Origin of the sequence: Vibrio antiquarius, assembly GCF_000024825.1 — a bacterium.
GTDB classification, from domain to species: domain Bacteria; phylum Pseudomonadota; class Gammaproteobacteria; order Enterobacterales; family Vibrionaceae; genus Vibrio; species Vibrio diabolicus.
In genome coordinates this window covers 2420539-2535881 of sequence record NC_013456.1, presented here as the reverse complement: position 1 = coordinate 2535881, position 115343 = coordinate 2420539, and the positions used below count along the sequence as shown (strand labels likewise).

Below are 115343 nucleotides of genomic sequence, written 5' to 3'. Positions count from 1 at the left end.
TGGATGAGACTATACATGAATGTAGAGGTAGCTATAGGGTGTATACCCCGTTTTTACCTTGTTGTTTTTCGTTAAGTTACTGATATTAATTGTCTTTGTTTCTCATTTTGTATTTGCTTTTATGTAGTTAATTTGGTTTTTTTAACTACTTTGTTGACTATTGCCGTGTGGCTTTTCAGAGGTTAGCTTAGAGGGACATAAACCTCTGATTACATATACTCCGAAGGCTCGGTAAGGCTACATAGCGGCTGCGGTTATGAACCTTAAGGCTTACGTTGTGTTAACTTACAGATGTACTAGGGGGGCGTTAGCTTCCGAGTTCGTTTCTCCTTCGATTGCATCGCCCCCTGACGTTTACACAAAACGTGATTTAAAAAAGTTCATTTTTTAAGAGAGACGACCGTACCAGTTGCCTGCGTGCGTTCGGATTACGGGTAGACCATCTTTTGCCGCTTTCTTTGCGTTTTTCACTGAACAGACAAGCCACGCTTTGACTTCAGGTATGCGGTGATAGTTGTCTATCTCGTTAAGCTCAACTTCTGGTAGGATAAAATCTTCAACTAATGTAGTTTGTTCCATGTTGTTATACCTTTGTAATTTTACTTTTGTGGAATAGCAGAGTAAGCAAGCATGTGAACTCTCTCGTTTAGAGGATGACCATTGTGTGCTTTTACCCACTCCCAAGAAACATTCATTGATTCGTTCAGTTCGTCCAATTTCTGCCATAAGTCTGCATTAAGGACGGGTTTTCTGTCACTCCTACGCCAACCATTACGCTTCCAGCAACGTATCCATGTAGTGATTCCATTTTTTACATATTGGCTGTCTGTGTGGACAGTTATAGGGTTATTCGGATATTTCTTATATATGACCTCTAATGCTTTGATTGCTGCCGTTAGTTCCATTCTGTTGCTGGTGGTCTTTCTTTCGTGTCCAGAGCGTTCTAGCTCTTTGTCTGCTCTAGTTAGTATGAATGCCCAGCCGCCTAAGCATTTCTGCGTAATACACGAACCGTCTGTGTAGGCGTTAATTACTTCTTTAGCGTTGCTAGTTACTGTTGTTTCCATTTTTCTCCTTACTCTTCTTTGATTCTGCGTAGAGGCGCTTAACCGTTGATTGAGAGATGTTAAGCTTCTCTGCGGTTTTGGATATGGACAGTCCTTCATTCCTTAGCTTTGCCACTTTGTCTGCACTTGCTTTGGCAGGACGACCAATAGTTTTACCTTCAGCCCTTGCTCTTGCTTGACCCTCAATTGTTCGTTCTCTAATACGATCTTTTTCAAACTCAGCAAAAGCTAAAAACATTTTCAACATTAACTGACCTTCAGGGCTGTTTAGGTCGTTATGTGGTAAATCTAAACAGTGGATATTGATACCTTTGTCCATCAAAAGCTTGATCGTTTGTTGTACATCTATGTTGTCACGTCCTAAACGGTCTAGCTTTAAGACCACCAGCGTGTCACCTGCAACAAGCTTGTGCTCAATAAGAATCCTGAAGCCTTTACGTTCCAAAGCACAAACACCACCTGATACAACATCTTCAACTACAAAAGCTTCGTTGACTTCATACCCTCTGTCTTTGAAGGCTTGTATTTGGTTCGCTGTTGTCTGCTCTGTTGTAGAGACTCGACAATAGAAATAAGTCCTCGTACTCATTAGCCCTCGCATACCACTCTGAAAAAGTAGTATGGATTTTATGAGCCTAGGTCAAAATGTCAAGAGGGTACTTATGAGACGTTTTTGTCTCATACTATGCGGGTAGGTTCGAAAACGAATGGTTTTGAGCTAGGTATACCTAACGGGTACATCTATCACATTTACTTTAGTCGAAGCTTAACATATGCATATAATGGCAATGTGGATAGTGTTTATCAAACCGTGTTATTGGCTAAATTAGGGGATCGACAATGGAACTTGGATTAGATGTTCAGCTCACAGGAACAAAAGACTTTAACGGTTTTTTGCTTGAGAAGCCCCTGCGCTTGGATGCGAGAATTATGGTTTTAACAGGAAGAAACGGTTCAGGAAAAACTAGATTTATTGAAAGTGTTAGTAATGGGTCTACTCAAATATCCATTGATGGGTCACTCTTAGATAATGCTAGTGTTTCGTATATAAAACAATCAGCTCTTAATCCAAACCTTGGAAATGTTTATAATCATTCAAATAGTCAAAATCGACTTACAGCTGCTTTGAGCTTTTATAATAGTGTTAAGCATGACTTCGATCTTCCTTTTGATAGAGGTAAATCTCAAGCACATGACCGAAGAAATGAAGGTAGTACTTTAAATTATGAGCAGCTTTACAACCTTTGTTCTGCAATATCAAAGAAAATGGACAAACCTGCTTCGGAGCTTAGTCATGACGATATAATACTAAATTATGAAGAACCTTCTAACAATATCCTTGGCGTTCAGAATATATCGACTATCTTTAATCAGTACATCCAGAGGCAGCACCTAAATAAGTACAATAAATGGCTGAATACAGTTGAAAATGAAGATGTTAAGTTCTTTTCAGATGTTGAGTTTATAGATAAATTTGGGGACAAACCATGGATTGTAATAAATAAAATACTTGACGAAACTTTTGATGGTAAATTTAAGTTTAATGCCCCTGACGAAAATTCAAAAAGTTACTCTTTTCAAGCTAGTTTGATCAATACAGAAGACGGAAAAGACTCTGTTCTATCAGTTCAGCAGCTTTCATCAGGTGAAAAAACACTGCTATGGTTAGCACTAACTTTGTTTAATACTCAGTACTACGAGGTGGAGTTTACAAAGGCACCTAAGGTTTTGCTTATCGATGAGCCTGATGCTTTCCTACACCCTAAAATGGTTGTGAAAATGTATCAAGCGTTAGAGTCCTTTAGCAAAAGTTTTGGTTCTACAGTTATTATTAGTACGCATTCACCAACTACTGTAGCTTTATCACCAAAAGATAGCGTGTTTCTAGTTGAAAATAATAATATTAAACTCATTGAAAAAGATGAAGGGATAGCTGAGCTTTTAGATGGTGTAACACAAATATCAATTAGTCCAGATAATAGACGTCAAGTTTTCGTTGAGAGTCAGTATGATGCAGATGTATATCAAAGTATCTACTATAAATTAATGAACTCCTCAAAGTTGATTGACCCTAAAATATCATTGAGCTTTGTTAGTTCAGGTCCAAAAATGCCAAGTCAGCAATTAATGGATAAGGCGAAGCAAATACTCAAAGTTACTGATGAGAACCTGCTCAGTGAGTTTACCAAGTCAATTAATGGAATTGGCAACTGTGTACAGGTATTAGGTCAAGTTGAGGCACTTCTTAATAACGACAGTAAAACCGTTAGAGGTATTATTGATTGGGACCTAAAGAATAGACCTAAAAAGGGTATCTCCATATTAGCTGAAGATTATGCTTACTCTATTGAAAATATAACGTTAGATCCTGTTTGTATAATCTTACTCCTTCATGTGGATAAAAATTATACTATGTCTGATATATGTGGCTCAGAAGTCAACTGGCATGAATTTATTGAAAATGACCAGCTTTTACAAGTTAGTATAGATAGATTGATATCTAAGGTACTCGGAAGAGATAGTAATAAAGATGCAGTTCTAGCCTATACATCAGGAGTAAAACTATATACAGACAGGGATTATCTAAGAATGAATGGTCACGCTCTTGAGCGGAAAGTTAAAGAAAAATATCCAGAACTAAACGCATACTGCAAAAAAGGTAGAGATGGAGATCTGAAATGTACCATCGTCAACAAGGCGATGATTACACTTTCAAACTGTAAGTTTATTCCTGTTGAGTACGAGAGAGTGATAGCAGACGTTCAAAAGTGATTTGAGCACAGAGTTATACGTATTTGGTCGACTGCCTACATAAAGTGGTACAAAAAAGTGGTACATAAACGTCTATGCCTGTAATATTAAGTCATTGATATTTAGTAATTTAAACTTGGTAGCTTGCAATCGAGAGTTCGAATCTCTCACTCACCGCCACATTTGAGCCCTAGCAGAAATGCTGGGGCTTTTTCGTATTACGCGACAAGTTCAATCCCAGAGCTGTATATCGTGTTGATTCTCAATTACTCATTGAGTCGGCAAGTCCTTCAAAAAAGCCTCCTTTTAATTCATCTTTTGTTACACATTTTCCGTACAGGTAGTGCGTTTTTATTCGCATGTTGTGATGAGCGTTCCTTATTAAATTTTCCACAAAATCAATTAATTGTTGAAATTAGAACGCTTGTCAAAAAGTCATCAGATAGCATGTTTAATAGAGTCTTTTACCTAATGGGATACTCTATTTGTTTGATATAATTTCTGGCAGTTTGTATACCATAATTAAAGAGAGTCTATTCATGTTCCAGAACTTAACGATCAAGCAGAAGATAGTGATTCCGCTGTCACTGATTATTGGATTGTTTATTGTGAGCTCTGTATTAAACGTTATGACAAGTTGGAAACAATCTGAGTTGAGTGAAACACTTAACGAACAGATAGTGCCGAACTTATTAACGATTGAGGATGCTTACCGCGATCTTTACCAAGCGACATCTGCAATCCAAGGTGTTGCTCTTTCTGATACTCAAACCGATATTGACCACCACATCGGTGAATACAAAGACAACGCATACAAAGCGCTGCCTCGTATGGAGAAAATGATTGAGCTATCGCAAGCTGGCGTGATGTCTTCTTCACACGGTAATGAAGTGAGAAAGCTTGTCTCCCTAGGTGAAAAATGGTTGGCGAGTTATGAAGCGATGTTGCGTTTACCTCAATCACAATGGCTTGGTTACTACAACGAACACAAACACACCTTTGAAAATCAGTTTATCGAGGTAAGAGCGCAACTTAATGTTGTGAAAGATGCGATAGAAGAAAAACAAAGCCTATTGAAAGATGAAATCTCAGCAGCCGCAACAAGAGCTCAGGTAATTCTTGAAGCGGGCATTGTGATTGTTATTCTGGCCGCTATTGCGATGGCGTTTTTGTTGTTGCAAACCGTCGTGAATCCTATCAACGATATCAAAAATGCGATGACAGAAATTGCTTCTGGTGAAGGTGATTTAAGCCAGCGAATCGATGTGAAAACACAAGACGAAATTGGCAATTTAGCGAACGCGTTTAATCAGTTTGTGTCTAAAATCCAAGCGACAGTTTCTCAAGTAATTGAAAGTTCGAATACCTTGCGTAATGAGATGGAAAATCTTAGCTCGTTGACCACGACCATCGCGAACTCGACCGTTTCACAGCAAAAAGACAGCGAGGCGGTAGCAGCGGCAGTGCATGAGATGCAAGTCACCAGCAGAAATGTCAGCGATAGCGCCAACGAAGCTGCGGTTGCAAGCCAGACTGCGAATGATGAACTTACCAATACCAATGTTATTTTGGATCAAACCGTTAGCTCAATTCGTAGCCTCGCAAGTGAAATCGAAAGTGCAAGCCACGTCATTAACACATTGGATCATGATGTGAGTAACATTGCTTCTGTATTGGATGTCATTCGTGGTATCGCAGAGCAAACGAACTTATTGGCGCTTAACGCAGCGATTGAAGCGGCTCGTGCAGGAGAACAAGGGCGAGGCTTTGCTGTTGTCGCAGATGAGGTCCGCTCGTTAGCCAGTCGCACACAACAGAGCACGGGTGAAATCCAAACCATGATTGAAAAGCTACAATCTGGTGCGGGACAAGCCGTAGAAGTGATGCGTGGTAGCCAAAATAGCAGTGATGAAACAATTCAATCGGCAGGGAGAGCGAGTCAATCCCTTTCTGAAATCTTAAACGCGATTTCACGTATGAACGAGATGAACACACACATTGCAACGGCTGCAAGCCAGCAAAGTACGGTAAGTGACGAAGTAAATAGCAACGTACAAGGCATTGCAGATAGCAGTACATCTATTGTGGAAATCGTCAACCAAGCGCAAGCATCTTTAGCCATGTTATCAGAGCAAACCCAGCGTTTAGATCATCAGGTTAGTCAGTTCAAAGTATAAGCTTGATAACTGCAGTCTCACTGACGAAATAACCCGCTTCTTAGCGGGTTATTTTTTAGATAAGGGTCGAACCTGACTTGTGAAGGCTCGACTATATTTACATCCCTCTTTTACTTAACTTTGTATACCAGAAGTGCAAATAATCCTAGACAGCGGTGACAAACTCTGTACAGCGTGATGATGCTTTTATCATCACTTTTGCTGCTTTTTAACCATTGCAATTGCTCACAGGAAAGTGTGATTTCCAACCCAAAATCTTCAAATTTGAGAACTTCATTACACCTTTACCATAAACGTTTTTCGTAAGCGTATAGAACTGTAAATTTTGTTGTATGTACAACACTGGGTAATTATCATCCTAAGTAATTTGTTCTGGATATACATCCGTTAGTCATCATTAAGTCATTCTAGAAGTTTTTAGCAAGGAATCTTGAAGGCTTGTAGGTAAAAGAGAGAAAAATTCATGAGACGTAAAACCACGCTATCTCTGCTGATTGCGTCGAGCCTTTTTGTGGTTGGATGTCAACCTAGCGAAGAAGGATCGAGCCAAGGTAGTGGTCCTGCGCCCGCAACCGAAGTTGAAGTGTTAACGGTGGAACCAACTCGCCAAACGTTAACTGTCGAGTTGCCAGGTCGTAGCCGTGCATTCAAAGAAGCGGAAGTTCGTCCGCAAGTTACAGGCATTATTTCAGAGCGAAATTTTGTTGAAGGCGGCCTTGTTGAACAAGGACAGTCCCTATATCAAATTGATGATTCATCATTTCAAGCGGATTTGCTGAGCGCTGAAGCGGAATTAATCCGAGCTCAAGCAGCGGCAGAATCGACCCATGCCACAGTGAAGCGTTACAGAACCTTGATCACCAAAAAGTCCATCAGCCAACAAGATTTGGATGAAGCAGAAGCAGCATACAAGGAAGCGCAAGCACAGGTCCTAGTCGCAAAAGCTAAGATCAATACGGCAAAAATCAATTTAGATTACACGCAAGTGAAAGCTCCGATTAGCGGTGTGATCGGTAAATCGAGTGTGACGGCGGGTGCGTTGGTTACGGCTAACCAAGCAGCCAAATTAGCGACCATTCAGCAGCTTGATCCTATCAACGTTGATATTGTGCAATCATCCGCGCAACTGCTGCGTTTAAAAGCGGCTCTTTCCCAAGGTCATATGCAAGAGGATGATTCTGCGCAAGTTACATTGATGCTTGAAGATGGCAGCACGTACGAACATAAAGGCACGATGAAATTTACCGAGGTCAATGTGAACGAAAGCACGGGTAGCGTGACGCTTCGTGCTGAATTCCCAAACCCTGACGGTTTGTTGCTACCAGGAATGTTTGTTCGTGCGACGGTTATTACTGGTGTTGACCCTGACGCGATTCTGATACCACAAAATACCGTTTCTCGCGATGCGACAGGCAAAGCAACAGTGATGATGGTGAATGGTGAGAACAAAGTGGAAGCGAGACCAGTGAAGACAGCCGAAGCGATCAATAGTCAATGGCGCATTATTGATGGTTTGGAAGCGGGCGATAAAGTCATCACTGCTGGGTTACAAAAGGTAGGTCCAGGCAGCCCTGTAACTATCCAAAACGGTGAACAGGAGTAATCATGGCACGATTTTTTATCGATCGTCCGGTATTTGCTTGGGTTCTCGCAATTCTCACGATGTTGGCGGGGGTAATGTCATTATTCAATTTACCCGTCTCGCAATACCCAACGATTTCACCGACAACGATCACCATCAGTGCTCGTTATCCAGGTGCATCAGCGAAAACCGTTGAAGACTCGGTAACGCAGGTTATCGAGCAAAATATGACGGGATTAGATTATCTTCGCTACCTATCATCGAGCAGTGATGCATTCGGTAATGCGACAATTACCCTGACGTTTGATAGCGAAGCTGATCCTGATATCGCGCAAGTACAGGTGCAGAACAAGCTGCAATTGGCATTGACATCATTGCCGATGGAAGTACAAAACCAAGGTATCGTCGTGAATAAATCCAACACGGCGTTTCTCATGGTGGTGGCAGTTTATTCTGAAGATCCTGACTTTACAGAAAACGATATCGGCGACTTTGTTGTAACGAATATTCAAGACCCGATAAGTCGTGTAACTGGCGTAGGACAAGTACAGGCGTTTGGTGCGCAGTATGCGATGCGAGTTTGGCTGGATCCATTTAAGCTTACGCAGTTCAACTTGACCGCAATCGATGTAGCAAATGCTATCAGTGAACAGAACGCGCAAGTTTCTTCAGGTCAACTTGGTGCAGCACCTGCGCAGGAAGGTCAGCTGTTGAATGCAACGATTTCGTCTGCAAGTCGTTTGAGCAGTGTGGAAGAGTTCCAAAACATCATTCTTAAGTCTGATGCCAGTGGTTCGAATGTTTATTTGAAAGATGTAGCTCGTGTTGAACGTGGTGCAGAAAGTTACGATATTCGAGGCCAATATAATGGCTTCCCAGCATCGGGGTTAGGTATTTCATTAGGTACTGGCGCAAACGCGCTTGAGACAGCTAATGCGGTGAAAGAGCGTTTAGAACAACTGAGTGCTACGTTCCCAGAAGGGTTGCAGATTGCTTACCCATTTGAAACAACGCCATTCGTCAAAGCCTCGATTCAAGAAGTGGTTAAAACGCTATTAGAAGCCATTCTTCTTGTGTTCTTAATCATGTACCTGTTCTTGCAGAACTTCCGTGCGACGATCATTCCAACGATCGCAGTGCCTGTCGTACTGCTCGGCACCTTCGCTATTTTGTACGCGACTGGATTTAGCGTAAACACGTTAACCATGTTCGCGATGGTTCTGGCTATCGGTTTGCTAGTGGACGATGCCATCGTTGTGGTGGAAAACGTCGAGCGTGTGATGCATGAGGATGGGTTAGAGCCAAAAGAAGCGACCAAAAAATCGATGGGGCAGATTACTGGTGCCCTGATTGGTGTGGGTCTGACGCTTTCTGCGGTATTCGTCCCTATGGCGTTTATGTCTGGTTCTACAGGGGTTATTTACCGTCAGTTCTCGATAACGATTGTGGCGGCGATGACACTTTCAGTTTTGGTAGCGATAATTCTGACTCCAGCATTATGTGCAACATTACTGAAAAAAGGCGATGCTGAGCTTCTAGAAAAGAAAGGCTTCTTTGGCTGGTTTAACCGCAAGTTTGATGCGATGACAGCTGGCTATGAAACCGGCGTTGCTAAACTCCTCAAGCGCACAGGTCGTATGTTGGTTGTATTCTTGGCAATGAGTGCAGGTGCGGGCTGGCTGTTTATGAACCTTCCGACGTCATTCTTGCCGGATGAAGACCAAGGCACGGTATTCTCAATGGCCATTTTGCCGCCTAACTCAACGCAAGAGCAGACGGAAAAAACACTTGAGAAAATGCGCGACTTTTACCTTGTGGATGAGAAAGACAACGTGAAATCCGTCTTCTCCGTTGCGGGCTTTAGTTTTGCAGGCCAAGGCCAAAACATGGGGATGGCCTTTATTGGTCTGAAAGATTGGTCAGAGCGTGAAGCGCCGGGTGCTGATGCAGCTTCCATTACTGGTCGAGCGATGGGGTACTTCTCAACCATCAAAGAAGCACTGGTGTTTGCATTTGCACCTCCTGCGATTCAAGAATTGGGTAACTCGACAGGCTTTGATTTCTATCTTCAAGATTCGTTGAACAAAGGTCACGACGCATTAGTCGCTGCGCAAGGTCAACTGCTTGGCATGGCTGCACAAAACCCGAAACTTGTCGGTGTTCGTCCGAACGGCCAAGCAGATGCGCCAATGTACAAAGTGAACATTGACCACGTTAAACTGCGTGCTCTGGATGTTAGCATTAATGACGTCAACCAAATCCTGTCAGCGGCATGGGGCGGAGCGTACATTAACGACTATATTGATCGCGGTCGAGTGAAAAAAGTCATGATGCAAAGTGATGCGGAATACCGTATGCAGCCAAAAGACTTCGATTCGTGGTACGTGCGTAACTCAAAAGGTGAGATGGTGCCTTTCTCTGCCTTTGCGAGCGGAGAGTGGACGTATGGTTCACCTCTTTTGCAGCGTTTTGATGGTTTGCCAGCGATGAATATCCAAGGCGGCGCAGCTCCTGGCGTCAGTACTGGTGAAGCCATGGCAGAAATTGAAGCAATGGTAGAAAAATTACCAGAAGGCTTTACGGTGAACTGGAATGGTATTTCGTATGAAGAGCGCCTTTCCGGAAACCAAGCGCCAATGTTATATGCGCTGTCTATCCTCGTCGTATTCTTAGTTCTCGCCGCTTTGTATGAAAGTTGGTCAGTACCTTTCGCCGTGGTGTTAGTTGTGCCTCTTGGTGTGCTTGGTGCTGTGCTCGCGGTAATGACGCGAAGTATGGACAACGATGTATTCTTCCAGGTGAGCTTATTAACGACGGTCGGCTTGGCAACTAAAAACGCCATTCTGATTGTTGAGTTTGCGAAAGATTACTACGAGAAAGGCGCTGGCCTTATCGAAGCTACCCTGCATGCCGTTCGTGTTCGTCTGCGCCCTATTATTATGACATCGCTTGCCTTTGGTCTAGGTGTAGTACCGCTTGCTATCAGCTCTGGCGTGGGCTCAGCAGGTCAAAATGCGGTAGGTACTGGTGTACTTGGTGGCATGATCAGTGCGACAATCTTAGGTATATTCTTTGTGCCAATCTTCTTTGTGGTGGTTGAGCGATTGTTTGATCGACGTGCGAGAAAAGAATCGGAGGCAGAGTTGTCTGAGACTAATCCTAAACCAGCTCAGCAAAGCGAGTAAGACTTGGTTGCTGTAACTGAGTTATACTGGTGATAATAAACACGATAAAAGGGCGCTTCGGCGCTCTTTATTTTATGTTTTCACTTGGTGGTTACCGTCTTTGACACAAACTTGAAGGGGGAGCGTTTTGCCTTATGCAGAATCTGCTTACTCCTCCGACCGAATGAAAGCCTAAAGAAGAACAAACGACGATGAAAGATCAGAAAATCTCCCCAATTTCCGTTTTGGATCAAAGCCCTATGTTTGTCTGCGGTGTGATGCAGCGAATGTATCGCAACCGTGCTCAAGCTGAGCTCTCTCGGCAAAATTTAATGACACTCGAGATGGCAAGTGCACTGGCCGCTTTGGAAGAGTTTCAACCCATGAGTCAGCAAGCGTTGGCTGACGCGGTTCGAACTGAGCGAAGTGTAGCAAAGCGAATGGTGGATAATTTGGAAAAGCGAGGGTTTGTTCAAGTTTCTAAAAGTAAATCGAATCAGCGTCTCAAAATGCTCAGCATGACAAAAGAGGGGGCAAACGCTTTAAAGCAAGTGCATCAAATCATGACGAACTTACAGAAAGAATTTTTTGCTTGTTTGTCTGAATCAGAAGCGAGTGAGTTTTTTCGTTTGGTAAGAAAGCTCACTTTTGCAAATCACGACCAGTAGCTTATCTTAATGCTATCTAACGCGCCTTTACTTTATCGGTGATCAATTATATTAAGTCGTAAAACTTAAGAAATAGAATGCCCAACGTACACGTGATGGTAGAAAGTACCGTAGTGAGTGCGATGATATTTGCGGCTAATGTGGCATTGCCTCCCATAGAACGTGCCATGACATAACTGGCTGCTGCCACTGGGGAAGCGTTCATAAAGAAAAGAATACCTAACTCAATTCCTCGAAAACCTACTAAGTAAGCACCAATAGTGATCATTACGGGTGCCACGATCAGCTTGTAACTGCTTGCAAACCAAGATGGACCTTTCTCTTTTCTCATCAAGCTAAAATCGAGTGAGCCGCCCGTACACAACAGCGCTAAAGGTAATGTCATTTTGGACAAGTAGTCCCCTGCATCAATAACAACATTCGGTACTGGAATAGAGAGCAAATAGAAAGCCATCCCTAGGACGATTGAGATTATCAGTGGATTCCTCGTCAGTGTTCGGCCCATCATTTTTGCGGCTTGTGGGACAGAAGTTGCGCCCTTGGGAGATAAGCAAATAACCGCTTGGACGTTATAAAGAAACGTGGTGACCGCGACATAAAGCGCTGCTAACGCCACACCTTGAGAACCATACGCATTGGCAACGTAAGCGATGCCAATAATACCTGTGTTTGCTCGAAACCCACCTTGGATAAGAACACCTTGGTCAGGCGATGCTTTGAACAGAAGCTTGACCGAAAGGTAGGTGAAAATGAAAAACGAAATGCTAGCGATGACGCCGAAATTGACAAAGCCACTCGCCGCGGAAAAATCGTGTTCTGAAGCCACAATACTGACAAATAACATCGCAGGTAGCGTAACTTGAAACACCAGTTTAGAGCCCACTTCGATAAAATTATCGTTGATCAGTCCAATGCGTTTGAACACCACGCCAAGTATTAACATCAAGCAGATAGGGCCGGTTATCGACAAAGAGAATTGCAACTGATGTAGAACAGCTTCCATGTAAGTACCCGCAGCAAAAGAAAAATATTCCTGCTGTCTATTAAGCCATAAACTCTGGGAGACAGGACAGAAAAGTGATGAAATTTTCCTCTTTTGTTGGTTCCAGAACCATTTGCATTCCAAGTTATGGACGAGGTCCCAGTTTAACAAAGCTGCACTGGTTCTATGCGCGATATGTTGGTTTACTACTTATCGTGATGCATCCACATGCGTATTAAATAAAAGGGTTGGTCATTGTGGTTATGGATAGGAGTTCATCGATGAAAAGGAAACACAACAAAACCGTACTTTGTGCATTTGTCTCAGGTTCGGTGTTTGGTGCAGCTTTAGTCATTGCGATGTCTTTACCAATGTAATCGTTTCTGTAGGCTCTTTGAATACTTACGCTAATTCAATACAAAAACAGATTGAGTTCAGTTCGATGTACTGTTAGTTTGAAAACATGAAAATACATGTTAGCCCTTCATCAACAACCTTCTTTTGGTGGCGCTCTAAATAGAGCGGCACGGAATACTCACATTCTTACGCTGCTGGATGGTAGCTAAGAGTGTTTGATCTTTTTATCTCCAGTAGCGATCTATTAAATACTTGGAGATAAATATGAACACCATTCAAAGTACATCACAGCATGAAATTATCCTGACCGGTGATCGAGCGACAGGTCCGTTACACCTCGGGCACTATGTCGGTTCATTGCAACAACGAGTCAAATTGCAAACGGATTATGAGCAAACGATCTTAGTCGCAGATATGCAAGGTTTGACGGATAACGCGCATAACCCATCAAAGGTATCCTCTAATATTCTCAATGTCGTTGCAGATTATTTGGCTGTTGGTATCGACCCCACACAAACCACGATCACGTTGCAGTCTCAAATACCAGCGTTAGCTGAGTTAACGATGTATTACAGCAATCTTGTCTCTATTGCGCGTTTAGAGCGTAATCCCACGGTTAAAAATGAGATACAGAGTAAAGGCTTTGAACGCTCTATTCCTGCTGGCTTTTTAACGTATCCAATTTCTCAAGCTGCCGATATTACGGGGTTCCACGCGACGTTGGTTCCGGTAGGTGATGACCAACTGCCGATGTTGGAGCAAACTAATGAAATCGTAAGAAAAATAAACCACCTGGGTGGAAAAGAGGTTCTTAGAGAATGCCGTCCATTACTTAGTGATGCACCTCGTTTGCCGAGTACTGATGGCAAAAATAAGATGTCTAAAAGCATGGGGAATGCAATCAACCTAGGGGCGTCTGAAAAGGAGATTTCTGCGGCGGTGAAATCTATGTATACCGACCCCAATCACCTGAAAATTGAGGACCCTGGCCAAGTCGAAGGTAATATCGTATTTACCTACCTCGATGCCTTTCACCCTGATAAAGATTACGTCGAACAGCTAAAAGAGCATTATCGACGCGGTGGGTTAGGTGATGGTTTGACCAAGAAAGTGTTAGAAGAATGCCTACAAGAGATGCTTCGACCTATTCGAGAAAAGCGCACTATGTATTTGAATGATAAAGCACAGCTGATTGATATTTTAAAACAAGGCAGTCAGCGTTCTCGTGAGAAAACTGAACAAGTGCTATTTGATGTGAAAGATGTATTTGGTTTGAATTTGTTCTGAATTAAAAAGCAGGGTTCTGAATAAAAGGCACGGCTGTTTATTCGTAACGTGCCTTTTGGACTTTCAATTCCCATCAATGAAAGCTGACGTTTAAGAAGAAAAGAACTCGCGACGAAAATCCGCTACTTCTTGTTGGTAATAGCTTTGCCATTCCGGATCTGATAAACCAGCATGGCTGGTGGCTCTCTCTTTTCTGAGTCTGGACTCAAGTTGTTGTAATGCTTGTTGGTAATCTCTGACTTGCTCTTTTTGCTCGGCAATTTGTTGCTGACGATCGTGAATCTCTTCGCTTTCGTCCTTCGTTAAGTAAGTTTTTTGCAGCTCTGCGATGATGGTTTGGCGATCTGGAAAGCTCATGCTATTGGGTATCAGGGCGACTGCACGCTCATATTTTGCTTGGTCGTTTGTAAGCCCGATAGCCTCTGCATTTTCTTGCCAGTCTATGATGAGTTGCTCGAAAGCTTGCAAAAAGCTTTCTGGACTTTGCGTGTTGAGCTGTTGGGCCTCTAAATTGAAATCGTATAGGGCGAACTCATCCGCGAAAATAACATCAGCCAACTCGCCCCAAATACCTCTTGCCTCGGCTTTAAGTTGTGCAATACGTGAGGCTAGTGGTTGTTGCTCATCAAACAACAAATTACCCACACTTTCTTGCCATTGACTGTTGAGTTGATGGTAGCTCGCCAAAAGTTGAAATCGTGCTGAAGATAAATAAGGCTCGAGCAAGGCTAACTGTTCCTCACAGTCGCGGTTCGACATGCACTCATGCCAAAATGATTCAAGCTCTGCGACGAGTTCTCTCCCTTTGAGCAGAGTTAGTCTCTCAGTCGTTATTTGAGTCGCAGAAGGGAGCTCTGCGGTCTGTGGTGAAGCGTCTGCACTGGGAGCGATATTGCTTGTTTTTAGTGATGTACTGGGGACGTTCTTATTTTTTGTCTTTGGAGCAGAAGCGGACACGGCTGCTTCTTGCTGCCCATCTTGACTGAAAGTTAAAAATATCATGCCCGCCATAATGGCGGACATGATTATCAACGCGATTTTCTTCATGGCTTGATTGTTGCGCTAACTGGGAAATGGTCAGAAAGGTTGTAGTGTTTCCATAAACTTTCTGAAGTTGTACGCGGCACGTCCACACGGTTGTCATTGAATGATTTCACACCGTATTCGCTACTCACCATGACATAGTCAAGGTATTCCACGTTTTCGCCGCCTGATAACGCTTCACCTGCGAAGTTATTGATACGGGGATCAAAGGTTGACTCCGTGTATCCAGAATACTGAGGCTCTATGGCGCTTAAGTTAGCGATCATTTGTTGGTAGTCACCAGGGAACTTTCTTTTGTTTACGTTAAAGTCGCCGCTGTATACCACAGTTTCGCTTGAAGGAATGTTGAGAGATTTAGCGAGTGCGCGGATTTGTTTGAACTGGCGCTGACGATACTCGCGAGCGGTGTCTGTATCGAAAGATGCGGTATGGGTAGCAAACACATGGTAAGCCTGACCACCTTTAATAATTTCTGCATAATTCACGCCTTTGTCGGCAAAGCAGTCTGTGCCAGAGCAGTCGGGGAAGACATATTGCGCTTCATTCACGATAGGATAGCGACTGACAATGATCACCCCACCATCATGAATATTAACGCCTTCTTTATCTAACATCTTAGTTTGGTACGGATATTCCTTAGCTAACTCACGTAGGAATGCTTCACGACCGCTTGCAAACACTTCTTGCAGCGCTAATACATCATAACCTTTGACGTATTGAGGAATCAGTTCGTAACGATCACCGATGTGCGATGCAATAGCCGTAAGAGCCCAGATGTTGTATGTCATCAACTTAAGGTTTTGTTCTTCGTTATCGACAGATTCATTTACTTTGCTTGGTGTGATGGTGTAATAAAGATCGTCGTATCGAGCGGTACTGTCTGACTTAAATGCCAGTTCGGTTTCTCGGATGCCAAAAGCGTTAGTGTTGGCACGATGAATATTACGATCATCTTTAAGAGATAAATCTACATCGGCCGCCGATAAGCCATATTCAATGGTTGAATTATACCAATGACCTTCCATGACCTGATTGAGTGTTATGCTTTCACCTTTAGGGCTAGAAACCACAGTTTCAAAACGGTAAGTTTGGTTGGATTTCACGCCTTCCCAACGATTGAAGCTCAATACAGGTTTGGTTTCCCACGGACCAAGTACTTGTACATGTTGCTGCCACTCTTCTCCGTATTGAAGTAAATCACTGCCTTCGTGCTTTACTTGAATACTTAAAGGCTGATCAGAGTTATTGGTTAGATAAACATCTGTATCTGCAATGCTTGGCAATGCCACCAAGCCACTTAATAAAAGACCCCACTGCGATAATTTCATCTCATTTTTCCATCATTTGAACTAGAGCAATCATTCTTGTTTATAAATATTACTTGCACGTTAAATATGGATGACATCGAAGCCAGTACTAAAAATTGTTATCAGAATGTGATCTTTATTCAATGGTGAGGAGTCGGGGTAGAGAGTTAATGGTTGCTTAAGCGGTTGTAAATAATAGCGATGGTTACCGAATCGTACTCACTGCAATCAAGTTGTCATCTTAGCTCTATAAGTTGTGCGGCGTCATTCATCCAGCCACATGGCTAGAACTTAAATTGATAGATGGAGCACCATGGCTAGAGCAGTAAATCCAATCGATGAAACCATAATTAAATTACTACAAGACCAAGGTTTGATTAGAAGCGAAGCAGAAGCTCGTTTAAAGAAAGAGGTATACCGCTTACAGCCTAATGAGATTGAAAAAGTCAAAAATTATGCCCAGCACTTTGGCATCAACGCTAAAGAAAAACTCATCGATGAGATCTTAGAGTTGCGCCGGGAAGCGCTCATAAAAAAATGTAGACACAATACGGAGCATGCGAGCCTATCTCTAAAATAGCACGTGATAAAAATATCAATTACTGATCAAGATTTGATCTCTCAGGCCGATGTATATAAGAGCGCTCAATGATATCGAGCGCAAAAAACAGTGTGTTTTAGAGGTTAAGCTTTCACTTAAGTGAGAGGTTTGGAAAGGCTGCAGGGAGAAAGTGCATGCGTATTAAAGACTTAAGTGTCGTAAAGAAAATATCGGTTAGTTATTTAACCGTTTTTGCCGTGTTTGGTTTAGTGTCAGTAATGTTGGTACAAGGTTTGTTAACACTGAATAAAGACATCTCAGTGCTAACGGATAAAAGCTTACCTTCTGTTGCGATTTTGAAAGGTATCCAAGTTGATATTACTAAAGTGCGCAAAGATGAGTTCTCTTTATTGCCAAACGCAAATCATCCCAAAATTGGTGAGTGGTTAAAAGGCCTCGACCAATGGCGTTCTGACGTGCAGGCTGGTATTGCAGAATACGAAAAGCTCGACCTTAATCAGCGTGAAACGCAGTCTTTTAACGTTTTTAAAGAAACTTGGAATCAATACATCAAGGAAACGAAGACTTACAACGCACTGCTAAGCCAAGGTGATGCTGAAAGTGCAAATGATGTGATTTTATCGAGTTTCGATACTTACTCAAAAGCGTTGAGCAGCTTGGATGATACCCTCGCGTTGAACGATGAGTTGGTGAATTTGATTGGCGAAGAAGTACAAAATGAAGCGGCATTTACACAATACAGCGCTGCTGTTGGTGCGCTTGTCGTCGCATTGGTCATGGTGATGTCTGCCATGTTGCTTTCTCGAGTCATTTGCGGGCCTGTTGATCGAGCATTGGAATTCGCTTCTAAAATCGCCAAGGGTCAATTGAATAATCAAATCGACGAAAGTGAATTGAGCAAAGACGAGTTAGGAACGTTGCTCAAAGAGCTTGTCGGTATGCAAACAAACTTACATTCGCTGGTTTCTGAGATTAATGACTCAACGATTCAGCTAACGGCAGCAGTAGAGGAAGTGAGTGCTATTTCTTCTCAGACCGCTTCTGGTATGCAAAATCAACAAATTGAACTTAGCTCGGTGGCTTCTGCGATGACAGAAATGCAAGCTGCTGTAAGTGAAGTGGCACAAAATACCGAAGTTGGCGCGACCTCTGCTTACTCGGCAACGGAAGTGGCAAAGCAAGGAACGGCGACGTTACAACAAACTATCGCAGTAATTGAGCGTGTATCACATACGATCCAAGAGTCAGATGAACTGGCACGTGAGCTTGAATCTAGCTCAAACAATATCAATGTGGTCGTAGATGTGATCCGCGGGATTGCGGAGCAAACAAACTTGTTAGCACTGAACGCCGCAATTGAAGCTGCTCGGGCCGGTGAACAAGGACGTGGGTTTGCTGTTGTGGCAGATGAGGTTCGTTCTCTGGCGCAACGCACTCAAGACTCCACTTCACAAATTGTGGAAATTGTTAATCAACTACAAGAGAGCAGCAGCAAAATAGGGCATTCAAGCCGTGATTGTCAGGAGGGCATTTCTCAGTGTGTTGAGCAAGTCAATGACGCTGATAGCCAGATAAAAGAAATTGAACATTCTGTCGATAACATAGCGCAAATGAGCACACAAATTGCAACGGCGTGCAGTGAGCAGAATTCAGTATCCGAAGAACTGAATCGAAGTGTGGAGCATATTAATAGTGCTTCAACAGAGATGGCTGAGGGAGCTTCGCAAACGGCTGTAGCTTGCCAGCAGATCAGTAGCCTAGCGCACAACTTGAAAACTCGAATGGGTTCATTCCAGCTCTAGTTATTTTGTTTCAGCTTTATTCCTAACCTCATTGCTACAAAAAATAAGCCGGACGAAATGTCCGGCTTATTTATTCTCTGCCTATATAAATAAGTTCAGAGCATGCTCAATCTTGGGAGAATATGCTCGCTAGGCTGGAATACCACTATGGAACTTAAAATCTATATCTGGCGTAGAAATTAAATCCGCCTCAACTCGGCCAAAATAGGCTATGCGTTCGCTGATGTCTTTGCCCGCGATTTGCTCTGCTAATACAAGATAATCTTGATAGTGGCGTGCTTCTGAGCGCAGTAAAGAAACGTAGAATTTTGCGATATCGTCATCCATATGTGGTGCTAGTTTGGCAAAACGCTCACAAGATCGGGCTTCGATGTACGCACCAATGATGAGCTTATCGATCAGCGTTTCCGGTTCATGAGTCTTCATTTGCGAAATGAGCCCTTTAGCATAGCGACTTGCTGGAATATTTTTATACTCAATTCCACGACTTTCCATGATCTCTAAAACTTGATAAAAGTGGTGTAACTCCTCTTTAATCAAAAGCACCATTTTATCGATCAAATCTTGGCTGTACGGTGAGTTTGACTTAGCCATGATCGCTTTGGAAATATTGCTCTTACCTTTTAAAGTTTCTAGTGAGCCTACATTGCGATAAGCAAAATCTTCATAGGGTTTAAACCAGTCAAGCAGAGCATGTGAACTGGATTGGTCAACGGCATACTTACGAATTAAAAACATCGCAGATTGGCCAGCTTTTAGCTCACACATTAGGTGGTCTAATAAAATGGTTTGAAGGTTTTCTGGTTTCTTTGCTTCCTCTACCCATTCATCAGGTGTGCTGCATTGCAGAAATTGGTTAATGGGAGCAAGAAGATCTTGATAGGCGTCTAGATTCATCATTTTAGTTTTAGTACTTCACATTCTAATTGGGCATATCCGCTATCTTACGGATAGAAAAAAGGCTGCGATTGCAGCCTTTATTGACCTTAAGTGAATGTTACCACTTTTTCTTCTCGCCGAAGAGTGCTTCCATGTCATTGTCGCGCTCTTTATCGGCGATCTGCTGCATTTCAGCATCACTTTTATCTTGGCGTTTTTTATCTAGGTCGCCCAACATGTCTTCAAGCTTCTGTTTCGCTTGAATAGAGTAGGGATCGCTCTTTGTACTCAATGCATCGATACCTTTGCGTAGCAGTTGAAGTGCTGTACCAGGTTGACCTCGAGCGATTGAGTCGTTTGCTCTTTTAATGACGTTTTCGATGTTGATACGAATCTGCATCGTTTCTAAACGCGCATTTTCAGCGACGTAAGTCTGGGTGTCGATACGGCCTTTATTGTGTTCGTTACGGATAGTATCGCGGAGGCGTTTCACCAACTTAAGCATGACGATGGCTTGTTTATCACTGCTCGGCATTTTGAACGTGGTACTCTCGCCAGTGGGACCATTCTCTTTCAGTTGCTCAATCTGTTGCTTCATGTTTTCGATACGTTGAGCAAGCTGCTTATTCTTCGGGTCAAGCTCATGCATGCTTTCTAGCGCGTCAAGAATACGATTGTTTAGACATAGCAACAGCTCCTTGCTAAAAGGGATATGGTGCGCATGACCAATCAACTCTTCAGTGCCATCAATCAAGGCAACATAGCGTGCGGACTCCTGTCTTTTCGCAGTCTCTACCTTGACCTTATACTGCAACATAATGTTATAGCCTAGGATCAACACCAGTAGGATGGCTACCAAAGCGATTATTAAACCAATATTCATATCTTTGCGTCTGCTTTACTTTTCTACGGCTAGCGTTAAAGAATACATGAATCTTATCTTACTCGGCACCCTATTTGTTTGATTATTTTGTCTCTCCCACGTTTTAGCTACTGATAGAAGTCACATCATAGAACTTCAGTCATTTATTGGCTCAACTTTGTGCATATTGTTTCTATGTTGAGGATTATCAGTATGTGATTGAGGTATAAGTTAGAAATTACTGTTCATTTCGATTTGAACGCGTTATAACTAATTATTATATCGCTCGTCCGAGTGGCCAATAAATTATCTCATGAACAAGTAAGGGATTACGATGAAACTGCAGCAGCTGAAGTATATTGTTGAGGTTGTAAACCATAATCTGAATGTATCCGCGACGGCAGAAAGCTTGTATACCTCTCAGCCAGGTATCAGTAAGCAGGTTCGGTTGCTGGAAGATGAGTTAGGCATTCAGATTTTTGAACGTAGCGGTAAGCACTTAACACAGGTGACACCTGCTGGTGAAGAAATTGTACGCATCTCTCAAGAAATTCTGGCTCGCGTAGAAAGTATCAAAGCTGTAGCAGGGGAGCACACCCACCCAGAAATGGGGACGCTGAATATCACTACGACACATACGCAAGCGCGTTATGCTTTGCCGGATGTCATCAAAGGTTTCACTTCTCGCTACCCAAAAGTGTCATTACACATGCATCAAGGTACGCCGTCACAAATGTCTGAGGCGATTGCCAAAGGTACGGCGAACTTTGCGATTGCGACAGAAGCGCTTCACTTATATCAAGATGCCATCATGCTGCCTTGTTATCATTGGAACCGTTCAATTGTCGTGCCTAAAGATCATCCATTAGCGAAGAAAGACAAAGTAACGATCAGCGATCTTGCCGCTTATCCATTGGTCACTTATGTGTTTGGTTTTACGGGCCGTTCAGAGTTAGATACCGCATTTAATCGTGAGGGTTTAACCCCGAGAGTGGTGTTCACTGCAACTGATGCGGACGTTATTAAAACGTATGTTCGCATGGGTATTGGTGTTGGTGTGATTGCGAGCATGGCTGTGGATGAAGAGCAGGACAGCGATTTAGTCGCAATAGATGCGAGCCATTTATTCGGGGCTAGTACGACAAGTATTGGCTTCCGTCGCGGCACATTCCTGCGCTCATACATGTTCGATTTTATGGAACGCTTTGCTCCTCATTTAACTCGCCCAGTGGTAGAGCAGGCGATTTCGTTGAAATCTAATGCAGAAATCGAAGAGATGTTTAAAGACATCGAGCTCCCGGTGAGATAACACTTCATTGATGTTTCGATTCCCTCTACAATGCGCTCGTTGTAGGGGGAGTTATGAAAACGCAATTTCAATTTATTAATGACTGCTTATTGGAAAACGAATCGCTATGGCGGTTTGAACCATTTAAAAGTAGCATTCACACCTCATTACCTTGGCAAGAGCAACACCCTCAGTTGTGCCAGTGGTTAGTGTCTCTTTCTCCCTCTCAAATCGAAGAGTATAAAGCGGAACCTGAACTCGCCTTAAAAGCGATAAGCGCGTTCGTGCCTCAACTCGAACAACTCGCTTATCACACGCGTTTAGAGTCTTTAACCTTAAATGGTTTGGCACTCGCTCGTGGTTTAGACAACGGCATTCCCGGACGTAAGCTGGAGCAAATCAGCTCGATGGGTGAAGCTGCAATTCAACAACACTGTGGCGAAGAATGGTTAGAGTGGTGTTCAGGGAAAGGTTATTTAGGACGAATCCTAGCAACACAAACCGATCAGCCTGTGACCAGTTTCGAATATCAACAAGCACTGTGTGATTCAGGGCAACAAGCTGCGAATGAACACCATTGGAAAATGACGTTTATTCAAGGTGACGCGTTTGATAGCAAAGCAAAAGCGGTATTCAAGCCAACGCAACACGCGGTGGCACTGCATGCGTGTGGTGACCTCCATGTTCGTCTAATGCAGTACGGCAGTGAGAATGGGATTGCTGCGATGACCATCTCACCTTGTTGTTATCACTTGATTCAGTCGGAACAATACCAGCCGATGTCGAAACCGGGGAGGGTTTCTTCTCTCTCATTGTCTAAGCAAGAACTGCGTATCCCGTTACAGCAAACGGTGACAGGGGGGGAGCGTGTACGTCGCCATCGTCAGCAGGAAATGGTGTTTCGTCTTGGCTTCGATTTGATTACTCGACGAGCGTTAGGCATGGCAGAATATCAACCTGTCCCCAGTATTCGTAAGTCGCAATTAAGTGAAGGCTTTGAATCTTTGTGTCGCTGGGCGGCGGAGCAGAAAGGTATCGTTCTTTCTCAAGAAATCGATTTCGATCATTTTGAAAAGTTAAGCGAACAACGCTTCTGGCAAATGGAGAGAATGAGCTTAGTGCAACTGGTTTTTCAACGTCCATTGGAGATCTGGCTCGCATTGGACAAAGCACTTTATCTTGAAGAACGTGGTTATCGTGTTAGATTGTCAGAGTTTTGCCCTAAATCAGTTACACCTAGAAATATTTTAATTTGCGCATATAAGAATTAGTTATTTTTTATAGCTAAACGCTCTATATGAAAAAGCCCACTTATGCGTGGGCTTTTGTAAACAAAACGTGACAAATTGTGTTTTATTTTGTCATTAATTGAACATAGCGATAGCTTGAGTTGGTTCAACGTATTCCAAGTCAAAGCTTTCTGCTACTTCTTTACATGTTACTTTCCCGTGAATAACGTTTAGACCTTCAAGGAAGCCTTTGTCTTCTAGAAGTGCCTCACGGTAGCCTTTGTTTGCGAGTTTCACAATGTAAGGGAGTGTTGCATTGTTCAATGCGAAAGTTGAAGTACGTGCAACCGCACCAGGCATATTTGCTACGCAGTAGTGAACCACTTCATCAACGATGTAAGTTGGATCTGCGTGGGTTGTTGCGTGAGATGTCTCGAAACAGCCACCTTGGTCAATAGCCACGTCAACCACTGCCGCACCAGGTTTCATCTTAGCAATGTGCTCTTTTGTTACCAGCTTAGGCGCTGCTGCTCCAGGAATTAGAACGGCACCGATAACAAGGTCAGCTTCTAGAACATGCTTCTCGATAGCGTCTTCAGTAGAATAAACCACTTTAGCGCGACCTTGGAATTCTTCGTCAAGCTTACGAAGTGTATCTACGTTACGGTCTAGAATGGTTACGTCAGCGCGAAGACCAACAGCCATACGAGCTGCGTTTGCACCAACAACACCACCACCAACGATGACGACTTTCGCTGGCTCAACACCAGGTACGCCACCTAGTAGCAGACCACGACCGCCGTGTGATTTTTCCAATGTTTGCGCGCCAGCTTGGATAGACATCCGACCTGCCACTTCTGACATTGGTGCTAACAGTGGCAAACGACCCATATTATCTGTTACAGTCTCATAGGCTATACAGACAGCTTTGCTCTTGATTAGCTCATCAGTTTGTGGAAAATCTGGTGCTAGGTGTAAATAAGTAAATAAAATTTGCCCTTCGCGGAGCATTGCTCTCTCTACTGCTTGGGGTTCTTTTACTTTTACAATCATGTCTGCTTGCGCGAATACGTCTGCAGCATGAGGGAGAATGGATGCGCCGACAGCGATGTAATCATCGTCTGAAAAACCAATGCCGGCACCTGCATTGGTCTCAACTAAAACTTGGTGACCATGTGAGATGAGTTCTCTCACGCTTGCTGGGATCATACCAACACGATATTCGTGGTTCTTGATTTCCTTAGGTACGCCAATGATCATCCTGTATCCTCTTTCTATAATGGTTGTATTAACTGTTTGTAGGGTGTTATTGTCGAATTAATAACTAGTATAGTTATAGATTTGTAAAATTTGGCACCAAATATTAAAAAGTTGTAGTATATTTTTTTGCAAGGAAGTAATAAGGTGGAATAAAAAATGGCAGACAACTATAAAAAGCCGTCCAAGGAACTAGACCGTATCGACCGCAACATTCTTAATGAACTGCAGAAAGACGGTCGTATTTCAAACGTTGAGCTTTCAAAACGTGTGGGACTTTCTCCAACGCCATGTTTGGAGCGTGTACGTCGCTTAGAGCGTCAGGGTTACATCACAGGATACACTGCATTATTGAATCCGCAGTTCCTGGATGCGTCACTATTAGTATTCGTTGAGATTACATTAAACCGTGGTGCGCCGGATGTATTTGAGCAGTTTAACTCAGCTGTTCAAAAGCTAGACGACATACAAGAGTGTCATCTTGTATCAGGTGACTTTGACTATCTTCTTAAAACCCGTGTATCAGATATGGGTGCTTACCGCCGACTATTGGGCGATACGTTACTACGTCTACCTGGCGTAAATGACACTCGCACATACGTTGTAATGGAAGAAGTGAAACAATCTAACCAGCTTGTGATCAAAACTCGTTAATTTCTTGCAAAGAAAGCGGTATATGCTTCCGCTTTCGCCAGAGAGTAATTGGGTTTTTCTCTTTGATATGGTTAAATCAATTTACCGAGCGGCTTGATGCCGCTCGGAATGTTTTGCAATTTCCTATTTCATTTCCATATTCAAGTTGATTTATGTTCAAAGAGAACGCAAAGAAAGTCGAAACCATTATCAAAACCAGTGAAGAGCCCCAGTCTTCACGCTTAAATGGCTTCCAACGCTTAAAAGAGTGCTGCTTTATCGTTGGCGTTCTTAGCTCGGTATTGCTTGCGGTTGCACTATTTACCTTCAGTCCGGCCGATCCTTCCTGGTCCCAAACCGCATGGGGAGGGGAGATCGATAATGCTGGTGGCCTTTTCGGCGCTTGGCTTGCGGACACACTATTCTTCACATTTGGCTCTCTCGCTTATCCCATCCCTTTCTTGCTAGCTGCGGCTGCATGGGTGATTTGCCGTAAACGAGGAGAAGATGAGCCAATTGATTTCATGTTATGGGGTACAAGGTTACTCGGCCTTGTCGTCCTTATAATGACTAGCTGTGGTCTAGCCGATATTAATTTTGATGATATTTGGTATTTCTCGTCCGGTGGTGTCGTCGGGGACGTGTTGTCTAGCCTAGCTTTACCTACATTGAATGTACTTGGCACGACATTGGTACTGCTGTTCTTATGGGGAGCGGGTTTTACTCTCTTTACTGGCATCTCATGGCTTAATATTGTGGAGTGGCTTGGTGATCGTGCATTAGCGCTAATTGCGGCGCTTGCAAATAAGATAAGAGGCTCTGAGCAAGAAGTTTTAGAACCTCAGTTAGATGAGTTCGTGGAAGATAAAGTCTCTACGCCTAGACATAACGTAGACCATGACATTGATGATGAGCCGCTTCCTCATTTAACGGCGTTCGATGTCGATGAGCCGAAAGAATCGGCGCCTGCGCATGAGTATCCTATTTATATGCCGCAAGCTAAACCTGAGAAGCCAGCGGAACAAATGATGGTGGAACCAACGCCACCACAATGCAAGGCTACGGTTAATGCTGCGCCAGTTTATGCTCAACCTGAGCACCAAACGCAACCTGTCCATGCGGTGAATACTGATAACGTTGATCCGCTTCTGGAGCGTACCAAGCAGCTGAATGTCACGATAGAAGAGCTTGAAGCTGCAGCGCAACAAGCAGATGACTGGGGAACTGAAGAACAGGTAGCCCCATCATTTGCAGACACTTACTCTTCCTATGTAGAGCAACATACAGCTACAGAAGAACCGAACAGTGTTGAACCAGATTATGCGGAGTACGAACAATTTGAAGCAGAGCAAGTACAGCAGCCAAGTATTGAGCATCCTGTGCATGAAGAGCCTGTAATTGATTCCGCTGCGCTAGATAGCATCACGGAGCAAACAGAATCGAGTCAACACATTGAACCTACGATCTCTGATTTTGACGTGTTAGACGATGAAGACGAAGTGGAGTCACAGCCTGTACAACAAGTACAGCCAGCTCCAACAACACCTCATCAGCAAGTGGCAACACCTTCAACAACATTTGAACCTGCACTTCAAAAAGCGGAGGTTCAAGACGGCGACGAAGATGTAGCGGCATTCCAAGACATGGTTTCTAGTGCGCAAGCCAAAGTAGCAGCGACACAGAACCCATTTTTGGTACAGAAAGAAGAAAACTTGCCTGTTCCAGAAGAGCCACTTCCAACGCTCGAGTTGCTTTACCATCCAGAAAAACGCGAAAACTTTATCGACCGTGATGCGCTAGAGCAGGTCGCTCGATTGGTTGAGAGCAAGCTAGCGGACTACAAAATCAAAGCCGACGTGGTGGGGATTTATCCTGGTCCAGTGATCACTCGCTTCGAGCTTGATTTGGCGCCGGGGGTAAAGGTAAGCCGTATTTCTGGTCTTTCAACTGACTTAGCGCGTGCATTGTCTGCAATGGCTGTACGTGTTGTAGAAGTAATCCCTGGCAAGCCTTACATCGGTTTGGAACTGCCAAACATGAGTCGTCAGACGGTCTATTTATCTGATGTAATCAGTAGTCCTCAGTTTGAGCAAGCAACGTCACCAACAACGGTTGTGTTAGGTCAAGACATTGCGGGCGAAGCTGTTGTGGCTGATCTCGCGAAGATGCCTCACGTGCTAGTAGCAGGTACAACCGGTTCTGGTAAGTCGGTGGGTGTGAACGTGATGATTTTGAGCATGCTGTATAAAGCTGGCCCAGAAGATGTACGCTTCATCATGATTGACCCGAAAATGCTAGAGCTTTCTATTTACGAAGGTATCCCTCATCTTCTTTCTGAAGTTGTGACTGATATGAAAGACGCATCAAACGCTCTACGTTGGTGTGTGGGTGAGATGGAACGTCGTTATAAATTGATGTCGGCATTGGGCGTTCGTAATGTGAAAGGCTTTAACGAGAAGTTGAAGATGGCAGCAGAAGCAGGTCACCCAATTCATGATCCATTCTGGCAAGAAGGCGACAGTATGGATACGGAACCGCCATTGTTAGAAAAACTGCCGTACATCGTTGTTGTTGTCGATGAATTTGCTGACCTGATGATGGTGGTGGGTAAGAAGGTAGAAGAACTGATTGCACGCTTGGCACAAAAGGCGCGTGCGGCAGGTATTCATTTAATTCTTGCGACTCAGCGTCCATCGGTGGATGTTATCACGGGTCTGATTAAAGCGAATATTCCAACTCGTGTTGCGTTTACGGTATCGACTAAAACAGACTCCCGTACGATTCTAGACCAAGGTGGTGCAGAATCACTGCTTGGTATGGGTGACATGTTGTACTTACCACCAGGCTCTAGCCATACGACCCGTGTTCATGGTGCGTTTGCATCAGATGACGATGTTCATGCGGTTGTAAACAACTGGAAAGCGCGTGGTAAACCGAACTACATTGAAGAAATCATCAGCGGAGATCAAAGTCCAGAAAGCTTATTGCCAGGTGAGCAAATGGAAGCGGATGAAGATGTGGATCCACTCTTCGATCAAGTCGTTGAGCACGTAGTTCAGTCACGTCGAGGCTCTGTTTCTGGCGTACAGCGTCGATTTAAGATCGGTTACAACCGTGCCGCCCGTATTGTTGAGCAACTCGAAGCGCAAGGTATCGTGAGTGCACCGGGTCACAACGGTAACCGCGAAGTTTTAGCTCCTGCGCCGCCAAAAGATTAATGAACTTGTTTTACTCACTTCAGTCCAACTGAGGTGAGTAACTTTAGGTCTTTGACCCTCTGATAGGTATCTGAATGAAAAAACGATTTTCAGCGAAACTTTTCTCAGCGCTAGTTTTAAGCGTTTCTTTCTTCTCAGCTGCGAATGCAGCATCTCCAAAAGATGAACTCAATAAACGTCTCGCAATGAACGAGGGTTTCAGTGCCGATTTCTCCCAGCAAGTGATCAGCCCTGAAGGTGAAACGGTAATGGAAGGTGAGGGCACGGTTGAAATCGCTCGTCCAAGCTTGTTCCGTTGGAGTACGACTTTCCCTGATGAAAACCTTTTAGTATCTGACGGTAAGACGTTGTGGTATTACAGTCCATTCATTGAACAAGTAAGCATTTACTGGCAAGAGCAAGCGACCGAGCAAACACCATTTGTGCTGTTAACTCGCAATAGAGCAAGCGACTGGGATAACTATAAGATTTCTCAGAAAGGTAATGAGTTTACGCTCATTCCAACGGCAATTGACTCTACTCAAGGCCAATTCCAGATTAATATTGATGCAAAAGGCGTAGTGAAAGGCTTTAACGTCATTGAGCAAGATGGTCAGAAAGGGCTGTTTACTTTTAGTAATGTTAAGCTTGGTAAACCAAAGGTAGACAGATTTACATTCACAATTCCAGATGGCGTGGAAGTGGATGACCAAAGGAATTAATTGGTAGTGAGTAATTACACGTTAGATTTCTCAGGGGACGAAGATTTTCGTCCCCTTGCTGCTCGTATGAGACCACAAACTATCGAACAGTATATTGGACAGCAGCATATTTTAGGTCCGGGTAAACCCCTACGCCGAGCGCTAGAGGCCGGACACATTCACTCGATGATTTTGTGGGGACCACCTGGCACAGGTAAAACGACATTAGCGGAAGTGGCAGCAAACTATGCCAACGCCGAAGTTGAGCGTGTATCTGCGGTGACGTCTGGCGTTAAAGAGATCCGTGCTGCGATCGACAAAGCGCGTGAGAACAAAATGGCAGGTCGCCGCACTATCTTATTCGTGGATGAGGTGCATCGCTTTAACAAATCGCAGCAAGATGCGTTTTTACCGCATATTGAAGACGGTACGGTTACGTTTATCGGTGCGACCACAGAGAACCCTTCGTTTGAGTTAAACAACGCATTACTCTCGCGTGCTCGCGTTTATAAGTTGACTTCTCTTGGCCAGAGCGAAATATCGCTGGCGCTTGATCAAGCGATTAACGACAAAGATCGCGGCTTGGGGAATATACCAGCACATTTCGCCGATAACGTACTAGATCGCCTAGCAGAGCTAGTTAACGGTGATGCTCGCATGTCTCTCAACTACCTTGAGCTGCTATACGATATGGCAGAAGACAATGCGCAGGGTGAAAAAGAAATCACGCTTAAGTTGCTTGCGGAAGTGGCGGGAGAAAAGGTCTCTCGCTTTGATAACAAAGGTGATATCTGGTACGACTTAATCTCTGCGGTTCACAAATCCATTCGTGGTTCAAATCCAGACGCCGCTTTGTATTGGGCTGCACGTATGATCGCTGCAGGTTGTGATCCGCTCTACATCGCTCGCCGATTACTTGCGATAGCATCGGAAGATGTCGGCAATGCGGACCCTAGAGCCATGCAAGTTGCACTCTCCGCGTGGGACTGTTTTACACGCGTTGGTCCAGCAGAAGGTGAACGCGCGATTGCGCAGGCGATCGTTTACTTAGCGTGCGCGCCAAAAAGTAATGCGGTGTACGTGGCATGGAAACAAGCGCTCACAGATGCTCATAACTTACCTGAATATGAAGTGCCTCATCACCTTCGAAATGCACCTACCAGTTTGATGAAAGACATGGGTTATGGAGCAGAGTATCGTTATGCTCACGATGAGCCGGGTGCCTATGCAGCCGGTGAGCAATATTTGCCACCAGAAATGGCGGATCGTAAGTATTATCAGCCAACAAATCGCGGTCTAGAAACCAAAATCGGCGAAAAGTTAGATTACTTGGCTAAATTAGACGCAAATAGCCAACAAAAGCGCTATGAAAAGTAGGCGTTTTTGGATACATTTGTTCAGTAAATTTTTTTAACGCGTACGCTTGGAAAGTGCGCGTGATTTCACAACAAAAAGCATAGGATTAACAATGCTGGATTCTAAATTACTTCGTACAGAGCTGGATGAAACAGCTGCTAAACTGGCGCGTCGTGGCTTTAAGCTAGACGTAGAGACTATTCGTAAACTTGAAGAACAACGTAAGTCCATTCAAGTAGAAGTAGAAAATTTACAATCCACGCGTAACTCCATCTCCAAGCAAATCGGCCAAAAAATGGCAGCTGGCGACAAAGAAGGCGCAGAAGAGATCAAGAAACAAATCGGTACTCTAGGTAGCGATCTTGATGCGAAGAAAGTTGAACTTGAGCAAGTAATGGCTCAACTAGACGAATTCACGCTTTCTGTACCAAATATCCCAGCAGATGAAGTGCCAGATGGCAAAGACGAGAACGACAACGTTGAAATCTCTCGTTGGGGTGAGCCTAAGACTTACGACTTCGATTTGAAAGACCATGTTGACCTAGGTGAAATGGGTGGCGGTCTAGACTTCGCAAGCGCAGTTAAGATCACTGGCGCACGTTTCATCGTGATGAAAGGCCAATTTGCTCGTCTACACCGTGCAATCGCTCAGTTCATGCTAGATCTTCACACAGAAGAACACGGCTACACAGAAATGTACGTACCTTACCTAGTAAACTCTGACAGCCTATTCGGTACTGGCCAGCTTCCTAAGTTCGGTAAAGACCTTTTCCACACAGAGCCTCTAGCGGAAAAAGTAAACGACGAAGAGCCACGTAAACTGTCGCTAATCCCTACGGCAGAAGTACCTGTAACGAACCTAGTTCGTGACACGATTTCTGACGAAGCGGATCTACCTATCAAGATGACAGCACACACGCCATGTTTCCGTTCAGAAGCGGGTTCATACGGTCGTGATACTCGTGGTCTGATTCGTATGCACCAGTTCGACAAAGTTGAGCTAGTACAAATCACTAAGCCAGAAGATTCAATGAACGCACTAGAAGAGCTAACAGGTCACGCTGAGAAAGTTCTACAACTTCTAGAGCTTCCTTACCGTAAAGTGGTTCTTTGTACAGGTGATATGGGCTTCGGCGCTCGTAAAACTTATGACTTAGAAGTTTGGGTTCCTGCTCAAGAAACTTACCGTGAAATCTCTTCATGTTCTAACATGTGGGACTTCCAAGCTCGTCGTATGCAAGCGCGTTTCCGTCGTAAAGGCGAGAAGAAACCTGAGCTTGTACACACGCTAAACGGTTCTGGTCTAGCAGTAGGTCGTACAATGGTTGCTATCCTAGAAAACAACCAAGAAGCAGACGGTCGCATTGCAATCCCTGCAGTACTTCAGAAGTACATGGGCGGCGCAACGCACATCGGTTAACGCATTAGCCACTAGAACACCAAACCCAGCCGTAGTGCTGGGTTTTTTGTTATTTGCGTCGAGTGAAAATACGTTGTTATGTAATTAGCACACGCAATAGTGAAGAGCTCGCCCAGAATCTGGCAGTACGAGACAAATGATATTTTTCTAAACGGTTTTTCACGTGACAAGCTAATGACATCATTTGCCCTTGTTGTTAAACGTTATGCCAGTAAATCATCTTTCATTGCTTGTTATTTTTGCGCTTACTTTGCTCGTTAGTAAGTGTGTTATCGCAAGTGAACTTATTCAGCCTCAATACTTAGATAGTGAGCGAACCGATCGCTTTTTCGCGCGCGAAATAGCGCAACCTTCCAAAGAAAATATGCAACTTCGTAACTCACTCGATTGGGGCTATGAACTTGAATTGAAACGTGCATCTGATGAAGAAAAACTAGTATCTAATTGCCAAGACTTAGCTACGGCAAACTCTACGGGCTTTACTGCGGCAAAAGCCTATGAATACGGCGCGTTTAAAGCATATTTAACTCAGTGCCAAACATGGAGTGAGATGGCAAAGTTAGCTGCCTCTAAGCGCTCATTTATATCAGACTTTAAGTTAGACGATACCTTTCCTAATTTCGCTCCAAGTGCACTTGCTTTTGTTATTTCTGACGAAAGTGCAGAGAAAGCAAAGACACTCTCAACGTGGGATGAAGCAGACCATATCCAAAGAACTCAGGTCATCAGTGAAGTCAGAGCAGAGTATTACGATTCGACTGATGGCTTTCAGGTTATTACCGTTACCGCAAAAGGTGATTACAACGCTGACGGCATCGAGGATATCGTTATTGAGAAAGAGAATAGTGTACTCAGTGGCTCGTATTCATCTTCACACGGATATGTATTAACCCGTATGTCTGAACAAGCGCTATTTACAGTGTTGGCTGAATGGTAATGAAACGATTGGCGGTCACTTTGGGTTTAAGTGTTGCGATGATGAGCACGTTTGCTGTTGCTAACACCTCGCCCAGAAAAGTCTTTGAATGCTCAGTGAACCAAACTATGAACTTTAGTATTTTTATAGAGCAAGGCAAAGGTGGGATTATCTTTAATGAGTCCATTGAGAATCAAAGCTCTGTTTTACAGCGGATAAAACCTCAAGATTATCGTGTTGAACATTATCATCGAGCGTTGGTAGATGAGAAGTCTTTGGAATTTAGTATTGGTGAGCGCGTCATATTAGTCAGTGAGTACTTTAGTGAGGAGTTTAATGAGGCAGAGAAGATACTCAGTGTTACTTTGAGAGAGCCTGAGCAAACGCAGTATTTTGAATGTGAGGAAGGGAGTATGAGTAACCTTGCATTGCTTTTCCATGAGAGTGCCGAATAATCGATTACAGAGTGATTATTACCAAATCGTAATAGTGTTTTCGAATTTACCCTAATTATCTTGTTATTTGTAGGCGATATAGTCATCCACCTTAACACGGTAAGTAGATTTTTCTCATTCAAGTAACGAGGAGGGCTTGTGGCCGTAGGGTGGGCAAACGACGATAGCGTCAGCCAACAAATTCAACATATCATCGACGAGCGAGTAAAGACAGTCAACTTCGATAGCTTTGCTTTTCTCGTAAATAACGAGACGGTTTGAGTCTCATACTCAACCGTCTTCATGTTGAATTGAACTATGAAGCGAAGCAGTCTTTGCGTTGTAACGCAGCATCAATCGCATTCACTAACTTTTCAATATCTTCCGGCTTGCTGATGAACGGCGGCATCATATAAATCAGTTTGCCAAATGGACGAATCCAAACACCGTGCTCAACAAAGAGAGCCTGGATGGTTTCCATATTCACAGGGCGATGCGTCTCCACTACGCCAATAGCACCCAACCAACGGGTGTTTTTCACCAAGTCGTATTCTTCAAGTTTTGGTAGTAACTCAGAAAACAGCGTTTCAATTTGTTGGGTTTGTTGCTTCCAATCACCTTGCTCGATCAATTCCAAACTTGCAGTAGCTACAGCACAAGCGAGTGGATTCCCCATAAAGGTTGGACCGTGCATAAAACAATCAGCATCACCACCACAAACAGTGTCTGCTACGTGTTTGCTCGCGAGGGTCGCAGAGAGGGTCATGTAGCCGCCAGTGAGTGCTTTCCCGACACACAGAATGTCTGGTTGAATATCTGCATGTTCGCAGGCCAACAATTTGCCTGTGCGTCCAAAACCGGTTGCGATTTCATCTGCAATCAATAACAAACCGTGTTTATCACAAAGCCTACGCACACCTTTGAGAAACTCTGGATGGTAGATACGCATGCCGCCTGCGCCTTGAACGATAGGCTCTAGGATCACCGCAGCGAGTTCTTGATGATGTGTTTCAATCTTGTGCTCAAAGTCAGCAAGATCTTCAGATTTCCACTCATCCCAAAAGCCACAAGTTGGCGACTCCGCAAAGATATGCTCAGGCAGAAAGCCTTTGTAGAGAGAGTGCATGGAGTTATCAGGATCGGTTACCGACATGGCCGCAAAGGTGTCACCGTGATAACCGTGTCGTAAAGTAAGAAACTTCGGTCGGCGTTCACCTTTTGCATGCCAATATTGCAGTGCCATTTTTAAGCTGACTTCTACGGCAACGGAGCCTGAATCGGCAAGGAATACATGTTCAAGATTACTTGGTGCTAGGGATAGCAACTTCTTACACAAACTGATTGCTGGCTGGTGGGTAATCCCGCCAAACATCACGTGAGAGACTTGATCGATTTGCTGGTGAGCGGCTTGATTTAAATGCGGATGGTTGTAGCCGTGGATCGTCGACCACCAAGAAGACATGCCATCGACCAGCTCAGTACCGTCTTCCAATTTAATGTGAACACCATTTGCCGATGCCACTGGGTAGCAGGTCAGAGGTGTCAATGTTGAAGTGTAAGGATGCCAGATATGCTGGCGGTCGAAGGCGAGATCCATGTGCGATTCCAATAATAATTGAGATTAAAAGATAAACAGATGTAAACTTTGTTATTTTGTGTTGTGTTGACAGTTTATCGAGACTCAGTAGACTGTCAACACAACAACAAAAGTGACTAAAGGAATACACGTGGAAGTTCGTCATAACTGGACGCATGCTGAAGTGCGCGATCTCATGGAAAAACCATTCATGGATCTCCTATTCGAAGCGCAACTTGTACATCGTCAATATCAACAAACCAACCATGTTCAAGTAAGCACGCTTCTGTCGATTAAGACAGGTGCTTGTCCAGAAGATTGTAAGTACTGTCCTCAGAGTGCTCGTTACACCACAGACATCGAGAAAGAGCGTCTGATGGAAGTTGAGCGTGTACTCGATGCTGCGCAAAAAGCCAAAAATGCTGGCTCTACTCGATTCTGTATGGGGGCAGCATGGAAAAACCCGAAAGAGCGTGACATGCCGCATTTGACCGACATGATCAAAGGCGTGAAGGGCATGGGTTTAGAAACGTGTATGACATTAGGCATGCTGACGCCAGATCAAGCAAAGCAATTGGCAACTGCTGGTCTGGATTACTACAACCACAACCTAGATACCTCACCTGAGTTTTACGGCAACATCATTACCACACGTACTTACCAAGACCGTTTAGACACTTTGTCTCACGTTCGTGATGCTGGCATGAAGATCTGTTCCGGTGGCATCATCGGCATGGGTGAAAGTGCTAACGACCGAGCAGGTTTGTTGGTTGAACTGGCTAATTTGCCAGTACATCCTGAAAGTGTGCCAATCAACATGCTGGTTAAGGTGAAGGGTACACCATTGGAAGAAGTGGACGACGTTGAGCCGTTCGACTTTATTCGTCTGATTGCAATAGCACGAATTATGATGCCCCAATCCGCAGTCCGTTTATCGGCTGGTCGTGAAAACATGAACGAACAAATGCAAGCGCTGTGTTTTATGGCGGGTGCAAACTCCGTCTTCTATGGTTGCAAACTTCTGACCACGCCAAACCCTTCTGAAGACAAAGACATGATGCTGTTCGACAAGCTCGGCATTAACAGCCAAGAGGTGTCTCAAAAACCTGATGAAATCGAAGAAAACGAGTTGCTGGATCGCGTCGTAGAGCGCGTTGCTGCTCGTCCGACAAAAGACGACCTTTTCTACGATGCCAGCGTTTAAATCTCGTATCGAGTCCGCCCTTGCCGATCGTAAAGCGCAGGGGCTGAATCGTTCGATGAATGTGGTGTTTTCCGGCAACCAATCGATTTTGGAATACGAAGGCAGACGCTACATCAACTTCTCAAGTAATGATTATTTAGGCTTGGCCAATGACCAAGCGCTCGTTCGTGCTTGGCAGCAAGGCTTGAGTGTATACGGCAGTGGCAGTGGTGCATCTCCAATGGTCACAGGTTTTAGTGCCGCGCACAGCAATTTAGAAGCGGCACTAACAGAATGGCTGAGTTACGACAGAGCAATTCTGTTTGGTTCTGGATTCAGTGCTAATCAAGCCTTGTTGTTCACCTTGTTAGAAAAATCAGACGTACTCATTCAAGACCGTTTGAACCATGCCTCGTTGATGGAAGCGGGGGCGTTGTCACCAGCTAAGATGAAGCGCTTCAAGCACAATGACATCGAGCACCTAAAGTCGCTGCTGAATAGCGAAGACAATCACTTAGTCGTGACTGAAGGGGTGTTTAGTATGGACGGGGATTGTGCACCACTTGCTGATATAGCTGACGTCACCGGTAATCATGATGCTTGGCTAGCTGTAGACGACGCTCATGGTATCGGTGTTCTAGGGGAATCTGGCGGTGGCTCATGTGAATTAGCGGCGGTTAAGCCTGAGATACTGATCGTTACTTTCGGCAAAGCGTTTGGTATGTCTGGCGCGGCTATTTTATGTGACCACGCAACGGGGGACTTTTTAACTCAGTTTGCTCGTCACCATGTGTATTCCACGGCGATGCCTCCGGCACAAGCCTATGCGCTCACGCATGCTGTCTCGATGGTTCAAGAGCAGTCTTGGCGACGTGAAAAGCTCACAGAGTTAAGTGAAGTGTATCGAGATAGCCTCAACGACGTTGAGGGCTTTGTTGAGACTCAAACTTCGATTAAGCCGTTTGTGATTGGTGAATCTGATTTGGCTTTGCGAGTAGCAGGTGCTTGTCGCCAAAACGGTATTTGGGTTACTGCTATTCGTCCTCCAACAGTTCCGAAAGGGACGTCTCGTCTTCGAATCACACTCACTGCTAATCACACTAACGAACAAGTTAAAACGCTTTCAATGGCATTGAAGCAAGCATTAGGAACGCAGTAATGGATAATGCAGAGCAAATGAAGTTGGATTGCTTACTGCCTAATAAACAAGCGATCGCTGCTTCCTTTAGTAAAGCAGCTAACACGTACGACAAACATGCCGCTTTCCAGCGTGATGTCGGCCATCGCTTACTAGACAAACTTCCGAATGACTTAACTCATAAACGTGTTTTGGATTTAGGATGTGGTACGGGCTATTTTTCTCAACTTCTTCAAGAGCGTGGCGCTGAAGTGTTTTGTGTGGACATCTCTCAAGAGATGTTAAGCAAAGCTATGGTGCGCTGTGGCCATGAACGAATGAATTATGTGCTAGCCGACGCAGAAAACTTGCCTTTCGACGATACAAGCTTCGACTACGTATTCTCTAGCTTGGCTTTGCAATGGTGTGCCGATTTAAGTTATCCCCTGAGAGAAGTTCGTCGTGTACTAAAAGCTAATGGGAAGGCGGTTTTTTCTACCCTAGCTGAAGGGTCACTGTGCGAGTTGCGAGCATCATGGAAAAAAATTGATGCATATCAACACGTCAATAACTTTCTATCGCTCAATCAGGTAAAAATTGCGTTAGCGCAATCTCGATGTGACAACCATCAACTAGACTTGACCACCATCACAGTTTGGTACGACTCAGCATTTTCAGTTATGCGTGACCTCAAAGGTATAGGTGCAAATCACGTAAGTGGGCGCTCACATGGTTTAACCAGTCGAGAGACTTTGTTGCAAGTTGAGCATGAGTACCAAGCGTTTAAAAATGATCAAGGTCTTCTACCTGCAAGTTATCAGGTTTGTTTTGGAGTAATACATCTATGATTGATGCTTTTTTTATTGCTGGTACGGATACTGATGTAGGAAAAACGGTAGCGTCTAAAGCCATTTTGCAAGCGTTGGCAGCAAAAGGACTAAACACTATTGGTTATAAACCAGTGGCAGCAGGGAGTGATAAGACTGAAGCTGGATGGCGTAACTCTGACGCCTTACATTTACAAGCGGCCGCGACACTTGATGTCGCTTATGATGATGTGAATCCATACGCTTTAGAATTGCCTGCTTCTCCTCACATCGCGGCAAAACATGAACATGTCGAAATAAAATACGAACTCCTCAGTGAAAAGCTGGCTCAACACAAGCAGCAAGCTGACGTCGTTCTCGTTGAGGGCGCAGGTGGTTGGCGTGTGCCTGTGTCAGATACCGACTGTTTATCTACTTGGGTACAAGCAGAGCAGTTGCCCGTGGTCTTGGTGGTTGGTATTAAACTAGGCTGTTTGAGCCATGCTTTACTCACGGCTGAGAGTATTAAAGCGGATGGCTTGAATCTTGTTGGTTGGGTGGCAAACCGAGTTAACCCTGGCACCGAGCACTATGCTGATATTATCGAGATGCTTGAAGCGCGTATCGGTGCGCCTAAGCTTGGCGAAATCCCATACATTCCAAGTGCTAAGCGCAAAGAGCTAGGCAAGTACATTAATGTCGAGCCTTTGCTAAATACTGACTGATTGTGTTTAAAATACTAAAAACCAAAGGGCTGCGTAATGCAGCCCTTTTTTTATTGGTGTAGTCTATAACATCAGATTACTTATCTTGGCTAAGCCCCATCAATGCTTGCTGAGTTTCTGCAACACGCTGAGACATATGATGATCGGTTGAAATACCAAGTTGTTGCTTCGCCTCATCCTCTGAGATGCCTAGATGACAACGTAGTAAATCAATAGCCATTTGATAATCGTTAGTTTCTACCATGGTTTTTCCCTCAATACATGGAAGTTTTGAGCTCACCTAATGTACCTTTTTAATGTACTTAGAGTGGCTCTGTTTTGTTCATCTCACTTGAATCTAGCATGTCCATGTCGCCGCACAATAAGACCAAAGTCTATAGCGGGGCTAACATACTGTTTTTGGTCTAGTAAAATATTTCTAGCTAAGTTGCCCAGAGGTGATAGATTTAACATCAAGGTCATCCATTGATAGATGAGGTGCGATTCAAAGTACTTTTCATTACGGAAAGGAATGAATATGAATGGAGGTAATGGCTTTTATCAGAACGTGCCTAGAAATCGCTTGAACATAATCTTTCAGTCTCGAAAACAAATGTTGCAATTTATTGCTTAACCTTGTTTTTATCGCGGATAGACTATATCTATAACGCACGGAGCATGAAACTTAGCGGAATTGGCTTTTACAGCGATTACCACCTGTTCCTTATAACAATCCGTTTTAAAAAAACGATAAGCTTCCTCGGAGAAAAGTAATGAAGCGAATTATGTTATTCCTAGCAACTAACCTAGCTGTCGTGCTAGTGCTTAGTGTTGTTCTGAATATTGTTTACGCTACCACTGGAATGCAACCTGGCAGTCTTTCTGGTTTGCTAGTTATGGCCGCCATATTTGGTTTTGGTGGTGCACTTATTTCGTTGATGATGTCAAAGGGCATGGCACTGCGCTCGGTTGGCGGTATGGTCATTGAAAGTCCGCGTAACGAAACTGAGCATTGGTTAGTCGAAACTGTGGGTCGTCAAGCTCAGCAAGCGGGTATTGGTATGCCAACGGTGGCTATTTATGACTCACCAGATATCAATGCATTCGCGACGGGGGCAAAGCGAGATGACTCTCTTGTCGCGGTTTCCACTGGCCTTTTACACAATATGACTCGTGATGAAGCAGAAGCGGTACTGGCCCACGAAGTGAGCCATATTGCAAATGGTGACATGGTCACGATGACATTGATGCAAGGCGTTGTGAACACGTTTGTTATCTTCCTATCCCGTTTTATCGCCAATATTGTGGCATCGAACGATGATGAAGAAGGTCAAGGTACAAACATGATGGTTTACTTCGGTGTATCTATGGTGCTTGAGCTAGTGTTTGGTTTCTTGGCAAGCTTTATTACCATGTGGTACAGCCGTCATCGCGAATTCCATGCCGACGCAGGTGCTGCTCACTTAGTTGGTAAAGAGAAAATGATCGCGGCATTGGAACGTTTGAAGATGAGTCACGAATCTCAACTTGATGGCACAATGATGGCATTCGGTATCAATGGCAAGCAGTCATTGACTGAGCTACTGATGAGCCACCCTCCGCTAGATAAACGTATTGCAGCGTTACGTAGTCAGCAATACTAGTTGTAAAAAACTGACAGCGCACACGAAAGTAATCGTTAATTTCCTGAAAAGGCTTGGTTTTGACCAAGCCTTTTTTTTGATCGATTGATCGCTTGCGAGATTCATCACGTATCTACCTACAGAAACAAAGTTATACAAAATAATTTTTGTACAACTTTTAACGAATGAACTATCTTGTACATATAATAATTTTGTACAACTTGATGGGCATGTAGGAGTAAACACATGGACATACAGTCTGTTGGCAATATCTATCAAAAGCTGAATAAAGCGAACTTACATCTGCTTAAAGACGTATATCACCAAGATGTCGTCTTTGAAGATGCTGCTCATCGTTTAGAGGGGTGGCCTGCACTTTCAGATTACTTCACATCATTATATGCCAACGTCATAAGCTGTGACTTTGTTATCCACGAACATCAACAAGTCGGAGATACTGGCTTCCTAACGTGGACCATGGATCTTCAGCATCCCAAACTTCAAAAAGGTGCACCTATTCTCGTTAATGGTGTGTCGCATCTTAAATTCAGCGAAGGCCAAGTTATTTATCACCGAGATTACTTTGATCTCGGAGAAATGCTTTACGAAAACTTACCTTTACTTGGCTCAGTCGTAAAAACTATCAAGCAGAGGTTAGGACAATGAACAATACTATCTTAATCACTGGCGCTACCTCCGGAATAGGGAAGCAACTGGCTTTAGATTACGCGAACTCTGATTGGAGCGTTATTGCTTGTGGGCGAAACAAAGACGTTCTTGCTGAATTGGGGGCTGCTTCTTCTAATATCCATACATTGCAGTTTGACGTGACAAACCATGAACAAACTCAGCAGGCGCTGTCCAGTTTGCCTTTCACGCCGAGTACCTGGGTTTTTAATGCAGGGGATTGTGAGTATATGGACAACGGTGTGGTTGACGCGAAACTCATGGCGCGTGTGATGAATGTAAACGTCGTTGGTGTTGCCAACTGCGTAGAAGGTTGCCAACCACACTTAGATAAAGGGCATCGCATCGTTATCGTAGGTTCTATTGCTTCAGAAGTTGCGTTGCCAAGGGCTGAAGCCTACGGCGCTTCTAAGGCTGCTGTGAGCTACTTTGCTCGCACATTAGCTGTTGATTTGAAGAAGAAGGGCATTCAAGTGGTGACCGTGTTCCCAGGCTTTGTGGAAACCCCGTTAACTGACAAAAATGACTTCGAAATGCCGATGATTATTTCTACGCGGCAAGCCTCGAACTCTATCAGAAAACAGTTGGCTGCCAACAAGACTCACATCTATTTCCCCGCGAGGTTTACCAGTATTTTACGTTTTATCTCGTTACTTCCATACAGTTGGCAAGCTCGCCTAACTGCTAAACTCGTGTCATAAGAAGGAATAAAAATGAAAACAGCAGGAAGAAAGAAGATAGCGATTGTGGGGACCGGAATTTCTGGCCTTACGTGTGGTTACTATCTACATAAAGAGCACGATGTCACCGTATTTGAAGCTAACGATTACATTGGCGGGCACACCGCGACGGTGGATGTAAAACTCGATGGTAAAGAATATGCGATTGATACGGGCTTTATCGTTTACAACGATCGCACTTATCCTAATTTCATCAAAATGATGAACGAGATTGGTGTCGAAGGATTGCCAACCCAGATGAGCTTCAGCGTAAGAAACGACGGCAATGGCTTGGAATATAACGGTCATACCGTGTCGACATTATTTGCTCAAAAGCGCAATTGGGTAAATCCTAAGTTCTATCGTTTTATCTTCGAGATCCTTCGTTTCAACAAACTTGCCAAAAGCGTCGCTAGCAAACAATCGAGTCATTCTCAGACGCTAGGTGAGTTTCTTGATGAGCACAACTTCAGTACTTTCTTTTCAGATAACTACATTTTGCCGATGGGCGCTGCAATTTGGTCTTCGACTTTAGCGGACATGCGCGCATTTCCGCTGATGTTTTTCCTTCGCTTTTTCTTAAATCACGGATTGCTTGATGTCACTAACAGACCGCAATGGTATGTAATTAAAGGTGGCTCTCGTGAGTACATTCCACCTTTGACTCAAGGTTTTATCGATAAAATTCGACTCAATAGTCCGGTAGAAAAAGTGCTCCGTAGTGAGAATGGTGTGGGTTTAAAAGTTAACGGTGAAATGCACTGGTTTGATGATGTCATCTTTGCTTGTCACAGTGATCAAGCGATGAACACGTTAGGTGACATTAGCCCAGTCGAGCAAGAGGTGCTGGGTAATATAGCTTATCAAGCGAATGAAGTGGTGCTTCACACTGATACGAGTTTACTTCCAAAGCGTAAAGCGGCGTGGGCTTCGTGGAACTACCTACTGGAGGGCAGTGAAGACGAACAGCAATATCTCCCTTCGCTCACTTACAACATGAATATTCTCCAACGTGTTCAATCTGAGCACACATTCTGTGTCACGCTAAATAGCACTGAGCAGATCGAACCGAGCAAAGTATTACGGACGTTTACCTATCACCATCCAGTGTTTTCCACCGATTCTATCGCTGCACAGCAACGTAAAGAAGAGGTGCAAGGGCTGAACAATACTTGGTTCTGCGGCGCTTATTGGTACAACGGTTTCCATGAGGATGGCGTTCGCAGCGCGTTGGACGTAGTGAAAGGGCTTGAAGAGAAATATCGCGTTCAAACTGCTGTCAACTTAGAAAAAGGTGCAGCGTGATATGGATAGCCAAATGAACAGCCAGTTGTTTGTTGGCAACGTTCGGCATCGCAGGTTCACGCCGATAAAACATGAATTGAACTACTCATTGTTTATGCCAGCTATTGACGTCGATGAGCTAAAAAAACTAGAGGAAAAAGTTTGGGGGTTTGGCTCTCGTTGGTGGCATTGGGCACGCTTTAAACGCAGTGACTATGTTGGTGAGGGCTGTTTAAAGGTGGCCGTACACGACAAAATTGAAGAGTTAACAGGCGTTCGTTGTACCGGCAAAGTCATCGCTGTTTGTCATTTGCGCTATTTAGGACTTTATTTTAGTCCGGTGAATTTCTACTACGTTTATAACAAAGAAGGGGAATGGAAATACCTCTTAGCTGAAGTCAGCAATACACCTTGGAACGAGCGTCATTACTACGCAGTCGCTGCTGAGCAAAACGATGAAAACTTTGGATGGGAACAAGAGAAAGCCTTTCATGTTTCTCCGTTTAATCCAATTGACCAACAGTATCATTGGAAGATTAAACCACTGACGGACAAGTTAAGGATTCATCTTGAATGCCACAAAAGCGAAAAGCACTTTGATGCGACGATGACAATGAAAGCTCAAGTATTTTCGATCAAAAGCCTATTGAAGTGTTTGATCGTTACGCCAATACAGACGGTAAAAGTAATGGTTGGTATTTATTGGCACGCATTAAAACTTTGGGTGAAAGGCGCGCCTTTTTATTCTCATCCTAAATATTCAACACACGACGAAATAGAAGCCGACACTAAAAAAACAGACAAAAAAAATAAAAAGCATAAGGAGAATTCTGCATGTTAAATACCAGTTCTATGACATTGCCGCGCAAATTGACGACAACACAAAAGGCGGCTCGCGGAGTTATTTTTCAATGTCTGCAAAAAATGGAAATCGGCTGCTTAACTGTTATTGAAAGCTTTAAGACGGAAACGACAGAAAGAAGCGAGCGCTTTAATGCGCCCAACGGTGAATACAGCGGTCAGCCTGTTGTGGCGACGATTGAGGTAAAGCATCCTGGCTTTTACTCGCGAATCTTGCAAGGTGGCAGCATTGCAGCGGGTGAGGCTTATATGGATGGTTGGTGGGACAGCCCGGATCTAACCTCGTTAATGAAACTTATGGCTCTCAATATGCGAGCGCTAGATAAACTTGAAGAGAAAGGAAGTTGGCTAACTAAAATACTGTACAAGTTCAGTCATTGGACCAACCGCAATTCTCAAGAGAACTCTCGTAAAAACATTCATGCGCATTACGACTTGGGCAACAATTTGTACGAGTCATTTTTAGACGACAACATGCTGTACTCATCGGCCTTATATGTGCAAGACAACGATACTTTGGAACAAGCGCAAATCAACAAAATGGATCGTTTGTGCCAGCAGCTTAATCTTCAACCATCCGATCGAGTGATTGAGATCGGTACAGGGTGGGGGGCTATGGCCATTTACATGGCAGAGCAATATGGTTGTCATGTAACGACAACGACGATTTCTGAAGAGCAGCATGCTTACGCTGAACAAAAAATTAGAGAGCGAAATTTGGGCGGCAAGATCACTCTACTAAAACAAGACTATCGAGACCTTTCGGGTCACTACGATAAGTTAGTCTCGATAGAAATGATCGAAGCGGTTGGAAAACAATTTTTGCCTTCCTACATCAAGCAATGCAAATCACTACTCAAACCGGGTGGTTTAATGGCAATTCAAGCCATTACTATCGCTGACCAGCGTTATGATTACTACAGTAACAACGTTGACTTTATCCAGAAATACATCTTTCCAGGTGGTTTTTTACCTTCGGTTACATCTTTAACTCAAGCTGCGACCAAATACAGTGACTTGGTGGTGAGAGACTTATTTGATATTGGCTTGGACTATGCGAAAACCTTGAGCGAGTGGCACTCTAGATTTAATCAAGCTGAAGAGCACGTACGCTCTCTCGGTTATGACGACCGCTTTGTCCGCATGTGGCGCTATTACCTGAGCTATTGTGAAGGCGGCTTTTTAGCTCGAAGTATCAGTGCCGTTAACATGACATTCCAGCGACCTTAAACCGTTATGAAGTTGCTGATTGCCTCTACATGGTTCCAGCTCTGTTGGTTCTCTGCAGTGCTTGGGACCTATCAATGGCAGTGGCTAACACTGATCTTAACATTCCTTACTCTTGTCTATTGTTGGAGGACGGACGCTTCTGCCTTGAAGCACATCGCGAGTATCGTTTTGGCGGGTGTAGTGCTCGATACGCTCAATCAACAGTTTTCTGTTTTTGTCTTTCCAACACAATGGTTACCCATTTGGTTGTTGTGCCTTTGGGTTCTGTTCTCTTGGTATGCCTATCAGCTCAAGCCTGTTTTGTACCGTTTCCCAAAAATCTACGTATCAATTGTAGGTGGCGTTGGAGGAACCGTCAGTTACTACGCCGGTTACAAGCTCCAAGTCGTTGAATATGGATTTAATACCAGCGTTACGTTGGTCATTCTATTTGCTGAATGGTTTGCCATGACGCTTTTGATACTCAAGGTATACGGATATGAAAAGCTTGAAGAGAGATTTAACCCAGAGGCTGATTAAGGTAGTTGCTTCTCTAGTAGTTATGGGCTCCTTTGCTCTACAAGCTCAGCCAGTTGGAAACAGTGAAAACGCAGATAAGATGTCGAGTTGGAAGGGGTGGAAAACCGTCGGTGAGGCACAACTCACATGGTTCATCTTCGATATATATCAGTCTCGACTAAGAGCACCTGATGGAAAGTTTATTGTAAATGGCGATGTATCACCACACCCTCTGGCATTGGAAATTAACTATCAAAGAGACATCAGCAAGCAGCAGTTGCTTGATGTAACTGATGAGCAATGGGCAAAACTTGGTTTTACTGAATCATATCGAAAAAGTTGGATCAGTGAGCTAAACCGTATGTTCCCTGATATAAAAAAAGGGGATGAGCTTACTTACTTAACCGATGGTAAAACTGGTCAGCTTCTTTACCGACAAGCTGGCATTGCACAAATCAAGACAGTCGGCTTCGTTCAAGATGAGCGAATGAACGATGCGTTTTTGTCTATATGGTTGTCACCTAATACAGAGTTCCCAAAACTTCGAAAACAATTAATAGGGCAGGTTAGATAGTGCTTAAACGAATTTTAAAATCAGTCGCCTTGGCTGCTGCAGCCTTACTTTCAGCATGCTCAGCAGATATCGATAATTATCAATCATCTACACCGACTTTTGATTTATTCGGCTATTTTGAAGGCGAAACAAAGGCGTGGGGGATGGTCCAAGACTACACTGAACAACAAACTCGTCGTTTTGAAGTCGACATCGTGGGTACTGTGGAAGGTAACACGTTGACGCTGGTGGAAGACTTTGTGTTTGATGATGGAGAGGTTGACCAGCGAATTTGGGTTATTACCAAATTAGAAGATGGACGCTATGAAGGTAAAGCAGAGGATATTATTGGTGTAGCAACAGGGGCTGAGCAAGGCAATGCGTTGCAGTGGCGGTATGACTTTGAGTTGCAAATGGATGACTCAACAGTAACGGTCGCTTTTGATGATTGGCTTTATCGTCAGGACGAGAAGCATGTTTTCAACCTCACCAAAATTAAAAAGTTTGGTATAGAGGTCGGGACAATAACCTTATTCTTCCAAAAACAGCCATAATAGTTGAGGGGGTTATCCTCTTGCATTACTACCAAATAACCGAAATTATTTCTTCCTAACTAAAAAAGTTGACGCTTTCACGTCAACCTTTTCAATTGCAGATCATCAAGGTGTGATTACAGCTTATCTGTCAGCTCAACCGCTTGACCAATGTAGTTCGCTGGCGTCATCTCTTTCAGACGTGCTTTCTCGTGCTCAGGGAGCTCAAGACCGTCGATGAAGTTGCGCATTGCTTCGCCGTCTACACGCTTACCACGAGTTAGCTCTTTTAGTTTCTCGTATGGCTTCTCGATGCCGTAACGACGCATAACTGTTTGTACTGGCTCAGCTAGTACTTCCCAGTTCTTGTCTAGTTCAGCAAGAAGTGCTTCACAGTTTACTTCTAGCTTGCTGATACCTTTTAGCGTAGAAGTGTAAGCGATGATTGCGTAGCCAACACCAACGCCAAGGTTACGTAGAACCGTTGAGTCAGTTAGGTCACGTTGCCAACGAGAGATAGGCAGCTTTTGTGCTAGGTGGCCGAATACTGCGTTCGCAAGACCTAGGTTACCTTCAGAGTTTTCAAAGTCGATTGGGTTAACTTTGTGCGGCATTGTTGAAGAACCGATCTCACCAGCAATGGTTTTTTGCTTAAAGTGGCCTAATGCAATGTAACCCCAAACGTCACGATCGAAGTCAATCAGGATAGTGTTGAAACGAGCGATAGCGTCGAACAGCTCAGCGATGTAATCATGCGGCTCGATTTGTGTTGTGTAAGGGTTCCAAGTTACGCCTAGAGACTCTGTAATGAATTCTTCAGAGAACTTGTGCCAATCTAGCTCTGGGTAAGCAGAAAGGTGTGCGTTGTAGTTACCTACTGCACCGTTGATTTTCGCTAGGATCTCAACGTTTTCGATTTGCTTGAATTGACGCTCCATACGGTACGCCACGTTTGCCATTTCTTTACCCATTGTAGATGGAGAAGCAGGCTGGCCGTGTGTACGAGATAGAAGAGGAATGTCGCGGTATTCAACTGCGAGTGCTTTGATAGCGTCAATTAGGTTACGGATTTCTGGAAGAATCACTTGCTCACGTGCTTCTTTTAGCATTAACGCATGAGAGGTGTTATTGATGTCTTCAGAAGTACATGCAAAGTGGAAGAACTCATTAACAGCGTGCAGTTCAGGAACGTCTGCTACTTTCTCTTTTAAGAAGTACTCAACCGCTTTAACGTCGTGGTTAGTTGTACGCTCGATTTCTTTAATACGGCGTGCATCTCCTTCAGAGAAGTTAGCAGCAAGGTCGTCTAGGAATTGGTTAGCTTCTGCGCTGAATGCTGGCACTTCTGCAATTTCAGCAGTAGCCGCTAGCTTCTGTAGCCAACGAATTTCTACGATAGTACGGTATTTTAGTAGACCGTACTCGCTGAAAATTTCGCGTAACGCAATCGTCTTACTTCCGTAACGGCCGTCTACTGGTGAAACAGCAGTCAATGCTGACAGTTCCATGATGTTCTCCTGAATTGGGTTTCTAAATTTCGTGAGCGTTATACCAATAACTGTGGCAATTGTCACGAATATTGCGCAAACGTTTGCGCGGGATTTGTTTTATTCGAAAATAAGTAGCTCGCGATAAACGCGAGCTAGCAGAGTATTCTATATTCTGGCTAACAGGATTTGAGCCTGTTCGACCATTTTCTTTCGGCCAAAAATTAGATGACGACGTTTACCGCCTACTTGGCGCCACAGAACAGCACTACGAATACCAGATAGCAGTAGAGCACGGACTTTGTGTTGGCTTGCCGTTTGTTGCAGTACAGAAGGCGTGCCTGTTACTTGAATGCGTGGTCCAATAGGGCTAACAACATCCAAGTAGATGCTTGCTAAATTGCTGATCATTTGATCATCTAGCAGTTCAAAATGCTCTGACTGGCGCTTGGCCATCTGGATACGGTCACCAAGCTGGGACATGGCATCGTTGCGAGCGCTTAACTTACGTTCTAGCGCCATTAAGCTAATGATGTAACGAGTGATCTCACTGCCTGATGGGGTGCTATCAATCCCTTTAACCAGACACTCCAGACCGAGCTTTAGATCGGCTTCGCGACCGAATACGCCAACGGTGTTAGCAGGGTTTGTGTTCAAAATAGCGTTGATTGATGTTTCAAAAGCATCTTGATCACAATGCCCGTTTCTCGCAACTTGTTGAACCAAAGCGACAGCTTGGCAAATACCAGCGAAAGCGATAGTACGGTCATAAAGTGTATTCGCCACGTAACGACTCCTAAGCTTGAGAATATTTAATGCGTTGCTCGATGATGCCGCCACCTAGACATACGTCATCTTTATAAAACACTGCTGATTGACCAGGCGTCACTGCAATTTGTGGTTCATCAAAGATCACTTTAATGTTTTCATCATCGATCGGGATGATTGTACAAGGAATATCTTCCTGACGGTAACGAGTTTTCACTGTGCACTTCATAACATCGCGAATTGGCTCACGATCTACCCAGTGAAGTTGTGACGCAAGTAGACCTTCTGATTTTAGCATCGGGTGGTCTTTACCTTGGACTGCGATTAGCACGTTACGCTCTAGGTCTTTTTCACCAACAAACCACGGCTCTTCGTTACCACCGCCGCCTTTACGGCCACCGATGTGTAGACCTTTACGCTGACCTAGTGTGTGGTACATCAAACCTTGGTGTTGACCGATCACTTCGCCTTCTGGCGTTTCGATATTACCAGGCTGAGCAGGAAGGTAACGACCTAGAAAGTCGGTAAATTTACGCTCACCGATGAAACAAATACCTGTCGAGTCTTTCTTCTTCGCTGTTACTAAACCTTGCTCTTCCGCAATACGGCGTACTTCAGGTTTCTCTAAATCACCAACAGGGAAGAGGCTACGGCCAATTTGTTCGTGGCTTAGTGTATATAGAAAGTAGCTCTGGTCTTTGTTGCCATCTAGGCCACGCAACATCGCTGGTTTCTCACCGTTATCCGGGAAAGAGCGACGTACGTAGTGACCCATTGCAATGTAGTCAGCATCAAGCACTTCATCAGCGAATTCTAGGAACGCTTTGAACTTGATTTCTTTGTTACAAAGAATGTCAGGGTTCGGTGTACGACCCGCTTTGTATTCAGCAAGGAAGTACTCAAATACGTTATCCCAGTATTCGGCAGCAAAGTTGATGGTGTGTAGATGAATGCCTAGCTTGTCACATACTGCCTGAGCATCAGCAAGATCTTCTGCTGCTGTACAATATTCTTCGTTGTCATCTTCTTCCCAGTTCTTCATGAACAGGCCTTCTACTTGGTAGCCTTGTTGCTTGAGAAGATACGCAGAAACAGATGAATCAACGCCGCCGGACATACCGACGATGACTTTCTTTTGGCTGTTATCAGACATTACTAAACACCACTTAAATAAACGGGATGCAGATTCTATCAGAATCCACAGACCGGTGACAGATCCGAGATCGAAATCACAATTCGTTTCGCTGCATTTTTCTTCAACAGAAATTCGAACGGGCAATTTCGCAAGTATAGAAGAGGTATATATGGCATAGTTGGCAAAAATCCAAGAGGAAAGTCCAAATGACCGAAGAAAACCAGTTTATGCAAGAAGCCGAGTTGATTGAAATTGTTGAAAACCAACTTGAGGACGGCAATCCATTAAAAGTTAAAGAGACGCTAATGCGCTTAATGATGACAGGGACACCTAGAGAAGAAGCGGTTGCAATGATGGCATGTGCCATGTCGATTGAAATTTTCGATGTGATGAAAAATGAAGGTGAGTTCAACCTAAAGCGTTACTGCGAGCACCTTGAGCAACTGCCAGATCTAAGTTTTATGGAAGGTGAATAAGGAGTCTAGAAGAAAAAAGTGGCTAGCAAACGTTTGCTATAATTGCTTTTATTGCCGCTTTATTATTAGCGGTATAGAATCCGTTCTCCTTTTCATCCCCTTACTCAGACTGACAATATGAAATTTCCTGGACAACGCAAATCGAAGCACTATTTTCCTGTTCATGCTCGTGACCCGCTGGTGAGCCAAGCACAAGAAAGCAAGAAGATGACGCGCACTCACATCATTGGTATTGACCAAACTTTGGTTGATATTGAAGCTAAAGTTACAACGGATGTGATTGAAAAGTACGGTCTGAGTAAAGGTCACTCTTTGGTTATTGATGACGAAAGAGCAGAAGAGTTGTACCAGCAACTTAAAGAAGAGAACTTAATTACCAATGAGTATGCGGGTGGCACAATTGGTAACACGCTACACAACTACTCTGTGCTAGCAGATGATCGCTCTACGCTGCTTGGAGTGATGAGCCAGGATATCAAAATTGGCAGCTATGGCTACCGTTACCTTTGTAATACATCAAGCCGCATGGACTTGAACTATCTACAAGGTGTTGATGGCGCTATCGGTCGTTGTTTCGCTCTTATTACAGAAGATGGTGAACGTACTTTTGCGATCAGTGAAGGGCAAATGAACCAACTGCATCCTGATAGCATTCCAGAAAAAATCTTTAAAAATGCATCGGCGCTTGTACTAACGTCATATTTAGTACGTTGTAAAGAAGGCGACCCAATGCCTGAAGCAACAATGAAAGCGATTGAGTACGCGAAAAAGAATGATGTGCCCGTTGTTCTGACTCTTGGGACGAAGTTCGTTATTCAAGATGACCCGAAATATTGGCAAGAATTCATTCGAGATAACGTTTCAGTCGTTGCGATGAATGAAGATGAAGCAGAAGCACTGACGGGTGAGTCAGACCCACTTGCTGCATCTGATAAAACACTGGAGTGGGCAGATCTAGTATTGTGCACCGCGGGGCCTGTAGGCCTATTTATGGCGGGTTATACGGAAGATAGCGCGAAGCGCGAAACTTCTTTGCCATTACTTCCGGGGTCAATCGCTGAATTTAATCGCTATGAATTTAGTCGTCCGGCGAAAAAAGATACATGTGAAACACCAATAAAAGTGTACTCACATATCTCGCCATATATGGGTGGTCCAGAAAAAATCAAGAATACCAATGGTGCAGGTGATGCTGCGTTATCTGCTGTTCTTCATGATATGGCGGCAAACAAATACCATAAAGAAAATGTGCCTAATTCAAGCAAGCACAGTAACGAATATTTAACTTACTCTTCTTTTTCTCAAGTATGTAAATACGCAAACCGTGCGAGCTACGAAGTTCTCGTGCAACATTCTCCACGTTTGTCACGTGGGCTTCCTGAGCGAGAAGATAGCCTAGAAGAAGCATACTGGGAACGTTAATACACAGTAGTTTAATTAACCATTCTATAACTAAAGTAAAAGGCGCATTAAAAAATGCGCCTTTTTTATTTGTAATGAACCAAATAAAAAAGGCTCCCATTGGGAGCCTTTTAAAAATAGCGCGGATTTAGATCAGGAAATCATCCAGAGATTTACCTGCATCAAGTTGCTCTTGAATTGCAGAAGGTGTACGACCTTGGCCTGTCCAAGTCTTCTCATTACCGTTTGAGTCTGTGTATTTGTATTTAGCTGGACGAGGTGCACGCTTCGCTTTGCCTTTCGTCTTAGTTTCGCCAGATAGCGCAGTAATAAGCGCTTCTACGTCAATACCGTCTTGAGCAATTTTCTCTGCGATCTCTGCTAGCTTAGCTTCTTGCTCAGCTTGTGCTGCACGTTCTGCTTCTTCTGCTTCACGACGCTCTTCTACAACAGTAGTTAGTTTATCTAGAGCTTCTTCCAATTGTTCTAGAGTCAGCTCACGAGAAAATGCACGAAGGCTACGGATATTTAGAAGGGTTTTAGTCAGCTCTGACATAACGATTCCTATTAAAAGGTTAATGTGTTGGGCACTTTTTATCGTTACGATTAAATAATGCCAATCTATAAATAAACAAAGAGTCCTTATATTTAACTTTATCTTTTCCTTATGTGCAAATACTAAATCAAGATTTTGTTTAAATTTAGCTATTTTTTTAAAGCAATAAATATTATTACACTCGAAATAAATCTTATTAGATGAGAATTGAAATCAACACTCGTTATTGTATAGAGATAGAGCCAGCTTGGTTTTTATAAAAAAAGTTGAGTTATTACTTAAAAATATGAAGCGTCCATCTTTGATGGAGTGTCATATATCCTTAATTTATTGATACAAGATAAACCATGATATTTTTAAGGTAGTAATAATGTTTCATAAATAACAAAATTGATGTGATTTCAGTTGCACAAAACTAACTTGAAGTAGACAAGGTTTATAAATTATCTCAGTCATTATTTATTTGTTTAATTTAGTTTGATGTGTTGCATTGACTCTCATCATAAGTACAATGGCTGCTACCTGATGCAATATTGCAGACAATTTGTTGTTAATTTGTACAGTTAGTGGTTAATTGTTTGTTGTTGCCGTAGAGGCGCGGTCTCGAAGAGTAGCTATTATTGGGGTGATGCCAATGAATAATAGTGGAAGGCGAAGATTGCCGAAGTAAGTAACTCATCAAAGTTACTTGCTGGGGTTGTATCTGAAAGGAACAACACTGCCATAGTATATATTCACATTAAACTATGGAGCGCTACTGTAGGGTTGGGTGGAGTGTTCGCTTCCCTGTCGCTAAGTTCAACATGAGCACGTATCGTATGCTACGTGACTTGTCTGCAGTAGATCTCTAGCCAAACTTTGGTTTTTGAAGATCATGAATTTAATAGATTTTTCTAGTTCTCCTGTTTCATTATTGCCACCTATTGTCGCTTTGACTTTGGCGATTCTGACTCGACGTGTATTAGTTTCCTTAGGTGTAGGTATCGTGCTGGGTGCGGTTCTACTTAATAGCTGGTCTATCGGTGATACCGTTAGTTACGTGAGTTCTCAAGTTTCTTCTGTCTTTATTGAAGATGGCGGAATTAACACTTGGAACATGAGCATTGTTGGTTTCCTAATCTTATTAGGTATGACAACTGCATTATTAACGCTATCTGGTGGTACTCGTGCATTTGCCGAATGGGCACAATCTCGAGTGAAGAGTAAACGCGGCTCCAAACTTCTTGCTGCCTTTTTAGGCGTATTCATTTTTGTCGACGATTACTTTAACAGTCTTGCTGTTGGTGCCATTTCTCGTCCAGTAACCGATCGTTTTTATGTGTCTCGCGCGAAGCTTGCATACATTCTAGACTCAACTGCTGCACCAATGTGTGTGATCATGCCTGCTTCTAGCTGGGGTGCTTACATTATTACGATTATCGGCGGTATCTTAGTCTCACATGGGATCACTGAGTATTCGGCTCTTGGCGCGTACGTTCGTCTTATTCCAATGAACTTCTACGCAGTTTTTGCACTGCTTATGGTGTTTGCTGTGGCGTGGTTTGGCCTCGATATCGGTAAGATGCGTGAGCATGAAATCTCTGCATCTCAAGGCCGCGGCTTTGATAAAGACAAAGAAAACGACTCGCAAGAAGCGCATGATCTAAACGAAGAGCTAGATATCCGTGAAAGCGAAAAGGGTAAAGTGTCAGACTTGGTACTTCCTATCGTGACGCTGATTATTGCGACTATCGCTTCTATGCTTTACACGGGTGGCCAAGCATTGGCTGCTGACGGCAAAGAGTTTGCGCTTCTAGGTGCGTTTGAAAATACAGATGTAGGCACATCACTAATCTACGGTAGCTTGCTTGGCTTAGCTGTCGCATTATTTACTGTTGTGAAGCAAGGTCTTCCAATGGGTGAAATTGCACGCACACTTTGGATTGGTGCTAAGTCTATGTTTGGAGCGATTCTAATCCTAGTATTTGCTTGGACTATCGGTTCGGTTATCGGTGACATGAAGACGGGTTCTTACCTTTCTACAATGGCTCAGGGCAATATCAATCCACATTGGCTACCAGTTATCCTATTCTTGTTGTCTGGTCTAATGGCATTTTCAACAGGTACTTCTTGGGGTACGTTCGGCATTATGCTTCCAATCGCGGGTGATATGGCTGGTGCAACTGATCTTGCGCTAATGCTCCCAATGCTAAGTGCAGTTTTAGCCGGTGCCGTTTTTGGTGACCATTGTTCACCTATTTCCGATACCACTATTCTGTCGTCGACTGGTGCACGTTGTAATCATATTGATCACGTATCGACCCAGTTGCCTTATGCGTTGTCCGTGGCGCTAGTTTCCTGTGTTGGCTTCATTACTTTGGGGATGACTGCGTCAATTGCATTCTCATTCATCGCTGCATCAATCACATTTATTATTGTATGTGGAGCACTTTCTTGGTTGTCGAAGTCTAAAATGGCATCGTGCCAAAATGTCTAGTACAGCTCAGTATTTTTAATAAAGAGGAAGCTCCGCTAAATTTAGCGGAGCTTTTTTTTAACGCGATTTAGGTGAGGGGGGCAATCGCGTTTTTGGGGATAATCGTTTCGTGTTAAAAGCGAGCTATTTGTGTTCTGAGCACTCCTTTCTGTGCTGTGATAGAAAATCTATCAACTGACTTCTTCTTAGCTCTAAGCAAAGACTGTGCCTAGTTTAAGTTGTTGATTTTAAAGGCAGTAACATCAAGAGGTTTATGATGAGGGGCTAAGTAAATGATATATGATGAGTTGTCTGTTACACAGTGTCACGTTACACCTGTACAGCAACTAAACATTTAAGTTGTATTTCTTTATTAGACGATAAAGCGTTGTTCTTGAAATACCAAGATGACGTGCAGCCGCACTCATATTGTGCTTATTTTCTTCGATAGCTTGCAGTAGGTAGTCGAGATCAATTTGGTCTACTGAAGGGAGTAATTGCCTTTCATTATTATCAAGGCCCAAGTCGGCGACGAGAAGCGTGTGATCTTCACACATGACAATCGCTCGTTGGATTACATTTCGCAGTTCTCTTACGTTACCTGGCCAACGATGCTTGAGGAGCTTGGCTTTGACTTTATCCGACATTTTTTGTACCTGACCATGAGACAAATCTGTTAAGAAGTGTTCTGATAACATAAGGATATCTTTCCCACGCTTTCTCAGTGGAGGAATGGTTAATGGCAAGATATTAAGCCGATAGAATAAATCTTCACGGAATCCACCTTGTACAACCTCATTTTTCAAATCCACGTGGCTCGCAGCAATGACTCTACAGTCCACGTCAATGAATTTATCAGCGCCGACTTTATGGATTTGCTTACTCTCTAAAAAGTGCAGAAGGTGGATTTGTAGATCCGGCGGCATATCACCAATCTCATCTAGGAATAGGGTACCTTTATGCGCTTTTTGAATAAAACCGATACGATCTGAAATCGCTCCTGTAAATGCTCCTTTTTCGTGACCGAAAAGTTCGGACGCAATAAGACCACTTGGAATTGCGCCGCAGTTAACTTCAACAAAAGGTGCCGAGTGTCTGTTCGACAACTGATGAATAAGACGAGCACAGAGACCTTTGCCCACCCCTGTTTCACCCTGAATGAGTACTTCAGCATCACATTGAGCGTACTTTTGGATTGCCGTGCGAAGTTCTTGGATACATGCACTATTGCCGATTAATGGGTATAGTGTTGTATCGCTGAAATCCACAGCTTGTTTGTTACTACCGTTACGCAGTTTCATGGTTAATCACTATTTTTTGCCCCACTAAAATAATAGTTTTGAATGAGTCGTCTCAAACGTGAGTGGATGTCTCTTTATTGAGAATGATGTCAATTACTAAGGGCGGTGAGATCTAAATAGTTGTTTTGATGAAAATTCATACTATTCTTCTTTTTCTTTAAGAATAGGGTTGAATAGAAACCTAATTTCTACCCTGATACTCAACTGAAATTAAATTTAAATCCTTTAAAATCAAATAATTATAAAAAATAGTTAGAAAATGCTAAATTCAGTATTGAAAAATATAGAATCCTTGGTTAGTGTGGTTACTAACGAAGCAACTCAATAGAGCCTTAAATAAGTATGCGTAATTTTGTAATGAACATTCATCACCATCATCACCCAATCTAGTCTTTCGGGCGATGTACGCATACCCGGGAGGCAGGAAACTCCCGGAGGTGAAATCAAAGTAAAAGCAGATTTTAAACCCTCGGGAGACTCCAATCTCTCGAGGGTTTTTTAGTTTTATTAATTCAAAAATTACTTAGATATCAAAATCTTGCACAGGGAAAAAGCAATGCAAACACAACGCTTAAGAATCGCAATTCAGAAAAAAGGTCGCCTTAGCAAAGAGAGCCAAGCTCTGCTAAAACAGTGCGGCGTAAAATTTAATGTAATGGGTGAGCGTTTAGTGGTTCACTCGGAGAACATGCCAATTGATTTGCTTTTGGTTCGTGACGATGACATCCCTGGCTTGATCATGGATGGCGTGGTTGACCTTGGTTTCATCGGAGAAAACGAACTAGAAGAAGTTCGTCTTGATCGCAAAGCTTTGGGTGAGCCATGTGAGTTTGTTCAACTTCGTCGACTGGATTTTGGCGGTTGTCGCTTGTCTATCGCTATCGACAAGGATGAAGAGTACAACGGTCCACAAGACTTAGCTGGTAAGCGTATTGCCACAACTTACCCTCAACTCCTAAAAGCTTACATGGATGAAGCAGGCGTTCCATTCTCCACATGTATGCTAACTGGCTCTGTAGAAGTTGCACCTCGCGCAGGTCTAGCTGACGCTATTGCTGATTTGGTATCTACTGGCGCAACGTTAGAAGCGAATGGCTTAAAAGAAGCGGAAGTGATCTTTAAATCTAAAGCGACGCTGATTCAACGTATCGGTGAGTTTGATGCAGACAAAACAGCACTGATTGAAAAACTACTGACTCGCATGCAAGGCGTACAACAAGCGAAAGAGTCTAAGTACATCATGCTTCACGCACCAGCTGAAAAGCTCGATCAAATCAAAGCACTACTTCCTGGTGCTGAGGATCCTACGGTTCTTCCTCTTTCTGCAGATAAGCAGAAAATGGCTGTTCACTTAGTGAGTTCTGAAAACCTGTTCTGGGAAACCATGGAACAGCTAAAAGAGTTAGGCGCTAGCTCAATCCTAGTGCTACCAATTGAAAAAATGATGGAGTAAACATCATGAGAACAGTCGTTTGGCAATCTTTAAGTGAAGAGCAGCAAGATTCGATCTTAGAACGTCCTGCTATTGCAGAAGGTGCAAATATCACTGCAGCAGTGTCTGAGGTTATCGCTAAAGTTCGAAATGAAGGCGACTCTGCTCTCAACGAGCTGACAGAAAAGTTTGATCGCGTTAAACCTGAGTCCATTTGTGTTTCTTCTCAGGAAATTAAAGCCGCTTCAGAGCGCTTGTCTGAATCAATGAAAAACGCATTAGAGCAAGCTTATGCCAATATTTCTAAATTCCACAAAGCGCAAAAGCCACAGCCAATTAAAGTCGAAACTCAACCGGGTGTGCTTTGTGAACAGGTAACACGTCCAATTCAAAAAGTGGGTTTGTACATTCCTGGTGGTAGCGCGCCATTGCCATCGACGGTTTTGATGCTTGGCGTGCCTGCGAAAATTGCTGGCTGTCGTAAAGTTGTGCTTTGCTCTCCGCCTCCAATCGCTGACGAGATCCTTTACGTAGCAAAATTGTGTGGCATTGATGAAGTGTACAACGTCGGCGGTGGTCAAGCTGTTGCTGCAATGGCATATGGTACAGAGACCGTATCAAAAGTTGATAAGATTTTTGGCCCGGGTAACGCTTACGTGACGGAAGCAAAGCGTCAGGTGAGCAATGATTTCCGTGGCGCAGCGATTGATATGCCAGCGGGTCCTTCGGAAGTTCTTGTGATTGCGGATGAAACAGCGGACCCAGATTTTATTGCGGCGGACCTTCTAAGTCAGGCAGAGCATGGACCTGACTCTCAAGTTGTACTTGTGACGCCATCAGCCATTATTGCAGATCAGGTGACAGATGCCGTTCGTCGTCAATTGAAAGAGTTGTCTCGTTCAGAGATTGCAGAAAAAGCGCTCGCATCGAGTTTAATCATTATTGCTGAATCGATCACCCAAGCGATCTCTATTTCTAATTATTATGGTCCTGAGCACTTAATTGTTCAGACTAAGAACCCACGCGAGCTTCTGCCTCTATTAGACAACGCAGGTTCGATCTTCCTTGGGGATTGGTCGCCTGAATCTGCAGGTGATTACGCATCGGGCACTAACCACGTTCTTCCTACTTACGGTTACACACGGACATATTCAAGCTTAGGTTTGGCTGATTTTTCTAAACGAATGACGGTTCAAGAGCTTTCAGCTGACGGTCTTAAAAATCTTGCGCCAACGGTTGTCACCATGGCTGAAGCAGAAGGTCTGGACGCCCACAAACGTGCTGTTACTATCCGTGTAGAAAAATTAGCAAGTAAGTAAGAATAAGAGAGTAAAGATATGGAAAAGCTAGCGCGTAAACAAGTCCAACAACTAACACCTTATCTTTCGGCTCGCCGAATTGGTGGAACAGGTGACGTATGGCTGAACGCCAACGAATCGCCATTCAACAATGAATACAAAACAGACTTTGCTCGTCTTAATCGTTACAGCGAATGCCAGCCGAAAGAACTGATTTCTGCTTACGCCGCGTATGCTGGAGTGAAGCCAGAACAAACGCTGACTTCTCGCGGCGCAGACGAAGGTATTGAGTTATTGATTCGTGCTTTCTGTGAACCGGGTGAAGACGCGATTTTATACTGCCCACCGACTTACGGTATGTACGCCATCAGTGCAGAAACCATCGGTGTAGAGCGCAAAACGGTGCCGCTAATGTCAGATTGGCAACTAGACCTTGCAGGCATCGAAGCGAATCTAGATAACGTAAAACTGGTTTTCGTATGCTCGCCAAACAACCCAACGGGTAACTTAGTTAAGCGTGACGATATTGTCTCTCTGCTTGAGATGACAAAAGACCGCGCAATCGTGGTCATGGACGAAGCGTACATCGATTTTTGTCCAGAAGCGTCAACAGTAGATTTACTGGCAGAATATCCAAATCTAGCGATTCTACGTACTCTGTCGAAAGCTTTCGCGCTTGCTGGTCTTCGTTGTGGATTTACGCTAGCAAACGAAGAACTGATTAACGTCCTTCTTAAAGTGATCGCACCATATCCAGTACCGGTTCCAGTTGCTGAAATTGCTACTCAAGCGCTCTCTGAAGCAGGATTAGCGCGAGCGAAGTTCCAAGTTCTCGACTTGAACGCAAACCGAGCTTACTTACAAGTTGGTTTGTCGATGATTCCGGGTCTGGAGGTTTTTGAAGGGTGGGGTAACTACTTATTGGTGAAATTCCCAGATGGCGATGCTCTTTTCAAAGCCGCTTGGGATACGGGCATTATCCTGCGTAACTCGCCAATTGAGAACTGCGTGCGTATCAGTGTTGGTAACCGCGACGAGTGTGAAAAGACACTGGGTTTCATTAGAAACTACTATTCATAAATAGAATTCTCAACGTTCTCGGTTTATGCCGAGAACGAAACAAGATTAGTAATAAGGAAGTTCGAGTGAGCAAGCAACAAAAAATCCTATTTATCGACCGAGATGGCACCTTAATTGTTGAGCCGCCAGTTGATTTTCAAGTAGACCGTTTAGATAAGCTAAAACTAGAGCCATTTGTTATCCCAAGCCTGTTGTCGTTGCAGGATGCGGGATACCGTCTAGTGATGGTCACTAACCAAGATGGTTTGGGTACTGACAGCTACCCACAAGCTGATTTTGATGCACCGCACAACATGATGATGGAGATCTTCGAGTCTCAAGGTGTGAAGTTCGATGACGTGTTGATTTGTCCTCACTTTGAAGAAGATAACTGCTCTTGCCGTAAGCCTAAGCTAGGCATGGTGAAAGAGTACCTTCAAGGTGGCAAAGTTGATTTCCAAAACTCTGTCGTGATTGGCGATCGTCAAACCGATCTTCAACTTGCAGAAAACATGGCGATTCGCGGTATTCAATACAACCCAGAAACCATGGGCTGGAAACAGATCCTGAAAGACCTCACGGTGAAAGCTCGTATTGCTGAAGTTATTCGTACCACGAAAGAAACGGACATCAAAGTTGCGGTTAACCTTGATGAGCAAGGCGGTAACGATATCTCAACGGGTCTTGGTTTCTTCGACCACATGTTGGATCAAATTGCGACGCACGGTGGATTCCAAATGGTGTGCAAAGTAGAAGGTGATCTACACATTGATGATCACCACACGGTCGAAGATACCGCTCTTGCTTTGGGTCAAGCATTGAAAGAAGCACTGGGTGACAAACGTGGTATTGGTCGCTTTGGTTTCAGCCTGCCAATGGATGAGTGCTTGGCACAATGTGCACTGGACCTATCTGGTCGTCCTTACCTTAAGTTCGATGCGCAGTTTAGCCGTGAGCAAGTGGGTGATCTTTCAACAGAGATGGTGGTTCACTTCTTCCGCTCTTTGACTGACACATTAGCATGTACGTTGCACCTTTCTTCTGCGGGCAACAATGATCACCACATCATTGAAAGTCTATTTAAAGCGTTTGGCCGTACGTTACGCCAAGCAATCAAAGTAGAAGGCACTGAGCTACCAAGTAGTAAAGGCGTGCTTTAAGGCGAATCTTAGCAAGGAGAAAAACAGTGACAGAACAGAAAGTTGTCATTATCGATACTGGCTGTGCCAACGTCTCTTCGGTGAAGTTTGCTATTGAACGCCTAGGTTATGACGTAACTATTTCAAAAGATCCGCAAGTCGTGTTGTCGGCAGATAAGTTATTCCTACCGGGCGTGGGAACCGCCAGTGAAGCGATGAAAAACCTAGAAGAGCGCGATCTTATCAGCTTGGTAAAACAGGTAGAAAAGCCACTACTAGGTATCTGTTTAGGCATGCAACTGTTGGGCAAAGTGTCTCAAGAAAAAGGCCAGAAAGCAGACGAGTTAGTTGAGTGTCTTGGACTTTGTGATGGCGAAGTGAAGCTGCTTCAAACCGGCGATTTGCCACTGCCGCACATGGGGTGGAATACCGTTTCTGCAAAAGCAGGCAATCCGTTATTCAAAGGTATTGAAGAGGGTGAGTACTTCTATTTTGTGCACAGCTTTGCGATGCCAGTTGGAGACTACACCATTGCCGAATGTGATTACGGAAATCCATTCACTGCTGCGGTTCAAAGCGGTAACTATTATGGTGTGCAATTCCACCCAGAGCGTTCTTCAAAAGCGGGCGCGAAGCTTATTCAAAACTTCTTAGAATTATAAAAGGGATTTAGTGTGATTATTCCAGCTCTTGATTTAATTGAAGGACAGGTGGTTCGCCTTTATCAAGGTGATTACGGCCAAGTAACCGAGTACAAAGTCGACCCAGCAGAGCAGTTCAATTTGTACCACCAAGCGGGTGCTAACTGGCTGCACTTGGTGGATTTAACTGGCGCGAAAGACACGACAGCACGCCAGCTAGATTTGATTGCAAAGCTACTAGCAAGCACACCAGCGAACATCCAAATCGGTGGTGGTGTGCGTACAGAGCAAGACGTGATTGATCTGTTAGAAGCCGGTGCGCAGCGTGTTGTAGTCGGTTCTACAGCAGTAAAACAGCCAGAGCTTGTGAAAGGTTGGATGGAAAAATACGGCGCAGAGAAAATCGTTCTCGCTCTAGATATCAATATCGACCAAGACGACACGCGTAAAGTTGCCATTTCTGGCTGGCAAGAAGATTCAGGCGTGACTATCGAAGCTCTGATCAACGATTATCTGACGGTAGGTCTACAGCATGTGCTTTGCACGGACATTTCTCGTGACGGTACGCTAGAGGGCTCAAACGTTGAGCTTTACGTCGACCTATGTAAACAGTACCCACAAGTGCAGTTCCAATCTTCAGGCGGCATTGGCTCATTAGCGGATATCGAAGCGCTAAAAGGCAGCGGTGTTGCTGGTGTGATTGTTGGTCGTGCATTGTTAGATGGTAAGTTCACAGCAGAGGAGGCGTTTGCATGTTGGCAAAGCGAATAATTCCATGTCTTGATGTTCGTGATGGACAAGTGGTGAAGGGCGTCCAGTTCCGCAACCACGAAATCATTGGTGACATCGTTCCTCTGGCGCAGCGTTATGCTGAAGAAGGCGCTGACGAGCTTGTGTTCTACGATATTACCGCTTCAAGTGATGGGCGTGTCGTTGATAAAAGTTGGGTCGCTCGCGTTGCAGAAGTGATTGATATTCCGTTCTGTGTGGCTGGTGGCATTAAATCAGCAGAGGACGCGGCGCGCATTCTTGAGTTTGGTGCAGATAAGGTATCTATTAACTCTCCTGCCTTGGCGAACCCTCAGTTGATTACTGACCTTGCTGATAAGTTTGGTGTGCAATGTATCGTCGTTGGTATCGATTCATACTATGGCAAAGAGACGGGCAAGTATCAGGTTTACCAGTTTACTGGTGATGAAGAACGCACCAAAGCGACCCAATGGGAAACGCGTGATTGGGTGCAAGAAGTACAAAAACGCGGCGCTGGTGAAATCGTACTGAACATGATGAACCAAGACGGCGTGCGTAACGGCTACGATATTGAACAACTTAATATGGTGCGTGAAGTGTGTAACGTGCCATTGATTGCATCGGGTGGTGCAGGTGCCATGGAGCACTTCGCAGAAGCCTACCAAAAAGCCAATGTGGATGGCGCGCTTGCCGCATCGGTATTCCACAAGCAAGTCATCAATATTGGTGAACTAAAGCAGTATTTGAAACAACAAGGCATTGAGGTACGACTATGAGTGTGAAAGCCGCCGAAGTAAGTTCGCTAGCTGAGCGAATCAACTGGGAAAAGGTGGATGGTCTGGTACCTGCCATCGTACAAGATTTTCAATCAAGCCAAGTGCTGATGATGGGTTACATGAACCAAGATGCGTTGGCAAAAACGGGCGAAACGGGTCAAGTGACGTTTTTCTCTCGTACCAAAGAGCGTCTTTGGACCAAAGGGGAAACCTCAGGCAATGTATTACAATTGGTGAACATGCAGCTCGATTGCGACAACGATACGCTACTGATGAAAGTAAATCCCATTGGCCCTACGTGTCACTTGGGTAACACAACTTGCTGGGATGTGGACCCTCAAGAGGAGTCACAAATGGTGTGGCTTCATCAACTTGAGCAGCTATTGGCTGCCCGCAAGAGTGCCGACCCAGATTCCTCTTATACTGCCAGTCTTTATGCCCGTGGCACCAAGCGTATTTCGCAAAAAGTGGGCGAAGAAGGCGTTGAAGTCGCGCTTGCGGCGACGTCGGGCGATAAGGCGGAGTTAGTGTGTGAATCAGCAGATTTGATTTATCACTTAATGGTATTGCTTCAAGACCAAGGCTTATCGATGAATGACGTAGTGAACAAACTGAAAGAGCGTCATAAGTAAGCTTGCTATAGATAAGTGAAAGCCCCTATGCTCTCGAGCTTAGGGGCTTTTTTAATGTAGTATTGTTGATTCGGTGGGGAAACCTGACAGCAGAGCCTACGGTGATTATATTCTGAATCACGCTTGTTCTTCGTTGCTGAGAATGACGATATATTTTCTAACGGTATTTGAAGTCGCGTTATCTATTTCAAACGAAAGTACATATTCACGTTATTCCGACGAGCTTAGGTGAGATCAGGAATCTCATTAAAGCGAGCTCAATAAGCTAAGCGTGGATGCCTTTACCCACAACACTTCTTAAACTTCTTACCGCTTCCGCAGATACACGGATCGTTACGACCTAGCTTTAGGCTACTAACTGGCTGGCTCAATCGTGGATCCTGTTCTGGCTCTTCTTCAGGAAATGTGCCGTCAATGTAGTACCAAAGCCCATTTTCTTTTACGAAGCGAGAACGCTCTGTCATACAGTAGCGTTTGCCGTCTTCATCAAAATAAGCGCTAAACTCGACAAAGCCTTCATTGTCATTACTGCCAGCTTCTGTTTTTAATACTTCAAGTTTGCACCAATCGCTGTCGATAGATTGGGCAATGCCTTCTCGTTGTTCTTCTGCATTACAGCTTGGGTGGTACGTGTTCACCACGTAATCTACTAGACCTAACACATGCGCACTGTAACGAGAGCGCATTAACTGCTCCGGAGTGGTAACGTCAGCATGGTTATTGTGGGCAATTTCACAACACTGTTGGTAGGTGCGGTTAGAGCCGCAAGGACAAGAAGAAGCCATAAAATGAAATCTCGATTAATTAAGCGGTAAAAACAAACAACCTCACAATTGCGAGGCTGGAGGTGAGGCATTATAGCGGTTTAGGGCGTTTGAGACAGCAGTTCTTGAGCCCACTCGGTAGATTGATTAAAAGCGTCTGCTAATTGAGGCTCGGTTAATTTAAGAACGGTGCAATACCGCTCAGCTAATTCCCAGTCTGCTTGTTCGTAGGCGATCGTCATTGAAAGTAAGTGGCCAAGTACGCCTTTTCGACTGGTTAATGCGAGTTTTATATCTTCGTCAACGGGGATATCTTCAATGACATCCGAGAGCGGTTGATCGAGCAAAGATCCGAGTAGAGAAAACATTCCTGTCAAAAAAGCCTGCCCAGGGTCATACCTAGTGTTCATTTGACTAAGTAACAGTTCACACATTCTTGCACGCTGAATCGCTAAAGAGTAAAGAGAGTCAGGTTTATCCTCTTGAACGGACGCAATGGCAACTAAGGAAATAAAGCGTCGTAGTCGCTCTTCACCCAGATAAATAAGCGCTTGTCTGAACGACTTAATCTTAGTCGTTAATGTATATCCTGAATTTACGTAAGTAAGCAGCTTGTATGACAGCGTCACATCAATCGAAAACAGACGTTCAACCTCATTGAAGTCGATGGGTTTATCTGCAATCTCTTTACAAAGCTGGATGACTGTAAGAAACGCGGGGTTCAACCGTTTTTTCTGGATCATCTCAGGTTTGCTAAAAAAATACCCTTGAAAATAGTTAAAGCCGGCTTCTAAAGCTTGCTCAAACTCTTCGTAGGTCTCTACTTTTTCCGCAAGAAAGTCGATTTTAAATGGGCTTAATGCCTGAATAAAAATAGCGGCTTTCTTGATCGGTACGAGTCGAATGTCAAACTTGATCATGGAAACGTATGGAAGAAAACGTTTCCAAGCCTTCGTCGGCACAAAATCATCTAAAGCAATTTTGTATCCGCATTCATGAAGGTGCTTGATTGCTTCTAGCAACTCTTCTGTCGGTTCACAATCTTCAAGGACTTCAATGACGAGAGACTCTTTGGGAAACAGAGTTGGGACTAGATTCACCAAGCTTTGATGCGGAAAGTTAACAAAGCCAAGTTTGTTCCCTAATGTGTTGTAATGCGTCGACAAAAAATGATCGGATAGCAGTCGACTAGTAGCCAGCTCTGGTTCTACTTCAGGGAAGGTATTTTTAGGACCGTCTCGAAAGAGAAGTTCGTAACCTATGGTTCGTTTTTCTCTATCCAGAATCGGTTGGCGAGCTACGTAAGAATACTTCAATTAGGTACTTCGTTCTGTTTAACTTAGTATTATGATAATAGCGATTTTTTACAAAATATCTACGACTTGAGCGTGAATCTTCTACACGCTCTACATGCTTAACGCAAATTCTGTATGAATGGTCTCGTTTGTAGGTCAAAGCCATCAGAATTTACTTGTAAAACTGAGCCTTGCGTATACCAATCCCCTAGAACTATCCGGGTCTTTTTAACGCCATCGACGTCAAAAAAATGTGTATTCGGGCGATGAGTGTGACCATGAATCATTAAGTTGACGCAATTCTGAGACATCACTTTCTCGACTTCATTTTGATTGACGTCCATGATGTCTAAAGGCTTGCTCATTTTATCATCACGAATATCGGATTGAACTTTTGAGACAATTTTCTTCTTAATAAACCAAGGAATGTGATTAAACAGCCATTGCAACCAAGGTTGATGAACAGTCTTACGGAATTTTTGATAATCAATATCGTCAGTGCACAAGGTGTCACCGTGGAGAATAACCGCTTTAGTACCATAAAGGTCTATGAGGCTAACTTCATCTAATAATGTAATGCCTGTCTCTTTACAGAAGCGTTTTCCCAATAGGAAGTCGCGATTGCCCTGAATGAAATAAACAGGAACGCCAGTCTTTGTTAGTTGCTGGAACTCTGTACGGATTTGATTGGCAAAAGGAGTTTTGTCATCGTCTCCAACCCAAAACTCGAACAGATCGCCTAATACATAAAGTGCATCGGCTTTCGTTGCTTCTGTTCGCATGAACGTCACAAAACATTCCGTAATATCCGGACGCGATGGGGTGAGGTGAAGATCGGAAATAAATAATGTTGTCATAGAAATAAGGGGAAGCGATGCCTCCCCATTAACTTATCTCTTAGAAATAATTCTTACGAATTATTCTTCAATTGTTGTACCAGTGATTACTACGTCCTCTAGAGGTACGTCTTGGTGCATGCCGTAAGAACCAGTGCTAACGCCTTTGATCTTATTTACGATGTCCATGCCTTCTACAACTTCACCGAATACACAGTAACCCCAACCATCTAGGCTTTCGCTACGGAAATCTAGGAATGTGTTGTTGTTTACGTTGATAAAGAATTGAGAGCTTGCTGAATGCGGTTCCATAGTACGCGCCATAGCAAGTGTACCCACTTTGTTGCTTAGGCCGTTGTTTGCTTCGTTCTTGATAGGTGCACGTGATGCTTTTTCACGTAGACCAGGTTCCATGCCACCACCTTGGATCATGAAACCGTCAATAACACGGTGGAAAAGAGTGTTGTCGTAAAAGCCATCGCGGCAGTACTGAAGGAAGTTTGCGCTAGTCTCTGGCGCTTTCTCTTCGTTTAGTTGAATCTTGATGTCACCAAAATTAGTGTGAAGGGTGATCATGCTACTTTCCTTTACTGTGTTGTGTTGAGCCCGAGATTCTAGCCTAAGTTCTAGTGCTTTAAAAACTCAGGAAGAGGAAATTCTTCGTTTTGTGCTTGAAGTTTAGCCGATTATCGTTTTATCGGTTAATTGCTATTACCTAACCAGGTCGGAGTTGATATACTCGACCTTCTTTTATTCATTCACAATCATAGATAGAGATCATGTTAAAGATATATAACACACTCACAAGACAGAAAGAGGAATTCAAACCAATTACAGCTGGCAAAGTCGGCATGTATGTCTGTGGAGTTACCATCTACGATCTCTGTCACATCGGTCACGGTCGCACTTTTGTCTCCTTTGACGTGGTATCACGTTACCTTCGTTACCTAGGTTACGATCTAACGTTTGTACGCAACATCACAGACATCGATGATAAGATCATTAAACGTGCGGCTGAAAATGGCGAGTCTTGTGACTCATTGACCGAGCGCTTGATCGGTGAAATGCACGCAGACTTCGACGCATTAAACATGAAGCGCCCAGATATTGAGCCTCGTGCAACCCAGTTTATTCCAGAAATCATCGAACTTGTTCAAAAACTGATTGAACGTGGCTTTGCTTACGTTGCGGATAATGGCGATGTAATGTTTGAGGTTCGCAAGTTTGACGAATACGGCAAACTGTCTAAACAAGATTTGGATCAGCTGCAAGCGGGCGCGCGCGTTGATGTCGAAACAGCCAAACGCAGCCCACTAGACTTCGTTCTTTGGAAGATGTCTAAACCAGGTGAACCTACGTGGGAATCACCATGGGGCCCTGGTCGTCCAGGCTGGCACATTGAATGTTCTGCTATGAACTCTTCAATCCTAGGTGATCACTTTGATATTCACGGTGGCGGCTCTGATCTTCAGTTCCCACACCACGAAAACGAAATCGCGCAATCATGCTGTGCACACGACACTAAGTACGTAAATACTTGGATGCACAGTGGCATGGTGATGGTAGATCGCGAGAAGATGTCTAAGTCTCTAGGCAACTTCTTTACTATCCGTGACGTACTTGGTCACTACGATGCAGAAACGGTTCGTTACTTCCTTATGTCTGGTCACTACCGTAGCCAGTTAAACTACAGCGAAGAGAACCTAAACCAAGCACGCGCTTCGCTTGAGCGTCTATACACTTCTCTACGTGGTTTGGATCTAAATGCTGCTCCTGCTGGTGGTGAAGAGTATGTATCTCGCTTTACAGCAGCGATGAACGATGACTTCAATACGCCAGAAGCGTACTCAGTTCTGTTCGACATGGCGCGCGAAGTTAACCGTCTGAAAACAGAAAACCTAGAGAAAGCGAGCGAGCTAGGTGCGTTAATGCGTGAACTAGCAGATGTGATCGGTATTCTTCACCAAGATCCAGAAGCCTTCCTAAAAGGTGATGCAGGTAACGATGATGAAGTGGCTGAAATCGAAGCTCTTATCAAGCTGCGTAACGACTCTCGCGCTGCGAAAGATTGGGCGAATGCAGATATGGCTCGTGACAAGCTGACCGAAATGGGTATTGTTCTGGAAGATGGTCCAGAAGGCACAACGTGGCGTCGTAAGTAATTGAATTTTCATTTTTAAAGGGCTGATAATTCAGCCCTTTTATTTTCCATTTCCATAAATTAAAACTTTAACTTTAGGTAATGCTCTGTGGCTCAGATGTATTTCTATTACTCAGCAATGAATGCGGGTAAATCAACAACGCTTCTTCAATCCTCTTTCAACTATCAAGAACGCGGCATGACGCCAGTTATTTTTACGGCGGCACTAGATGATCGCTTTGGTGTCGGTAAAGTGAGCTCTCGTATTGGTCTTCAATCTGACGCACATTTGTTTCGTCAGGATACCAATTTATATCAAGAGATCGCAGCTCTGAATGAGGTTGAGAAACGTCACTGTATTCTTGTTGATGAGTGTCAGTTCTTGTCGAAAGAGCAGGTTTACCAACTTACTGAAGTTGTTGATAAACTACATATTCCAGTATTGTGTTACGGCCTTCGCACCGATTTTCTAGGCGAACTTTTTGAAGGCAGTAAGTACCTGTTATCTTGGGCAGACAAGTTGGTTGAGCTCAAAACGATCTGCCACTGCGGTCGCAAAGCGAATATGGTTATTCGTACCGATGAACATGGCGTGGCGATTAAAGAGGGCGATCAAGTTGCGATCGGCGGTAACGACAAATATGTCTCCGTGTGCCGTCAGCATTACAAAGAAGCACTCGGTAAATAATCCGTATTAATACAGAAAAGCCACCGTAATCGGTGGCTTTTTGTTGTCTGCTAGAAAGGGCTTAGACTAAGTCAAAACCAAATCTCTCTAGCAAAACCTGGTAAGACGATTCGACTTGCTGAGGGATATTCTGCTCGGTTTGAAATCCTTTCTCTGGATAGCTTTTTACACGAGAGAAATCTTCCATTAGTGCTTCTAGCACCATCATTAATGGCATGTCTTCATTAATATACTCAAAAAACGGATGAGCCGTAGAGCTTACTTGGAGCTGGGAGTAGGGTGACTGCCACTGTTTTTCAAATGTCGCTATAGCTCTGCGTTCCATAAATGGTTTTTGCACCAGAATAAACGATGAGCAATGTTTTCCTTCCTCTTTCAATCGTTGCTCAGTAAAGCGAACGTTTTCTCCACTATTGGTGGATTCAGCTTCGAGCAAAATTGCTTCACTGGGCACACCTGACATCTTGGCAATCTCGGCAAAAGTTTCCGCTTCGCTTTTTTCAAACAGTCCATCGGTAAAACGACCTTCTCCCCCTGAAAATACAATCAAAGGCGCTAACTTTTGGTGGTACAGATTTGCTGCATGTTCTGCTACACGCACATCGTTACTGCACATCACAAACAAACAGTTTGCGGGTTTCAGCTCATGTTTGAGTTGCATGTAATCCCAAAGTGTTTCTATGTGTCGATAGAGTTTCATAGCGCGTCCAAAGTTGAGTTGAAATGAAATTGATAGCCAAGTGAGAGTAGTTTGTCTGCGAGAATGCGCTTATCCGTTTGTTCTGTGACTGGTGGAAGAGGTATCTCACTTTCGCTCTTATTTATAGCGGCTTGGTAGAACTCCGCCTTGCTGACGGTATGCGGTGTGGTCACGTTAATAACTTGGTTGCTTAAATTATCTAAAGCAAATTTGACCGCCGATACTGCATCGTCTTGATGAAGCATATTAGCAGGCGCTTTACGACTGACTTGTTTTAGTCTCATTGCAAAGCGAGAAGGGTGCCTGTCTGGCCCCATTAGCCCGCTACAACGCATAATGACGAAGCTAATATTAGATTCGATAACATGCTGCTCGGCTTGCAGCATAATACGTGCATTGTCAGAGAAATAAGGGCTGTCGGCTGCTAAAGAGAGTGACGCATCTGCTTCTTCCATATCAGAAGCTAGGTTGGGATACACCGTTGTAGAGCTAATCATAACGAGCTTTTCAACGTTGTTTTGCTTTGCTGCGTTTGCGAGCATTTGCCATTGTTGGGCGTATTCTTGTCCGCGTCCTTTACGAAAACCAGGGGGAAAAGCACCGACAACGTGAGTAATTTGATGTTGCTTAAGCAACTCATCTAGCCGTTTCGCCGCGTTAAGTTGATTAAAATCGAATAATGCGGAGTGAGTTAATGAAGCGGGTAACTCGTTTAACCGAGCTTGGTTACGACGAGTAACGACAACGTGGTGTCCGTCTTTCATCAAAGTTTCTGCTAGCGGAGTTCCGAGCCAGCCTGCACCTACGATCAATGTATTTGCCATTTGGGTCTTCCTACTTACTTGTTTATGTCTGCTCGAATAGATTGAGCAGCTCTGTTTTGGCTTGTTGATGGAGGGGATCTGAATGCCATTTCTGATGTTGAATAAGGTCAACATTGACTTGCCAAGCCAGCTTTGTGAAATCATCCCCAACTCTTTTCAGTGTGTTCGGTGAATACGCGACTAAATGCTCTGGAAGAAAGCACCAACCAAACCCTTTATTCGCTAATTCCAACAAAATATAGTAGTTATCAGCGTACCAGATATCCGGGCTGAATGCTTGATTGAGACCACATGGCTCTGCGTTTTTGGAGCGTATGACCAGTTGACGATGTTGTTTGAGTTGATCAATGTGAGTGACGCGTTGCTGTGCTAGAGCGTGCGTTGAAGAGACATAGACATCGAACGCAATGTTACCAAGATTAGTGAAATCGATATGTCTTGGCATTTGTAAGTCACTCAAAATAATCCCAGTAGTGGCGCGCTCCGATTTGACCAATTCAATGATATCCGGACTTGAAGCAGTCAAGCATTCAACTTGCAAATGTGGAAAGCGTTGCTCTAAATTTTTTAGCACGTCGGGCAAGCGAGTCAGAGGAATCCCTTCATCAATGGCTAAAACTAATTTATTCGTTGGTGTTGAAAAAAGCTGTGATGCTCTGTTGTTCAATCGGTCTAGTTGGCTGATTGCCGCTTGTGCATAAGGTATGAGCGCGAGGCCACTCTCGGTTAATTTCGGATATCGACCAGAGCGATCAAATAGATCAACACCACAGTCGACCTCCATATTTATGATGTGTTGGCTGACTACGGATTGAGCTCGCCCCAGTTTTCTTGCCGCGCCTGAAAATGATCCGGTTTCTGATGTAGCAATGAAAGCTTGCAGTTGTTCGATGGTAAACATATCGCTTTTGCCGATGGTATCTAACTTTTTGTTATCTGAATAATAGATAAAATTCTAAGCATTGAGTAGAACTATTTGGACAGAGAAATATGACTCGTAACGAACGAATTTTTCATGCAGTACTTTTTGAGTTAATCGCACTCGCGATCATTGTGCCAGCGGCTTCATTGATCACCGGAAAGGGATCGAGTGATCTCGCGTTAGTTGGGATTGGGTTGAGCATGTATACCGTCGTGTGGAATTACATCTACAACTTGTACTTTGATAAGTGGTTTGGCAGCAATCGAACTGAGCGAAGTTTAGCGATGCGTTTTGGGCATACAATTGGATTCGAGGGAGGGTTGATCTTTATCTCTATACCCGTCATTGCTTGGTTCTTAGAAATTACGCTTCTCCAAGCTCTGGTGTTGGAAGCTGGCTTCCTAGTATTCTTCCTATTTTATGCCACAGGCTTTAATTGGTTGTACGACAAGGTTCAGCCATTTAGTAAAATGAAAAAACGATTAGCGCCTCAGGTTTCGGCAGGAACAAAATGCAGGGACCAATAAAAAACGCCACCGAATTCGGTGGCGTTTTTGTTCAAATTACACAGAAAGGACTCTTAAAATCTTATCTGCATGCTCTGCTACTTCAATACCTTCATCTGTTAAATAACCACCATCAGGCTGTGTACAAAGTTGCTTCTCGTATAGACGAGCAACGGCTGCCTGCATTTCTTCTGACGCGTCTGTATGAACTTTAATACCAGTTGCAGCACTACTTAAATCGAACTGAAGAAGTAGGTTCAATTCGGCGATATGTTCAGCTGAATATTTCATAAATGATTCCTTTACGCTTTTTTACCAAGCTAGTCTGAAAAGAAGAGTTGAGCAACATTAAACGATAAGAAGTGTTAAGTATGGCGCTATCAGGCTGATATAACGCAGGATCTTTGTTCGAAAGGCAGAATACTTGTTAAGTATCAATGATAGTTACGATTGCTAATGATAGTTGACCTTTATCGGTTGATCTCTCGATAACAACATTTTTAGTAAACATGTCAAATAGCGCTTGAAAAAGTAGGGAAATGGAGCGATTATCCGCGCCTCTTTAATTGTTTCTAAATGTTACACCACAATGAACTTCAATCAGTTTGACTCACTATTACCGCCTCAGGCTGCGGAACGCGCGGCTGAAGTGGGGGTAGGTAAAGCAACTAAAGCACCGATCAAATCTTTTTTATTGGCAATTTCTGCCGGACTTCATATTGGTATTGCGTTCATCTTTTACACCACGGTGACAACAGGTGCAGGCGACCTTCCATGGGGTATTACCAGGCTAATCGGTGGCCTAGCCTTCAGCCTTGGTTTGATTCTTGTTGTCGTTACAGGTGGTGAGCTTTTCACTAGCTCAGTATTAACATTGGTAGCGCGAGCCAGTGGAAAGATCTCGTGGCAAGCGCTCATCAAAAACTGGTTTGTGGTTTATTTCGGCAACATGGTTGGTGCTCTTTTGTTGGTAGCATGCATGTTGGTCACCAAGCAGTATATGTTTGATCACGGCCAAGTTGGCCTCAACGCGATGGCGATCTCTCAACACAAATTGCACCATGGTTTCTTTGCTGCTGTTGCGCTTGGTATCATGTGTAACGTGCTGGTGTGTATTGCTGTTTGGATGACGTTTAGTGGACGTACATTAACTGACAAAATAGCGGTCATGATTCTGCCAGTGGCTATGTTCGTGTCGGCAGGTTTCGAGCACTGTATTGCGAACATGTTCCAAGTCCCCATGGCGATTGGAATCAAATATTTTGCACCGGAAGCATTTTGGCAAATGACAGGGGCGGATATTGCAAACTATGCGGACTTAAACATGATGGGGTTCATCGTAAATAACCTTATCCCTGTAACGATAGGGAACATCATTGGTGGCGGTGTATTCGTTGGTATGTGGTATTGGATGATTTATCTACGTGATGAAGACAAGCATTTACGATAAATCTAAAAGAATAAAAGAAAGGCGAGCCTAAATGGTTCGCCTTTCTTTTATTCATGTCGATAAGTTTCACACAAATCGAGTGAGTTAAATTAGCTCTTCATTGATGCCAAAATCGGTTGGGAGCCAATGAGAAGTCACTTCCTTTGGTTCTTGAACGAGCCAGTCCAGAGGTGCATCGGATAGGAGTTCATCGTAATTTTCTTTGATCATTAAGACATCCATGTACGTCTCTCCAAGTTTGTGGTCACTATCTTTACTCTAAAATTAGAATATGTCAGACAAGTGATCAAAGCATGACGATTAGATTGATCACTTATGCTGCTATGTTTCTGGTTGCGTATGGGTTTAGGGTGTTTATCCACATTTTCTGTGGATAACCTGTCTCAAAGGCCGTGCGTATCTAAACTTGCAAAGAAAATTTCATAAAATTAGAGGCTTATACTCGAGAGAATTCTGTCTGACTTTTCTCCAGAAAGCATCTTGATGAATGTTGAAAGAATGGATGAGTGATTCAGTTAAAAGTGCGTTTGACTTGATAATACAAGCCCTTTCACTGGCTTTGTTCACACGCTTAAACTATCTATGAGTTTTGGTAGGTTCTAGTTGTTGGATTTTTATTTTGATCCGGCCTTCTTTCGTTTGTACCCAGCTCAGTGTCATCTCCAGCGTAATAGCGACGGAGGTACTCAACATGACGAAAATAGCCAGCATAATCACCAACTGATATTTAATTGCAACCATCGGGCTTGCGCCACCTAGAATTTGACCAGTCATCATGCCTGGCAAGGTAACCAGCCCTGTAGTGGCCATAGAGGCTAAAGTTGGAGCAAGTGACTTTCTAAGGGCCTCTTGAATGAAGGGGAATGATGCATAACGAGGAGAGGCACCAAGTGAGATAGCAGCCTCGTATTCTGATTGTCTCTGTTCAAAAGCCGTAAATAAATTCTGCAGTGCGATGATGTTACTACTTAAGCTGTTACCCAATAGCATGCCCGCAAGTGGGATCATGTACTGGGCGTTGTAAATAGGGGATGGCTGCACTAGGCCTGCGGTAATCGCTATAAGAAGTGGAATTAGACCACAGGTTAAGCCTGTAAGAAGAGGAAGCATAAGTGGCTTTTTAGGCAGGCGAGCTTTTCCTGCAATTGAGCTTGCGCCAATCAGTAACATGATGGCAAGCCAAAGTATATTGACAAGTAAGCTGTTTAATTGAAAAAGATATTCTAAATACACGCCAATCAATATGAGCTGAAGTGTCATACGAATAACACTAATTATTGTGTCTTTCGCAATGCCTAATTTGTAGCGGGCATTAATAAAGAAGGGAACCAACAAAATCAGACCAAACAATGCTAGTTTGGTCCAACTTATATCCACCACGCTATCCATAATCGCTCCTCGAAAATCCGCGAATAATTGTAACTAAGCTCCTCCTTTATATGCACATCAATGTGCATTTTTTGATGTTCTCAACGTAAACCTTTAGCGCTATTCTTGTCATTATTTCGCATCATTTTATTCACAATTTATTATCTTTTGACGGGTTTTTAAGCCAATTTATGACCCGTTAATTACTATCCAAATGTAACTTATGTTTGGTAAATGTTGTCGTTTTAACAATTAGTTAAAAGACTTATTTTGTCACATCTGTTCATGTTTTTTAATAAATAACATCAATCAATCACATCTCTGGATGAGCTCAAAAAAGTGTTGAATTACAAGGCCTGAGAGCTCTTATTTGATTGAACCTTACTATTAGTATGGTCTAACATTTTCCATTAGAGATTGTAAAAAACTTAAGCTTGGTTACGCGGGCTTTTCAATAACACTAGATACAAAATAGGCAAATGTATGAGTGATGTTAATAAAATTGAGAGTGGTGAAAAACGCTCCCTGGAGTGGAAGTCGTTCCTCTTCATTGCAGTTGTTCTCTTCCCAATTCTGAGTGTGGCTTTTGTCGGCGGTTACGGGTTCATCGTTTGGATGTTGCAAGTGTTCTTCTTTGGACCTCCAGGCGCGCACGGCATGTAAGCCTGTGAGCTCATAACCACACTTTTGAAAAGATTTTAAGAGAGCAAATAATGAAATCATTAATCATTAAACTGTGGCGTACCATGACGCGCCCAGCTGTACATATCAGCCTAGGTGTGCTGACTATGGGCGGCTTCATTGCTGGTGTTATCTTTTGGGGTGGCTTTAACACCGCTCTAGAAGCAACCAACACAGAAGAATTCTGTATTAGTTGTCACACAATGCGTGACAACGTGTACGTTGAGCTGCAAGAAACGGTTCACTGGAAAAACCATTCAGGCGTTCGTGCTACTTGCCCTGACTGTCACGTTCCTCATAACTGGACAGACAAAATTGCTCGTAAAATGCAGGCCTCTAAAGAGGTATTTGCACAGGTATTTGGCAACTACGATGAACCTGGTGTGTTCGAAGAGCGTCGTATCGAACTTGCGAAACACGAATGGGATCGTTTCTCGGCAAACAAATCTTTAGAGTGTAAGAACTGTCACAACTACGAATCGATGGATTTCGAGCAAATGTCCCCAACCGCTCGTATCCAAATGAAGCAAGCAGCAGAGAAAGATCAAAGCTGTGTTGACTGTCATAAAGGTATCGCGCATAACCTGCCAGCAGGTATGGACAGCATCGGCGGTATCGTGGGTGACCTAGAAGGTATGACTTCAAATACAGATTACTCTGTAGGTCAGCAACTAGTGAGTGTTCGTCACCTACCAATTTACTTTGATGCACAAGGCACTAAAGAAGCCGGTCTTCTTAACCCAGCATCGACCGTTAAAGTTCTTGAAGACAAAGGCGAGTTTGTTGAAATCGAAATCGATGGCTGGCGTAAAGCGAAAGGCTTTGGTCGCGTAATTCAAGAAGACTTCGGTAAGAACATTGCGACTGCGTCTCTGATGAAAGAAGCAGCGACAGATAGCAACATTGTGACGACTGGTGAGAAAAAAGTGGATGAGCTAACGGGTCTTCCATGGGAAAAAGTGGCAGCGAAAGTATGGATTAAGAAAGAGTCTATGCTGAACGACATCAATCCTGTTTGGGAAAAATCTCGTGAAGCGTACAAAACCAACTGTTCAGTATGTCACACGCAACCTGCGGAAGCGCACTTCGACGCGAACACCTGGCCAGGTATGTTCGACGGTATGTTGGCGTTCGTTAACCTAGATACAGACAGTGAAGCCCTGATCTTGAAGTATCTACAGAAACACTCTTCAGATTATGCTGAAGGTCACCACTAATAAGCGTCGGATTGGAGTAATTTAAATGGCTATTACACGAAGAAGTTTTCTTAAAGGTGTAGCAACCACAAGTGCAGCGTCAGTTATTGGTCCTAGCTTATTGGCGTCAGCCTCTGCCAATGCTGTTGAGACGACAGGTACTTGGAAAGTAACAGGTTCTCACTGGGGCGCGTTCCGCGCCCACATCTACGCGGGTAAAGTTCAAGAGATCAAACCGCTAGAGCTAGACAAAAACCCAACTGAAATGCTAAACGGCATCAAGGGCATTATTTACAGCCCTTCACGTGTGCGTTACCCAATGGTTCGTCTAGATTGGTTGAAGAAACATAAATATAGCGCGGATACTCGCGGTAACAACCGTTTCATCCGCGTGACTTGGGATGAAGCGCTAGATTTGTTCTACCGTGAACTAGAACGTATTCAAAAAGACTACGGTCCATGGGCGCTACACGCAGGTCAAACGGGTTGGAACCAAACAGGTTCATTCAACAACTGTACCGCGCACATGCAACGTGCAGTAGGTATGCACGGCAACTTCATCACGAAAGTAGGTGACTACTCGACGGGTGCAGGTCAAACCATCATGCCTTACGTACTTGGTTCAACCGAAGTTTACGCACAAGGTACGTCTTGGTCTGAAATCCTAGAGAACTCTGACAACATCGTTCTTTGGGCTAACGACCCAGTGAAAAACCTTCAAGTAGGTTGGAACTGTGAAACACATGAGTCGTTCAAGTACCTAGCACAACTAAAAGAAAAAGTAGCGAAAGGTGAGATCAACGTTCTATCTGTAGATCCAGTGAAGAACAAGACTCAGCGCTACTTAGAGAATGATCACTTGTACATTAACCCGCTGACAGACGTAGCGTTCATGCTTGCTGTGGCGCACGTGCTGTACAACGAAGACTTGTACGATAAGAAGTTCATTGATACTTACTGTCTAGGCTTTGAAGAATTTATTCAATACGTTCAAGGTAAGACAAAAGATAAAGTAGAGAAAACACCAGAGTGGGCTGCGACTATCTGTGGCGTGAAAGCGGACAAGATTCGCGAATTCGCGCGTATGCTAGTCAGTGGCCGTACACAGATCCTGATGGGTTGGTGTATCCAGCGTCAAGAGCACGGTGAGCAACCATACTGGGCGGCGGCTGTGGTTGCTGCAATGGTTGGTCAAATCGGTTTACCTGGCGGTGGTATCTCTTACGGTCACCACTACTCAAGTATCGGTGTACCTTCAACTGGTTTCGCGGGCCCTGGTGGTTTCCCTCGTAACCTTGACCAAGGTATGAAGCCGAAGTGGGACAACAACGACTTTAACGGTTACAGCCGTACTATCCCAGTTGCACGTTGGATCGACTGTCTGCTTGAGCCAGGCAAAGAGATCAACTACAACGGCGGTAAAGTGAAACTGCCAGACTTCAAGATGATGGTGATCTCGGGTTGTAACCCATGGCACCACCATCAAGATCGTAACCGCATGAAGAAAGCGTTCCGCAAACTTCAAACGGTTGTAACGATCGAGTTTGCTTGGACTGCAACATGTCGTTTCTCGGATATCGTTCTACCTGCGTGTACGCAATGGGAACGTAACGACATCGACGTATACGGTTCATACTCGAACAAAGGTCTGATTGCAATGCATCGTCTCGTCGATCCATTGTTCCAATCTAAGCCTGACTTCCAAATCATGAGTGAACTAACTCAGCGTTTTGGTCGCCGCGAAGAATACACTCGTGGTATGAGCGAGATGGAATGGATCGAAAGCCTTTACAACGATTGTAAAAAAGCGAACGAAGGTAAGTTTGAAATGCCAGAATTCAACGAGTTCTGGGAGAAGAGCGTACTAGACTTCGGTGAAGGTAAACCTTGGGTTCGTCATGCGGACTTCCGTAAAGACCCTGAGCTTAACCCACTAGGTACGCCGTCTGGTTTCATCGAGATCACGTCTCGTAAGATCGGCCGTTACGGCTACGAACATTGTCAAGAACACCCAATGTGGTTCGAAAAATCAGAGCGTTCACACGGTGGCCCTGGTTCAGATAAATACCCATTCTGGTTGCAGTCTTGTCACCCAGACAAGCGTCTGCACTCTCAAATGTGTGAATCTGAAGAGTTCCGTGCAACTTACGCGGTGCAAGGTCGTGAGCCTGTTTACATCAACCCAGCGGATGCGAAAGCGAAAGGCATCAAAGACGGTGACTTAGTGCGCGTATTCAACGGTCGTGGTCAGCTATTAGCTGGTGCTGTTCTTACTGACAGCTACCCACGTGGCGTTATTCGTATCGAAGAAGGTGCATGGTACGGTCCTCTAAACGAGAAAGAGGGCGCAATCTGTACTTACGGTGACCCTAACACGCTAACGCAAGACATTGGCTCTTCTGAACTTGCGCAGGCGACTTCTGCGAACACATGTATCGTAGACTTCGAGAAGTTCACCGGCAAAGTACCGCCAGTGACTTCATTCGGTGGTCCAATCGAAGTTGCTTAATTAATGCAATTCACATCAATCGAAATACCAGCCTTCGGGCTGGTATTTTTTTAACCAAAATTTCAGTGAGCGTTATCTCAATAATAAATTTGTGATGCTAAACGACAGTAGGATTCGTGACGTCGATAACGAATTGGGTGGGACAAGCAGGGGATAATGAACCAAGCTAAACAATAATAATTAAGTGAGTAGACTCTTTATGGCTCAGAGCATTCAATTGGCAAATCACATTGAGATCACTGTGAATAACAACGACCTCCAAGTTGAAGTTGAGGGTAATCAATTACATTTTTCTTTTGCTGGGCTTCACAATAAAACGTTTACCGACCGTGAAGTGTTGTTCGAGATGCCGTTTTTATACGAGCACGAGGCCAATGTGATTGGCGATGGCTTCCAAATGCTGGCGCAAACAGCGGGAACGGTTAGCTATCCCGTTGATATTGGTCGCTGTCCAGACAACAACCCTTCTTATCGAATCTATCCCAAAGATGCCCCTAAGCGTTACTACAACTATTTAGTGGTGGAAGGCTCGGCTGGCTATATCTTGTTTGGCTTTACTTCATGTCACCGTTTTGCGGGCTATTTTGATGTTGTACTGCGTGATGGACATTGGGTTTTATCGGCCGCGATTGATGGTGAGTTTACTCAAGTGGCGGATTGGGAAAGTAATCAACTTGAATCCGTGGCGGTACTCTGCGGCCAATCTCTGTCTGAGCTTTATCAAATCTATGGAGAGATGATTGCAGAGCATCATCCTGTTCGCCAAGGTGTGACACAAGATGCGCCTGTCGGTTGGTGTTCGTGGTATGCCTACTACGCAGACGTGACAGAGCAAAACATCATGCAGAACGTTGATTGCATGCAAGATAAGCTTGAAGACCTAGAGTGGGTACTTCTGGATGATGGCTATCAAGCCTTTATGGGCGATTGGTTAATCCCATCGGATAAGTTTTCTGGTGGTGTGAAAGAGCTCATTCATAGTATCCGTGCAAAAGGCAAAAAGCCGGCGATTTGGATGGCCCCCTTTATTGCTCAACCTGAGTCGGAGATCTTCAAACAACACCCAGAGTGGTTTGTTCGTCACAAAGATGGAAGCTTACTTAAAGCAGAAGATGTCACATACGGTGGTTGGCGCTGCACGCCTTGGTACATACTCGATACCTCAAATCCAGAAGTGCAAGACCATCTGACGAATGTGGTCTCTGTCATGAGACAAGAGTGGGGCGTTGAATTGTTCAAGCTAGACGCGAACTATTGGGGCACCTTGAAAGGTGTGCGTAAACAGTCTGGTATTACCGGCGTTGAGGCGTATCGCTTAGGAATGGAAGCGATTGCTAAAGGCGCTGGTGATGCGTGGCTTTTAGGTTGCAACGCGCCAATGTGGCCATCTCTAGGGCTTGTGGATGCAATGCGTGTTTCTGATGACGTAGAACGCCATAGTCGTCGTTTCGAGCAGATAGCCAAAGAAACCTTTTATCGTAGTTGGCAGCATCGAAAACTGTGGCAAATTGATCCGGATTGCGCGACATTCACGTCATTAGCTAATCAAGCCGCATCCAGAGAAGAGTATGAATTTCATCGCACGGTGTTATTGGCGTGTGGTGGTTTGCTGCTGTCTGGCGATCCGCTCCCTGAGATTACGCCATTTGCAAAGAAGACATTGGCTAAGCTCATGCTACGTCAACAACGTAACCAAGAGTCAGCAAAGTTCACGGCTTTGAGTTTAAATCATGCGTTTTTAAAACTAACGACGAAGAATGACCTTCACTGCTTGTTTAACTATGCCAGCTACGGGGCGATGGAATTTACGCTGACGTCTGATCAACCGATGGATTGGTATGATTACTGGACAGGAGAAAAGCTAAACCAAGAACCTTGTCAGTTATTAATGGTTAGCGTTGATAAAGGGTTAAATGCGAAAGCGATCGTCACGGCATAACGTGAACCAAATCGTTCGATTATAAAAACAAGAAAGGAGCCTACTGTGGCTCCTTTTTCGTTTTGACGTCCTGAGCGTTAGAACTCGAATAAAAAGTAATACCCGTATCCAACGATAAAAGCAGGAATGGATGAATAAATAGTCGCGACCAAAGCGGCTTTCGGTGCCATAGCAATGGCGGGGAATAGGGCGTCACCATCATTGGAAATCGCATTTGCCAGCTGCGCCGAAAGTGGGGCTGCACCAGAGATGTAAAGGCTGGTGACTAAAATTTGCGGACCACAACCAGGTAGCATACCAATGGCTAAGCCAGCTAATGGCATCCATATCCCCCAATGAGAAAAGGTTTCTACGAGATTGATTCCAGAAAAATAGGTCGTCAGTTCAAACGCCAGAAACGCCACGATCACCCAAGCACTGACGAAATTCGTATCTTGGGCTGCTTTTTGAATCGGGTGTGAGTCCACGATTTTTTCATCTTCAGAGACCGTTGACTGATAATCGCCGAGCTCTTTTGTCATCGCCCACAACGACATTGTGATCACCGCGAAGATAGCGCCCAGCCATTCAATGGTATTAGCCTGCAAAGACAACAGCTGATTAATATCGATTTGGAAAGACATTAACACAGCAACGACACTAGCAGGCACAATAAGCCATTTCCAAAATGCGCCTTGTAGATTGATTGCACGTTGTTCAAGAGGCGTGTGTCGGTCTGTCTGGTGTTGGCAACAAGCATGTGTCTGAAGTGCTTCTTTTGGCTCTGGGCGCAGAAAGTTATCAGCATGAAAAGCATTAACGACCAGCCCTGAAAGAGTACCCACGATTATGCCTAATCCAACCACGCCTAATCCAACACTTGGTTTGGCGGCAAGAAGTAAAAAGGCAGCGTCACCCATTGTTGAAGTAAGTACCGCGACAATCGCACCAAATCCCACTCGGCCACTAATAAATTGCGTTGTCACAACAATAGCGCCACCACAGCCAGGCAATGCGCCCAATAAAGAAGCAAAGAAAACCTGATGATTACGCGAGCGGTGGTAGAGCTCGGTAATTCGATTGGTTTTCGACATAAAGTTTGAAAGATAATGATAAATTGCCAAGGTGGCGGCAACATAGCATGACACCGCCCAGAATGAGTCGGATAGCGTCTGTACGGCAACGTCACGTGTATTTTCATTGCCTAGCAAAATGAGCATGACGATAGGGATCAGCAATCGCTTATAAGCTAAACGAAACTGAGTAGGCTGAAACAACTGTTGTGCAGAGTGTAAAAATTGGGTCGCGTTCATCGTTTACTCAAATGCAAATAGGAATAATTATCATTATATGTAAATGAGATTTATTCGCAATAGCATTGTGAACTTTTCTTCGTGTCAAACTCTCTGAAATCAGGTAAAGTATCGGCCTTTGTGAGCAAACACGCCCTAATTAACTGTATTAGGCGGCGTATAAAATTGACTTGAATAGGAAGAAACATGATTCTAGTTGTAGGTCATAAGAACCCAGACAGTGACAGTATTTGTAGTGCACTCGTTGCAACTGAACTTCTAAAAGCGCGTGGCGTTGAAGCTATGCCAATTCGCCAAGGCGAAATCAACCGTGAAACTCAGCACATCCTAGAAGTTGCTGGCGCTGAAGTTCCTGAGCTTCGCACATCAGTTGCGGGTGAGACCGTTTGGCTAGTAGATTACTCAGATCTAGCACAAGCACCAGACGATATCGCAGAAGCTGAAATTGCGGGTATTGTTGACCACCACCGCCTAGGTGACGTGATGACAGTAAACCCAATGGAAGCATGGATCTGGCCTGTTGGTTGTACCAACACTGTTCTATTCAACATGTTCAAGATTGAAGGTCACGCGATTACTCCACAAATCGCTAAGCTAATGATGTCAGCAATTCTATCTGACACAGTAGGCTTCGCTTCTCCAACTTGTACACAAAAAGACAAAGATGCCGTTGCTGAGCTAGCGGTAATCGCAGACGTACAAGATGTTGACGCATTCACTAAAGATCTTCTAATTGCTAAGACAAACATCGAAGGTCTATCTGCGGCTGAGCTTGTTGAGAAAGACCTTAAAGGTTACCCATTCAACGGTCGTGACGTAGTAGTAGGTCAGGTTGAGCTTGCAACACTAGAGCAAGTTGACGGTATGATCGAAGCACTAGAAGCGGATCTAGAAGCGCGTTGCGAAAAAGATAATCTTGCATTTGCTGCTGTAATGCTAACAGACATCACGACTGCTCAAACTCGTCTTCTATACAAAGGTGAGTGGGCTGAGAAGCTTGTTAAGCACGAGAAAGACGGCATGCTAATGATGGAAAACACGCTAAGCCGTAAGAAGCAAGGTTGGCCTTGGCTTCAAACTGAGCTAGCTTAATTTTCTAGCATATACTTTAAATGCCCGCCTAGCTGCGGGCATTTTTCTATGGGAAATAGGAGACGAATATGTCTGAGCAACTGACCCAAGAGCAGATGGATACCATCAATCGTTACAACGAAGAGCAACGTTTAAAGTACTGCGTAAAAGAGATTGTGGCGAATCGTAAAGTTTGGATTCTGAAAGATGAACATGGCTGTGTCATGTTAAATACAGAAGATGATGATTGTGTACCAGTGTGGCCAAACGAAGAGTTTGCTTTGCAATGGGCGAATGGTGATTGGGAAGATTGCGAGCCAGAAGCGATCTCTCTAAATAAGTGGCACAGTCGTTGGACCTCTGGTCTAGAAGATGACGAATTATCTGTTGTTGTATTCCCAAATCAAAATGAAGAAGGGGTGGTTTTGTTTCCTGATGAGTTTGATTTCGAACTGCGCAAACAAGCGAGCCGCCGCTAATTTTTCGATTCGTGTCCATTTAATAAAGAAGCCTGCTTTAACGCAGGCTTCTTTACATTTGAACGATGACATCTTTGATAGGCTATTTTGTTTGGTGGCTTGGCGCCTTATAGAAGTGGCTTTCGACTAGGCGTTGAGTAATCGGATGTTCTGGGCTAGTGAGTACCTGGTTAGTTTCGCCAAACTCGACCACTTCACCTTCATGCATCACCATCACTTTATCAGTAATGTGCTTAACAATGCCAATGTGTTGAGACACGTACACAAATGACAATCCCATCTCTTCTTGCAACTCGAGGAATAAGTTAATGATCTGTGAGCGCATTGCCATATCCAAACCGTTTAACGCCTCATCAGCGACAATGATGGAAGGTTGAAGAATAAGCGCACGAGCTAAACACACGCGCTGTTTTTGACCTGCCGCTAGCATTTGTGGATAAAAATAGGCGTGTTCAGGCAACAATCCGACGCGGAGTAGGGTGTTCTTCACACGCTGCATGCGTGCATCTGGCGGCATGTTGGTGTTTCGCTTTAATGGGCCTTCCAAAATACGGCCAATCTGGATACGCGGGTTGAGCGATGTGTTTGGATCTTGGAAAATCATGCGAATGAGCTTACAGCGTGTCGCGTAATCTTTGTGCTCCAATCGTTCGCCATTTACACGGATCTCTCCGGAGCTTGGCTCTACAACGCCTGCAAGCATACGGGCAAGAGTGGATTTTCCTGAACCGTTTTGGCCAATAAAACCGATAGTTTGCCCTGGCTCTAACGTAAAGCTCACCGGTTTGACAGCCTCATTAACCTGACGTTTGAATAGTCGGGAGCGCGTAACAAACTGCTTCGATAAATTATCGACTTCAAGTAACGCACTCATGACTTTTTCTCCGTGTTCAATGGAAAGTGGCAGTTAAATTTATGATTCTTAATTCGTCTGGTGTGTGGAATTTCAACACATTGTTTCTGCGCATACGGGCAACGTGGACCGAGTCGACAACCGATGGGCAGATGCTGCAATGGCGGAATCGATCCCGGTAGGGATTGGAGTTTTTGCTTGTGTGGTACCCAATCATTAAAGTCTGGCATCGCTTTAAGCAAGGCATCTGTATACGGGTGCTTGGGTGCCGCAATGATTTTACTGGTATCGGCAGACTCTACCGACTGACCACAATACATTACCGTAATGCGGCCCGCCCATTGTGTGATGGTCGCTAAGTCGTGACCGATAAGCAGAATGGTCGTGTTATTGAGCTGGTTCATACGGCTCAATAAACGCAATATTTGCGATTGGGTAATCGGGTCTAAGTCGTTGGTTGGTTCATCTGCGATCAGCAACTTTGGTTTGGTCGCTATCGCCATGGCAATCATGACTTTTTGACACTCACCATCGGTCAGTTCATAAGGATAGCTACCCATTAAACGCTTGTGATCTTTAATGCCTACTTTATGCAGAAGCGCGATGGCCTGTTTTTTACGCCATTTAAATCGCTCCCACCATTTCCCTTCAAACGCACGAGATGGAATGGACTCGATCAATTGACGTCCCACTTCTTCTGAAGGGTCAAGACAAGTTGAAGGCTCTTGGAAAATCATCGCAATATCACGAGCAATGACGCGCCGACGCTCTTTTGGCGTAAGCTGAAGCAAGTCAATATTGCCAAGGCGCATACGGTCCGCGGTAATGCGCCAGTTATCTTTACTTACCCCGACAATCGCTTTTGCAACTAAGCTTTTCCCTGAACCAGACTCACCTACAAGACCACGAATCTCACCTTCATTCAAAGTTAGGCTCATTCGGTCCACGGCTTTGACCAACCCTTGAGGGGTTTCAATCTCAATAGTCAAATGTCGAATATCTAACAACGGCATTATTCGATCCCCGCATTAAGCGCTTGACGTACACCTTCACCTACTAAGTTTAGGGTAATAACGGTAAACATGATGGTTAGGCCGGGTAGGGTTACGGTCCAAGGTGCAATATAAATCAACTCGACAGAGTCACCTAATATCGCTCCCCACTCAGTACTTGGTGCTTGTGCGCCTAAGCCAAGAAAGCCCAGCGCAGTAATATCTAAAATCGCAGCAGACAGCGCGAGCGTGATTTCAGCAGCAATAACCGTCAATATGTTGGGAAGAATTGAACTCCACAACAAGTAGAAATCATTAGCGCCATCAAGGCGTGCCGCCATGATGTAGTCTTTTTCAACTTCGGTGTGGACTGCGATATAAACAGAACGAATAAAACGCGGAATCAATGCCAAGCAGATCGCGAGTAAAATGTTGAACCCACCAAAACCTAGAAATGCCACAAAAATGATTGCTAATAACAGCGAGGGAATCGACATGACAGTATCGAGCAAGTGATTGAGGGTACTTGAGAGTAAGCCTTTCGTCATACCTGCTAATACGCCAATCAAACAACCTACGACCGCGGCAATCGCAGTGATGGCAACGGCTGCACCAAATGTAAGTTGAGAGCCCATGATCAAGCGTGACAGAATGTCTCGGCCTAAGTCATCGGTTCCCAAAAAGTAATCAACCGTTCCTGCTGGGGCCCATGATGGCGGCACAAGCAATTCGCCTGACTGTGCTTGGGCATCAAACGGCGCAAGCAGTGGCGCAAAAATGGTAATTAGGACGATAAATACCAAGCACCATAGGCCAAACATGGCTAGCCCGTTGGCGCGGTAACTTCGCCAAAATCGCTCAAACTGAGTTGGAATGCGCTCTTCCTGATAAACGTTATTTGTTAGCATACCATTCCTTTCGAACTAGAGGGTTAATCATCGCGCCAATCAAATCAGAGAGAATATTAGCGGTGAGAACCAAAGTCGCAAGTACCATCACGCCAGCTTGGATTGATGCATAATCTTGGTTTGCCAATGCATCTAACAACCAACGACCAATACCCGGCCAGTTAAAAATAGATTCAGTGATGATAGCCAAGGTAATCATACTGGAAAGCTGAACACCGACTTTGGGGATGATAGGCGGTATCGCATTACGCAAGACATGTTGAGTTACGATCTCGCGGTTAGAGAGACCTTTGATTCTCGCTGCACGAATGTAGTTTTGGCTCATCACTTCCGCCACCGAAGAACGCATTAGTCCGACAACCTGCGTGGTTGGAGCCAAAGCGAGCACCAAACATGGCAGCACCATATGCTCAATGACGCTTTGCAGTGCGTGAGCGCGGTATTCACCTTTCGCCATGAATGCATCGATAATGGCAAATCCGGTTACATGATCAATTTCGTAAAGCAGGTCATACCGTCCTGCCACGGGAAAGAGTTGGTATTCCAATGAAAAAACCATGATAAGTAACAAAGCCACCCAAAAAATTGGAGCGGAATAACCAGACATCGACATGAATGAAATGCTGGTGTCGAGCCATTTACCTTGCTTCATCCCAGCCACGGTTCCAAGCGGAATGCCGATCAAAAGGGACACCAAAAAGGCAAAAAAGCACAGTTCCAAAGTGGCAGGGAATACGACGGCGAGCTCGTCATAAATCTCGTTGCCGTTTTTACTTATGCCAAAATCAAGCTGAGAAAGGTTGATTAAGTAAGTTTGCCAACCAGACCAAAAATCAACGTTTGCCCAGTGCGAGAGAGGGTCAAGGCGCAGCAGAGAAAAGCCCACTAATGTGAGGATCATCAAAGTGATGAAAAATAGGTTAAAGCGTCGAACGGTATACCAAAACATCAGTGAATTCTCTCAACTCTATCAAACGGTTGGGCATTGAAAGGGCTTGATTTGAAGCCTGTCAGTGATTTGTCGTGAACACGGAATTGCACACCATGTGCCAGAGGAATTACCGGGAATTCTTGATTTAAAATGTTCTGCGCTTGGCGATATAGGTTCAGACGGTAACGCGGTTCTTGAGTTTCCAATGCCAAATCGAGTAAGAAATCGAAATCATCGTTACACCACATCGATACGTTGAGGCCAACGCGATCAGACTCACAAGATAATAACGGGCGGAAAAAGTTGTCAGGGTCCCCGGTATCACCAATCCAACCAGTTAAAAGTAAATCGATGTCGTTGATGTTCTCTAAATCCACACGTTCGAATCTATCATCGGTTAGCAACGTTAACTCAACCCCAATATCGGCAAAATTCGCTTGGATTAGCTCCGCGGTCTTGCGAGGACTTGGGTTAAAGGCGCGTGGTTCAAGTGGTACCCACATGGTCAGCTCTAGACCGTCTTCATAGCCAGCATCACGGAGTAGTGCTAATGCATAGTTACGGTCATAACGAATTTTTACGCTGTCCTTTTGATAGGCCCATGAATTAGGCGGTAGCAATGTATAAGCTTGCGAGCCAGTTCCGTAGTAAACCGAATCTAAAATGTTCTGACGGTTAATCGCTAAGTTAAGTGCTTGGCGGACGCGAGCATCACTAAGTGCGGTGGTTTCAGTGTTGATCGCAATAAAGGAAACGTTGTTGGCTGGCGTAGCAGTTAGCTCAAGGTTGTCATTTTCTTGAATAACGGGTATTTGGCTCGAAATAGGCGAAGAGAGCACATCGCACTCGTTTCTTAAAAGTTTCGCCAAGGTACCAGTGCCTCGATGAGAGATATCGAACACCACTTGTTCCATTTTTGCTGGTGACTTCCAGTAATTAGAATGACGCTCTAATCGAATCAAGTCGTTCACTTGGTACTCTTTTAGTTGATATGGGCCGGTACCGATAGGAAGTTGGTCGATTTCTTCTTTATGATCTTTTGCTGCCAGTTGCTGTCCGTACTCCGCAGACAATATGACAGCATGGCTGGTGGCAATATTTGCCAAGAAGGAAAAATTTGGCTGAGATAAGGTAAACCTTACCGTATGCTCGTCAATCGCAGTCACGTCTTGCAGCAGGTTTTGAAAATCTAACCCTGCAAACCATGGATAAAAACCACCACCTACTTGGTGAAAAGGATGGTCTACATCAATGATTCGCTTGAAGCTAAATACCACATCCTTTGCATTCAATGGGCGAGTGGGAGTGAACCAGGACGTGGTTTGGAATTGAACATTACGTTTAAGCTTAAACGTGTATTCCGTTCCTGACTCATTCACAGACCAACTCTCAGCGATATTTGCTACTGGCTGATGTGATTTAGGATCGAGCGTGAGCAGCGTATCGTACAACTGCGGGCTCAGTGCCTCTGCGGTAATACCGCTATCAATAAGCTGAGGGTTAAACGTAGTTGGCTTACCTTGTCCGCAAAACACAAAGCCAGCTTTGCGAATGTCATTGTGGTCAATTTCATCACCACAAGCGGTCAGTAGGCTAATCCCAATAAGGCTCAGCGATAATCTTATAAAAGCATTCATAATATGAAATGTTCATTGGATCTTGCTTGTTTCATTTGATCTTACTCTTTCAGAGCTAACAAGCGAAAATGATCTCGCTAATTTATCACCTTTGTGAACTCGCTCCAAACATAAAATCCATACACTGTAAGGTGTTATGCTTGAAAGACATACAAATTAGAGCGCTGTCACTCGCTCGCTAACCGATCAAGCACCTTCGACCTAGCTAGCTTTGCCCGACTAAACCATATTTTCTAATCATCCCTCGTAATTGGTGGTAGCTCAAACCAAGTAGCTCGGCTGCTTGTCGTTGATTAAACTTGGCTTCTTCCAATGCGCGATTGAGTAAGTGGATGTCTTGCTCTTCTTGCCACTGTTTATAGTCTAGAGGGAATTGAACTGCGCTGCTTGGTGCTTCCTCTTCTTGCTGCAGTTCGGCTTGCTCGGCATTATGACCAAGCGTGTTATTCCAAACTGTTTCAAAAGGATTGAAAATCAGTTCATCAATTGGATCGGCATTGAGACCATGTTGGTAAATAGCACGTTCAATCACGTTTTTTAGTTCACGGACATTACCTGGCCATTCATATTCAAGAAGCGAATGCTGTGCTTTTGAGGTAAAACCGACAAAATATTCCAGTTGAAGTTCACGACACATCTTCATCGCGTAGTGCTCTGCTAAAGAGAGGATGTCTTCTTTTCGTTCACGAAGAGGAGGCAGCATGATGACATCAAACGCTAAACGATCGAGTAAGTCGGCACGGAAATCGCCTTGTTCCGCCAATTTTGGTAAGTCCGCATTGGTTGCACAAACAAGTCGAACATCCGCATTGAGAGCGGTATGACCGCCAACTCGTTCATATTCACCATATTCGATGACACGCAACAGCTTTTCTTGAACTAAAAGTGGTGCGGTGGCCAGTTCGTCAAGAAACAAAGTGCCGCCTTCGGCGCGTTCGAAACGTCCTTTATGCTTGCCCTTAGAACCTGTAAAAGAACCGGATTCATGACCAAATAGCTCTGAATCTATTAGTCCTTCGCTTAAGGTCGCACAGTTGAGTGATAGTAGTGGCTTATCCCAACGTCTTGATAAATAATGCAAACGCTGAGCGATGAGTTCTTTACCCGTTCCTCGTTCACCGATAATGAGGACTGGACGCTCAATAGGCGCAAGTTGTGATACTTTATCTAGTACGGCGAGAAAAGCAGGTGATTCACCAATCAGGTTTTGCTTCATAAAGTCCTTCTTATTTAACAGCCGAGCCATGATTTACATATGGAGTTGGTGAATTTCACCAACAGTTGGTGAAAAACATCATAGCATAATAGTGCATAACGACAACAAAATGCATAAACTGCTGATTTTAAATGTAATTTTAAGTTGGCATGCTACTTGTAATGTATTCAGGGAGACGCAAGGTCAATCACCACCTTGTCGAGTTTTAATAGGAAAAAAGAGGAGTTCCGTTATGGGTATTTTTTCTCGATTTGCAGATATCGTTAACTCAAACATCAGTGCATTGCTGGACAAGGCGGAAGATCCTGAAAAAATGATCCGTCTTATCATTCAAGAAATGGAAGACACACTTGTTGAAGTGCGTACTAACTCGGCTAAAGCGATTGCAGACAAAAAAGAGTTGGCTCGTAAAGTTGAAACGTTAGAAGAGCAAATTGGCGAATGGAGCCAAAAAGCGAGCCTAGCGTTGGTCAAACAGCGTGAAGATTTGGCTCGTGCAGCGTTAATTGAAAAGCAAAAGCTTGAGCAAGTGATAAAAGGTCTTCACACTGAGCAGACGTTAGTAGAAGAAACGATCGACAAGCTTACAGGCGAGATCGGTAAGTTAGAAAGCAAAATTGCAGAAACGCGTGCAAAACAGCAAGCACTAGCAATTCGTAACCAAACAGCCTCTAACCGTCGTGATGTGCAAAAACACCTGCACACTAGCCGTACTAATGAAGCGATGGCAAAGTTTGAGCAGTACTCGCGTAAAGTGGATGAAATGGAAGCGGAAGCAGATTTGTACGCACAAACTGGTAATGCAAAATCGCTAGAGCAAGAGTTTGCAGAGCTTCAAGCTCAAGACGAAATCGAAAAAGAGTTGGCAAAACTGAAAGAACAGATGTCATCGAAAGATAAATAACAAAGGAGCCATTTATGTCGGCATTTTTTATAGCAGGACCAGTGATTGTCTTTTTAATCTTTGTCGCTCCACTATGGCTCTTCTTACACTATCGCAGCAAACGCAAAACAGATAGTGCACTGTCGAGCCAAGATTTAGAGCGCCTTCAGGTACTATCTGAAAAAGCGGAAGCGATGCAGTCCCGAGTCGATACATTGGAGCGCATCTTGGATGCTGAGTCACCAACATGGAGACGCAAGTATGACTAATCGAGAGCTGTATCGTGACCCAGTAAATGGCAAAATCTCCGGTGTTTGCGCCGGAATTGCCAACTACTTTGGTGCAGAGGTTTGGTTGATTCGTATTGTAGTGATTTCTGCAGCGCTGTTGGGCGGTACGTTTTTGGTGTTGTTAGCATACGTCGCGATGGCGTTTATGTTAGAAAAGCAACCAGTGACGTATTCTGAAAATATCCGAGCGCAACAAGAGCACACACTTAAAAGTAAGCCTTGGCAGAAAGGACAAAGTCCGGACCAATTGCTCAGTGTGTTGGAACGCGATTTTGACCGTCTTGATGGCAAAATCCGTAACATGGAAGCGTATGTTACGTCTGATACATATAGGGTGAATCGGGAGTTCAGCAAGCTCTAAACACTCCGCATCCAAAGAAGATTTAAACGAAGCAGGCGCAAAGCCTGCTTTTTTGTCACAAATTACTAATTTTAAAGCACTATTAATCTTTTCAACTCTGGAAGTTCGCCCAGAATTCATCTACTTTAAAAATAATCCCTTAATTTTTTATGGATGAACGTAATGAGAAGATTGCTCATTCCTGTCGCCATCTCGGCTGTGTTGTCGGGGTGTGGTAAAGAACTTCCCCCTGTTCCAGAACCTGAATCCCGCCCCGCAAAGCTATTTACAGTATCTGTTGGCAATGCCCAATTTGAACGACACTTTCCTGCCACGACGGAAGCTGGTGATAAAGCGGTACTGACGTTTCGAGTTCCTGGACTTCTTCAAACGATTGAGGTGAATGAAGGTCAAGTCGTCAGCAAAGGCGATGTATTGGCTTCATTAAACCCTGATGAATATGCTCTGCTTGAACAGCAAGCTCGGGCAAATTTCGCGCTCGCAGACGTGCAGTACAAGCGATACCAAAAGTTACGCAAAGACCAAGTGGTGTCCGAACAAGATTTTGATGAGGCAAAAGCGAATCACAATTCAGCCAAAGCTCAGTGGAATCAAGCAAAGGCAAATTTAAGGTATACCAAACTTGTCGCGCCATATGATGGTACGATTTCATATATTCCAGCAGAAAACCATGAGTATGTCGCCGCAAAAGAAGGCGTGATGAATATTCAATCCAACCAACTGCTTAAGGTGATATTCCAAGTCCCTGACTATCTGCTAAATCGTTACACTCAGGGTAGCGATGTCTCTGCCAGAATGGTCTTTGACGCTTTCCCCGAGCAGTCATTTGACTTGACCTTTCAAGAAATCGATACAGAAGCCGATCCTAAAACCGGTAGTTACAAAGTCACTATGGTTATGGAGCGACCATCAGAAATAGGCCTTTTACCGGGCATGTCTGGCAATGCTTACCTCCTATCTAAAAATGCTGGTGCAACAAAAATTCCTAATTCCGCGCTGCTAGAAGAGAACGGCAAAACATACGTTTGGCGTGTTGATGAGCAAGGCATTGTGTCCAAAGCCGCTATTGAGATGAATGACAAAAACCAAGTGTTAGCGGGGCTTAACGATGGCGATCAAATCATTATCTCTGGTGTTAGTGTAATTGAACCCGGAATTAAGGTAAGAGCCTGGATTAAGGAAAGAGGGTTGTAATATGAAAGGAATCATCTCTCTAGCGGCATTATTTTCAACGTTTCTTCTTGTTGGTTGTGGCGATAAGGCACCAGAAAAAGCTCTTGAGACACCGCGTGTAAGAGTTACCTCATTAGCGGGAAATCGGGTGGATGACAACTTATATTTCCCTGCGGTTGCGAATGCAGCGGATCGCTCTCATTTGAGTTTCCGAGTGGCAGGAGAAGTCAGCCGCATCATGGTAAAAGAGGGCGATAAAGTCACGAAGGGTGATGTTATCGCAACGTTGGACCCTACGGACTATGAGTTGGATGTAGATAATGCGAGTGCGCGTTTTTCTGTTGTTGACAGTCAGTATCGCCGTTCACGTCCTTTGGTTGATAAAGGCCTATTAGCTAAGTCTCAGTTTGATGAAATTGCAGCACAACGACAAATCGCTCTGGCTGAGCTTAAGTTAGCGAAACTCCGTTTATCGTTTACTGCCTTAAAGGCGCCTGTGGATGGGATCATTTCGCGAGTTAATATCGAGCAATTCGAAAATGTCCAAGTCGGACAGCATATCGTCAATATTCATAGTTTGGAGCGAGTTGAGGTGCTGATTCAACTTCCAGACCGGCTCTATGTTAACCAACCGCCAACGGAAGAAAGACTTACCGCGATAAAGGCATTGGTGCGCGTGCCTAGTGGTAACGAGTACAACGCGACCGTGAAAGAATTTACGACTGAGCCAGACCCAACAACAGGCACGTTTACCGTCACATTATCGCTTCCTATGCCGGAAGAAGAATACATCCTAGATGGGATGGCCGTTGAGGTGACCTCCAAAGATAAGAACGTTGGCTTGGATCTCAATTTAGGAATTAATGTTCCTATTGAAGCCATTTTCAATGCGGACGGTGACGAGCTGGGGCGCGAAAACAAATTTGTTTGGGTACTGAATGATGACAATACGGTATCGCGCAGACAGGTTCGAGCAGGTAAAGCATCTAAAACGTCCATTCAAATCCTTGATGGTCTCATGCTCAAAGACAAAGTTGTGATTGCCGGTGTTTCTCGGTTAAGGGATGGCATGAAAGTGGAAGTGATACAGGAAATGGCTACGCAGGAGGCCGGTCTATGAGCGATCTTAATAAATCAGTGCCTCAAAGTGATGATGATGTGACCGGTATTGCTGCGTACTTCATCCGAAATCGTGTCATCAGTTGGATGGTCGCACTGATCTTTTTGATTGGTGGTATCGCTGCATTCTTTGGGTTAGGGCGTCTTGAAGACCCTGCTTTTACCATCAAAGATGCCATGGTGGTGACCTCTTACCCTGGTGCGACGCCGCAACAAGTCGAAGAAGAAGTGACTTATCCGATCGAAAAAGCGATTCAGCAGCTTACTTATGTTGATGAAGTGAATTCGATTTCTAGCCGAGGATTATCGCAAATCACGGTCACGATGAAGAACAATTATGGCCCTGATGATCTGCCACAAATCTGGGATGAGTTACGCCGTAAAGTGAATGACCTTAAAGGGACGTTGCCTCCGGGTGTGAATGAACCTCAAGTGATCGATGATTTTGGTGATGTTTACGGGATTTTGTTAGCGGTGACTGGCGACGGTTATAGCTATAAGGAGCTACTGGATTACGTCGATTACTTACGCCGAGAGCTCGAACTGGTTGATGGAGTGAGCAAAGTTTCGGTATCCGGGCAGCAGCAAGAGCAAGTTTTCATCGAAGTATCGATGAAAAAGCTGAGCAGTATAGGACTTTCTCCCGATACGGTCTTTAATCTTCTCTCGACGCAAAACGTGGTTTCTGACGCAGGGGCGATCAGAATTGGTGACGAGTACATCAGAATTCAGCCGACTGGCGAATTCCAGAGTGTGGATGAGCTAGGCGATTTGTTGATTACTGAGTCGGGAGCTCAGGGGCTCATCTTCTTGAAAGATGTGGCGGAAATAAAACGTGGGTATGTAGAAGTACCGAGTAATATTATTAATTTTAACGGCAGCCTCGCACTGAACGTGGGTGTTTCTTTTGCTGAAGGTGTCAACGTCGTTGAAGTCGGAAAAGCATTTGATCATCGCCTTGCCGAGCTAAAGTACCAACAACCTGTCGGTATCGAAATTTCCGAAATTTACAGTCAGCCTAAAGAGGTGGATAAATCGGTTAGCGGTTTTGTTGTCAGCTTGGCTCAAGCTGTCGGTATCGTCATTATCGTACTTCTGTTCTTTATGGGGCTACGTTCAGGTCTGCTTATCGGTTTAATTTTACTGCTGACGGTGTTGGGTACGTTCATTTTCATGAAGTATCTCGCGATAGATTTGCAGCGGATTTCATTAGGTGCTTTGGTTATCGCGTTAGGTATGCTGGTGGACAATGCAATCGTCGTGGTTGAGGGGATTTTGATTGGTACCCAAAAAGGGCGAACTCGACTCCAAGCGGCGACTGATATCGTTACCCAAACCAAGTGGCCATTACTTGGGGCAACTGTGATTGCGGTAACTGCATTTGCGCCCATTGGACTGTCTGAAGACTCGACGGGTGAATACTGTGGCACTTTGTTTACGGTTCTGCTGATCTCATTGATGTTGAGTTGGTTTACCGCTATCTCGTTGACACCATTCTTTGCTGACATCTTCTTTAAAGGCCAGAAGATTAAACAAGGTGAAGGGGAAGAAAATGATCCATATAACGGGGTTATTTTCGTTATTTATAAAAAGTTTCTTCAGTTTTGTATGCGTCGTGCTTGGTTTACCGTTGTGGTGCTGATTGCGGGATTAGCGGCAAGTGTTTACGGGTTCACCTTTGTGAAGCAAGCGTTTTTCCCATCTTCGACAACGCCGATTTTTCAGTTAGATGTATGGATGCCAGAAGGAACTGATATTCGAGCAACCAACACAACGCTTAAAGAGTTAGAAAGTTGGTTAGCTAAGCAAGAGCATGTTGACCATATCACGACGACCGCGGGTAAAGGCTTACAGCGCTTCATGTTAACGTACGCGCCCGAGAAAAGTTATGCGGCTTATGGTGAGATAACCACTCGTATGGAAAATTACGAAGCGTTGAAACCATTAATGGCGAAGTTTCGAGAGTATTTAAAAGCCAACTACCCAGAAATCAATTACAAGCTCAAACAGATTGAGTTAGGTCCAGGTGGTGGTGCAAAAATTGAAGCGCGCATTATTGGCTCTGATCCAACCGTCCTTCGTACGATAGCCGCTCAGGTCAAGGACATCATGTACGCCGATCCTCAGGCAACAAATATCAGGCATGATTGGCGTGAACGAACCCAAGTTCTTGAGCCTCAGTTTAATGAGAGTCAGGCACGTCGCTATGGCATTACAAAATCAGATGTCGATGACTTCTTGTCCATGTCATTCTCTGGAATGACGATAGGCCTTTACCGAGACGGCACGACGCTCATGCCTATCGTGGCTCGCTTACCTGAAGATGAACGCATCGATATTCGTAACATTGAAGGCATGAAAATATGGAGTCCAGCACAGAGTGAGTTTATCCCACTTCAACAAGTCACAATGGGTTACGACATGCGTTGGGAGGATCCTATCATCGTACGTAAGAACCGTAAGCGTATGCTCACTGTGATGGCAGACCCTGATATTCTTGGTGAAGAAACCGCATCGACGTTGCAAAAACGTTTACAGCCCCAAATCGAAGCGATTCAAATGCCTCCTGGCTATTCACTAGAATGGGGGGGGGAATACGAATCTTCAGGTGATGCTCAAGAGTCGCTGTTTACTACCATGCCAATGGGGTACTTGTTCATGTTCTTGATCACCGTATTCCTATTTAACTCTATCAAAGAGCCACTCATTGTTTGGCTTACCGTGCCGTTGGCGTTAATTGGTGTCACCACCGGTTTGTTAGCACTCAACACGCCGTTTGGTTTTATGGCTTTGCTCGGCTTCTTAAGCTTATCGGGAATGGTGCTCAAAAATGGCATCGTATTACTGGACCAAATTGAAATAGAAATGAAATCAGGTAAAGAGGCTTATGATGCGGTCGTTGATGCTGCGGTAAGCCGTGTTCGTCCTGTGTGTATGGCTGCAATCACGACGATCCTTGGTATGATCCCACTATTACCAGATATTTTCTTCAAACCAATGGCGGTTACGATTATGTTTGGTTTGGGCTTTGCGACAGTCCTGACACTGATTGTCGTGCCAGTGTTGTATCGTTTGTTCCATAAAGTGGCAGTACCGAAACAGGCTTAGTGCTACTGATATAACGATGAAAAATATCGCGCCTCTAGCTCATCAGTTAGAGGCGCTTTTTAAGGAAGAATAATGACAGAACAAAAAACGTGTGCGTGGGCGATGAATCACCCATTAGAGCGCGAATATCATGATTCCGAATGGGGCGTGCCAGTATATGACGACCAAGTCCTGTTTGAATTTATTACGTTGGAAGGTGCACAAGCTGGGCTTAGTTGGATCACCATTCTTAAAAAGCGCGAAGGATATAGAGAAGCGTTCGAGAACTACGACCTAGATGCGTTGGAACAAAGAAATGAAGAACGCGCTGAATACATCGTGGAAAACTTCGATGTTGTAAGGCATCGCGGAAAGATTAACTCGGTTTTCAGTAATGCCAAAGCGGCCAAAGCGTTAATTGCTGAATACGGAAGTTTATCAGACGCGTTGTGGCAGTTCGTGGACGGCGAACCAATCGTCAATCAATGGCAGCATATGAGTGACGTACCAGCTTCGACAGAGCAATCCAAAGCCATGAGTAAGTTCTTAAAAAAGAAAGGCTTCAAGTTTGTCGGTGAAACCATCTGTTATGCTTTCATGCAAGCCGTCGGCATGGTGGATGACCATATCGTTGGATGTCCTAAAAAGCAGAATAAGTAACGTTTGGCTTATTAAGTTTATGTTGTTAGTTCTGGTTATCATGAATACGTTCCAAAGCTTCGATTCGACGCCATTGAGTGGCATCGAAGCTTTGCTTTCTTAAAGCAATGATTTCTGCCTGTTTTTCGTCTTGCCCTAGAAAATCCCTATTCAGAATATCTTGACGCTGTTTTAAGTAAGTGGCGAGTTGAGTCTCAAATGATGCTCTTTGCTCATCAAGCTTTTGCAGCCTTTGCGCTCCAGCGTCTCCCACCAGTGCAACACGGGCGATGTACTTATCTTGTGAATCAAGCTGAGAAGCTCGCTCGAGTTGCTCCGTTAATGCGTTATTGCGTTCACTCTCTCGGATGTAATCCGGTTGTTCTGATAACGCTTGATTGAGAAGGTGTGTTTGACTCTCGATATCCGATGCCTGTTTTTTAATCGTCAGCTTTTCCAATGCTAGTTGGCGAAGTCGGTTTTCTTCGTCAAACAATTGAGCTATCTGGACCTCGCTAAAGTATTGAAGTTGTAAATTCAGTATCGCTTCATTCAGCATGGTTAACTGTTCAAGCGTTAGTTGGTTATGCTCAAAAGGCTCCAATGCAGAGAGCGCTTGCTTGTAGGAAAGGTAGGTCTGGAAGAGTTTGGCATCAATATTCAGTGTTTGTTTTGCTAAAGTGTCATCATTGACTTCCGCTTTGATCGTATCGAGATCTTCTTCGCCCAGTCGGCTAAGAGAATATTCGAAGAAGTCTTTTGGGGAAGAGACATCGGCGGCTATATCTTGCTGAGATTGCGAATGGTTAGAGGTTGTCTCTTGTTGTTTGTCGCTTTGCAACAGAGAAAGCGCTCCCACGCCAAATATCGAGAGCAGGATAAAAGTGGTGAGAGCGACTTTCTTCATTGTGATGACCTCTTATAAACCTTGAAGTTTGAGACGATTTGCATGTTGGCGATAAAGCGTGACTGGATCGGTTTCAAAAAGATGATGAATACCGAGTAGACCGTTAATTTCATCCAAATGGTTCATTTGATAATCATCACGTATGACTTTGCCTAAATGTGTGCTGCACGCACCAACTAAGCCATCATTCGGCCCATCAAAGGCTAAGCCAAGTACCATCATGGCAGCGTCAGTCGGATCGAAAACGTTTGTAAAAGTGGATGATCCGGTCCATGAGTAGTAATAAACGCCATTTGAAGCTAGCAAGTCGCCATTACCACATTCGCTAGTAGGCACTCCCTCTGGGTAGTGCTGGTTAAACGCCAATGATCCTTCCGTGGTTAATGCTGCTAGTGAGGCTAAAGGGTCTTGGTCGAGATCAGAACCGCCTGATAGAAGATTAATAAGAGTGGTTAAGCCTTGCGCCAGTTTTACCGCGAGCTGCTCACTACCAGAACCCTCAGATACGGTGCCACGAACTAAATCTGCCACTTTAGACCCTTTATTAACGCCACCGATACTCGTAACTGATGCGACTAGGTCAGGACGGACAGAGGCGACGTAGCGCGTTGTTGGACCACCATGACTGTGACCGATGAGATTGACTTTCTCTGCGCCTGTTGCAGCAAGTAAGGTTTCTACTTGAGCAAGCAGTTGCTCCCCTCTAACTTCGCTGCTGTTGGTCGCGGATACCTGTGCTACATAAACTTTAGCGCCGTCTTTCGTTAAGGAATGTGGTATTCCGAAAAAGTAATCTACGCCTGCCAGGGTATCAAAACCAAATAATCCATGAACCAGAACAATCGGATACTTGGTTTGGGTATAACCCGTTGCGGCGTGTACGGTGGTTATTGGGACGGTAATTAAGGTAAAAAGAATTAGCGCTATGAATTTGAGTTTCAAAACTATCTCCTTGTGGTATGACCTCTTATGAATAATAAAAAGTAGGAGAGAAACTCTAAATTTGGAAAGTCTATTTGTGGCACATTATTTCATTCTGTGACTGCTCAATTGAAAAACAACACAAATGATTAACATTAACGAATAGCTGGTGGGAATGTTAGATAATTCTAATTAAGTCAGCGAGTTATAAAAACGCCCCGCGAAGCAGGGCGATTCAATTACTATTTTAGAGAGACTTCTTTTTCTAAAATTAACGCGTTATAGCGTGCAAAACCAGCCTCTAGATCGGCGATCAAGTCATCCACGTCTTCTAAGCCAATATGAATTCGAACTAAAGTGCCCTCAAAGTATGGGTGCGCTACGGTTCTCAAGTTGTTAAAGCTCTTTGGTTCGTTAGCTAGAATGAGGCTTTCATACCCGCCCCAAGAATAACCCATACTGAAGTGTTTCATACCGTCAAGCAGAGCCGTCGTCGCTTTTGGATAAGACGTTTTGAGAACAAATGAAAACAAGCCGTTTCCACCAGTGAAGTCACGTTTGAAAAACTCATGGCCAGGGCACGATTCCAATGCTGGGTGGCGGACATGATCAACTTCCGGACGAGAAGTCAGCCACTTGGCGACTTTCAAGCTACTTTCTGCGTGTTGTCTTAGGCGAACATCCAGCGTGCGAATACCACGAAGGCCTAGGTATGCGTCGTCAGGAGAAACGCACTGACCCATCAAGTAGCTTTGTTCACGCAGTTGGGGCCAGTATTTTTCGGAAGCTACGGCTGTACCTAACATTACATCAGAGTGACCAACTATGTATTTGGTGGCGGCTTGAATGGAAATATCGACACCATGTTCAAATGGTGAGAAGTTCACGCCAGCTCCCCATGTGTTATCAAGCATCACAATAATATCGTGCTTATGAGCAATGCGCGCCAATGTTGGTACGTCCTGCACCTCCATTGTGACTGACCCCGGAGATTCTAGGAAAAGGACTTTGGTATTTGGTTGAATCAAATCACGAATACCTTCTCCAATCATCGGATCATAATAGGTAGTTTCGATGCCCATTTTCTTCATGATGATATTACAAAAATCACGAGTTGGTTCGTAACAAGTGTCCACCATCAGAATGTGATCGCCAGTTTCGACGAAAGAGAGAATCGCATTTGAAATTGCTGCCGTCCCACAAGGGTAGAGAGCACAACCTGCTCCACCTTCAATCTCAACCATTGCATCTTGAAAAGCGAAGTGCGTGTTAGTGCCACGGCGACCATAAAATAATGTTTTATTGGTACGGTTCATGGTGGCTTGGTTCTTCTCTGCAACCGTGTTGAATACCACGGTTGAAGCGCGTTGAACGGGTGGGTTTACAACACCGTTTGTCCACTTTTTATCGCGGCCAGCGGTAATGAGCTTGGTTTTTTTGCCCTCTGACATAAAAGTTCCCTGTCTTAAATATTACGATTTTGATTATTTAAAACATGGACGACATAACGTTTGCAAGGGAAAAGTCAACTATCACCCAATAATAGCCGAGATTATCGAGTGAAGGCGTCAAAGCTGAAAGGTTGAGTTGTAGGCTTAGAGTGTATCGCTAAGGTGGAAAACGTAAGTAGAACAAACCTCCAGCAAGATATTTGAAGCGCTGGAGGTTTTTTTAGTCGGTGTATTTGAGGTATTAGAGGAGTGGATTGAAGAGATAGAACACTCGCTCTAAGAATCGAGAAAATAGGCTTCTTTTCTCCCATTCTTCCAATACAACAGTGTGAGATTGCTTAATATAGCTATCTTGTAACCAAGACATTTGCTTTGTGAACTCTTCGTCGTCAACGGCGAGGGTAACTTCGAAGTTCAGCCACAAGCTGCGCATATCCATGTTTACGGTGCCAACTAAACAGAATTGGTCGTCAATTACGACGGATTTCGTATGCAGCAAACCACCATAAAACTCATAGATTTTGACTCCTGCACACAAAAGCTCACTATAAAACGCGCGTGACGCCCATTGCACCATCATCGAGTCATTTTTATGTGGAATAATGAGTTCAACATCAATGCCTCGTTGTGCTGTCATCTTTAACGTTTCAAGTAAGTCTGCATTGGGCACGAAATATGGCGTTGTAATTCGTACCGAGCGATTGGCTTGGTTGATTGCCAATGTTAATACTTGATAGATCAGATATTCCGGCATACCAGGGCCAGAAGGCACAACCTGAATAGGGTGTTGGAATTCACTCTCATCGATCTTGCATTCAGGTAGTCTCGGTAAATGACGTTCGCCAGTTTCGACTTCCCAATCCCAACAGTGGATAGCACTCAATACGTTTACCGTTGGTCCCGTAATGCGAACCATGATGTCCACCCAATGCCCGACGCCACTGTTTTGTTTGAAGTAAGCCGGGTCAACCAAGTTCATTGAACCTGTATAAGCAATTTCATCATCAATTACGATGATCTTGCGATGTTGGCGAAGATCAAGACGACGTAAGAAAATACGCCACATCTTCACTTCTAGCGCTTGAATAACTTCAATTCCAGCATCCTGCATCATTCGATACCAAGGACTTCTGAAAAAACGTGGACTACCTGCTGAATCGAGCAATAGTTTGACATCTACGCCGCGTTTAGCCGCTTGGATAAGTGCAGAAGCGACAGAGTCAGCCAAACCACCTGGATGCCAAATGTAGAATACCATTCGAATACTGCTCTGCGCGTTTTCGATGTCTTCAATAATGGAATGCAAAATCTCATTAGGTGACTGTTGCAGCGACAATGTATTACCGCTCAATGCGGGAAGACCAAGGCGGTTGTTACAAAGTTCATCAATTCGGTAGATGTGCCTTCCCATCGTTTCTGGGTTGTGCGCGTTACAGTCGTTCAACTGACTGAACCACTTCTCGAATGGTGTAAACATCTCTTTTGCGCGTTCGGCCCGTTTTCTGCCTAAGTTCAGTTCACCGAAGAGGAAATAACACGCGACACCCAGAACGGGAAGGATATAAATGATCATTAGCCAAGCTAAAGACACGCTCACTGCACGGCGCTTTAAAACGACACGAATGGTCACACCTGCGACCAGTAACCAATATAGCCCGATGCCAGCTAAAGTAAGAAAGTGATAAAACTTGTCCATATACGCTCAGAGTAATATGCCCTTCTAGGATATTAAGCATAAAAGTGGGTTGGGGGAATAGATTTCCCATTTAGACGTGGGATTGACCTTATATGAGGAACGAATTTCATAACAGCTGATTCTGTTATTTTAATGTGAAAAATAAGGTCATTCTTTAACTTTTGAACAAAAAAGCAGCATTTAACCTGCGTAACTCGACACTTGTGCGATAAATGTACTTTTTTGGGGTTCCAATTTTAAAGGGGAGCTGCTTTACTTTCTAGACATAGTGCGTCGAACGCTTATTTTATAAGTGTACAATAATTTTTACATAAACTTTTTAGACGCCTATCTCTATGCATACACAACAAACTAATTTTGGAGAAAAAGCGTGGCTACAACTAATACAGCAGCACCACGTGATACGTGGGGGTCTAAACTAGGCTTCGTAATGGCAGCAGCGGGTTCCGCTGTCGGTTTAGGCAATATATGGAAATTCCCTTACACAGCAGGTGAGAGTGGCGGCGGTGCATTCGTTGCTATCTATCTTATCTTTGTAATTTTTATCGGCTTTAGCGTGATGCTGACAGAGTTCGCTATTGGTCGTAAGACAGGTCTTTCTGCCGTAGGTGCATTCAAAACAACTGACCGACGCTGGACGTTCACTGGCGTTATGGGAGTCTTCAGTGGTCTTTTGATCATGGGCTTCTACCCTGTGGTTGGTGGTTGGGCATTGGCCTACATCTTTAAAGTGGGTGGTGGTCTACTCAGCGCGCCAGAAGCAATTGGCGACAGCTTTGGCGGTTTCATCTCAGATCCGATTCAACCTTTAATGTGGATGGGTGTTTACCTGTTCCTTAACGTCATGATTGTGATGAAAGGGATTTCGGGTGGTATTGAGAAAGCCGGTAAGGTTCTGATGCCGCTTCTGTTCTTAATCCTAATCGTTGTTTCTGTTAAGGGCTTAATGCTGCCAGGTGCAATGGCTGGCCTTGAGTTCTTATTCATGCCGGACTTTTCTAAAGTCGACAGCAATGTGGTTCTTGCTGCACTAGGGCAGGCGTTCTTCTCACTTAGCTTAGGTATGGGTTGTATGATGACGTACGGTTCTTACCTGAAGAAGAAAGAGAACCTAGTTCAAACAACCGGTATGGTTACTGCGATGGATACAGGTGTCGCGATTCTTGCTGGTGTTGCTATGTTCCCAGCTATGTTTGCCTTTGGCATGGAGCCTGCGGCAGGCCCTGGTCTTGTATTCGTTGTCGTTCCTCAACTATTTGCTGAAATGGGCGGTGTGATTGGGTTGCTATTCGCGTTGCTATTTTTCATCGGCTTGACGGTGGCGGCATTAACTTCTTCAGTATCACTATTGGAAGTTGTCGTGTCTTACCTAATCGATGAGAAAGGCATGAAGCGCTCTAACGCTGTTCTGTCTGCAAGTGCAGTTATGGCGGCATTATGTATTTTTGCGTCACTATCGTTAGGTGGAATGGGACCAACGCTGTTTGGTACCGGTGCCTTTGATATCTTCGACTTGCTAACGGACAAAATCTTCCTAGCGGTTGGTGGTATGTTGGTTTGTATCTTTGCTGGATGGCGCCTAAGCCGTGCTGAGCTAGAAAAAGAGATCACTAATGACGGCGAAGTATCTTTCCCGCTATTTGGATTGTGGTACAACCTAGTTAAATACCTGATTCCTGTTGCGATTGCTATTGTTGCCTTCATGGGGATTAAGTCGGGCTTTGACAGTGGCAAAGGTGAAATCATGCTGCTGGGTATCGCGATCATTGGTCTTGCTGGTATTTTCTCTAGAAAGCTCTAGCTCAGGCCTTGGGGCAAGCCTCGATAGCTTTGTCCGATAACTTATGTATACTGCTGGCTCCAAACGTGGAGCCAGTTTTTTTATGTTCGATATTCTACATACCCATCCCGATTTTCTGATCATCAATAAGCATCCCAACGTCTCTGTTCATAAAGACGATGGCGACACAATGCTGCTGCAAGAAGTGGCCAAGCAGAGTGGTGATGAGCAGCTCTATCTTATCCATCGCTTGGATAAAATGACATCGGGTATTCTGTTCCTCGGACGCAACGCCAAAGCGGCCAGTGCGTTATCGCAAGCCTTCGCTGACCGCCAAGTGGAAAAGTTCTATCTGGCGATTGGCTCTAAAAAGCCGAAAAAGAAACAAGGTTTGGTCGTTGGTGATATGGAGCGTTCGCGCCGTTCATCATGGAAGCTGGTCAACAGCAAAAATAACCCAGCCGTTACCCAGTTTTTCTCTCTTGCGGCAGAGCCAGGAGAGCGCCTATTTTTATGTAAGCCACACACTGGTAAAACGCATCAAATCCGCGTGGCATTAAAATCGGTTGGCTCAGGTATTGTTGGTGACCCGATTTACAATGCAGGCAATGAGGCTGATCGCGGTTATCTGCATGCATTTTCACTTTGCTTCCAATACCGAGATGAGCAATATCGCTTTGTTTGCGACCCACGAGAACACAAAATGCTTGGTAAAAAATGGCACAGTGAGACCGTCTCTCAGGGTTTGGATACTTGGCTTTCCCCTTGGGAACTGAACTGGCCTACGATCAAATAACCGTCACAAAGAAAACTAATAAGAGAACTCGATGCAAGCATCACAACTTCCGCTGTTTTTTCAGCATCTAGAAACCGAGCTCGCGCAAGCTCCGAATGAAATTCGTCGACTGTTTCATGGTCGTGGCCGTCGTTTTGAGGGCCTAGAGCAAATTACCTGTGATTGGTTACAAGGTCAGTTGGTCATCAACTTGTTTAAAGAAGTTGATGACGTGTTTCTCGCTGAGCTGAAAAGCGGCCTCAATGCGGTGGCACAATCACAACAGTGGGCAAATAAGCAAGGTCGCACTATGGTTCTTCAGCACCGTTATGCCGATGGTGCGCCTTCAGAAGTGCTTGTCGGTGAATTAGACGCTCGCCCTGTCGTTGAAGAAAGCGGTTTGAAATACCAATTGGATATTGGCCGCAATCAAAACTTCGGTCTGTTTTTGGACATGCGCTACGGTCGTGATTGGGTTCGCGAACATGCGAAGCATAAAAACGTGCTCAACTTGTTTGCTTACACGTGTGGCTTTTCTGTCGCTGCCATTGCGGGTGGCGCAGATAAAGTGGTTAACGTCGACATGGCAAAAGCGTCGCTGTCTAAAGGTCGTGAGAACCACAAGCTAAATGGTCATAACATCAACCAGGTAAGCTTTATGGGGCACGATATCTTTAAATCGTGGGGTAAGATTAAAAAATCTGGTCAGTATGATTTGATTATCATCGATCCGCCGTCATTCCAGAAAGGCAGCTTTGCGCTGACTAAAGATTACAAAAAGATTCTACGTCGGTTGCCAGATTTGTTGGCAGAAGGCGGTCAAGTGATGGCATGTGTGAACTCGCCATCTGTGACAAGCGACTTCTTGATTGAAAGCATGAAAGAAGAAGCGCCACAACTGACGTTCCGCGAGCGTCTGGATAACCCGCCAGAGTTTATGGACGTAGACAGCGAAGCAGCATTGAAAGTGTTGTTATTTAGCTAAAAGACTTTTGTTGCAACAGAAGTAACATCAAAAAAAGCGCCGCGAAACAACTAGACAGACGTATCGCGGCGCTTTTTTGTATTTGGAAAACTAACCAATCTGCACTTCAAGATCCGCTTCGATGGTTGATGAGCAGGCGAGCACATAGCCTTGTTCAATTTCTTCTGGCGTTAATGTTTCTAGGCTGGTGGAAGAGACGTTGCCTTGACGAACCTTGCATTTGCACGAGCCACAAATGCCGCTACGACAAGCGACGATTAATGGTAAACCTGCGCCTTCAAGCACATCGGCCAGTACCTGACCTTTTTGCGCATCGATGGTTTGAGCAAAGTCAGGAACAGAAACACGAACAACTTCATCGGAGACCGATGTTTCTGCGCCAGTCGCAGGCGTAAAACTCTCTTGGTAGAAGTTCGTCATGTCAAAACCAAGGTCATTCAAATAGCCGTGAACATCTTGCATGAACTGGCTTGGACCACACAGGTAAACGGTGCGCTGTTTGAAATCAGGAACAAGCTCTTTAAGCCAGTCGGCATTCAAACGACCTTGTGGGTGTGACGTTCCTTCGCGGTTTTTTAGCAACAGCTTTAAATGGAAGTTTGGATACACAGCGTCGAACGTTTCTAGCTGATCGTAGTAAATCGTCTCTTCGGGGCTGCGCGCGATATGAAGAAATGCGATGTCCACATCGTTGTCGTTTTCATCTTGATTACTCAGCCAGTGTTTTGCCATCGAATATACGGGCGTGACACCGCAACCTGCACTGATAAGCAAGGCTTTTGTTTCGCCATCACGTAACACGGGTGGATGGTCGATGCAGTTAAATTCACCTGCTGGTGGTAATGCTTGAACGGTATCACCGAGCAGCAGCGAGTCAACGATGTAGTTCGATACTTTACCGCCAGATACTCGTTTGATGGTGAGTTGAAGGTGATTGTCTTCATTGATCGAGCTGATTGAATAGGCACGAAACTCCATTTTTCCATCAATTTCGACGCCCAAGTTAATAAACTGGCCAGGCTTAAACTGAAACAGAAGTGACTCTGTTAGCTCAGCCAACTTAATGCTGACGGTGTCGTGTGTTTCGAAGTATTTGTCGATGCAACGGAGTGTGACGGGTTGGTTACCTTGCCATTCAAAAAACATAACAATCTCTTTGGTTGTGGCTATTTTTAGTTCGAAATAGATAGCGCCTCCACGTAAGGAGGCGCGTAACAAGCAAGTTTATTAAGCTGCTAGGATGGCTTTTAGATCATCCTGAACATTGCCAATACTGCGCATATCGAACTTCTCTTGGATGATCGCGATTAGGTTTGGCGTTAGGAATGCCGGTGCAGTAGGGCCTGTGTAAATGCCTTTCACGCCCAATGCAAATAGCGTTAGCAAGATAACGATCGCTTTTTGCTCGAACCAAGAAAGTACAAGCGTGAGTGGCAGTTCATTGATGTCACAGTCAAACTCTTGCGCCAGTGCAAGTGCAAGCTGGATTGCAGAGTAAGCATCGTTACATTGGCCCACATCCAATAGGCGAGGGATACCGTTGATATCGCCGAACGTATTCTTGTTGAAGCGGAACTTACCACACGCCAAGGTCAGGATTAGCGTATCTTCTGGCGCTTCAGCCGTAAAATCGGTGTAGTAGCTGCGTTCCGCTTTATCACCATCACAACCGCCGACTAGGAAGAAGTGTTTGATGTTGCCTTGCTTCACTTGGTCGATAACCGCAGGGGCGGCGTTCATCAGTGCATTGCGACCAAAACCAACCGTGATGTGGTGTTCGATTTCATCGTGTTGGAAACCGTCTTGCGCTAGAGCACATTCAATCACTTGGCTAAAATCATCGCCTTCGATGTGAGCCACACCAGGCCAGCCAACAATACTACGGGTGAATAGACGGTCTGCGTATTGACCCACATTTGGATTCAACAAGCAGTTCGACGTCATTACGATTGCGCCAGGGAAGTTTGCGAACTCTTTCTGTTGGTTTTGCCATGCGCTGCCGTAGTTACCGACAAGATGAGAGTATTTCTTCAGCTCAGGGTAGCCGTGTGCAGGCAGCATTTCACCGTTGGTGTAAACGTTAATGCCTTTGCCTTCGGTCTGTTGCAGGATTTTTTCTAGGTCATGCAAATCATGGCCAGAAACAAGAATACATTTACCTTTTACTGGCTTGACGTTCACCGTGGTTGGTTCTGGATGGCCGAAGGTCGTTGTTTCACCTTGGTCGAGCATTTCCATCACTTTGTAGTTCATCAGACCAATGCGCATTGAGCAATCAAGTAGTTCGCCGAGATCTTCAGGATCTGTGCCCAACCACGCCATGATTTCATGGTATTCGGCATAGATATCGTTGTTGGTTTGCTCAAGAACACGTGCGTGCTCCATGTACGCGGCTGCACCTTTAAGGCCGTATAGGCAAAGTAGGCGTAGGCCAATAACATCTTCATGTACTTGGTCTTTACCACGGTTAACCGCGACTTGCGGAGCAAAAGCTAAGATTGCTTCTGCGCTGTTTGGTAGCTCAAAGTGAGCAACCGCAGGAATGTCAGCGACTTCGGTATCGGCAAGCGTTGCTGCCGACATCACTTGCTCTTTTAGCAATGCTTTGTACGTTGCTGCTTGAGAAGTCAGCTCTAGGACACGTTCAGGGTCGAAGTTTACGTTCGTCAATGTAGAGAAAAATGCTTTTGGTGCCCATTGGTTGATTTCATCGTTAATGATGTTGAATTCAAGTGCTTTTGATGCCCAAAAAGAAACCCCTTGCAGTGTGTAAACCAACACGTCTTGTAGGTCTGATACTTCAGAAGTTTTGCCACACATGCCTTGTGCAAAAGAACAACCTTTAACAGCAGGGGTTTGAATTGTCTGTTCACATTGAATACAGAACATATTGGGTTCTCCAGTGATTGTTTTAATAGTCGTGATGTTGACCACTAGAGAGCAGAATGTGTGCCAATTATTATCTTATTGATTTATATTCAGTTTTATCGTTTTTGGATGAGTGATTGATGTAATTAAGACAACGCAGTTGATGTCTTAATTACATCGGCTTCTTGTGGTTGGTTATTTATTGATCCTGAGCTTTTTACCCATCCGATATAAGTTCCCGCGATCCATTTGCAAAAACTCCGCTGCTTTTGCCCAAACGCCACCAGTTTGGTTCAAAGCATGTTCAATTAAATCACGCTGATAGCTTTCTATCAGCTCTCGCATTGGCTGGCTTTCTTTAGGCAGATAATGCGATGTGTTTTTTACATCATCGAGAGCCAGTGAGGTGTCGAAATGGTTAAGCATGATCGTGCTCGCACCTTGTTGAATGGCGTGTAAAGCCGCGCGAGTTAAAGTGTGTTCGAGCTCGCGTACGTTTCCGTACCAAGGTAAAGACTCCAGTTTAGTCAACACTTTAGGGTGAACGTGCAGATTGGGCGCATTAAATTGTTGGCGTACCTTTTCTAACAGATATCCGGCTAAAACGGGAATATCACCGTCACGGGCACGAAGTGGGGGAACTTGGATTGGGAATACGTTTAAACGGTGGAAAAGGTCTGCTCGAAATGCGCCAGCTTCGACCTCTTTTTCCAGCTGTCGATTGGTCGCGGCAATGATGCGCACATTGACCATCAAATGCTGATCGCTACCTACACGTTGCAGCTCGCCTTGCTGAATCACACGTAGCAATTTTGCCTGTAAAATCAAAGGCAGCTCGCCCACTTCATCAAGGAAAATCGTCCCGCCGTCTGCCAGTTCAAACTTACCGGCGCGGTGGCTATTGGCTCCAGTGAATGCGCCTTTGACATGGCCAAACAGTTCACTCTCAGCCAGACCTTCAGGCAGGGCCGCGCAGTTTACGTAGATCATCGGCTTATCGCTACGATGAGATTGCGCGTGCACCGAGTGCGCGACCAGTTCTTTACCAGTACCGGTCTCTCCTGTGATAAGTACCGCGTAATCCGATTGAGCAACGGTCGCAATGTTGTTTCGTAACTGGTTGATCTGCGGGCTCAAGCCCACCATTTCGCCATGTTGGGAACGGGCTTGTTGGATAAGGGTTTGAGTGACGCTTTTCTGCTTTTGGTTTTGTGCTTTGAGCGCTTTTAATTGAGCAATGTTACGCAATGTCGCAGCGGTCAAAGCCGCCAAGGTTTCGATAGCGACAGGGTCAATGTCATCAAACGCGCCCACCGTTAGAGCATCCATAGTTAGTGCGCCAACAAGTTGTCCTTCCACATACAAGCTAAAGCCCATGCAATCGTGAACATCAATGCACTGGTCTTCGGTTAATAGTGTGCCGTCAAAAGGATCAGGCAGTGAACAATCGGCATCGAAACGCACCGGTTCGCGGCTATGAATAATGGCATCTAAGCGTGGATGCGCTTTGGGGAAATAGCGACGACCTAAGACCGAGCTGGATAAGCCTTTTACCGCGACAGGAGTCAGAAACCCATCCTCATCGAAGATAAACAGGCAGCTCGCATCACATGGGAATACTTGCGCGACCCCATCAATGAGGTTTTGATATTGCTGTTCGTGAGAGCGGTTAGAGCTGAGGTTTAGCGCGATATTAAGGAGTACGTGGTCAACAGTCGGAGTCATAACAAGCCCAAAGTTATCTGGAATGGGCTCATGCTAGCAACTTGATGTCATTTGAACATCGAAAGGTGTGGGAGATTGATGTTCCATTGACGACGATCAAACTTGATACAAATAGAATCGCGCAAGCCGATAAGTAAGCAATGTACGCTTGCGCGGATTAAGCTCTTCGAAACAAAACAGCAGACCAATGGAACGGAGTCATCGTGTTCAAATTAGCGAGGTACAACCCTTGCGTCATTACCAGACATGTTGATTTGAACCGCTTGGCCTGGCTGAAAAATCATGTTTGGGTTTGCTTCTTGAACGACAGAGATTATTTTTCCATCCTCTAAGCGAATGGTCAGATTCACACCATTTCGTTTCGCGGTTGCTTCAGCGGCTTTACTGCCGGCATAACCACCCAGCAGACCACCACCAATAGCTGCGATATCCGAGCCAGAGCCGCCCCCGACTTTTGAGCCTAATATACCACCCACGGCGGCACCAGCGATTGTACCTATGGCGTTGGATTGGGTAGAGGCATCAATGGTTACTGGTTCAACTTTTTCAATCGTTCCGTAGTAAACCTGCTGAACTTTGCGTGTGTCTGAAGAGCCGTATGCATCTCCGTACGGGTTAGGTGAGGTACAGCCGCTAAGCATAACAATACAAGACATGATGAGCAGCATACCTAGCTTGACGTATTTTTTCATATAGCCTCCGAATGATTTCTCTCCATCCAAAGAGTATATACCCCAATTTAATATATGCTTTAGTGTTATATAAAACAGGTGCTTAGCGGCTGTTCTATCAAGGCAACGTGAACTTCTAAGTGGTTTAATGGCCTTTAAGCGTATGAAACCCAGAGTAAATACGTGTGAATGTGGTAAACCAACATGCTGCACCAAAGATATAAGCAATGACGGCAAAGTGTTGCGGTAACAAACAAAATAGCACCAAACAACCAATGGTTTCAGTACCTTCGGTTAAACCGCTCATGTAGTAGAGAGATTTGTGTTTATACACTGGATTATCGATGCCTTGTTTGCCTGCCATGATGGCAAAAGCCAAAAAGCTACTCCCAGTGCCGACGAAGGAAAAAATCAAAAATGCCCCTGCAATGGCATTTTGTTCTGGATTGGTCAACACAAAACCAAAAGGAATCAAGGAATAGAACAGAAAATCTAAGCTGATATCGAGAAAGCCTCCGGCATCGGTAATGCCTTGAATCCTCGCCAGTGCACCGTCTAATCCATCACAGATTCTGTTCAGCAAAATAAACAGCAACGCCAACAAGCACTGTTCGGCAATCAAAGCCGGTAGGGCAAAACAGCCAAGCACAAAACCAAATACTGTCGTCTGATTTGCGGTGATGCCACATTTATCGAGGTACGTCGCACTGAGTGCCAGCGGTTTGCGGATGAGCTTTATACTCAGGCTATCAAGCATGGTTTGTCTCCCACGGCCAATTTAGGCAGCGGCTGCCATCAGGAATATCATCCTCATCGTGCGTTACCATCAAAGTAGGGATGTTCGCTTGATGTAATTGTTCGACCACCCAATTGCGAAATTGTACACGCAGGTCTTTATCCAACTTGCTATAGGGTTCATCAAGTAGCGCAACTCTCGGCTTTGCCAGCAGCATACGAGTCAATGAGATACGGGCGCGTTGTCCTCCGGAGATTTGATCTGGGAAGGATTCGGCAAGTTTGGTCAATGCAATGTTCTTCAGTGCTTGCATGGCGTGTGCTTTACGCTCCTCACCTTTGATTGAGTTTGGTAGCGCGAAGGCAAGGTTCTCCCACACCGTCAAGTGAGGGAAGAGCAAATCGTCTTGGAATAGAATACCGACCTGACGCTTATGGGCAGGGAGGGCATCCAACTTTTCGTTATCAAGCGTAATGGATCCAGAGTAGTTGAACTCGGCGGATAGGTGCCCAGCAATAGCATCCAACAAAGTGGATTTACCACAACCACTTGGTCCCATCAGAGTAACAATTTCACCTTTCTCTACGGTCATGTTGAACGCTGAAAAAAGCGTGTCGCCATTGGTTTTACGGATGGCGAGGTTTTCGAGACAAAGACTCATTCAGTAGTAAACCTTTTATAGACAAGCGGCGATACTTCACGTGTAAGCGGCTTAGTAGTATCGCAAAAGAGAAGAACAAGAATGGCAGCAGAGCTTGCCAAATGGCGTAAATCGCGGTGACACGTCGGTCAAAACCACTGGATAGCGCAACGGCTTCGGTGGTGATGGTGCTAATGCGCCCAGCCCCTAGCACCAATGTCGGCAGGTATTGCGCCAGACTTACGCTAATCCCAACCGCCCATGCGAATGCAATCGCAGGTAGGAGGATTGGCAGTTTCACTTTTAACCAAGCTTGCATCGGTGTTTTACCCAAGCTGAGTGCGACGCGAGTTAAGCCGTTATCGAAGCTGCGCCACGGCCCGTCTAGCGAGAGGTAAATAAATGGGAATGCGAAGAACACATGCGCCCAGCATACCCAAAAGAAATACGCGTTACTGTTTAAGTACAGCGTCACTACTTGCATACCGAATAGCACGGATAGCTGAGGAATCAGCATTGGGATGGCGATGATGTAACCGGGCACCTGCCAGCGATAACGAAGGCGATACTCATGTGCGATCAAGGCAAGAGCTAGAGCGACGGTCGCGCTGATAACGGCAATCAGCATGCTCTGCTCCAGCGTACCAAGAATACTGTGCCATTCATATTCCCAAAAACGCAGGCTATAGCGGCTCGGTAGTAAATCTGGAAAGCGCCAGCGTTGAGCAAAGCTCCATACCACCATGAGTGGAATCATTAGAAGTGCAAGTAGCGCGATCAGTGAAAATAGGGTTTTACCGGGTAAACGAAACCCGTTTCGACCAGAGTACTGCCAGCGTTTGAAGCCTTTGGTAATACACCATTCCATTAAGCGTGCAAATCCAATCAAAAGGCTAGCGATAGCAAACAACACGACCGCGCCTGCGGCAGCTCTTGGTAGAAGCGATAAATCTGGGTCGTTAAACCACTGCCACACTAAAACCGCAAATGTTGGTGGGTTGGTAGGGCCAATAATCAATGCAACATCAACAACCGACAAGCTGTAAGCCAATACCGCCAGCATTGGAAAGCGCAGTTTTGCTATCCACTGTGGGAACACGCATTTCCACCACGCTTGCGCCGAACTGTAGCCCATCGAATGACTGACTTTTTCAATCTTATCGACTTTCAATTGCTGAAGAATTGGAATACTCATCAACAATAAAAACGGCACTTCTTTAATCGCAAGCATGATGACCAAACCGAGTGCATGCGGGTCTTTAATCAGCAATGCTAAGTCATTCACCGTTTGTGCATTGGGATCGTAACCAAACAGTTGGTTGAGAACACGGACGCCCATACCAGTTGGTGCAAACAAGAACGCAAAGCCAATTGCAAACGCGACATGCGGCATAGCGAGAAGTGGGGAAAGGCTAACTTCAATTTTTCGCCAAAACTTGCTGCCCCACGATGCTTGCAAAATCGCAAATGTGATCAAGCAAGCCAAGTAGCTACTGAAAATGGCAGAGTAGAAAGTCAGCCCGATGGATGTCCAAACACCCTCCCAATCAAAAACAGCGTTAAAGCCATCCAAAGAAAAGTGGTGCAAGCCGATAGGAGGTACATAACCGAGCGCAGAAACCACCACTCCGAGTAGTCCCGGAATGGTAGGTAAAATACAAACAGCGATAATGATTAAATATAGCGCTCTTAACATGGGCTCTTATTAATTCCCGTAGCGTTTCAACCATTCTTTTTCTAAGGCAGATTGCCAACTCGGATGCGGCTCAGCGATAGATTTGAATTGTTGAGTATTTTTAGCCGAACCTGTTAGGTATTGGCTGCTTAGCACTGAAGGA

At 44.5% G+C, this 115343-nt stretch carries 106 protein-coding genes, 1 riboswitch and 1 other annotated feature (1 of these 108 running past the window's edge); of the genes, 61 read left to right on the top strand and 45 right to left on the bottom strand.

Going from position 1 to position 115343, the window contains the following annotated elements; translation table 11 throughout:
- Positions 1-387 precede the first annotated feature (387 nt).
- Genes VEA_RS11750 through VEA_RS11740 form a run of 3 tightly spaced genes read right to left on the bottom strand, consistent with a single transcriptional unit; the run spans position 388 to position 1656 of the window.
- Positions 388-579, bottom strand: a complete 192-nt coding sequence (locus VEA_RS11750) for a hypothetical protein (protein ID WP_012841969.1) — start codon at positions 577-579, stop codon at positions 388-390.
- A gap of 20 nt (positions 580-599) precedes the next feature.
- Positions 600-1067 carry a ribonuclease HI gene (rnhA, locus tag VEA_RS11745; RefSeq protein ID WP_005495799.1) on the bottom strand — a complete coding sequence of 156 codons (468 nt, stop codon included), beginning with the start codon at positions 1065-1067 and terminating at the stop codon, positions 600-602.
- Complete coding sequence (locus VEA_RS11740; protein ID WP_005459841.1) at positions 1048-1656, bottom strand: recombinase family protein; 609 nt, start codon at positions 1654-1656, stop codon at positions 1048-1050. Before VEA_RS11740 ends, rnhA begins: the two co-directional genes overlap by 20 nt.
- A 251-nt stretch (positions 1657-1907) precedes the next feature.
- Here VEA_RS11740 and VEA_RS11735 point away from each other — a divergent pair, with 251 nt between their 5' ends.
- From VEA_RS11735 to VEA_RS11715, 5 genes are all read left to right on the top strand, one after another.
- Complete coding sequence (locus VEA_RS11735) at positions 1908-3839, top strand: ATP-binding protein (RefSeq protein ID WP_006742896.1); 1932 nt, start codon at positions 1908-1910, stop codon at positions 3837-3839.
- A gap of 518 nt (positions 3840-4357) precedes the next feature.
- Entirely contained in the window at positions 4358-5995 is a 1638-nt protein-coding gene (locus VEA_RS11730; RefSeq protein ID WP_006742895.1) for a methyl-accepting chemotaxis protein, read from the top strand.
- Between the two features lie 463 nt (positions 5996-6458).
- On the top strand, positions 6459-7598 hold the full coding sequence (locus VEA_RS11725; RefSeq protein WP_006742894.1) for an efflux RND transporter periplasmic adaptor subunit: 1140 nt from the start codon (positions 6459-6461) through the stop codon (positions 7596-7598).
- A gap of 2 nt (positions 7599-7600) precedes the next feature.
- Entirely contained in the window at positions 7601-10762 is a 3162-nt protein-coding gene (locus VEA_RS11720; RefSeq protein WP_012841968.1) for an efflux RND transporter permease subunit, read from the top strand.
- Positions 10763-10953: 191 nt separating this feature from the next.
- Complete coding sequence (locus VEA_RS11715; protein ID WP_012841967.1) at positions 10954-11409, top strand: MarR family winged helix-turn-helix transcriptional regulator; 456 nt, start codon at positions 10954-10956, stop codon at positions 11407-11409.
- Positions 11410-11455: 46 nt separating this feature from the next.
- On the opposite strand, the gene VEA_RS11710 is transcribed toward VEA_RS11715, so the two are convergent.
- Positions 11456-12412 carry an AEC family transporter gene (locus tag VEA_RS11710; protein ID WP_012841966.1) on the bottom strand — a complete coding sequence of 319 codons (957 nt, stop codon included), beginning with the start codon at positions 12410-12412 and terminating at the stop codon, positions 11456-11458.
- Positions 12413-13012: 600 nt separating this feature from the next.
- Here VEA_RS11710 and trpS point away from each other — a divergent pair.
- Positions 13013-14035: a tryptophan--tRNA ligase gene (trpS, locus tag VEA_RS11705; protein WP_006742890.1), complete on the top strand. Its 1023-nt coding sequence runs from the start codon at positions 13013-13015 to the stop codon at positions 14033-14035.
- 90 nt (positions 14036-14125) lie between these two features.
- Here trpS and VEA_RS11700 read toward each other — a convergent pair whose 3' ends face one another.
- Together VEA_RS11700 and VEA_RS11695 are read right to left on the bottom strand one after the other, a co-directional pair.
- Complete coding sequence (locus VEA_RS11700) at positions 14126-15082, bottom strand: hypothetical protein (protein WP_006742889.1); 957 nt, start codon at positions 15080-15082, stop codon at positions 14126-14128.
- On the bottom strand, positions 15079-16407 hold the full coding sequence (locus VEA_RS11695) for a sphingomyelin phosphodiesterase (protein ID WP_006742888.1): 1329 nt from the start codon (positions 16405-16407) through the stop codon (positions 15079-15081). Before VEA_RS11695 ends, VEA_RS11700 begins: the two co-directional genes overlap by 4 nt.
- Before the next feature lie 292 nt (positions 16408-16699).
- On the opposite strand from VEA_RS11695, the gene VEA_RS11690 reads away from it, so the two are divergent.
- Positions 16700-16966, top strand: a complete 267-nt coding sequence (locus VEA_RS11690; protein WP_012841963.1) for a hypothetical protein — start codon at positions 16700-16702, stop codon at positions 16964-16966.
- A 155-nt stretch (positions 16967-17121) separates the two neighbouring features.
- Positions 17122-18750: a methyl-accepting chemotaxis protein gene (locus tag VEA_RS11685; RefSeq protein ID WP_005390805.1), complete on the top strand. Its 1629-nt coding sequence runs from the start codon at positions 17122-17124 to the stop codon at positions 18748-18750.
- 129 nt (positions 18751-18879) lie between these two features.
- On the opposite strand, the gene miaE is transcribed toward VEA_RS11685, so the two are convergent.
- Positions 18880-19650, bottom strand: a complete 771-nt coding sequence (gene miaE / locus VEA_RS11680) for a tRNA isopentenyl-2-thiomethyl-A-37 hydroxylase MiaE (RefSeq protein ID WP_006742887.1) — start codon at positions 19648-19650, stop codon at positions 18880-18882.
- 97 nt (positions 19651-19747) lie between these two features.
- A complete protein-coding gene (locus VEA_RS11675; RefSeq protein WP_006742886.1) occupies positions 19748-20512 on the bottom strand; it encodes a hypothetical protein in 765 nt (254 codons plus the stop codon).
- Positions 20513-20825: 313 nt separating this feature from the next.
- Here VEA_RS11675 and cysB point away from each other — a divergent pair, with 313 nt between their 5' ends.
- Positions 20826-21800 (top strand): HTH-type transcriptional regulator CysB, encoded by a 975-nt coding sequence (cysB, locus tag VEA_RS11670; RefSeq protein ID WP_006742885.1) that lies wholly within the window; start codon positions 20826-20828, stop codon positions 21798-21800.
- 53 nt (positions 21801-21853) lie between these two features.
- The gene (locus tag VEA_RS11665; RefSeq protein WP_006742884.1) at positions 21854-23050 is read left to right on the top strand and encodes a methyltransferase; all 1197 of its coding nucleotides are present in this window, start codon (positions 21854-21856) and stop codon (positions 23048-23050) included.
- A 93-nt stretch (positions 23051-23143) separates the two neighbouring features.
- On the opposite strand, the gene ald is transcribed toward VEA_RS11665, so the two are convergent.
- Complete coding sequence (ald, locus tag VEA_RS11660; protein ID WP_005378241.1) at positions 23144-24268, bottom strand: alanine dehydrogenase; 1125 nt, start codon at positions 24266-24268, stop codon at positions 23144-23146.
- Positions 24269-24424: 156 nt separating this feature from the next.
- Between ald and lrp the strand changes: the two genes are divergently transcribed.
- From lrp to VEA_RS11625, 7 genes are all read left to right on the top strand, one after another.
- Entirely contained in the window at positions 24425-24919 is a 495-nt protein-coding gene (lrp, locus tag VEA_RS11655) for a leucine-responsive transcriptional regulator Lrp (RefSeq protein WP_005378234.1), read from the top strand.
- Between the two features lie 152 nt (positions 24920-25071).
- On the top strand, positions 25072-28116 hold the full coding sequence (locus VEA_RS11650) for a DNA translocase FtsK (RefSeq protein ID WP_012841961.1): 3045 nt from the start codon (positions 25072-25074) through the stop codon (positions 28114-28116).
- Positions 28117-28190: 74 nt separating this feature from the next.
- The gene (gene lolA / locus VEA_RS11645) at positions 28191-28817 is read left to right on the top strand and encodes an outer membrane lipoprotein periplasmic chaperone LolA (protein WP_012841960.1); all 627 of its coding nucleotides are present in this window, start codon (positions 28191-28193) and stop codon (positions 28815-28817) included.
- Positions 28818-30173: a replication-associated recombination protein A gene (locus VEA_RS11640; RefSeq protein ID WP_031780168.1), complete on the top strand. Its 1356-nt coding sequence runs from the start codon at positions 28818-28820 to the stop codon at positions 30171-30173. It abuts the gene before it with no gap.
- A 91-nt stretch (positions 30174-30264) separates the two neighbouring features.
- Positions 30265-31572, top strand: a complete 1308-nt coding sequence (gene serS / locus VEA_RS11635) for a serine--tRNA ligase (RefSeq protein ID WP_006743060.1) — start codon at positions 30265-30267, stop codon at positions 31570-31572.
- Between the two features lie 205 nt (positions 31573-31777).
- Positions 31778-32509 carry a hypothetical protein gene (locus tag VEA_RS11630; protein ID WP_006743059.1) on the top strand — a complete coding sequence of 244 codons (732 nt, stop codon included), beginning with the start codon at positions 31778-31780 and terminating at the stop codon, positions 32507-32509.
- Positions 32503-32943 carry a hypothetical protein gene (locus VEA_RS11625; protein WP_012841959.1) on the top strand — a complete coding sequence of 147 codons (441 nt, stop codon included), beginning with the start codon at positions 32503-32505 and terminating at the stop codon, positions 32941-32943. Before VEA_RS11630 ends, VEA_RS11625 begins: the two co-directional genes overlap by 7 nt.
- Positions 32944-33238: 295 nt before the next feature.
- Here VEA_RS11625 and bioA read toward each other — a convergent pair whose 3' ends face one another.
- Positions 33239-34519, bottom strand: coding sequence for an adenosylmethionine--8-amino-7-oxononanoate transaminase (bioA, locus tag VEA_RS11620; protein WP_006743058.1), 1281 nt, complete (start codon positions 34517-34519; stop codon positions 33239-33241).
- Between the two features lie 130 nt (positions 34520-34649).
- Between bioA and bioB the strand changes: the two genes are divergently transcribed.
- From bioB to bioD, 4 genes are read left to right on the top strand one after another with little or no spacing between them, the layout of a single operon-like run.
- Positions 34650-35702: a biotin synthase BioB gene (gene bioB, locus VEA_RS11615; RefSeq protein ID WP_012841957.1), complete on the top strand. Its 1053-nt coding sequence runs from the start codon at positions 34650-34652 to the stop codon at positions 35700-35702.
- Positions 35689-36840, top strand: coding sequence for an 8-amino-7-oxononanoate synthase (gene bioF, locus VEA_RS11610; protein ID WP_006743056.1), 1152 nt, complete (start codon positions 35689-35691; stop codon positions 36838-36840). Before bioB ends, bioF begins: the two co-directional genes overlap by 14 nt.
- Positions 36840-37646 (top strand): malonyl-ACP O-methyltransferase BioC, encoded by an 807-nt coding sequence (gene bioC / locus VEA_RS11605; protein WP_006743055.1) that lies wholly within the window; start codon positions 36840-36842, stop codon positions 37644-37646. The genes bioF and bioC overlap by 1 nt, the downstream gene beginning before the upstream one ends.
- Positions 37643-38329: a dethiobiotin synthase gene (gene bioD, locus VEA_RS11600; protein WP_005390831.1), complete on the top strand. Its 687-nt coding sequence runs from the start codon at positions 37643-37645 to the stop codon at positions 38327-38329. The genes bioC and bioD overlap by 4 nt, the downstream gene beginning before the upstream one ends.
- A 76-nt stretch (positions 38330-38405) precedes the next feature.
- Here the strand turns inward: bioD and VEA_RS23955 are convergent, their stop codons facing one another.
- Positions 38406-38609 carry a hypothetical protein gene (locus tag VEA_RS23955; RefSeq protein ID WP_162860661.1) on the bottom strand — a complete coding sequence of 68 codons (204 nt, stop codon included), beginning with the start codon at positions 38607-38609 and terminating at the stop codon, positions 38406-38408.
- A gap of 472 nt (positions 38610-39081) precedes the next feature.
- Between VEA_RS23955 and htpX the strand changes: the two genes are divergently transcribed.
- From htpX to VEA_RS11555, 9 genes are all read left to right on the top strand, one after another.
- A complete protein-coding gene (htpX, locus tag VEA_RS11595) occupies positions 39082-39951 on the top strand; it encodes a protease HtpX (protein ID WP_005390832.1) in 870 nt (289 codons plus the stop codon).
- Between the two features lie 225 nt (positions 39952-40176).
- A complete protein-coding gene (locus VEA_RS11590) occupies positions 40177-40596 on the top strand; it encodes a nuclear transport factor 2 family protein (RefSeq protein ID WP_005390833.1) in 420 nt (139 codons plus the stop codon).
- Positions 40593-41318 (top strand): SDR family oxidoreductase, encoded by a 726-nt coding sequence (locus VEA_RS11585; RefSeq protein ID WP_006743053.1) that lies wholly within the window; start codon positions 40593-40595, stop codon positions 41316-41318. Before VEA_RS11590 ends, VEA_RS11585 begins: the two co-directional genes overlap by 4 nt.
- A 12-nt stretch (positions 41319-41330) precedes the next feature.
- Entirely contained in the window at positions 41331-42641 is a 1311-nt protein-coding gene (locus tag VEA_RS11580; protein WP_006743052.1) for an NAD(P)/FAD-dependent oxidoreductase, read from the top strand.
- A gap of 1 nt (position 42642) precedes the next feature.
- Positions 42643-43461: a DUF1365 domain-containing protein gene (locus VEA_RS11575; protein WP_006743051.1), complete on the top strand. Its 819-nt coding sequence runs from the start codon at positions 42643-42645 to the stop codon at positions 43459-43461.
- Entirely contained in the window at positions 43455-44711 is a 1257-nt protein-coding gene (locus VEA_RS11570) for an SAM-dependent methyltransferase (RefSeq protein WP_006743050.1), read from the top strand. The genes VEA_RS11575 and VEA_RS11570 overlap by 7 nt, the downstream gene beginning before the upstream one ends.
- Before the next feature lie 6 nt (positions 44712-44717).
- Positions 44718-45230, top strand: coding sequence for a DUF2878 domain-containing protein (locus VEA_RS11565; RefSeq protein WP_041852975.1), 513 nt, complete (start codon positions 44718-44720; stop codon positions 45228-45230).
- Complete coding sequence (locus tag VEA_RS11560; RefSeq protein WP_041852974.1) at positions 45190-45783, top strand: chalcone isomerase family protein; 594 nt, start codon at positions 45190-45192, stop codon at positions 45781-45783. The genes VEA_RS11565 and VEA_RS11560 overlap by 41 nt, the downstream gene beginning before the upstream one ends.
- Entirely contained in the window at positions 45783-46316 is a 534-nt protein-coding gene (locus tag VEA_RS11555; RefSeq protein ID WP_373275597.1) for a DUF3833 domain-containing protein, read from the top strand. Before VEA_RS11560 ends, VEA_RS11555 begins: the two co-directional genes overlap by 1 nt.
- A gap of 116 nt (positions 46317-46432) precedes the next feature.
- Here VEA_RS11555 and purB read toward each other — a convergent pair whose 3' ends face one another.
- The 3 genes from purB to mnmA all read right to left on the bottom strand — a co-directional run bounded on the left by purB (position 46433) and on the right by mnmA (position 49703).
- Positions 46433-47803: an adenylosuccinate lyase gene (gene purB, locus VEA_RS11550; protein WP_012841953.1), complete on the bottom strand. Its 1371-nt coding sequence runs from the start codon at positions 47801-47803 to the stop codon at positions 46433-46435.
- 147 nt (positions 47804-47950) lie between these two features.
- Positions 47951-48568, bottom strand: a complete 618-nt coding sequence (gene hflD, locus VEA_RS11545; protein WP_006743048.1) for a high frequency lysogenization protein HflD — start codon at positions 48566-48568, stop codon at positions 47951-47953.
- Positions 48569-48578: 10 nt separating this feature from the next.
- Positions 48579-49703: a tRNA 2-thiouridine(34) synthase MnmA gene (mnmA, locus tag VEA_RS11540; RefSeq protein ID WP_005390857.1), complete on the bottom strand. Its 1125-nt coding sequence runs from the start codon at positions 49701-49703 to the stop codon at positions 48579-48581.
- A gap of 188 nt (positions 49704-49891) precedes the next feature.
- On the opposite strand from mnmA, the gene VEA_RS11535 reads away from it, so the two are divergent.
- Together VEA_RS11535 and VEA_RS11530 are read left to right on the top strand one after the other, a co-directional pair.
- Positions 49892-50161, top strand: coding sequence for a hypothetical protein (locus VEA_RS11535; protein ID WP_005390859.1), 270 nt, complete (start codon positions 49892-49894; stop codon positions 50159-50161).
- Between the two features lie 117 nt (positions 50162-50278).
- Positions 50279-51583, top strand: a complete 1305-nt coding sequence (locus VEA_RS11530) for an inosine/guanosine kinase (protein WP_005390861.1) — start codon at positions 50279-50281, stop codon at positions 51581-51583.
- Positions 51584-51710: 127 nt separating this feature from the next.
- On the opposite strand, the gene VEA_RS11525 is transcribed toward VEA_RS11530, so the two are convergent.
- A complete protein-coding gene (locus tag VEA_RS11525; protein ID WP_005390863.1) occupies positions 51711-52118 on the bottom strand; it encodes an H-NS family histone-like protein in 408 nt (135 codons plus the stop codon).
- A gap of 582 nt (positions 52119-52700) precedes the next feature.
- A riboswitch (Lysine riboswitch) is annotated at positions 52701-52883 on the top strand.
- A 109-nt stretch (positions 52884-52992) separates the two neighbouring features.
- Here VEA_RS11525 and tet(35) point away from each other — a divergent pair.
- Positions 52993-54594: a tetracycline efflux Na+/H+ antiporter family transporter Tet(35) gene (gene tet(35), locus VEA_RS11520; protein ID WP_005390865.1), complete on the top strand. Its 1602-nt coding sequence runs from the start codon at positions 52993-52995 to the stop codon at positions 54592-54594.
- Positions 54595-54920: 326 nt separating this feature from the next.
- Here the strand turns inward: tet(35) and VEA_RS11515 are convergent, their stop codons facing one another.
- Positions 54921-55874, bottom strand: coding sequence for a sigma-54 interaction domain-containing protein (locus tag VEA_RS11515; protein WP_005390867.1), 954 nt, complete (start codon positions 55872-55874; stop codon positions 54921-54923).
- Positions 55875-56239: 365 nt separating this feature from the next.
- Positions 56240-56377 (top strand) — a sequence feature (His leader region).
- A gap of 53 nt (positions 56378-56430) precedes the next feature.
- Here VEA_RS11515 and hisG point away from each other — a divergent pair.
- From hisG to hisIE, 8 genes are all read left to right on the top strand, one after another.
- Complete coding sequence (gene hisG / locus VEA_RS11510; protein ID WP_005390869.1) at positions 56431-57327, top strand: ATP phosphoribosyltransferase; 897 nt, start codon at positions 56431-56433, stop codon at positions 57325-57327.
- A 5-nt stretch (positions 57328-57332) separates the two neighbouring features.
- Positions 57333-58625 (top strand): histidinol dehydrogenase, encoded by a 1293-nt coding sequence (gene hisD, locus VEA_RS11505; RefSeq protein ID WP_006743045.1) that lies wholly within the window; start codon positions 57333-57335, stop codon positions 58623-58625.
- Between the two features lie 18 nt (positions 58626-58643).
- Entirely contained in the window at positions 58644-59684 is a 1041-nt protein-coding gene (hisC, locus tag VEA_RS11500; RefSeq protein ID WP_006743044.1) for a histidinol-phosphate transaminase, read from the top strand.
- Positions 59685-59749: 65 nt separating this feature from the next.
- Positions 59750-60823: a bifunctional histidinol-phosphatase/imidazoleglycerol-phosphate dehydratase HisB gene (gene hisB, locus VEA_RS11495; protein ID WP_006743043.1), complete on the top strand. Its 1074-nt coding sequence runs from the start codon at positions 59750-59752 to the stop codon at positions 60821-60823.
- Between the two features lie 26 nt (positions 60824-60849).
- Positions 60850-61464 (top strand): imidazole glycerol phosphate synthase subunit HisH, encoded by a 615-nt coding sequence (gene hisH, locus VEA_RS11490; protein WP_006743042.1) that lies wholly within the window; start codon positions 60850-60852, stop codon positions 61462-61464.
- Positions 61465-61476: 12 nt separating this feature from the next.
- Positions 61477-62214 carry a 1-(5-phosphoribosyl)-5-[(5-phosphoribosylamino)methylideneamino]imidazole-4-carboxamide isomerase gene (gene hisA, locus VEA_RS11485; protein ID WP_006743041.1) on the top strand — a complete coding sequence of 246 codons (738 nt, stop codon included), beginning with the start codon at positions 61477-61479 and terminating at the stop codon, positions 62212-62214.
- Positions 62196-62969 (top strand): imidazole glycerol phosphate synthase subunit HisF, encoded by a 774-nt coding sequence (hisF, locus tag VEA_RS11480; RefSeq protein WP_006743040.1) that lies wholly within the window; start codon positions 62196-62198, stop codon positions 62967-62969. Before hisA ends, hisF begins: the two co-directional genes overlap by 19 nt.
- Positions 62966-63601 carry a bifunctional phosphoribosyl-AMP cyclohydrolase/phosphoribosyl-ATP diphosphatase HisIE gene (gene hisIE / locus VEA_RS11475; protein ID WP_006743039.1) on the top strand — a complete coding sequence of 212 codons (636 nt, stop codon included), beginning with the start codon at positions 62966-62968 and terminating at the stop codon, positions 63599-63601. The genes hisF and hisIE overlap by 4 nt, the downstream gene beginning before the upstream one ends.
- A 281-nt stretch (positions 63602-63882) precedes the next feature.
- Here hisIE and VEA_RS11470 read toward each other — a convergent pair whose 3' ends face one another.
- The 4 genes from VEA_RS11470 to VEA_RS11455 form a co-directional block, all read right to left on the bottom strand.
- Entirely contained in the window at positions 63883-64386 is a 504-nt protein-coding gene (locus VEA_RS11470) for a YchJ family protein (RefSeq protein ID WP_012841952.1), read from the bottom strand.
- 80 nt (positions 64387-64466) lie between these two features.
- Complete coding sequence (locus VEA_RS11465; RefSeq protein ID WP_005378158.1) at positions 64467-65681, bottom strand: EAL and HDOD domain-containing protein; 1215 nt, start codon at positions 65679-65681, stop codon at positions 64467-64469.
- A gap of 98 nt (positions 65682-65779) precedes the next feature.
- Positions 65780-66517 carry a UDP-2,3-diacylglucosamine diphosphatase gene (lpxH, locus tag VEA_RS11460; protein WP_006743038.1) on the bottom strand — a complete coding sequence of 246 codons (738 nt, stop codon included), beginning with the start codon at positions 66515-66517 and terminating at the stop codon, positions 65780-65782.
- Positions 66518-66577: 60 nt separating this feature from the next.
- Positions 66578-67072 (bottom strand): peptidylprolyl isomerase, encoded by a 495-nt coding sequence (locus tag VEA_RS11455; RefSeq protein WP_005390900.1) that lies wholly within the window; start codon positions 67070-67072, stop codon positions 66578-66580.
- 203 nt (positions 67073-67275) lie between these two features.
- Between VEA_RS11455 and cysS the strand changes: the two genes are divergently transcribed.
- A complete protein-coding gene (gene cysS / locus VEA_RS11450; protein ID WP_005390902.1) occupies positions 67276-68658 on the top strand; it encodes a cysteine--tRNA ligase in 1383 nt (460 codons plus the stop codon).
- A gap of 87 nt (positions 68659-68745) precedes the next feature.
- Positions 68746-69324 (top strand): thymidine kinase, encoded by a 579-nt coding sequence (locus VEA_RS11445; RefSeq protein WP_005378154.1) that lies wholly within the window; start codon positions 68746-68748, stop codon positions 69322-69324.
- A 61-nt stretch (positions 69325-69385) separates the two neighbouring features.
- Here VEA_RS11445 and VEA_RS11440 read toward each other — a convergent pair whose 3' ends face one another.
- From VEA_RS11440 to VEA_RS11430, 3 genes are read right to left on the bottom strand one after another with little or no spacing between them, the layout of a single operon-like run.
- The gene (locus VEA_RS11440) at positions 69386-70024 is read right to left on the bottom strand and encodes a YdcF family protein (RefSeq protein WP_012841950.1); all 639 of its coding nucleotides are present in this window, start codon (positions 70022-70024) and stop codon (positions 69386-69388) included.
- Positions 70021-70848: an NAD-dependent epimerase/dehydratase family protein gene (locus VEA_RS11435; RefSeq protein WP_012841949.1), complete on the bottom strand. Its 828-nt coding sequence runs from the start codon at positions 70846-70848 to the stop codon at positions 70021-70023. The genes VEA_RS11440 and VEA_RS11435 overlap by 4 nt, the downstream gene beginning before the upstream one ends.
- Positions 70849-70870: 22 nt before the next feature.
- The gene (locus VEA_RS11430) at positions 70871-71749 is read right to left on the bottom strand and encodes a LysR family transcriptional regulator (RefSeq protein ID WP_012841948.1); all 879 of its coding nucleotides are present in this window, start codon (positions 71747-71749) and stop codon (positions 70871-70873) included.
- An 89-nt stretch (positions 71750-71838) separates the two neighbouring features.
- Between VEA_RS11430 and VEA_RS11425 the strand changes: the two genes are divergently transcribed.
- Positions 71839-72297, top strand: a complete 459-nt coding sequence (locus VEA_RS11425) for a PACE efflux transporter (protein ID WP_005390910.1) — start codon at positions 71839-71841, stop codon at positions 72295-72297.
- Between the two features lie 36 nt (positions 72298-72333).
- Here VEA_RS11425 and VEA_RS11420 read toward each other — a convergent pair whose 3' ends face one another.
- Positions 72334-72567, bottom strand: a complete 234-nt coding sequence (locus VEA_RS11420) for a TIGR02647 family protein (RefSeq protein WP_005378148.1) — start codon at positions 72565-72567, stop codon at positions 72334-72336.
- 298 nt (positions 72568-72865) lie between these two features.
- Between VEA_RS11420 and focA the strand changes: the two genes are divergently transcribed.
- A complete protein-coding gene (gene focA / locus VEA_RS11415; RefSeq protein ID WP_005393324.1) occupies positions 72866-73726 on the top strand; it encodes a formate transporter FocA in 861 nt (286 codons plus the stop codon).
- 84 nt (positions 73727-73810) lie between these two features.
- Here focA and VEA_RS24600 read toward each other — a convergent pair whose 3' ends face one another.
- On the bottom strand, positions 73811-73936 hold the full coding sequence (locus VEA_RS24600) for a hypothetical protein (protein WP_254903806.1): 126 nt from the start codon (positions 73934-73936) through the stop codon (positions 73811-73813).
- 366 nt (positions 73937-74302) lie between these two features.
- Positions 74303-75115: an ABC transporter permease gene (locus VEA_RS11410; protein WP_006742853.1), complete on the bottom strand. Its 813-nt coding sequence runs from the start codon at positions 75113-75115 to the stop codon at positions 74303-74305.
- A gap of 462 nt (positions 75116-75577) precedes the next feature.
- Between VEA_RS11410 and torE the strand changes: the two genes are divergently transcribed.
- From torE to VEA_RS11390, 4 genes are all read left to right on the top strand, one after another.
- Positions 75578-75757: a trimethylamine N-oxide reductase system protein TorE gene (gene torE, locus VEA_RS11405; protein ID WP_005378141.1), complete on the top strand. Its 180-nt coding sequence runs from the start codon at positions 75578-75580 to the stop codon at positions 75755-75757.
- Between the two features lie 50 nt (positions 75758-75807).
- Positions 75808-76992, top strand: a complete 1185-nt coding sequence (gene torC, locus VEA_RS11400) for a pentaheme c-type cytochrome TorC (protein ID WP_006742852.1) — start codon at positions 75808-75810, stop codon at positions 76990-76992.
- A gap of 25 nt (positions 76993-77017) precedes the next feature.
- Positions 77018-79480, top strand: a complete 2463-nt coding sequence (gene torA, locus VEA_RS11395) for a trimethylamine-N-oxide reductase TorA (protein ID WP_006742851.1) — start codon at positions 77018-77020, stop codon at positions 79478-79480.
- Positions 79481-79679: 199 nt separating this feature from the next.
- The gene (locus VEA_RS11390) at positions 79680-81419 is read left to right on the top strand and encodes a glycoside hydrolase family 36 protein (protein WP_006742850.1); all 1740 of its coding nucleotides are present in this window, start codon (positions 79680-79682) and stop codon (positions 81417-81419) included.
- A gap of 77 nt (positions 81420-81496) precedes the next feature.
- On the opposite strand, the gene VEA_RS11385 is transcribed toward VEA_RS11390, so the two are convergent.
- On the bottom strand, positions 81497-82711 hold the full coding sequence (locus VEA_RS11385) for a putative manganese transporter (protein ID WP_006742849.1): 1215 nt from the start codon (positions 82709-82711) through the stop codon (positions 81497-81499).
- A gap of 186 nt (positions 82712-82897) precedes the next feature.
- On the opposite strand from VEA_RS11385, the gene VEA_RS11380 reads away from it, so the two are divergent.
- Together VEA_RS11380 and VEA_RS11375 are read left to right on the top strand one after the other, a co-directional pair.
- On the top strand, positions 82898-83803 hold the full coding sequence (locus VEA_RS11380; protein ID WP_005393312.1) for a manganese-dependent inorganic pyrophosphatase: 906 nt from the start codon (positions 82898-82900) through the stop codon (positions 83801-83803).
- Positions 83804-83871: 68 nt separating this feature from the next.
- Positions 83872-84261 (top strand): DUF2750 domain-containing protein, encoded by a 390-nt coding sequence (locus tag VEA_RS11375; RefSeq protein WP_012841946.1) that lies wholly within the window; start codon positions 83872-83874, stop codon positions 84259-84261.
- An 82-nt stretch (positions 84262-84343) separates the two neighbouring features.
- On the opposite strand, the gene VEA_RS11370 is transcribed toward VEA_RS11375, so the two are convergent.
- From VEA_RS11370 to pspF, 6 genes are all read right to left on the bottom strand, one after another.
- A complete protein-coding gene (locus tag VEA_RS11370) occupies positions 84344-85135 on the bottom strand; it encodes a peptide ABC transporter ATP-binding protein (RefSeq protein WP_006742848.1) in 792 nt (263 codons plus the stop codon).
- Positions 85132-86127, bottom strand: a complete 996-nt coding sequence (locus tag VEA_RS11365; protein WP_005378126.1) for a peptide ABC transporter ATP-binding protein — start codon at positions 86125-86127, stop codon at positions 85132-85134. The genes VEA_RS11370 and VEA_RS11365 overlap by 4 nt, the downstream gene beginning before the upstream one ends.
- Positions 86127-87014 carry an ABC transporter permease subunit gene (locus tag VEA_RS11360; protein WP_005378123.1) on the bottom strand — a complete coding sequence of 296 codons (888 nt, stop codon included), beginning with the start codon at positions 87012-87014 and terminating at the stop codon, positions 86127-86129. The genes VEA_RS11365 and VEA_RS11360 overlap by 1 nt, the downstream gene beginning before the upstream one ends.
- Entirely contained in the window at positions 87001-87963 is a 963-nt protein-coding gene (locus tag VEA_RS11355) for an ABC transporter permease (RefSeq protein WP_006742847.1), read from the bottom strand. Before VEA_RS11355 ends, VEA_RS11360 begins: the two co-directional genes overlap by 14 nt.
- Positions 87963-89582: an ABC transporter substrate-binding protein SapA gene (gene sapA, locus VEA_RS11350; RefSeq protein WP_005393298.1), complete on the bottom strand. Its 1620-nt coding sequence runs from the start codon at positions 89580-89582 to the stop codon at positions 87963-87965. The genes VEA_RS11355 and sapA overlap by 1 nt, the downstream gene beginning before the upstream one ends.
- Before the next feature lie 205 nt (positions 89583-89787).
- Entirely contained in the window at positions 89788-90798 is a 1011-nt protein-coding gene (pspF, locus tag VEA_RS11345) for a phage shock protein operon transcriptional activator (protein WP_012841945.1), read from the bottom strand.
- 232 nt (positions 90799-91030) lie between these two features.
- Between pspF and pspA the strand changes: the two genes are divergently transcribed.
- The 7 genes from pspA (at position 91031) to VEA_RS11310 (ending at position 98371) form a co-directional block, all read left to right on the top strand.
- The gene (pspA, locus tag VEA_RS11340) at positions 91031-91702 is read left to right on the top strand and encodes a phage shock protein PspA (RefSeq protein ID WP_005393294.1); all 672 of its coding nucleotides are present in this window, start codon (positions 91031-91033) and stop codon (positions 91700-91702) included.
- A gap of 14 nt (positions 91703-91716) precedes the next feature.
- Positions 91717-91950 carry an envelope stress response membrane protein PspB gene (gene pspB, locus VEA_RS11335; RefSeq protein ID WP_005393293.1) on the top strand — a complete coding sequence of 78 codons (234 nt, stop codon included), beginning with the start codon at positions 91717-91719 and terminating at the stop codon, positions 91948-91950.
- Complete coding sequence (pspC, locus tag VEA_RS11330) at positions 91943-92332, top strand: envelope stress response membrane protein PspC (RefSeq protein ID WP_012841944.1); 390 nt, start codon at positions 91943-91945, stop codon at positions 92330-92332. The genes pspB and pspC overlap by 8 nt, the downstream gene beginning before the upstream one ends.
- Before the next feature lie 162 nt (positions 92333-92494).
- Positions 92495-93526, top strand: a complete 1032-nt coding sequence (locus VEA_RS11325; protein ID WP_012841943.1) for an efflux RND transporter periplasmic adaptor subunit — start codon at positions 92495-92497, stop codon at positions 93524-93526.
- A gap of 1 nt (position 93527) precedes the next feature.
- Positions 93528-94625, top strand: a complete 1098-nt coding sequence (locus tag VEA_RS11320) for an efflux RND transporter periplasmic adaptor subunit (protein ID WP_006742843.1) — start codon at positions 93528-93530, stop codon at positions 94623-94625.
- The gene (gene vmeI / locus VEA_RS11315) at positions 94622-97732 is read left to right on the top strand and encodes an efflux RND transporter permease subunit VmeI (protein WP_006742842.1); all 3111 of its coding nucleotides are present in this window, start codon (positions 94622-94624) and stop codon (positions 97730-97732) included. The genes VEA_RS11320 and vmeI overlap by 4 nt, the downstream gene beginning before the upstream one ends.
- 72 nt (positions 97733-97804) lie before the next feature.
- Positions 97805-98371 (top strand): DNA-3-methyladenine glycosylase I, encoded by a 567-nt coding sequence (locus tag VEA_RS11310; RefSeq protein ID WP_005378109.1) that lies wholly within the window; start codon positions 97805-97807, stop codon positions 98369-98371.
- A 25-nt stretch (positions 98372-98396) separates the two neighbouring features.
- On the opposite strand, the gene VEA_RS11305 is transcribed toward VEA_RS11310, so the two are convergent.
- From VEA_RS11305 to cls, 4 genes are all read right to left on the bottom strand, one after another.
- Positions 98397-99257, bottom strand: coding sequence for a lipase secretion chaperone (locus VEA_RS11305; protein WP_006742841.1), 861 nt, complete (start codon positions 99255-99257; stop codon positions 98397-98399).
- Positions 99258-99269: 12 nt separating this feature from the next.
- The gene (locus tag VEA_RS11300; protein WP_006742840.1) at positions 99270-100199 is read right to left on the bottom strand and encodes an esterase/lipase family protein; all 930 of its coding nucleotides are present in this window, start codon (positions 100197-100199) and stop codon (positions 99270-99272) included.
- Positions 100200-100420: 221 nt separating this feature from the next.
- Positions 100421-101629, bottom strand: coding sequence for a cystathionine beta-lyase (locus tag VEA_RS11295; RefSeq protein ID WP_006742839.1), 1209 nt, complete (start codon positions 101627-101629; stop codon positions 100421-100423).
- A 241-nt stretch (positions 101630-101870) separates the two neighbouring features.
- Positions 101871-103325, bottom strand: a complete 1455-nt coding sequence (gene cls, locus VEA_RS11290; RefSeq protein ID WP_005393277.1) for a cardiolipin synthase — start codon at positions 103323-103325, stop codon at positions 101871-101873.
- Positions 103326-103755: 430 nt separating this feature from the next.
- Between cls and VEA_RS11285 the strand changes: the two genes are divergently transcribed.
- The 3 genes from VEA_RS11285 (at position 103756) to VEA_RS11275 (ending at position 106865) form a co-directional block, all read left to right on the top strand.
- Positions 103756-105126, top strand: coding sequence for a sodium-dependent transporter (locus tag VEA_RS11285; protein ID WP_043884644.1), 1371 nt, complete (start codon positions 103756-103758; stop codon positions 105124-105126).
- Between the two features lie 82 nt (positions 105127-105208).
- Positions 105209-105901 (top strand): TIGR01621 family pseudouridine synthase, encoded by a 693-nt coding sequence (locus tag VEA_RS11280; protein WP_012841942.1) that lies wholly within the window; start codon positions 105209-105211, stop codon positions 105899-105901.
- 31 nt (positions 105902-105932) lie between these two features.
- The gene (locus VEA_RS11275; RefSeq protein WP_006742836.1) at positions 105933-106865 is read left to right on the top strand and encodes a class I SAM-dependent methyltransferase; all 933 of its coding nucleotides are present in this window, start codon (positions 105933-105935) and stop codon (positions 106863-106865) included.
- Between the two features lie 90 nt (positions 106866-106955).
- Here the strand turns inward: VEA_RS11275 and VEA_RS11270 are convergent, their stop codons facing one another.
- The 8 genes from VEA_RS11270 to VEA_RS11235 all read right to left on the bottom strand — a co-directional run.
- On the bottom strand, positions 106956-108011 hold the full coding sequence (locus VEA_RS11270) for an FAD-binding oxidoreductase (protein ID WP_012841941.1): 1056 nt from the start codon (positions 108009-108011) through the stop codon (positions 106956-106958).
- A gap of 81 nt (positions 108012-108092) precedes the next feature.
- Complete coding sequence (gene hcp / locus VEA_RS11265; protein ID WP_012841940.1) at positions 108093-109754, bottom strand: hydroxylamine reductase; 1662 nt, start codon at positions 109752-109754, stop codon at positions 108093-108095.
- A 174-nt stretch (positions 109755-109928) separates the two neighbouring features.
- Entirely contained in the window at positions 109929-111458 is a 1530-nt protein-coding gene (gene norR, locus VEA_RS11260) for a nitric oxide reductase transcriptional regulator NorR (protein WP_006742833.1), read from the bottom strand.
- A 212-nt stretch (positions 111459-111670) separates the two neighbouring features.
- On the bottom strand, positions 111671-112150 hold the full coding sequence (locus VEA_RS11255; protein WP_012841939.1) for an outer membrane lipoprotein: 480 nt from the start codon (positions 112148-112150) through the stop codon (positions 111671-111673).
- A 124-nt stretch (positions 112151-112274) separates the two neighbouring features.
- Positions 112275-112886 (bottom strand): CDP-alcohol phosphatidyltransferase family protein, encoded by a 612-nt coding sequence (locus VEA_RS11250; protein WP_012841938.1) that lies wholly within the window; start codon positions 112884-112886, stop codon positions 112275-112277.
- The gene (locus VEA_RS11245; protein WP_012841937.1) at positions 112879-113526 is read right to left on the bottom strand and encodes an ATP-binding cassette domain-containing protein; all 648 of its coding nucleotides are present in this window, start codon (positions 113524-113526) and stop codon (positions 112879-112881) included. The genes VEA_RS11250 and VEA_RS11245 overlap by 8 nt, the downstream gene beginning before the upstream one ends.
- Positions 113492-115201 (bottom strand): ABC transporter permease, encoded by a 1710-nt coding sequence (locus VEA_RS11240; RefSeq protein ID WP_006742830.1) that lies wholly within the window; start codon positions 115199-115201, stop codon positions 113492-113494. Before VEA_RS11240 ends, VEA_RS11245 begins: the two co-directional genes overlap by 35 nt.
- Before the next feature lie 9 nt (positions 115202-115210).
- On the bottom strand, positions 115211-115343 hold the final stretch of the coding sequence (locus tag VEA_RS11235; protein ID WP_012841936.1) for an ABC transporter substrate-binding protein. 1028 nt of this gene lie beyond the right edge of the window; 133 of the gene's 1161 nt are visible here — the last part of the coding sequence; its start codon lies off the right edge, out of view — the gene reads right to left on this strand; its stop codon occupies positions 115211-115213.

Bases quoted from the DNA above. Each gene is read 5' to 3' on its own strand.
- VEA_RS11750 (WP_012841969.1), bottom strand. From the start codon at position 579: ATGGAACAAACTACATTAGTTGAAGATTTTATCCTACCAGAAGTTGAG.
- rnhA (WP_005495799.1), bottom strand. From the start codon at position 1,067: ATGGAAACAACAGTAACTAGCAACGCTAAAGAAGTAATTAACGCCTAC.
- VEA_RS11740 (WP_005459841.1), bottom strand. From the start codon at position 1,656: ATGAGTACGAGGACTTATTTCTATTGTCGAGTCTCTACAACAGAGCAG.
- VEA_RS11735 (WP_006742896.1), top strand. From the start codon at position 1,908: ATGGAACTTGGATTAGATGTTCAGCTCACAGGAACAAAAGACTTTAAC.
- VEA_RS11730 (WP_006742895.1), top strand. From the start codon at position 4,358: ATGTTCCAGAACTTAACGATCAAGCAGAAGATAGTGATTCCGCTGTCA.
- VEA_RS11725 (WP_006742894.1), top strand. From the start codon at position 6,459: ATGAGACGTAAAACCACGCTATCTCTGCTGATTGCGTCGAGCCTTTTT.
- VEA_RS11720 (WP_012841968.1), top strand. From the start codon at position 7,601: ATGGCACGATTTTTTATCGATCGTCCGGTATTTGCTTGGGTTCTCGCA.
- VEA_RS11715 (WP_012841967.1), top strand. From the start codon at position 10,954: ATGAAAGATCAGAAAATCTCCCCAATTTCCGTTTTGGATCAAAGCCCT.
- VEA_RS11710 (WP_012841966.1), bottom strand. From the start codon at position 12,412: ATGGAAGCTGTTCTACATCAGTTGCAATTCTCTTTGTCGATAACCGGC.
- trpS (WP_006742890.1), top strand. From the start codon at position 13,013: ATGAACACCATTCAAAGTACATCACAGCATGAAATTATCCTGACCGGT.
- VEA_RS11700 (WP_006742889.1), bottom strand. From the start codon at position 15,082: ATGAAGAAAATCGCGTTGATAATCATGTCCGCCATTATGGCGGGCATG.
- VEA_RS11695 (WP_006742888.1), bottom strand. From the start codon at position 16,407: ATGAAATTATCGCAGTGGGGTCTTTTATTAAGTGGCTTGGTGGCATTG.
- VEA_RS11690 (WP_012841963.1), top strand. From the start codon at position 16,700: ATGGCTAGAGCAGTAAATCCAATCGATGAAACCATAATTAAATTACTA.
- VEA_RS11685 (WP_005390805.1), top strand. From the start codon at position 17,122: ATGCGTATTAAAGACTTAAGTGTCGTAAAGAAAATATCGGTTAGTTAT.
- miaE (WP_006742887.1), bottom strand. From the start codon at position 19,650: ATGATGAATCTAGACGCCTATCAAGATCTTCTTGCTCCCATTAACCAA.
- VEA_RS11675 (WP_006742886.1), bottom strand. From the start codon at position 20,512: ATGAATATTGGTTTAATAATCGCTTTGGTAGCCATCCTACTGGTGTTG.
- cysB (WP_006742885.1), top strand. From the start codon at position 20,826: ATGAAACTGCAGCAGCTGAAGTATATTGTTGAGGTTGTAAACCATAAT.
- VEA_RS11665 (WP_006742884.1), top strand. From the start codon at position 21,854: ATGAAAACGCAATTTCAATTTATTAATGACTGCTTATTGGAAAACGAA.
- ald (WP_005378241.1), bottom strand. From the start codon at position 24,268: ATGATCATTGGCGTACCTAAGGAAATCAAGAACCACGAATATCGTGTT.
- lrp (WP_005378234.1), top strand. From the start codon at position 24,425: ATGGCAGACAACTATAAAAAGCCGTCCAAGGAACTAGACCGTATCGAC.
- VEA_RS11650 (WP_012841961.1), top strand. From the start codon at position 25,072: ATGTTCAAAGAGAACGCAAAGAAAGTCGAAACCATTATCAAAACCAGT.
- lolA (WP_012841960.1), top strand. From the start codon at position 28,191: ATGAAAAAACGATTTTCAGCGAAACTTTTCTCAGCGCTAGTTTTAAGC.
- serS (WP_006743060.1), top strand. From the start codon at position 30,265: ATGCTGGATTCTAAATTACTTCGTACAGAGCTGGATGAAACAGCTGCT.
- VEA_RS11630 (WP_006743059.1), top strand. From the start codon at position 31,778: ATGCCAGTAAATCATCTTTCATTGCTTGTTATTTTTGCGCTTACTTTG.
- VEA_RS11625 (WP_012841959.1), top strand. From the start codon at position 32,503: ATGGTAATGAAACGATTGGCGGTCACTTTGGGTTTAAGTGTTGCGATG.
- bioA (WP_006743058.1), bottom strand. From the start codon at position 34,519: ATGGATCTCGCCTTCGACCGCCAGCATATCTGGCATCCTTACACTTCA.
- bioF (WP_006743056.1), top strand. From the start codon at position 35,689: ATGCCAGCGTTTAAATCTCGTATCGAGTCCGCCCTTGCCGATCGTAAA.
- bioC (WP_006743055.1), top strand. From the start codon at position 36,840: ATGGATAATGCAGAGCAAATGAAGTTGGATTGCTTACTGCCTAATAAA.
- bioD (WP_005390831.1), top strand. From the start codon at position 37,643: ATGATTGATGCTTTTTTTATTGCTGGTACGGATACTGATGTAGGAAAA.
- htpX (WP_005390832.1), top strand. From the start codon at position 39,082: ATGAAGCGAATTATGTTATTCCTAGCAACTAACCTAGCTGTCGTGCTA.
- VEA_RS11590 (WP_005390833.1), top strand. From the start codon at position 40,177: ATGGACATACAGTCTGTTGGCAATATCTATCAAAAGCTGAATAAAGCG.
- VEA_RS11585 (WP_006743053.1), top strand. From the start codon at position 40,593: ATGAACAATACTATCTTAATCACTGGCGCTACCTCCGGAATAGGGAAG.
- VEA_RS11580 (WP_006743052.1), top strand. From the start codon at position 41,331: ATGAAAACAGCAGGAAGAAAGAAGATAGCGATTGTGGGGACCGGAATT.
- VEA_RS11575 (WP_006743051.1), top strand. From the start codon at position 42,643: ATGGATAGCCAAATGAACAGCCAGTTGTTTGTTGGCAACGTTCGGCAT.
- VEA_RS11570 (WP_006743050.1), top strand. From the start codon at position 43,455: ATGTTAAATACCAGTTCTATGACATTGCCGCGCAAATTGACGACAACA.
- VEA_RS11565 (WP_041852975.1), top strand. From the start codon at position 44,718: ATGAAGTTGCTGATTGCCTCTACATGGTTCCAGCTCTGTTGGTTCTCT.
- VEA_RS11560 (WP_041852974.1), top strand. From the start codon at position 45,190: ATGAAAAGCTTGAAGAGAGATTTAACCCAGAGGCTGATTAAGGTAGTT.
- purB (WP_012841953.1), bottom strand. From the start codon at position 47,803: ATGGAACTGTCAGCATTGACTGCTGTTTCACCAGTAGACGGCCGTTAC.
- mnmA (WP_005390857.1), bottom strand. From the start codon at position 49,703: ATGTCTGATAACAGCCAAAAGAAAGTCATCGTCGGTATGTCCGGCGGC.
- VEA_RS11535 (WP_005390859.1), top strand. From the start codon at position 49,892: ATGACCGAAGAAAACCAGTTTATGCAAGAAGCCGAGTTGATTGAAATT.
- VEA_RS11530 (WP_005390861.1), top strand. From the start codon at position 50,279: ATGAAATTTCCTGGACAACGCAAATCGAAGCACTATTTTCCTGTTCAT.
- VEA_RS11525 (WP_005390863.1), bottom strand. From the start codon at position 52,118: ATGTCAGAGCTGACTAAAACCCTTCTAAATATCCGTAGCCTTCGTGCA.
- VEA_RS11515 (WP_005390867.1), bottom strand. From the start codon at position 55,874: ATGAAACTGCGTAACGGTAGTAACAAACAAGCTGTGGATTTCAGCGAT.
- hisG (WP_005390869.1), top strand. From the start codon at position 56,431: ATGCAAACACAACGCTTAAGAATCGCAATTCAGAAAAAAGGTCGCCTT.
- hisD (WP_006743045.1), top strand. From the start codon at position 57,333: ATGAGAACAGTCGTTTGGCAATCTTTAAGTGAAGAGCAGCAAGATTCG.
- hisC (WP_006743044.1), top strand. From the start codon at position 58,644: ATGGAAAAGCTAGCGCGTAAACAAGTCCAACAACTAACACCTTATCTT.
- hisF (WP_006743040.1), top strand. From the start codon at position 62,196: ATGTTGGCAAAGCGAATAATTCCATGTCTTGATGTTCGTGATGGACAA.
- hisIE (WP_006743039.1), top strand. From the start codon at position 62,966: ATGAGTGTGAAAGCCGCCGAAGTAAGTTCGCTAGCTGAGCGAATCAAC.
- VEA_RS11470 (WP_012841952.1), bottom strand. From the start codon at position 64,386: ATGGCTTCTTCTTGTCCTTGCGGCTCTAACCGCACCTACCAACAGTGT.
- lpxH (WP_006743038.1), bottom strand. From the start codon at position 66,517: ATGACAACATTATTTATTTCCGATCTTCACCTCACCCCATCGCGTCCG.
- VEA_RS11455 (WP_005390900.1), bottom strand. From the start codon at position 67,072: ATGATCACCCTTCACACTAATTTTGGTGACATCAAGATTCAACTAAAC.
- cysS (WP_005390902.1), top strand. From the start codon at position 67,276: ATGTTAAAGATATATAACACACTCACAAGACAGAAAGAGGAATTCAAA.
- VEA_RS11440 (WP_012841950.1), bottom strand. From the start codon at position 70,024: ATGAAACTCTATCGACACATAGAAACACTTTGGGATTACATGCAACTC.
- VEA_RS11435 (WP_012841949.1), bottom strand. From the start codon at position 70,848: ATGGCAAATACATTGATCGTAGGTGCAGGCTGGCTCGGAACTCCGCTA.
- VEA_RS11430 (WP_012841948.1), bottom strand. From the start codon at position 71,749: ATGTTTACCATCGAACAACTGCAAGCTTTCATTGCTACATCAGAAACC.
- VEA_RS11425 (WP_005390910.1), top strand. From the start codon at position 71,839: ATGACTCGTAACGAACGAATTTTTCATGCAGTACTTTTTGAGTTAATC.
- VEA_RS11420 (WP_005378148.1), bottom strand. From the start codon at position 72,567: ATGAAATATTCAGCTGAACATATCGCCGAATTGAACCTACTTCTTCAG.
- focA (WP_005393324.1), top strand. From the start codon at position 72,866: ATGAACTTCAATCAGTTTGACTCACTATTACCGCCTCAGGCTGCGGAA.
- VEA_RS24600 (WP_254903806.1), bottom strand. From the start codon at position 73,936: ATGATCAAAGAAAATTACGATGAACTCCTATCCGATGCACCTCTGGAC.
- VEA_RS11410 (WP_006742853.1), bottom strand. From the start codon at position 75,115: ATGGATAGCGTGGTGGATATAAGTTGGACCAAACTAGCATTGTTTGGT.
- torE (WP_005378141.1), top strand. From the start codon at position 75,578: ATGAGTGATGTTAATAAAATTGAGAGTGGTGAAAAACGCTCCCTGGAG.
- torC (WP_006742852.1), top strand. From the start codon at position 75,808: ATGAAATCATTAATCATTAAACTGTGGCGTACCATGACGCGCCCAGCT.
- torA (WP_006742851.1), top strand. From the start codon at position 77,018: ATGGCTATTACACGAAGAAGTTTTCTTAAAGGTGTAGCAACCACAAGT.
- VEA_RS11390 (WP_006742850.1), top strand. From the start codon at position 79,680: ATGGCTCAGAGCATTCAATTGGCAAATCACATTGAGATCACTGTGAAT.
- VEA_RS11385 (WP_006742849.1), bottom strand. From the start codon at position 82,711: ATGAACGCGACCCAATTTTTACACTCTGCACAACAGTTGTTTCAGCCT.
- VEA_RS11380 (WP_005393312.1), top strand. From the start codon at position 82,898: ATGATTCTAGTTGTAGGTCATAAGAACCCAGACAGTGACAGTATTTGT.
- VEA_RS11375 (WP_012841946.1), top strand. From the start codon at position 83,872: ATGTCTGAGCAACTGACCCAAGAGCAGATGGATACCATCAATCGTTAC.
- VEA_RS11370 (WP_006742848.1), bottom strand. From the start codon at position 85,135: ATGAGTGCGTTACTTGAAGTCGATAATTTATCGAAGCAGTTTGTTACG.
- VEA_RS11365 (WP_005378126.1), bottom strand. From the start codon at position 86,127: ATGCCGTTGTTAGATATTCGACATTTGACTATTGAGATTGAAACCCCT.
- VEA_RS11360 (WP_005378123.1), bottom strand. From the start codon at position 87,014: ATGCTAACAAATAACGTTTATCAGGAAGAGCGCATTCCAACTCAGTTT.
- VEA_RS11355 (WP_006742847.1), bottom strand. From the start codon at position 87,963: ATGTTTTGGTATACCGTTCGACGCTTTAACCTATTTTTCATCACTTTG.
- sapA (WP_005393298.1), bottom strand. From the start codon at position 89,582: ATGAATGCTTTTATAAGATTATCGCTGAGCCTTATTGGGATTAGCCTA.
- pspF (WP_012841945.1), bottom strand. From the start codon at position 90,798: ATGAAGCAAAACCTGATTGGTGAATCACCTGCTTTTCTCGCCGTACTA.
- pspA (WP_005393294.1), top strand. From the start codon at position 91,031: ATGGGTATTTTTTCTCGATTTGCAGATATCGTTAACTCAAACATCAGT.
- pspB (WP_005393293.1), top strand. From the start codon at position 91,717: ATGTCGGCATTTTTTATAGCAGGACCAGTGATTGTCTTTTTAATCTTT.
- pspC (WP_012841944.1), top strand. From the start codon at position 91,943: ATGACTAATCGAGAGCTGTATCGTGACCCAGTAAATGGCAAAATCTCC.
- VEA_RS11325 (WP_012841943.1), top strand. From the start codon at position 92,495: ATGAGAAGATTGCTCATTCCTGTCGCCATCTCGGCTGTGTTGTCGGGG.
- VEA_RS11320 (WP_006742843.1), top strand. From the start codon at position 93,528: ATGAAAGGAATCATCTCTCTAGCGGCATTATTTTCAACGTTTCTTCTT.
- vmeI (WP_006742842.1), top strand. From the start codon at position 94,622: ATGAGCGATCTTAATAAATCAGTGCCTCAAAGTGATGATGATGTGACC.
- VEA_RS11310 (WP_005378109.1), top strand. From the start codon at position 97,805: ATGACAGAACAAAAAACGTGTGCGTGGGCGATGAATCACCCATTAGAG.
- VEA_RS11305 (WP_006742841.1), bottom strand. From the start codon at position 99,257: ATGAAGAAAGTCGCTCTCACCACTTTTATCCTGCTCTCGATATTTGGC.
- VEA_RS11295 (WP_006742839.1), bottom strand. From the start codon at position 101,629: ATGTCAGAGGGCAAAAAAACCAAGCTCATTACCGCTGGCCGCGATAAA.
- cls (WP_005393277.1), bottom strand. From the start codon at position 103,325: ATGGACAAGTTTTATCACTTTCTTACTTTAGCTGGCATCGGGCTATAT.
- VEA_RS11285 (WP_043884644.1), top strand. From the start codon at position 103,756: ATGGCAGCAGCGGGTTCCGCTGTCGGTTTAGGCAATATATGGAAATTC.
- VEA_RS11280 (WP_012841942.1), top strand. From the start codon at position 105,209: ATGTTCGATATTCTACATACCCATCCCGATTTTCTGATCATCAATAAG.
- VEA_RS11275 (WP_006742836.1), top strand. From the start codon at position 105,933: ATGCAAGCATCACAACTTCCGCTGTTTTTTCAGCATCTAGAAACCGAG.
- VEA_RS11270 (WP_012841941.1), bottom strand. From the start codon at position 108,011: ATGTTTTTTGAATGGCAAGGTAACCAACCCGTCACACTCCGTTGCATC.
- hcp (WP_012841940.1), bottom strand. From the start codon at position 109,754: ATGTTCTGTATTCAATGTGAACAGACAATTCAAACCCCTGCTGTTAAA.
- norR (WP_006742833.1), bottom strand. From the start codon at position 111,458: ATGACTCCGACTGTTGACCACGTACTCCTTAATATCGCGCTAAACCTC.
- VEA_RS11255 (WP_012841939.1), bottom strand. From the start codon at position 112,150: ATGAAAAAATACGTCAAGCTAGGTATGCTGCTCATCATGTCTTGTATT.
- VEA_RS11250 (WP_012841938.1), bottom strand. From the start codon at position 112,886: ATGCTTGATAGCCTGAGTATAAAGCTCATCCGCAAACCGCTGGCACTC.
- VEA_RS11245 (WP_012841937.1), bottom strand. From the start codon at position 113,526: ATGAGTCTTTGTCTCGAAAACCTCGCCATCCGTAAAACCAATGGCGAC.
- VEA_RS11240 (WP_006742830.1), bottom strand. From the start codon at position 115,201: ATGTTAAGAGCGCTATATTTAATCATTATCGCTGTTTGTATTTTACCT.